Origin of the sequence: Rhodococcus sp. WS1 (assembly GCF_003797745.1) — a bacterium.
GTDB lineage: Bacteria > Actinomycetota > Actinomycetes > Mycobacteriales > Mycobacteriaceae > Rhodococcus_F > Rhodococcus_F erythropolis.
This window is the reverse complement of record NZ_RKLZ01000002.1, coordinates 1,054,489-1,169,831: the sequence shown is the minus strand read 5'-3', so window position 1 is coordinate 1,169,831 and position 115,343 is coordinate 1,054,489. Positions and strand designations below refer to the sequence as shown.

At 61.7% G+C, this 115,343-nt stretch carries 106 protein-coding genes (1 of these 106 running past the window's edge); 55 read left to right on the top strand and 51 right to left on the bottom strand.

Translation table 11 applies throughout. The features are described from left to right. Window positions 1-587: the 3' end of an SfnB family sulfur acquisition oxidoreductase gene (locus tag EEB12_RS17945; RefSeq protein ID WP_141488250.1), read on the top strand. The gene continues 634 nt to the left of window position 1, outside the view; the window shows 587 of its 1,221 coding nt (coding positions 635-1,221); its start codon lies beyond the left edge, outside the window; its stop codon occupies window positions 585-587. A gap of 6 nt (window positions 588-593) precedes the next feature. On the opposite strand, the gene EEB12_RS17940 is transcribed toward EEB12_RS17945, so the two are convergent. Continuing rightward, the gene (locus EEB12_RS17940) at window positions 594-1,256 is read right to left on the bottom strand and encodes a TetR/AcrR family transcriptional regulator (RefSeq protein WP_019745726.1); all 663 of its coding nucleotides are present in this window, start codon (window positions 1,254-1,256) and stop codon (window positions 594-596) included. Between the two features lie 119 nt (window positions 1,257-1,375). Between EEB12_RS17940 and EEB12_RS17935 the strand changes: the two genes are divergently transcribed. Beyond that, the gene (locus tag EEB12_RS17935; RefSeq protein WP_141488249.1) at window positions 1,376-2,770 is read left to right on the top strand and encodes an MFS transporter; all 1,395 of its coding nucleotides are present in this window, start codon (window positions 1,376-1,378) and stop codon (window positions 2,768-2,770) included. 6 nt (window positions 2,771-2,776) lie between these two features. Then, window positions 2,777-3,772 carry an ABC transporter substrate-binding protein gene (locus tag EEB12_RS17930; protein ID WP_141488248.1) on the top strand — a complete coding sequence of 332 codons (996 nt, stop codon included), beginning with the start codon at window positions 2,777-2,779 and terminating at the stop codon, window positions 3,770-3,772. Here the strand turns inward: EEB12_RS17930 and EEB12_RS17925 are convergent. Next, on the bottom strand, window positions 3,759-4,586 hold the full coding sequence (locus tag EEB12_RS17925) for a helix-turn-helix domain-containing protein (RefSeq protein ID WP_019745729.1): 828 nt from the start codon (window positions 4,584-4,586) through the stop codon (window positions 3,759-3,761). The genes EEB12_RS17930 and EEB12_RS17925 overlap by 14 nt on opposite strands. A gap of 139 nt (window positions 4,587-4,725) precedes the next feature. Between EEB12_RS17925 and EEB12_RS17920 the strand changes: the two genes are divergently transcribed. From EEB12_RS17920 to EEB12_RS17905, 4 genes are all read left to right on the top strand, one after another. Beyond that, a complete protein-coding gene (locus EEB12_RS17920; protein WP_046379461.1) occupies window positions 4,726-5,394 on the top strand; it encodes a DsbA family protein in 669 nt (222 codons plus the stop codon). 145 nt (window positions 5,395-5,539) lie between these two features. Further along, complete coding sequence (locus EEB12_RS17915) at window positions 5,540-5,971, top strand: MarR family winged helix-turn-helix transcriptional regulator (RefSeq protein WP_019745731.1); 432 nt, start codon at window positions 5,540-5,542, stop codon at window positions 5,969-5,971. A gap of 71 nt (window positions 5,972-6,042) precedes the next feature. Then, window positions 6,043-6,501, top strand: a complete 459-nt coding sequence (locus EEB12_RS17910; RefSeq protein ID WP_141488247.1) for a MarR family winged helix-turn-helix transcriptional regulator — start codon at window positions 6,043-6,045, stop codon at window positions 6,499-6,501. Between the two features lie 48 nt (window positions 6,502-6,549). Continuing rightward, window positions 6,550-8,214 (top strand): DHA2 family efflux MFS transporter permease subunit, encoded by a 1,665-nt coding sequence (locus tag EEB12_RS17905; RefSeq protein WP_080909803.1) that lies wholly within the window; start codon window positions 6,550-6,552, stop codon window positions 8,212-8,214. 73 nt (window positions 8,215-8,287) lie between these two features. Here EEB12_RS17905 and EEB12_RS17900 read toward each other — a convergent pair whose 3' ends face one another. Both EEB12_RS17900 and EEB12_RS17895 read right to left on the bottom strand, forming a co-directional pair. Further along, complete coding sequence (locus EEB12_RS17900) at window positions 8,288-9,016, bottom strand: YdcF family protein (protein ID WP_141488246.1); 729 nt, start codon at window positions 9,014-9,016, stop codon at window positions 8,288-8,290. A 374-nt stretch (window positions 9,017-9,390) separates the two neighbouring features. Then, on the bottom strand, window positions 9,391-10,674 hold the full coding sequence (locus EEB12_RS17895) for a PucR family transcriptional regulator (protein ID WP_029256487.1): 1,284 nt from the start codon (window positions 10,672-10,674) through the stop codon (window positions 9,391-9,393). Between the two features lie 137 nt (window positions 10,675-10,811). Here EEB12_RS17895 and EEB12_RS17890 point away from each other — a divergent pair, with 137 nt between their 5' ends. Both EEB12_RS17890 and EEB12_RS17885 read left to right on the top strand, forming a co-directional pair. Then, the gene (locus tag EEB12_RS17890) at window positions 10,812-11,687 is read left to right on the top strand and encodes an SGNH/GDSL hydrolase family protein (RefSeq protein ID WP_141488245.1); all 876 of its coding nucleotides are present in this window, start codon (window positions 10,812-10,814) and stop codon (window positions 11,685-11,687) included. A gap of 52 nt (window positions 11,688-11,739) precedes the next feature. Beyond that, window positions 11,740-13,116, top strand: coding sequence for a spinster family MFS transporter (locus tag EEB12_RS17885; RefSeq protein ID WP_020971108.1), 1,377 nt, complete (start codon window positions 11,740-11,742; stop codon window positions 13,114-13,116). Window positions 13,117-13,167: 51 nt separating this feature from the next. Here the strand turns inward: EEB12_RS17885 and EEB12_RS17880 are convergent, their stop codons facing one another. Continuing rightward, complete coding sequence (locus tag EEB12_RS17880; RefSeq protein WP_244891445.1) at window positions 13,168-14,418, bottom strand: Tat pathway signal protein; 1,251 nt, start codon at window positions 14,416-14,418, stop codon at window positions 13,168-13,170. 2 nt (window positions 14,419-14,420) lie between these two features. Further along, complete coding sequence (locus EEB12_RS17875; RefSeq protein ID WP_020971110.1) at window positions 14,421-15,749, bottom strand: lipase family protein; 1,329 nt, start codon at window positions 15,747-15,749, stop codon at window positions 14,421-14,423. A gap of 156 nt (window positions 15,750-15,905) precedes the next feature. Between EEB12_RS17875 and EEB12_RS17870 the strand changes: the two genes are divergently transcribed. Genes EEB12_RS17870 through EEB12_RS17860 form a run of 3 tightly spaced genes read left to right on the top strand, consistent with a single transcriptional unit; the run spans window position 15,906 to window position 19,354 of the window. Beyond that, a complete protein-coding gene (locus EEB12_RS17870) occupies window positions 15,906-16,655 on the top strand; it encodes a succinate dehydrogenase cytochrome b subunit (protein ID WP_141488244.1) in 750 nt (249 codons plus the stop codon). Next, the gene (locus EEB12_RS17865; RefSeq protein ID WP_141488243.1) at window positions 16,656-18,608 is read left to right on the top strand and encodes a fumarate reductase/succinate dehydrogenase flavoprotein subunit; all 1,953 of its coding nucleotides are present in this window, start codon (window positions 16,656-16,658) and stop codon (window positions 18,606-18,608) included. It abuts the gene before it with no gap. After that, the gene (locus EEB12_RS17860; RefSeq protein ID WP_020909463.1) at window positions 18,605-19,354 is read left to right on the top strand and encodes a succinate dehydrogenase/fumarate reductase iron-sulfur subunit; all 750 of its coding nucleotides are present in this window, start codon (window positions 18,605-18,607) and stop codon (window positions 19,352-19,354) included. Before EEB12_RS17865 ends, EEB12_RS17860 begins: the two co-directional genes overlap by 4 nt. Window positions 19,355-19,357: 3 nt before the next feature. Here the strand turns inward: EEB12_RS17860 and EEB12_RS17855 are convergent, their stop codons facing one another. Then, window positions 19,358-20,869: an anion permease gene (locus EEB12_RS17855; protein WP_141488242.1), complete on the bottom strand. Its 1,512-nt coding sequence runs from the start codon at window positions 20,867-20,869 to the stop codon at window positions 19,358-19,360. 593 nt (window positions 20,870-21,462) lie between these two features. Here EEB12_RS17855 and EEB12_RS17850 point away from each other — a divergent pair. The 11 genes from EEB12_RS17850 (at window position 21,463) to EEB12_RS17800 (ending at window position 30,384) form a co-directional block, all read left to right on the top strand. Next, a complete protein-coding gene (locus tag EEB12_RS17850; protein WP_141488241.1) occupies window positions 21,463-21,987 on the top strand; it encodes a transglycosylase family protein in 525 nt (174 codons plus the stop codon). 133 nt (window positions 21,988-22,120) lie between these two features. Next, on the top strand, window positions 22,121-22,855 hold the full coding sequence (gene lepB, locus EEB12_RS17845) for a signal peptidase I (protein WP_020909466.1): 735 nt from the start codon (window positions 22,121-22,123) through the stop codon (window positions 22,853-22,855). Window positions 22,856-22,961: 106 nt separating this feature from the next. Then, the gene (locus EEB12_RS17840; protein ID WP_020971115.1) at window positions 22,962-23,315 is read left to right on the top strand and encodes a VOC family protein; all 354 of its coding nucleotides are present in this window, start codon (window positions 22,962-22,964) and stop codon (window positions 23,313-23,315) included. A 54-nt stretch (window positions 23,316-23,369) separates the two neighbouring features. Then, a complete protein-coding gene (locus EEB12_RS17835; protein WP_141488240.1) occupies window positions 23,370-24,419 on the top strand; it encodes a saccharopine dehydrogenase family protein in 1,050 nt (349 codons plus the stop codon). Then, window positions 24,416-25,000, top strand: a complete 585-nt coding sequence (locus EEB12_RS17830) for a TetR/AcrR family transcriptional regulator (RefSeq protein WP_019745748.1) — start codon at window positions 24,416-24,418, stop codon at window positions 24,998-25,000. The genes EEB12_RS17835 and EEB12_RS17830 overlap by 4 nt, the downstream gene beginning before the upstream one ends. A gap of 21 nt (window positions 25,001-25,021) precedes the next feature. Next, entirely contained in the window at window positions 25,022-25,648 is a 627-nt protein-coding gene (locus EEB12_RS17825) for an SMI1/KNR4 family protein (RefSeq protein WP_020909470.1), read from the top strand. After that, window positions 25,645-26,745 (top strand): galactose-1-phosphate uridylyltransferase, encoded by a 1,101-nt coding sequence (gene galT / locus EEB12_RS17820; RefSeq protein WP_046379468.1) that lies wholly within the window; start codon window positions 25,645-25,647, stop codon window positions 26,743-26,745. Before EEB12_RS17825 ends, galT begins: the two co-directional genes overlap by 4 nt. Beyond that, complete coding sequence (galK, locus tag EEB12_RS17815) at window positions 26,745-27,875, top strand: galactokinase (protein WP_141488239.1); 1,131 nt, start codon at window positions 26,745-26,747, stop codon at window positions 27,873-27,875. The genes galT and galK overlap by 1 nt, the downstream gene beginning before the upstream one ends. A 118-nt stretch (window positions 27,876-27,993) precedes the next feature. Then, a complete protein-coding gene (locus tag EEB12_RS17810; RefSeq protein ID WP_003943059.1) occupies window positions 27,994-28,443 on the top strand; it encodes an RrF2 family transcriptional regulator in 450 nt (149 codons plus the stop codon). 31 nt (window positions 28,444-28,474) lie between these two features. Further along, complete coding sequence (locus tag EEB12_RS17805; protein ID WP_020971120.1) at window positions 28,475-29,668, top strand: globin domain-containing protein; 1,194 nt, start codon at window positions 28,475-28,477, stop codon at window positions 29,666-29,668. A gap of 92 nt (window positions 29,669-29,760) precedes the next feature. Further along, window positions 29,761-30,384, top strand: coding sequence for a LysE family translocator (locus tag EEB12_RS17800; protein WP_019745753.1), 624 nt, complete (start codon window positions 29,761-29,763; stop codon window positions 30,382-30,384). 2 nt (window positions 30,385-30,386) lie between these two features. On the opposite strand, the gene paaK is transcribed toward EEB12_RS17800, so the two are convergent. The 9 genes from paaK to EEB12_RS17755 all read right to left on the bottom strand — a co-directional run bounded on the left by paaK (window position 30,387) and on the right by EEB12_RS17755 (window position 38,039). Then, a complete protein-coding gene (paaK, locus tag EEB12_RS17795; protein WP_019745754.1) occupies window positions 30,387-31,688 on the bottom strand; it encodes a phenylacetate--CoA ligase PaaK in 1,302 nt (433 codons plus the stop codon). Window positions 31,689-31,729: 41 nt separating this feature from the next. Then, window positions 31,730-32,809, bottom strand: a complete 1,080-nt coding sequence (gene paaE / locus EEB12_RS17790; protein WP_070795522.1) for a 1,2-phenylacetyl-CoA epoxidase subunit PaaE — start codon at window positions 32,807-32,809, stop codon at window positions 31,730-31,732. Window positions 32,810-32,813: 4 nt separating this feature from the next. Continuing rightward, window positions 32,814-33,272, bottom strand: coding sequence for a 1,2-phenylacetyl-CoA epoxidase subunit PaaD (gene paaD / locus EEB12_RS17785; protein WP_046380078.1), 459 nt, complete (start codon window positions 33,270-33,272; stop codon window positions 32,814-32,816). Between the two features lie 50 nt (window positions 33,273-33,322). Continuing rightward, window positions 33,323-34,240 carry a 1,2-phenylacetyl-CoA epoxidase subunit PaaC gene (paaC, locus tag EEB12_RS17780; protein WP_007730623.1) on the bottom strand — a complete coding sequence of 306 codons (918 nt, stop codon included), beginning with the start codon at window positions 34,238-34,240 and terminating at the stop codon, window positions 33,323-33,325. Window positions 34,241-34,268: 28 nt separating this feature from the next. Continuing rightward, on the bottom strand, window positions 34,269-34,586 hold the full coding sequence (paaB, locus tag EEB12_RS17775; RefSeq protein ID WP_020909477.1) for a 1,2-phenylacetyl-CoA epoxidase subunit PaaB: 318 nt from the start codon (window positions 34,584-34,586) through the stop codon (window positions 34,269-34,271). Then, entirely contained in the window at window positions 34,583-35,551 is a 969-nt protein-coding gene (gene paaA, locus EEB12_RS17770; protein WP_007730621.1) for a 1,2-phenylacetyl-CoA epoxidase subunit PaaA, read from the bottom strand. Before paaA ends, paaB begins: the two co-directional genes overlap by 4 nt. 92 nt (window positions 35,552-35,643) lie before the next feature. Next, on the bottom strand, window positions 35,644-36,429 hold the full coding sequence (locus tag EEB12_RS17765) for an enoyl-CoA hydratase/isomerase family protein (RefSeq protein WP_141488238.1): 786 nt from the start codon (window positions 36,427-36,429) through the stop codon (window positions 35,644-35,646). 27 nt (window positions 36,430-36,456) lie between these two features. Next, window positions 36,457-37,314, bottom strand: coding sequence for a 3-hydroxyacyl-CoA dehydrogenase family protein (locus tag EEB12_RS17760; RefSeq protein ID WP_141488237.1), 858 nt, complete (start codon window positions 37,312-37,314; stop codon window positions 36,457-36,459). Next, a complete protein-coding gene (locus EEB12_RS17755) occupies window positions 37,311-38,039 on the bottom strand; it encodes an enoyl-CoA hydratase/isomerase family protein (protein ID WP_029537162.1) in 729 nt (242 codons plus the stop codon). The genes EEB12_RS17760 and EEB12_RS17755 overlap by 4 nt, the downstream gene beginning before the upstream one ends. A 107-nt stretch (window positions 38,040-38,146) precedes the next feature. Between EEB12_RS17755 and EEB12_RS17750 the strand changes: the two genes are divergently transcribed. The 4 genes from EEB12_RS17750 (at window position 38,147) to paaI (ending at window position 41,642) form a co-directional block, all read left to right on the top strand. After that, a complete protein-coding gene (locus EEB12_RS17750) occupies window positions 38,147-38,758 on the top strand; it encodes a TetR/AcrR family transcriptional regulator (RefSeq protein WP_019745762.1) in 612 nt (203 codons plus the stop codon). An 88-nt stretch (window positions 38,759-38,846) separates the two neighbouring features. Next, the gene (gene paaZ / locus EEB12_RS17745; protein ID WP_141488236.1) at window positions 38,847-40,889 is read left to right on the top strand and encodes a phenylacetic acid degradation bifunctional protein PaaZ; all 2,043 of its coding nucleotides are present in this window, start codon (window positions 38,847-38,849) and stop codon (window positions 40,887-40,889) included. A gap of 6 nt (window positions 40,890-40,895) precedes the next feature. Continuing rightward, entirely contained in the window at window positions 40,896-41,207 is a 312-nt protein-coding gene (locus EEB12_RS17740) for an EthD family reductase (protein ID WP_141488235.1), read from the top strand. Window positions 41,208-41,273: 66 nt separating this feature from the next. After that, the gene (gene paaI, locus EEB12_RS17735) at window positions 41,274-41,642 is read left to right on the top strand and encodes a hydroxyphenylacetyl-CoA thioesterase PaaI (protein ID WP_046380079.1); all 369 of its coding nucleotides are present in this window, start codon (window positions 41,274-41,276) and stop codon (window positions 41,640-41,642) included. An 18-nt stretch (window positions 41,643-41,660) separates the two neighbouring features. Here paaI and EEB12_RS17730 read toward each other — a convergent pair whose 3' ends face one another. Next, the gene (locus tag EEB12_RS17730; protein ID WP_046379476.1) at window positions 41,661-43,451 is read right to left on the bottom strand and encodes a CocE/NonD family hydrolase; all 1,791 of its coding nucleotides are present in this window, start codon (window positions 43,449-43,451) and stop codon (window positions 41,661-41,663) included. An 82-nt stretch (window positions 43,452-43,533) separates the two neighbouring features. Next, on the bottom strand, window positions 43,534-43,980 hold the full coding sequence (locus tag EEB12_RS17725) for a cupredoxin domain-containing protein (RefSeq protein WP_029256507.1): 447 nt from the start codon (window positions 43,978-43,980) through the stop codon (window positions 43,534-43,536). A gap of 320 nt (window positions 43,981-44,300) precedes the next feature. On the opposite strand from EEB12_RS17725, the gene EEB12_RS30875 reads away from it, so the two are divergent. Both EEB12_RS30875 and EEB12_RS17715 read left to right on the top strand, forming a co-directional pair. Next, complete coding sequence (locus EEB12_RS30875) at window positions 44,301-44,663, top strand: hypothetical protein (RefSeq protein WP_029256508.1); 363 nt, start codon at window positions 44,301-44,303, stop codon at window positions 44,661-44,663. Between the two features lie 7 nt (window positions 44,664-44,670). Further along, window positions 44,671-45,810, top strand: coding sequence for a cation:proton antiporter (locus tag EEB12_RS17715; protein ID WP_029256509.1), 1,140 nt, complete (start codon window positions 44,671-44,673; stop codon window positions 45,808-45,810). On the opposite strand, the gene EEB12_RS17710 is transcribed toward EEB12_RS17715, so the two are convergent. Further along, window positions 45,794-46,555, bottom strand: a complete 762-nt coding sequence (locus tag EEB12_RS17710) for a DUF2127 domain-containing protein (RefSeq protein ID WP_021331716.1) — start codon at window positions 46,553-46,555, stop codon at window positions 45,794-45,796. The two genes, EEB12_RS17715 and EEB12_RS17710, sit on opposite strands and share 17 nt — an antisense overlap. Window positions 46,556-46,630: 75 nt before the next feature. Between EEB12_RS17710 and EEB12_RS17705 the strand changes: the two genes are divergently transcribed. The 3 genes from EEB12_RS17705 to EEB12_RS17695 all read left to right on the top strand — a co-directional run bounded on the left by EEB12_RS17705 (window position 46,631) and on the right by EEB12_RS17695 (window position 51,220). Beyond that, the gene (locus EEB12_RS17705; RefSeq protein ID WP_141488233.1) at window positions 46,631-47,437 is read left to right on the top strand and encodes an alpha/beta fold hydrolase; all 807 of its coding nucleotides are present in this window, start codon (window positions 46,631-46,633) and stop codon (window positions 47,435-47,437) included. A 312-nt stretch (window positions 47,438-47,749) separates the two neighbouring features. Next, complete coding sequence (locus tag EEB12_RS17700; RefSeq protein ID WP_181447545.1) at window positions 47,750-49,834, top strand: acyltransferase family protein; 2,085 nt, start codon at window positions 47,750-47,752, stop codon at window positions 49,832-49,834. Window positions 49,835-50,095: 261 nt separating this feature from the next. Then, window positions 50,096-51,220, top strand: a complete 1,125-nt coding sequence (locus EEB12_RS17695) for a GGDEF domain-containing protein (protein ID WP_019745775.1) — start codon at window positions 50,096-50,098, stop codon at window positions 51,218-51,220. 1 nt (window position 51,221) lies between these two features. Here the strand turns inward: EEB12_RS17695 and EEB12_RS17690 are convergent, their stop codons facing one another. From EEB12_RS17690 to EEB12_RS17655, 7 genes are all read right to left on the bottom strand, one after another. After that, on the bottom strand, window positions 51,222-53,558 hold the full coding sequence (locus EEB12_RS17690) for a putative bifunctional diguanylate cyclase/phosphodiesterase (protein WP_258537273.1): 2,337 nt from the start codon (window positions 53,556-53,558) through the stop codon (window positions 51,222-51,224). Window positions 53,559-53,795: 237 nt separating this feature from the next. Continuing rightward, window positions 53,796-55,418: an MFS transporter gene (locus EEB12_RS17685; RefSeq protein ID WP_141488231.1), complete on the bottom strand. Its 1,623-nt coding sequence runs from the start codon at window positions 55,416-55,418 to the stop codon at window positions 53,796-53,798. A gap of 92 nt (window positions 55,419-55,510) precedes the next feature. Then, window positions 55,511-56,674 (bottom strand): VWA domain-containing protein, encoded by a 1,164-nt coding sequence (locus EEB12_RS17680; protein ID WP_046379481.1) that lies wholly within the window; start codon window positions 56,672-56,674, stop codon window positions 55,511-55,513. Then, window positions 56,671-58,857: a DUF5682 family protein gene (locus tag EEB12_RS17675; protein ID WP_220095783.1), complete on the bottom strand. Its 2,187-nt coding sequence runs from the start codon at window positions 58,855-58,857 to the stop codon at window positions 56,671-56,673. The genes EEB12_RS17680 and EEB12_RS17675 overlap by 4 nt, the downstream gene beginning before the upstream one ends. Beyond that, on the bottom strand, window positions 58,854-59,969 hold the full coding sequence (locus tag EEB12_RS17665) for an ATP-binding protein (protein WP_020971138.1): 1,116 nt from the start codon (window positions 59,967-59,969) through the stop codon (window positions 58,854-58,856). The genes EEB12_RS17675 and EEB12_RS17665 overlap by 4 nt, the downstream gene beginning before the upstream one ends. After that, window positions 59,966-61,450 (bottom strand): DUF5691 domain-containing protein, encoded by a 1,485-nt coding sequence (locus EEB12_RS17660; RefSeq protein WP_141488229.1) that lies wholly within the window; start codon window positions 61,448-61,450, stop codon window positions 59,966-59,968. The genes EEB12_RS17665 and EEB12_RS17660 overlap by 4 nt, the downstream gene beginning before the upstream one ends. Beyond that, window positions 61,447-62,745, bottom strand: coding sequence for an SWIM zinc finger domain-containing protein (locus tag EEB12_RS17655; protein ID WP_060937816.1), 1,299 nt, complete (start codon window positions 62,743-62,745; stop codon window positions 61,447-61,449). Before EEB12_RS17655 ends, EEB12_RS17660 begins: the two co-directional genes overlap by 4 nt. A gap of 116 nt (window positions 62,746-62,861) precedes the next feature. Between EEB12_RS17655 and EEB12_RS17650 the strand changes: the two genes are divergently transcribed. After that, the gene (locus EEB12_RS17650; protein WP_141488228.1) at window positions 62,862-64,166 is read left to right on the top strand and encodes an HNH endonuclease signature motif containing protein; all 1,305 of its coding nucleotides are present in this window, start codon (window positions 62,862-62,864) and stop codon (window positions 64,164-64,166) included. A 91-nt stretch (window positions 64,167-64,257) separates the two neighbouring features. Here EEB12_RS17650 and EEB12_RS17645 read toward each other — a convergent pair whose 3' ends face one another. The 5 genes from EEB12_RS17645 to EEB12_RS17625 form a co-directional block, all read right to left on the bottom strand. Then, window positions 64,258-65,547, bottom strand: a complete 1,290-nt coding sequence (locus EEB12_RS17645; protein ID WP_141488695.1) for a PucR family transcriptional regulator — start codon at window positions 65,545-65,547, stop codon at window positions 64,258-64,260. Between the two features lie 35 nt (window positions 65,548-65,582). Next, window positions 65,583-67,016, bottom strand: coding sequence for a phytoene desaturase family protein (locus EEB12_RS17640; protein WP_080910332.1), 1,434 nt, complete (start codon window positions 67,014-67,016; stop codon window positions 65,583-65,585). Then, window positions 67,013-68,860 carry a DUF3556 domain-containing protein gene (locus tag EEB12_RS17635; RefSeq protein WP_141488227.1) on the bottom strand — a complete coding sequence of 616 codons (1,848 nt, stop codon included), beginning with the start codon at window positions 68,858-68,860 and terminating at the stop codon, window positions 67,013-67,015. Before EEB12_RS17635 ends, EEB12_RS17640 begins: the two co-directional genes overlap by 4 nt. Before the next feature lie 85 nt (window positions 68,861-68,945). Beyond that, on the bottom strand, window positions 68,946-70,418 hold the full coding sequence (locus EEB12_RS17630) for a class I adenylate-forming enzyme family protein (protein ID WP_141488226.1): 1,473 nt from the start codon (window positions 70,416-70,418) through the stop codon (window positions 68,946-68,948). Between the two features lie 132 nt (window positions 70,419-70,550). Beyond that, window positions 70,551-71,444, bottom strand: a complete 894-nt coding sequence (locus tag EEB12_RS17625; protein WP_020909504.1) for a LysR family transcriptional regulator ArgP — start codon at window positions 71,442-71,444, stop codon at window positions 70,551-70,553. 75 nt (window positions 71,445-71,519) lie between these two features. Between EEB12_RS17625 and EEB12_RS17620 the strand changes: the two genes are divergently transcribed. The 3 genes from EEB12_RS17620 (at window position 71,520) to EEB12_RS17610 (ending at window position 73,889) form a co-directional block, all read left to right on the top strand. Next, window positions 71,520-72,140 (top strand): LysE/ArgO family amino acid transporter, encoded by a 621-nt coding sequence (locus EEB12_RS17620; protein WP_020971145.1) that lies wholly within the window; start codon window positions 71,520-71,522, stop codon window positions 72,138-72,140. 114 nt (window positions 72,141-72,254) lie between these two features. Beyond that, entirely contained in the window at window positions 72,255-73,577 is a 1,323-nt protein-coding gene (locus EEB12_RS17615; protein ID WP_141488694.1) for a ClC family H(+)/Cl(-) exchange transporter, read from the top strand. A 72-nt stretch (window positions 73,578-73,649) separates the two neighbouring features. Continuing rightward, window positions 73,650-73,889, top strand: a complete 240-nt coding sequence (locus EEB12_RS17610) for a nuclear transport factor 2 family protein (protein WP_135000518.1) — start codon at window positions 73,650-73,652, stop codon at window positions 73,887-73,889. A 29-nt stretch (window positions 73,890-73,918) separates the two neighbouring features. Here the strand turns inward: EEB12_RS17610 and EEB12_RS17605 are convergent, their stop codons facing one another. The 3 genes from EEB12_RS17605 to EEB12_RS17595 all read right to left on the bottom strand — a co-directional run bounded on the left by EEB12_RS17605 (window position 73,919) and on the right by EEB12_RS17595 (window position 77,405). Next, window positions 73,919-75,106 (bottom strand): 4-hydroxybenzoate 3-monooxygenase, encoded by a 1,188-nt coding sequence (locus tag EEB12_RS17605; RefSeq protein WP_141488225.1) that lies wholly within the window; start codon window positions 75,104-75,106, stop codon window positions 73,919-73,921. A 99-nt stretch (window positions 75,107-75,205) separates the two neighbouring features. Then, window positions 75,206-75,958, bottom strand: a complete 753-nt coding sequence (locus tag EEB12_RS17600) for an IclR family transcriptional regulator (RefSeq protein WP_141488224.1) — start codon at window positions 75,956-75,958, stop codon at window positions 75,206-75,208. 79 nt (window positions 75,959-76,037) lie between these two features. After that, complete coding sequence (locus EEB12_RS17595) at window positions 76,038-77,405, bottom strand: NAD(P)/FAD-dependent oxidoreductase (protein ID WP_019745793.1); 1,368 nt, start codon at window positions 77,403-77,405, stop codon at window positions 76,038-76,040. A 123-nt stretch (window positions 77,406-77,528) separates the two neighbouring features. Between EEB12_RS17595 and EEB12_RS17590 the strand changes: the two genes are divergently transcribed. The 5 genes from EEB12_RS17590 (at window position 77,529) to EEB12_RS17570 (ending at window position 82,683) form a co-directional block, all read left to right on the top strand. Then, window positions 77,529-78,419: a LysR family transcriptional regulator gene (locus EEB12_RS17590; protein WP_019745794.1), complete on the top strand. Its 891-nt coding sequence runs from the start codon at window positions 77,529-77,531 to the stop codon at window positions 78,417-78,419. A 93-nt stretch (window positions 78,420-78,512) separates the two neighbouring features. Next, window positions 78,513-79,976 carry a benzaldehyde dehydrogenase gene (locus tag EEB12_RS17585; RefSeq protein WP_141488223.1) on the top strand — a complete coding sequence of 488 codons (1,464 nt, stop codon included), beginning with the start codon at window positions 78,513-78,515 and terminating at the stop codon, window positions 79,974-79,976. Window positions 79,977-80,108: 132 nt separating this feature from the next. Continuing rightward, window positions 80,109-81,626, top strand: a complete 1,518-nt coding sequence (locus EEB12_RS17580) for an MFS transporter (RefSeq protein ID WP_030243841.1) — start codon at window positions 80,109-80,111, stop codon at window positions 81,624-81,626. A 45-nt stretch (window positions 81,627-81,671) separates the two neighbouring features. Next, on the top strand, window positions 81,672-82,019 hold the full coding sequence (locus EEB12_RS17575; protein ID WP_019745797.1) for a hypothetical protein: 348 nt from the start codon (window positions 81,672-81,674) through the stop codon (window positions 82,017-82,019). Continuing rightward, window positions 82,012-82,683, top strand: coding sequence for a Dabb family protein (locus EEB12_RS17570; protein ID WP_042953197.1), 672 nt, complete (start codon window positions 82,012-82,014; stop codon window positions 82,681-82,683). The genes EEB12_RS17575 and EEB12_RS17570 overlap by 8 nt, the downstream gene beginning before the upstream one ends. On the opposite strand, the gene EEB12_RS17565 is transcribed toward EEB12_RS17570, so the two are convergent. Together EEB12_RS17565 and EEB12_RS17560 are read right to left on the bottom strand one after the other, a co-directional pair. Then, the gene (locus EEB12_RS17565) at window positions 82,666-83,595 is read right to left on the bottom strand and encodes an alpha/beta hydrolase (protein WP_031330713.1); all 930 of its coding nucleotides are present in this window, start codon (window positions 83,593-83,595) and stop codon (window positions 82,666-82,668) included. The two genes, EEB12_RS17570 and EEB12_RS17565, sit on opposite strands and share 18 nt — an antisense overlap. 175 nt (window positions 83,596-83,770) lie before the next feature. Next, window positions 83,771-84,856 (bottom strand): TerC family protein, encoded by a 1,086-nt coding sequence (locus tag EEB12_RS17560; RefSeq protein WP_141488222.1) that lies wholly within the window; start codon window positions 84,854-84,856, stop codon window positions 83,771-83,773. Between the two features lie 225 nt (window positions 84,857-85,081). On the opposite strand from EEB12_RS17560, the gene EEB12_RS17555 reads away from it, so the two are divergent. Further along, entirely contained in the window at window positions 85,082-85,429 is a 348-nt protein-coding gene (locus EEB12_RS17555; protein ID WP_020909514.1) for a hypothetical protein, read from the top strand. A 4-nt stretch (window positions 85,430-85,433) separates the two neighbouring features. Here EEB12_RS17555 and EEB12_RS17550 read toward each other — a convergent pair whose 3' ends face one another. Continuing rightward, on the bottom strand, window positions 85,434-86,666 hold the full coding sequence (locus tag EEB12_RS17550) for a PucR family transcriptional regulator (protein ID WP_141488221.1): 1,233 nt from the start codon (window positions 86,664-86,666) through the stop codon (window positions 85,434-85,436). Window positions 86,667-86,837: 171 nt separating this feature from the next. On the opposite strand from EEB12_RS17550, the gene EEB12_RS17545 reads away from it, so the two are divergent. Then, window positions 86,838-87,665 carry an SDR family oxidoreductase gene (locus tag EEB12_RS17545; RefSeq protein ID WP_141488220.1) on the top strand — a complete coding sequence of 276 codons (828 nt, stop codon included), beginning with the start codon at window positions 86,838-86,840 and terminating at the stop codon, window positions 87,663-87,665. Here the strand turns inward: EEB12_RS17545 and EEB12_RS17540 are convergent, their stop codons facing one another. Genes EEB12_RS17540 through EEB12_RS17525 form a run of 4 tightly spaced genes read right to left on the bottom strand, consistent with a single transcriptional unit; the run spans window position 87,666 to window position 92,036 of the window. Continuing rightward, entirely contained in the window at window positions 87,666-88,877 is a 1,212-nt protein-coding gene (locus tag EEB12_RS17540; RefSeq protein ID WP_021345888.1) for a PucR family transcriptional regulator, read from the bottom strand. Between the two features lie 55 nt (window positions 88,878-88,932). Continuing rightward, window positions 88,933-90,063 carry a thiolase family protein gene (locus EEB12_RS17535; protein WP_003942932.1) on the bottom strand — a complete coding sequence of 377 codons (1,131 nt, stop codon included), beginning with the start codon at window positions 90,061-90,063 and terminating at the stop codon, window positions 88,933-88,935. Beyond that, the gene (locus EEB12_RS17530) at window positions 90,056-90,439 is read right to left on the bottom strand and encodes a Zn-ribbon domain-containing OB-fold protein (RefSeq protein WP_042953202.1); all 384 of its coding nucleotides are present in this window, start codon (window positions 90,437-90,439) and stop codon (window positions 90,056-90,058) included. The genes EEB12_RS17535 and EEB12_RS17530 overlap by 8 nt, the downstream gene beginning before the upstream one ends. 19 nt (window positions 90,440-90,458) lie before the next feature. After that, entirely contained in the window at window positions 90,459-92,036 is a 1,578-nt protein-coding gene (locus EEB12_RS17525; protein WP_141488218.1) for an AMP-binding protein, read from the bottom strand. 375 nt (window positions 92,037-92,411) lie between these two features. On the opposite strand from EEB12_RS17525, the gene EEB12_RS17520 reads away from it, so the two are divergent. Next, complete coding sequence (locus tag EEB12_RS17520) at window positions 92,412-93,761, top strand: MFS transporter (RefSeq protein ID WP_020971159.1); 1,350 nt, start codon at window positions 92,412-92,414, stop codon at window positions 93,759-93,761. Here EEB12_RS17520 and EEB12_RS17515 read toward each other — a convergent pair whose 3' ends face one another. The 5 genes from EEB12_RS17515 to EEB12_RS17495 are packed head-to-tail and all read right to left on the bottom strand — an operon-like array spanning window position 93,762 to window position 99,275. Continuing rightward, window positions 93,762-94,397, bottom strand: a complete 636-nt coding sequence (locus EEB12_RS17515; protein WP_031333860.1) for a TetR/AcrR family transcriptional regulator — start codon at window positions 94,395-94,397, stop codon at window positions 93,762-93,764. A 60-nt stretch (window positions 94,398-94,457) separates the two neighbouring features. Then, window positions 94,458-96,035 carry an acetyl-CoA hydrolase/transferase family protein gene (locus EEB12_RS17510; RefSeq protein WP_410055710.1) on the bottom strand — a complete coding sequence of 526 codons (1,578 nt, stop codon included), beginning with the start codon at window positions 96,033-96,035 and terminating at the stop codon, window positions 94,458-94,460. A 58-nt stretch (window positions 96,036-96,093) separates the two neighbouring features. Next, window positions 96,094-97,737 carry an AMP-binding protein gene (locus tag EEB12_RS17505; RefSeq protein WP_141488217.1) on the bottom strand — a complete coding sequence of 548 codons (1,644 nt, stop codon included), beginning with the start codon at window positions 97,735-97,737 and terminating at the stop codon, window positions 96,094-96,096. Continuing rightward, entirely contained in the window at window positions 97,734-98,630 is an 897-nt protein-coding gene (locus EEB12_RS17500) for a crotonase/enoyl-CoA hydratase family protein (protein ID WP_241840798.1), read from the bottom strand. Before EEB12_RS17500 ends, EEB12_RS17505 begins: the two co-directional genes overlap by 4 nt. Window positions 98,631-98,675: 45 nt before the next feature. Beyond that, window positions 98,676-99,275: a TetR/AcrR family transcriptional regulator gene (locus EEB12_RS17495; RefSeq protein ID WP_021331692.1), complete on the bottom strand. Its 600-nt coding sequence runs from the start codon at window positions 99,273-99,275 to the stop codon at window positions 98,676-98,678. A gap of 117 nt (window positions 99,276-99,392) precedes the next feature. On the opposite strand from EEB12_RS17495, the gene EEB12_RS17490 reads away from it, so the two are divergent. Then, window positions 99,393-100,034 (top strand): nucleoside/nucleotide kinase family protein, encoded by a 642-nt coding sequence (locus EEB12_RS17490; RefSeq protein ID WP_020971164.1) that lies wholly within the window; start codon window positions 99,393-99,395, stop codon window positions 100,032-100,034. Window positions 100,035-100,211: 177 nt separating this feature from the next. Here EEB12_RS17490 and EEB12_RS17485 read toward each other — a convergent pair whose 3' ends face one another. Next, complete coding sequence (locus tag EEB12_RS17485; RefSeq protein WP_141488216.1) at window positions 100,212-101,846, bottom strand: N,N-dimethylformamidase beta subunit family domain-containing protein; 1,635 nt, start codon at window positions 101,844-101,846, stop codon at window positions 100,212-100,214. A gap of 255 nt (window positions 101,847-102,101) precedes the next feature. On the opposite strand from EEB12_RS17485, the gene EEB12_RS17480 reads away from it, so the two are divergent. The 3 genes from EEB12_RS17480 (at window position 102,102) to EEB12_RS17470 (ending at window position 104,807) form a co-directional block, all read left to right on the top strand. Then, window positions 102,102-103,148 (top strand): LacI family DNA-binding transcriptional regulator, encoded by a 1,047-nt coding sequence (locus EEB12_RS17480; protein ID WP_070385036.1) that lies wholly within the window; start codon window positions 102,102-102,104, stop codon window positions 103,146-103,148. Window positions 103,149-103,238: 90 nt separating this feature from the next. Then, complete coding sequence (locus EEB12_RS17475; protein ID WP_080910325.1) at window positions 103,239-104,105, top strand: alpha/beta hydrolase family protein; 867 nt, start codon at window positions 103,239-103,241, stop codon at window positions 104,103-104,105. A gap of 336 nt (window positions 104,106-104,441) precedes the next feature. Then, window positions 104,442-104,807, top strand: coding sequence for an ANTAR domain-containing protein (locus EEB12_RS17470; RefSeq protein WP_029537179.1), 366 nt, complete (start codon window positions 104,442-104,444; stop codon window positions 104,805-104,807). Window positions 104,808-104,943: 136 nt separating this feature from the next. Here the strand turns inward: EEB12_RS17470 and EEB12_RS17465 are convergent, their stop codons facing one another. Both EEB12_RS17465 and EEB12_RS17460 read right to left on the bottom strand, forming a co-directional pair. After that, complete coding sequence (locus tag EEB12_RS17465) at window positions 104,944-106,278, bottom strand: MFS transporter (protein WP_020909524.1); 1,335 nt, start codon at window positions 106,276-106,278, stop codon at window positions 104,944-104,946. Next, window positions 106,278-107,993, bottom strand: coding sequence for an amidohydrolase (locus EEB12_RS17460; RefSeq protein WP_020909525.1), 1,716 nt, complete (start codon window positions 107,991-107,993; stop codon window positions 106,278-106,280). The genes EEB12_RS17465 and EEB12_RS17460 overlap by 1 nt, the downstream gene beginning before the upstream one ends. Window positions 107,994-108,217: 224 nt before the next feature. Here EEB12_RS17460 and EEB12_RS17455 point away from each other — a divergent pair, with 224 nt between their 5' ends. From EEB12_RS17455 to EEB12_RS17425, 7 genes are all read left to right on the top strand, one after another. After that, a complete protein-coding gene (locus EEB12_RS17455; RefSeq protein WP_019745816.1) occupies window positions 108,218-109,120 on the top strand; it encodes an Lrp/AsnC family transcriptional regulator in 903 nt (300 codons plus the stop codon). A gap of 79 nt (window positions 109,121-109,199) precedes the next feature. After that, window positions 109,200-109,856, top strand: coding sequence for a FadR/GntR family transcriptional regulator (locus EEB12_RS17450; RefSeq protein ID WP_021345902.1), 657 nt, complete (start codon window positions 109,200-109,202; stop codon window positions 109,854-109,856). Then, window positions 109,853-110,656, top strand: a complete 804-nt coding sequence (locus EEB12_RS17445) for a class I SAM-dependent methyltransferase (RefSeq protein WP_020909528.1) — start codon at window positions 109,853-109,855, stop codon at window positions 110,654-110,656. Before EEB12_RS17450 ends, EEB12_RS17445 begins: the two co-directional genes overlap by 4 nt. Window positions 110,657-110,781: 125 nt before the next feature. Further along, the gene (locus tag EEB12_RS17440; RefSeq protein WP_029256546.1) at window positions 110,782-111,264 is read left to right on the top strand and encodes an acyl-CoA thioesterase; all 483 of its coding nucleotides are present in this window, start codon (window positions 110,782-110,784) and stop codon (window positions 111,262-111,264) included. Window positions 111,265-111,309: 45 nt separating this feature from the next. Continuing rightward, window positions 111,310-112,590, top strand: coding sequence for an NAD(P)/FAD-dependent oxidoreductase (locus EEB12_RS17435; protein WP_020971174.1), 1,281 nt, complete (start codon window positions 111,310-111,312; stop codon window positions 112,588-112,590). A gap of 69 nt (window positions 112,591-112,659) precedes the next feature. Then, complete coding sequence (locus EEB12_RS17430; protein ID WP_019745820.1) at window positions 112,660-112,983, top strand: DUF6292 family protein; 324 nt, start codon at window positions 112,660-112,662, stop codon at window positions 112,981-112,983. A gap of 80 nt (window positions 112,984-113,063) precedes the next feature. After that, window positions 113,064-114,485, top strand: coding sequence for a DUF2252 domain-containing protein (locus EEB12_RS17425; RefSeq protein WP_021345906.1), 1,422 nt, complete (start codon window positions 113,064-113,066; stop codon window positions 114,483-114,485). 4 nt (window positions 114,486-114,489) lie between these two features. On the opposite strand, the gene EEB12_RS17420 is transcribed toward EEB12_RS17425, so the two are convergent. Both EEB12_RS17420 and EEB12_RS17415 read right to left on the bottom strand, forming a co-directional pair. Next, on the bottom strand, window positions 114,490-114,747 hold the full coding sequence (locus EEB12_RS17420) for a WhiB family transcriptional regulator (protein ID WP_003943196.1): 258 nt from the start codon (window positions 114,745-114,747) through the stop codon (window positions 114,490-114,492). A gap of 19 nt (window positions 114,748-114,766) precedes the next feature. Further along, window positions 114,767-115,306 carry an HNH endonuclease gene (locus tag EEB12_RS17415; RefSeq protein WP_031333862.1) on the bottom strand — a complete coding sequence of 180 codons (540 nt, stop codon included), beginning with the start codon at window positions 115,304-115,306 and terminating at the stop codon, window positions 114,767-114,769. Window positions 115,307-115,343 lie beyond the last annotated feature (37 nt).

Here is a 115,343-nt window from a genome sequence, read left to right as displayed (position 1 = left end):
CAACTGCGAGCGGAACCGTGACACTCGAATCCGTGTCGGTGCCGCGGTTCAACGTCGTACCCTTCACATCGTTGTTCACTCACCCGACCACCTACGGGGCACAGGCCCAGATTCTGCACGCCGCGATCGACACGGGCATAGCGTCGGCCGCATTGCGTGAATCCGTGAAACTCGCAGCAAAGGCGCGGCCCTTCTTCGAGGCGAAAGTCGATACAGCGGTGGAGGATCCACTGCTCGTTCAACTCGCCGGCGAAGCGACAATCGAGGTTCGCGCTGCCAGATCCCTCTTGGCGGAAGCGGCGCGATCGATCGACGTGGCGCGTCGTAATCCCACCGAGGACTCCACGGCCCGAGCATCCATCGACGCTGCAACTGCCAAAGTGGTCGGTGCCAGAGCGTCATTGGCGGCCACGAGCACGCTGTTCGAGATCGGTGGCACCAGAAGCGCGGGCGAATCAGCGAACCTCTCGCGATTCTGGCGTGACGCACGCACACACACCCTGCACGATCCGACGAGGTGGAAGGTCCAACACATCGGCCGCTGGACGCTGTCGGGGACAATCCCACCGAGGCACGGGCTGCTGTAAACACTCTCAGTCGGAATTTGTGTATCCGCTGATCAAGACCTCGAGACCTTCCAGGTAACTCTCAGTCGTCGTCCCTCCCGGCCAGTCCTCGAGCACCTCACTGAGTACCGGCAGTTTCTCGGGACCGATTTCTCGGATCTTGACCGCGAGAGGTGACACACTGCCTTCCGGTCGTGTGGTGGTGTCGTAGATGTTGAGCAGTGCACCGAGCGTGTAGTTCCACAGCGCGCGATAGACCAACAGTGCTCGGCGCGGGGACATGCCGAGTTCGACACACGCGGCCATGGCCCGATCGACCAAGACCACAGCGCCGCCCCCGCCGCGCCCACCTCGCTGAAGCAACTCGATGATCCAGCGCTCCGATGCCAGCGTTTCGAAGATCGCGGTGAAGATCGTGCGAAGCCGTTCGACCTGATCCTGCGGCAGGACCAGCGCGCCGAGATCTTGTGAGTACACATCGAGAACCGCGCTGATCAGCTCTTCCTTGTCGCCCACGTGCCGGTACAGCGCCATCGGCGTGGTGCCGAGCGACTTCGCCAACGCTCGCATGCTCAACGCGTCGGCGCCGCCGGACTGGAGTTGCCGTTTCGCCTCGTCGACTATCTGCTCCGACGTGATCGTCGGGGGACGTCCGAGCCGCGGTGATCTCGGTTCCATCTTTTCGGCCATCCGTCGATTGTGCGCGCCCCTGCTACGACGCTCTCGCCCGGGGAACCCCTTGCATCTCAGTCGTCAGCAAGGTAAACCTAACTACTTATGAGAACGCGTATACAAATTAGGTACCTGCAATGACAACAACAACTCGAGCGGTAGCCGCACCGGCTTTGGTCCTCACAGCCGCCGCGGCAGCGCAGTTCCTGGTGGCCTTCGACATGTCGGTTATCAACGTCGCGCTGCCAGACATCCAGGAATCGCTGAACTTTTCCGACGCCGGGTTGTCCTGGGTCGTCAACGCGTACGCCCTCGCCTTCGGCGGGCTGCTGCTTCTCGGCGGTCGTCTGTGCGACGTGATGGGTACTCGTCGAGTTCTGGTTTCCGGGCTCCTGCTGTTCGCCCTCGTCAGCATCGTCGGCACCTCCTCCGTGTCCGCCGAGATGCTTGTCGGAGCTCGGGCACTTCAAGGCGTCGGCGCTGCACTGATCGCTCCGGCCGGGCTCGCTGCCCTCAGTCAGGCCTTTCCCACCGGACGCGCCAGGGCCAAGGCATTCGGCATCGGCGCAATGTCGTCAGCACTGGGCGGCGCACTCGGTGTCGTCCTGAGCGGCATTTTGACCGAAGGGCTCAGTTGGCGATGGGTGATGTTCGCCGGCGCACCGGTGGCCCTGATCGCCGCGGTCGCCGGTGCCCGTGGCCTGCCGGCCGGCCAAGCCGCCAGAGGTGGCTCCCTCGATCTCCCCGGAGCCATCTTGGCGACGGCCGGAATCACCGCCCTTGTCGGCACAGTGATCGCCACGGAATCACATTCCTGGACTTCGGGTTACGTGCTGGGTGGATTCGCACTCACGGTCGCCCTGCTGACTGCCTTTGTCGTAGTCGAAAGCCGCTGCGCCACACCACTGGTACGACTGTCCACCCTGCTTCGACCCCGAATCGGACTGGCCAACGCCATCATGTGCCTGGTGTGTGCGGCCCAGTTCAGCGCGTTCTTCTTCGTCTCACTCTTCCTGCAACGTGGACTGGGCTATTCACCGACCACCACCGGTCTGGCTTTCCTGCCTTTCTGCTTCGGTCTGGTGATCGGCATCCTCGTGTCCACCAAACTCCTTCCGCGCTACGGAGTTCGACCGCTGCTCGTAGTCGGAACAGCAGTCGCCACAATCGGGACTTTCATGTTTTCGACCATGAACCTCGACAGTCCCTTCTGGGCCGTCATCCTGGTGCCTTCGCTTCTGGCAAGCATCGGCATCGGTCTGTCGTTCATGCCGCTCAGTAACGTCGCCACCGCCGACGCTCCCCCCGAAGAAGTCGGCATGGCATCAGGGCTACTGAGCACATCGCGTCAGATCGGCGGTTCACTCGGACTAGCCGTTCTCGTGAGCGTCGCCGCTTCCTCGACGGCGCATTCGGACAGCGCACCGACCGAAGCACTGGTTTCCGGATACTCCCAAGCCCTCTTCGTCTGCTCCGGCCTACTGCTGGCCGGCACCCTCCTGTCCTTCTTCTTCCCACGAATGGATCGTTGACCTCAGATGTTCACCACCCGAACCGCATTCGGCATCGTCTCGGCGCTTCTCCTCACCGTTGCCGGCGCAAGCGCGTGCAGCAGCTCCGCCGAGTCCGAAACCGCTTCTGCAACTCGCTCCGTCACACACGAACTCGGCACCGTCGAAGTTCCGGCCTCACCGCAGCGCATTCTCGCGCTCGACGAGTACGCGGGGCTGAGTGCACTCGCACTCGGCGTGAAGCCCACCGTCGTCTACAGCACCCTGCGATCGGACGTCGCCAAGTCGATTCTGCGGGAGCAGGGCGTCGAAGTTCTCGACAAGCCGACTTTCTTCGCCAACCCCGCAGTCGAAGAGATCGCGTCCGTCGAACCCGATGAGATCCTGATGAGCAATGCCGGTCCGCTACCGAGCCTGTTCGCGCAGATCAATTCCGTGGCGCCAACCTTGGTCCTCCCGTACTCGGCGCCGTGGCGTGACGTGCTCGAACAAGCTGGGGCACAGCTCGATCGAGGCAGCGAAGCAACCGCCATGATCGGAAAGCTGGAATCCGGCCTCGAAGACGTCAAGTCCGCGGCTGCCGGCCAGAGCCTTGCGATCCTTCTCGGCTACAGCGGAAACCTGTTCACCGTGCCACCGACCACTCCCATCTCCACACTGGTCACCGAGGCCGGATTCACCAGGCCTGCATCGGAAGTCAACGCGACCAACAATCAAGACACCGGCACGATTTCGCCCGTCTCACCTGAACTTCTACCCGAGCATGCGGCGCAGACCGTCGCCGTACTTTCCGGGCAGCAGTACGACGCATCCATCGTGCGAAACACTCCACTGTTCGACAACCTGACACCCGATCCGGCGCACGCATTGAACGTCAGCGGCGATCTCTGGTTCGGCAGCCATCCTTTTGCCATCTACTGGATCATCCAGGATCTGGACGGCATCGCACATGGCAAGGGGCAGAACAGCATCGGAACCCTCGACAGCGCTGACACACGATGGGCGGCGTTCAGCGCGCTCTGACGTCCTGACGGAAGGTCAGCGGAGAAACACCCACCCGGGTGGCGAAGAATTTTGTGAAGTTCGCAGAATCGTCGAACCCCAGCTTCGACGCCACCTGGGTGACCGTGTCCGTGCCGAAAGACAGCAGACGTTTCGCTTCGAGCACCACACGCTGATCTATGTACTGCTTTGCCGTCATTCCGGCAGCAGCTCGGGTAGCTCGCAATACAGTCTTCTCGGAATACCCGATCTTGTTGGCGTACTCCGAAACCGAACGGACCGTGGCGAAGTCACGTTCGACAACGGCATGAAACCTTTCGAACACGTCATTGTGTGCCAGCACGGAACTCTGTTCCTGTCCACCGAGGTGGGTCAGTTTCAACAGAATTGCTGTCAACGTGTGCCGCAGAATGGCCGCGCGAACGACCGGCGCAGAAGTATCCGGACAACCGTAGTTCAAGTTCAGGTGTTTCATACCCGTGCTGATGGTCTCGAGGTTCTCGCCGGACAACTGCCACGCTGCCTGCCGACTGTGAGCGTTCCCGTCCAACAACTGCTGGCTGACGGCATCGAGCGACGAGGGTGTGAACAGAACGACCATCGCCTCGAAATCCTGGATTCGCCCCCACTGTTGCACCTGCCCCGGTCTGACCCAGAACACGGTCCCCGGACTCACCGCGTAGTTGACGAAGTCGATGGTGTGTAGCGCCGAACCCTCGGTCACCAGCGCGAGTAAGTGAAACTGCGGGCGTTGGGGGCCGACGAACTCTGCACTACCCCCGTTGATGCGAATGGTGTCCAGGCTGAGTACTTCGATCTCGGTCGCGTCAGCCACCGAAGACGCGTACCCGACGTCCCGGACGGGTACTTGTCTGTTTTTCACTAGTTCGGGACTCATCTTCACCGTGACCGAATACCCGAATGCGACATACCGTCAGAGTATCAATCAGTTCGCGCTCGGATAGGAATCAACAGTGCAATCGACAGGCTCGAAAACAGCAGGCACGACGCAACTCACCTACGTCTTCGACGCCTATTGCGGGTGGTGTTTCGGCTTCGGCCCTGCTTTGACGGAGTTCGTCCGTCAAAATGCCGATTCCATCAACTTGTCCGTGGTCAGCGGCGGGCTGTTCACCGGTGAACGCGTCGCACCCATGTCTTCGGCTCCGTACCTGAAATCGGCCAACGCCACCATCGCAGCCCAGACCGGCGCCGTTTTCGGTGACGGATATTCACAACTGGTGTCTGACGGGCGGTTCGTCATGAATTCGACGGATGCTGCGATCGGACTCGCCGCGCTTCGCACACAGGATCCGACACGCGCACTCGACATCGCGGAGGCCATGCAGACCGCGTTCTACCGAGACGGTCGCAGCCTCTCCGATCCCGAGACCTACCGCGCCATAGCGAAATCGCTCGGGCTCGACCCATCTGCCGCAGTGTCTTCCCTGTTCACCGCAGATTCGAAGGACGCCGCCCGCGCCGATTTCGTCCGGGCACGCAGGCTCGGCGCCACTTCGTTTCCGACGCTGTTGTTCCACGGGAGCGACGGGTCCGTCGTGAAATTCGGTTCTCCGACCAGTACAGCAGCCGATCTCACCCGCGACCTGAAGACGTGCGTGCGGGCGTATGCGGTGGCTTGACCCACCCGCTTTCCGAGCGAAAGGTACGTTCAGCGCCTTCAGTACGCCGAACGTACCTTTCGCTCAGCGTGACTTCACCCAAATCACTCCGGCCCCCCTTCTGGTTTGATGAACACCGAACGAATCGCACCAAAGGGGAACGACAGTGGTTTCAGATCCGATCACGGGCCTGGAGATGGAACTTGCCGACATGTGGCAACGAGGACGCGCCCAGGCGCGCACCTATGCGCGTGCAATTCATCCCAAACTCGATCCGGCGCTCTACCCGGTTCTTGTCATCCTGAACCGTTCCGATGCCGTGCGAATGTCCGACTTGATCTCCACGCTCGATATCGAGAAGTCCACCCTGACCAGGCAAATTGATGCCGCAGCTCGGCTCGGCCTGGTGGAACGGATCCCCGACCCCGACGACGCTCGCGCGAAGCTGGTGACCCTGACCCCTGAGGCTCGGACGAAGCTCACGACGATCCGTAATCATCAGATCGATCGTTGGCGCGCCCGACTCGCAAAATGGGAAACTGACGACATCACCACGCTGACGGCCTTGCTGCACCGACTGGGCAGTTCCGAGGACTGACAACAAAGTAGTTGTGCAGTGCAACCAACTTGATCTATAGTTGCAAATATCAACTATTCGAGGGGGTGGCCGTGATCACTCACGACAGTGCCGAGGCAATCCTCGACAACCTTCGCGCCCTAGTCCGGCGCCACCGCGAGGTTTCGTCGACCGGCTCACGCCAACTGTCCCCCGGCATGTTGCCGGACCCACTGGGCGCCCTCCTCTCGCAGTTGTCGGCCGCAGATTCCACGAGCTCGACGGATCTGGCGGAAAAGTTGAGAGTGACAGTCTCGACGCTGAGCAGACAGATCACACATGCCGAATCTTGTGGATACATTCAGCGGCGACCGGACCCGGACGACGGACGGGCATCGCTCCTGTCCTTGACTCCACTCGGCGTCCAGACCCTGGTCTTCCATCGCCGCGCCCAGGCGCAGCGACTCATCGACCATCTCGACGGATGGACCGAAGAGGATGCCGTCGACGTCGCATGTGCACTCGATCGACTACGACGCTCGACCTGCCCAGAGTCCCACGCGGCGCACTGACCGACGCTGCACGATCAGATCGAATCATTCCCCGATGCAAGGACATTCATGAGTTCTTTCACGTCTACCGACGTTCCACCATCTCAGTCATCGACCGATGCGCCGATGACCCACAAGCAGAAGATCGAGGCACTTGTCGGGCTCCTACTCGGCATGTTCGTCGCATTCCTGTCATCGACGATCGTCTCGAATGCACTCCCCACCATCATCACCGAACTACACGGCACCCAGGATCAGTACACCTGGGTCGTGACGGCAACGCTGTTGGCTTCCACCGCAACAACTCCCATTTGGGGCAAGTTCTCGGATCTGGTGAGTAAGAAGCTGTTGGTCCAGCTGTCCATCACGCTGTTCACGATCGGCTCGATCCTTGCGGGCATGTCGCAATCGGTCGGCATGCTGATCGGTTTCCGCGCTGTTCAGGGACTGGGCCTCGGCGGCTTGCAAGCCCTCGTGATCATCGTGATCGCGGCGATGTTCAGCCCGCGTGAGCGTGGCCGATACCAGGGACCGATCGCAGCCGTCATGTCCGTCGCGACAGTCGCCGGCCCACTGATCGGCGGCCTGATCGTGGACACTAGTTGGCTCGGCTGGCGCTGGACGTTCTTCGTCGGCGTGCCGCTGGCAGTCATCGCATTGATCGTCGTGCAGCGTACGTTGAACCTCCCGATCGTCAAGAAGGACGTCAGCATCGACTACGTCGGTGCAACCCTCATTGCCGCCGGTGTCAGCACTCTTTTGATCTGGGTCACTTTGGCAGGTAAGAACTTCGAGTGGGCTTCTGCGATGTCGTTCTTCCTCGTCGGACTCGGCGTCGTGCTGCTCGCCGCAGCGCTGTGGGTGGAAAGCAAGGTCAAGGAACCCATCATTCCGCTCCGCCTCTTCCGAGATCGGACTACCACGCTGGCAACACTGGCAAGCATTGCCGTCGGCGTCGCAATGTTCGGCGGAGCAGTGTTCTTGGGTCAGTACTTCCAGATTGCCCGCGGCTACTCTCCTACTGCCGCAGGTCTTCTGACACTGCCCATGGTGATCGGTTCCATGCTCTCCGCCGGCCTGTCCGGGGCAATGATCACGAAGTTCGGGCGCTGGAAGGGCTTCCTGATCGCCGGTGCCGTCGCAATGTCGGCAGGCTTCTTCCTCCTCTCGACCATCGATCACGCGACGCCGATGTTCTGGGTCGGACTGTTCCTCTTCGTGCTCGGCGCCGGGATGGGCATGGTGATGCAGAATCTTGTTCTCGCAGTTCAGAACACCGTCGCGCCTAGCGATCTCGGCACCGCAAGTTCGACGGTCTCGTTCTTTCGCTCACTCGGCGGCGCGGCAGGCGTGTCCGTCCTCGGCGCAGTGCTCTCCACTCACGTTGCAGATCTTACGACCAAGGGACTCAGCGCAATCGGGGTCGATCTGAGTGCGTCCGGAGGATCCGGCGCAGGGCTGTCGAACCTCAACGAACTACCCGAAGCGATCCAGGATGTGGTCCGCGCTGCGTACGGCGATGCCACCGCACGGGTCTTCCTCATCGCCGGAATCCTGGCTCTGTTGAGTCTGATCGCGATCGCCTTCATCAGGGAGAAGGCGCTTCGGACGGAAAGTGGTGACGAGCAACTCCTGGCGAAGATCGCCGTTCCCGGTGAGATCGATTCCGACGCCGTCGATGCCGAACTTGCGCTTCTGACCGAAGGTGACGACGAGTTTCAACGACGCAAGTAGCACCCACAAACAGTTCCGCGTACCGTCCGGGTGATTCCGGCGGTACGCGGAACTGTATGGGCAGCTGGGTGCGTCAGGTCGCAGCGATCACGCCTGCGACCGGGATCCGGCCGAGAACTGCAACCCGGAAGTCCACCATCGCGCGTTCCACGTGATTGGCGCTCGAAACCACAACCACGCCCGTTGCTCCTCGATCGGCGAGAATCCGCGCAGAGTTGAGCGCGTTCTCCACCGTGGACCACGACGTTCCTTCTTCGATGATCCGGCCCGGGTCGACGCCGTTGGCGACGAGCCACTCGCGCATCGCCCTGGCTTCCGTCACTCCGGCCTTCGGGGCCCCACCGCTCGTGATGATCGGAGACTGCGGGTACTGACGAGCCAGCTGCAGCGCCGCCTGAAGTCGGTCGACCAGCATCGGACGCATCGTGCCGTCGTCGAAGAGGCCGGCGCCCAAGACGACGATGTTGGTACCCACCGGGTTGAGGTCGAGCAGCACGGGCGACTGGCGCGTCAGCGTCTCAGCACTCGTGCACGCAAGGATGAGAGACCGCACCGGCGTCTGGCAGCCGCCGACAGTCGACAAGATACCGTTGACGACCGTGGTCGGTGTGATGTCGGCGCTCGCTGTCGCCGGCGAAAGGCCCACGCCAGCTGCGGCGATCACCGAAGCAGCGATCAATCCCTTCGTCACAGACCTGCGAACATTTGCCATGTAGCCGAACCCCCAGATTGTCGGTTGTCCAGCACACGGTAGCGAACATTTCGCCACGGTTGCATCATTTGACTCAAATTTACTGTTCACTGACCGTCACACAGACTAAACATAAATATTGGGCAACAATTCGGGTTCGAAACCGTCATCTACCAGCATCTCGTATCGACGCGCCCGCCGCATTACCTATCTGAGCAGCAGAGTCACCGAGAAGGTTGACAACGCGGAACGGCAACAATTCGTTGTCACAGATCACGATGTTGCATCCAGGTGTTCCTGCCCCGTCCCGTCCCGGCCGAGGTGTCGAAGATCAATTCAGGGTTCGCGAAACCGACAAGCTCTGCCGGGTCGTCGACGAGCGGACCACCCGAACCGTGTGTGGGTGGCCCGACACGCAGCGCCTGGCCATGTCTCCCCACCCGATCGCCAGCCCTCCGGCTCGTTCACCGAGAACCACAGACGCATCACGTTTGGGAAGAGTCCGCCTCCATACCGATTGCGCGACGCGCTCCCAGCGCCATGGTGACTTGCACAAGATCCTTCGGAGACGACAGGTCAAGACCCGTCAGGGAACTCGCCTTTCGCAGGCGGTACACCACTGTGTTCGGATGTACGTGTAGCTGCCGGGCGGTGGCGGCTCGATCGAATCCGGAGTCGATGAAAGATTCGAGAGTCTCGAGTACCGCGCTATCGGACTCCAACGGCAACAACACATCTGCGAGTATCGGCAGCGCAGCGCTGAAGCGGGTCAGTTGATACTCCACTGCAAGATCCTCGAGACGGACGACCCCACTGGTGCGTCCGTACTTTCGGGCAACGTTCAGCACCTCGCGCGCCTGCGTGACGGCCGCTGGAATTGCCGTGGGCGCCGCGACGTGTACAGCGGCAACCGTCGATGCACCGATGACCTTCTCGAGATCACCCAAACGTCGACACAATGACAAATACTGCGGACTCGACGCCCAGTTTCCCTCTGCGGGTTCCGATTCCACAATGGGAATCAGTACGGCTCCGCCGCTGCTCCCGAGCACCCCGAGGGCTTTGTCACGTCCCACCTGATCGAGCTCTCGTTGCAGGTGGCGCACCTTCCTCCGCTCGGCGACGGCAGTGTCCACCTCGGTCGAGGACTCGTCGTCATTCCGCTCGACGTGCAGAGCCACCACCCAGTACAGGCGCGCCAACCTGATTCCCACCTCGTCGGAGACGCGATCCACGTCGACACCCGTCGAAAGTGCTACGAACAGGGACCTTCGCGCCGAATCCTCGTCCGTCTGGGTGGCGTGGTCGGAACCGTAGCCGGCAAGAACCGCGGACGTGGAGGCCGCGGTGTATGCATTCAGGAGTCGTCCGGTGCGGGCAAGTGCAACACCGTCTTCCGGGACCGCCCATTCGCTGATCGTCTCCCACCACAACCCTGCTGCCAGGTGATATGCGCGCAGTACCTCACTGAGCGGAACCAATTCCTGCGCCCGTTGACGAGCCGATTCGCTGATGTCGGCGAGCAACTCGGGCGCCAGATCTGCGCCCGTCCGGAGCATCGAAATGAACAGTTCCAAATTTCGCCTCACGATGGTCGTCACGTCGTTACGCAACGCCTCGTCCGGAAGCAACCGGTAGAAGGTGACGTCGCGGTGGACCAGATCGACCGTCGCATTGACCAGCGGATGGGTGCGTTGCGCCAATCGGTCGGCTAGAGATCTGCCGCCAACCACTATCGGTTCGAACGGCAGATCTTTGTTTCCTGACACAAAACCCTCCACAGAATTGAATTGCCACCACAAGGCCGACCTGCCTTTTTCCTATCACTATGTAACCCACGCCACTCTCGAATTCACAATCAGCGGCGTACCTGGAAGTCCCACCTTCGACCAAATAGGAGCCTCGAGTGACGTGGAAAACGCACAGCGCAGCCATTCTGGCAGGCGTCGTGGCTGCCGGTTCGATCGCGGCACTCGGGGCCGGTGTGTCACATGCCGAAACGCATGCCAGCCCCATCCAATACGTCGCTCTCGGCGATTCCGCGGCGGCCGGCCCGCTGGTCACCGAACAGGATTCATCGGCGCCGGGCTGCCTACGATCACTCGACAACTACCCTTCCGTGGTGGCGCAAAGACTCGACGCTCACCTCACGGATGTGACCTGCTCGTCGGCGCGATCCGCCAACGTCACGGACACCGCACAATCGACGTTCTCCGGTCAAGTACCGCCGCAGGAAACAGCATTGGGGCCCGATACCGACCTCGTCACCATCACAATCGGCGCCAACGACATCTCGTTGTTCCCGACAGTTCTGAGCTGCGTAAATCCTCTCCCCGAACCCACCGGAACGTCCTGCCGTGACAAGTTCACCGCAGGCGGCGTCGACCAACAGCGACAGTTGGTCGAAAATGCCTCCGCAGGTTGGAGTTCCATGCTCGAATCGGTTCGCGACCGGGCGCCCTCGGCGCGCATCGTCGTGATCGGATACGGAACATACATCGCCGCCGACGGTTGCCCCGGCACCCAGCCGTTCTGGCCGCGCGACGCCGACTATCTCCAGAGTGTGATCGACTACGGCAACACGGTCATGGCAGCAACGGCGGCCCGTCACGGCGTCGAGTACATCGACATCACCGAAGCCACTGCCGGGCATGACATCTGCACTGACCCTGCCACTGCTTACTACACCGGAATCGTCCCTACCCAGCCGGCGGTTCCACTGCATCCCACTGCGGCAGGGATGCAGGCGATCGGCAAAACCGTCGCCGACGCTCTGTCCTGAGCCTCTCCCCCAACACAATTCATTCAGCACTCGCGAAAAGGGTGGAACAATCATGTCAATTCAACGAGACGCTCCGCCGCTGCCGTCCATCGACGGCGCCCCTGTCGGAACACGCGACAAACTTCTCGGCGGCACACTCGTCGCTCTGTTTCTCGCAAACATGCTCAACTTCTTCGACCGGGCGATCCCCTCGGTCGTTGCCGAGCCGATCAAGAACGAGTTTTCGCTCAGCGACTTGCAATTGGGATTGATCACCTCTGCATTCACCCTCGTCTACGCAGTCGCAGGGCTGCCTCTGGGCCGGTTGGCCGACACGAAGAACCGTCCCAAGATCATCGGGATCGGACTCCTGGTGTGGAGCGGACTGACGGCAGCAACCGGTGCCGCCGGCAGCTATGTGCTGTTCATCCTCGCGCGTCTAGGCGTCGGTGTGGGCGAAGCGACCTTCACACCTGCAGCCAACTCGATGATCGGTGATATCTACCCGGCAGAACGACGCTCACGCGCACTTGGTGTCTTCATGCTCGGTTTGCCGATTGGCCTCATGCTCGCCTACTTCACCGTCGGCAAGATCGCCGAGGCATTCGACAGCTGGCGTGCACCGTTCTTCCTCGCGGCGATTCCCGGTGTCCTGCTGGCAGTCGTGCTCTACCGCATGGCAGATCCGGTTCGTGGTGGTTCCGAAAGTCCGGAGGCCCGCGCAGCCGCTGTTTCACAGGCACCGATCACCCGTCCGATCCGTCGTCTGCTCGCAATTCCCACGCTTCGTTGGCTCATCCTTGCCGGACTGACGTTCAACTTCGCCGCCTACGCAGTGAATTCGTTTGTCGTCCCGCTTCTGATGCGCCAGTACCACCTGAAACTGACTGCTGCGGCATCGGTCACCGGCATCATCGTCGGAATCACGGGCCTCATCGGATTGCTTCTCGGCGCTCGCTACGCTGACAAGGCCAGCGCACGCTCACCGCGCGCACGGTTGATGATCGGTGTCGGAACCTCGGCATTGGCAGCACCTTTGACGGCACTGGCACTGTTGCAGCACGGCGGGAACGTCGTGATGTTCACGCTCTTGTTCTCGGCCGGGTGGTTGTTGGCCTACGGCTTCTACATCAGCGTCTACCCTGCCATTCACGACGTCGTGGTTCCCAGGCTCCGAGGCACTGCGACGGCGTTGTTCTTCGCTGCCATGTATCTTCTCGGCGGATTCTCAGGACCAGTTGCCGTGGGCGCGATTTCGGACTGGTTCGCCAAGCGTGCGCTTGCCGATGCCGGTACCGGGAAGTTGGCTCAGTACGCCGGCGACGGGTTGAACTCGGCCATGTATCTCGTGCCGATCATGTTGGCGCTCACTGCGGTATTCATCTATCTGGCCACTCGCACTGTCGGCAAGGACGCCGCGCGTATGCAAGCGGAGCTGAGCCAGGCCTGACCCAGGAGTTCACGGCGGTGGCGGGGCCCCGAGGCCCCGCCACCGCCGAGTTCAGTTGACCGTGATCGCCAGAGTTGCCAGCATGGACCGCAACATGTCCGGCAAGCGAGCGATCATTCTCTGCTCGGTTATCCGAACGGAGACGGGCGCTGCCAGCGTCGCTCGCCACAGTTCCGGTTGATTGTTCATCAGGTTGTTGTAGACCGGGAGCAGCTGACCGTTGATGTAGGTCCAACGACCGTCCCGGTCCGCCCAGTTGAAGTCCGGAAGCGGTGTTTGCACAACGGCATTGCCCACCGCGAACGAGAGCGGGTTCGACTCACGCGGCGGTACGACGCCAGGCATGGACGGTGATGCGGCGAAGGTGGTCAGGTAGGTCAACGAGCGACCGACGCTGCCGCGGTAGGCCTTCGCCTCGTCCCACTGATCACCCACCGACTGGTACTGCTCACGGCGCAGCAGACGCACATTGCCGTCGAAGACCGACTCCGGTGTCCCCGAAGCAATGTTGTCCCACGCGATACGGGCGTTCTCGTCGAGCAGCCCTGCCCGATCGAGCTCGGCGATGCCGTCGACACCGTCGTGAACCCACGCCATGTGCATGGGAATCAGATCCGAGAAGATGTGTTTGCTCATCGCAATCACTTTCCCCTGGAACCACATCACGTCCTCGGGGCGGATGTCGTGGCCGACCTGGAGCAGCGCCGCAACGTCCTCGGGTGCTCCCATCGACGTTGCGACCGGCGACCCGATGCGGTCGATCTCTCGCCACACCAGTGCCATCGCTTCGCTGATCGCTTGGACTTCCAGCACAACCCGCCCGTAGTCCAAGTCGAGGAGTCCACCGGCAAAAGCGGGCCCGACCATTCCGCCCATGCCTGCCCACTGCAGTTCTTGATGCTCGAGCTGCAGTCGCTCGTAGAACTGGAAAGTGTTGGTGAGGTTTCCGAGATTCGCGTGCACACCGTCGAACGGAGTCCACGAAGCGAGATCGATACCTGCCGACTCCGTCCCGACTGCGAGCCAGTACTGCTTGAGCAGTGTCTGATAGCGGTGCGGAGCCACTCCCGATGCTCGGGCGGTATCGACCAAACTCCGCAGCGTCGCGGAATCCGACGGCAGTGAAGGATGCAGACCCCCCGCGGCTTCGGCGTTTGCGTTCACCGCTTCCAGGTCGAGGTACCTGTCGAGTTCACCTGTACCCGCAGACGCCCGGCCACCCAGTACGACCACACCGCCGATGCCTGCCGAAGCGACGAGAACTGTGCGCGCGAAATCCCTGCGTGTCAAAGACTTCCGCATACTCATTTCCCTTCGGCTTCGTCGAACGTCTTCGCCAGCCAGGCGATGTCCTGCATACCCAGCTGATCGGTCACCGTCTTGTACAGGTTGGTCACGTAATCGAGCGGCCCGCACTGCGACGGGAGCAGGTCCACGTCGCCGCCGTCTGCTCGATATGTCTGCGCCAATTGCTCTGCCTCACTGAAGGGAACGAGGAAGTCGTCCTCACAGGAAGAAATCAGAAGCTTCGAAGCCGGTGCCTGCTTTCCCAATGTGTTGTCCGCGTACGCCGCGGCCAGTGCCGGGATCGTTCGGGGCGCCGGGTTGGTGAGCAGGACGTCGAAGGGAACGAACGGGAGTCCGAGGTAGAGCGCCTGGCAGGACGCGCGGAATGCTGCGGCGACGTTGTGACCGATCGGAGTGAGATGATCGTCGAGCCGAACGTCGGGGTAGCCCGCGTCGAATCCGAGAATGCTCGAGAAGACGAAGCCGGAACCGATCCCACCGGCCGCCGTCTCCTCGAATGTTGCCGGGTCGATCATCATCGCCTGGATGGCGCTGGCCTGTACGTTCAGTTCCGGCGCGTAGTCATGCGCCTGTTCTGCGGCAAAGCCCGCTGCAACACCGCCGCCGGCGACACCGTAGATGCCGACAGGGGTGTCTGATTCGAGACCGGCCTCCGGAAGCGCGAGTGCTGCCCGAACGCCGTCGAGCGTTGCCTTGCCCGAGAACTGTCCGATCGAGAACGGATGGGGAGCAGTGTCGCCGTCGTTGCCGACGTCGCTCATCATCACTGCCCAGCCGTGACCGAACATCTGGGCCACCGGGCCGAGCGCCGAGAACATCGCCGGGTCGCTCTGATTGCCGCCGGTCCACTGGTGACTTGGTGCGCAGTTCGCACCCAGGCTGTCGTTCGCTTCGGCGTATCCGATGATCTTGCGATCGCCTGGCGCAGTTCCGTCCTCGGGAATCATCAGAATTCCGGTACTGATCACCTGGCGACCGAAGTGATCAGTGGTTGTGTACATGAGTTGGTGAGCCGAGACCACGTCAGGGCGGACCTGGTAGACCTGAACACTGACCGGACGCGCTTTGAGAAGGGTTCCGGGGGCGGTGCCGGGCTCGATTTCGGGCTCGTCGAACCACGGATCGTCGGACGAGAGCCCGAGTGGCGTCAATTCGGTGGAGATATCAGCGCCTTGAAGTGCCTTCACGACCAACGGGTTGAACACGTCGGCCAGGTCGACGGTCTCCTGCGCACCAGCCGGCGACCCCACCGCAAACAAGGCCACTGCCAGGGCCGATGCCGTTCCGGCGCGCCATGACCACCGTCGCCACGTCGAGTCAAACATCGTTCACAGGTTCCTTACTTTCGGGTAATGAGCACCCCTACACTCCCATTCACCTGCATTAACAGACAAGTCGGGCACCGATCCGTTGGCCGAAAACCTCGATCGGGCTTAGGCTGACGGCACCTGTCCGGCAAGTCTGGCGTGGGAGGTTTGTCTGTGAGTGCTCCGACCCGTGTATCGCGAGCTACCGGCGATTCACCTCGCGCTCGACCGCGGCCGTCCAATATCACGTGCAAAATTCTGATGGCAGTGACGGGATTGATCTTCGCCGCTTTCGTGCTCGTCCACATGATCGGAAACCTGAAGGTCTACACCGGGGCCGATCACTTCGACGACTACGCACACTGGCTACGCACAGTGTTCGAACCCTTCCTGCCATACGAGGGACTTCTGTGGATTCTTCGCATCGTCCTGCTCGCGTCATTGGTCGCACACGTCGGGTGCGCCTGGTTGCTCACCGTCCGTGGCCGCCGAGCTCGAGGGAAGTTTCGACGTAAAAGCTTGGGAATCAAGTCCTTTACCGCGCGCACAATGCCCGTCACCGGAGCAGTGCTGCTGCTGTTCGTCATCTTCCACATACTCGACCTCACGACCGGAACCCGACCCATCGGCAGCGCCGAGTACGAAGCAGCCACGCGCACGCAGAGTTACGCATACGACAACCTGATCGCCAGCTTCGAGCGTCCACTGGTGGCGTCGTTCTACATCGTCGCGATGGCTCTGCTGGCAATGCATCTCGCGCACGGACTCTGGAGTGCGGTCAACGATCTCGGCGTGACCGGCCAACGGCTGCGCCAGATTGCCGTTGCACTCTCCGGAATCTTTGCGCTCGTCGTGATGGTCGGAAACATGTCGATCCCCATCGCGGTGATGACCGGCGTCATCTCGAAGACAGGAGCGTCATAAGTGAACAGCTTCGAACTCGACAATCTGCGCAGCATCGGGACGCCGGTGGACGGTAAGGTCCCAGCCGGCGATCCGGAGACAGCCTGGCCCACTCGCAAACTCGACTACAAGCTCGTCAGCCCGCTCAACCGGCGCAAGTTCACGGTCATCGTCGTCGGTACCGGACTCGCCGGCGCGGCCTGCGCCGCCTCACTTGGTGAACTGGGCTACCACGTCGAATCCTTCACCTTCCACGATGCACCGCGCCGTGCACACAGCGTCGCCGCGCAGGGCGGCATCAACGCCGCTCGTGCCCGAAAGGTGGACAACGACAGTCTCGCCCGCTTCGTGAAGGACACCGTCAAGGGCGGCGATTTCCGCGGCCGCGAGGCCGACTGCTTCCGACTCGCAGAGGAATCCGTACGCGTCATCGATCACATGAATGCCATCGGAGCACCGTTCGCCCGTGAGTACGGCGGCACTCTCGCCACCCGATCCTTCGGCGGCGTACAGGTGTCGCGCACGTACTACACGCGCGGGCAGACAGGCCAGCAGCTGCAGATAGCGTCGTCGCAGGCACTGCAACGTCAGATCGCAGCCGGAACGGTCAACCTCCACACCCGAACCGAGATGCTCGATCTCATCGTTTCGGACGGCCGAGCACAAGGGATCGTCACACGCGATCTCGTGACCGGTGAGATCGGCGCCACCACAGGCCATGCCGTCGTGCTGGCCTCCGGTGGGTACGGCACCGTGTTCCACAAGTCCACACTTGCGAAGAACTCCAACGCCACCGCCGCATGGCGAGCGCACCGACGCGGCGCGCTGATTGCCTCACCCTCGTTCATCCAATTCCATCCGACGGCACTTCCCGTCAACTCCGAGTGGCAGTCGAAAACCATTCTGATGAGCGAATCACTACGCAACGACGGCCGGATCTGGGTACCGGCCAAGCCCGGAGACGATCGCGAACCAGGCGACATTCCCGAAAATGAGCGCGACTACTACCTCGAGCGCAAATATCCGGCGTTCGGGAACCTCTCTCCCCGCGACGTCTCTTCACGGGCCGCCCGCGAGCAAATCGACTCCGGTCACGGCGTCGGCCCTCTGAAAAACAGTGTGTACCTTGATTTCCGCGACGCATTGGCACGGCTCGGCCGCAAGACCATCGAGGAGAGATACGGAAATCTGTTCTCGATGTATCGCGACGCCACCAGCGAAGACCCCTATACGGTGCCGATGCGCATCGCCCCCGGAGCCCACTTCACCATGGGAGGACTGTGGAACGACTACGACCAGATGACTTCCATCCCCGGCTTGTTCGTCGGTGGTGAGGCAGGGTGGGGATACCACGGGGCCAACCGCCTCGGCGCCAATTCGTTGCTCTCGGCATGCGTCGACGGCTGGTTCACCCTCCCGTACGCGATTCCGAATTATCTTGCGCCGCTACTCGGATCCGCACCTCTCGAGCTTTCCGATCCCGCAGTGACGTCGACGCTCAATGACGTGAGTGGTCGGGTGGACCTGCTGCTCTCGGTCGGCGGAACACATGGCCCCGACAGGTTTCATCGACAACTGGGCGAGATCCTCTATGCGGGTTGCGGTGTCACCCGAACGGCCGAAGGCTTGACCAAGGCCATCTCCGAAATCCGAGCATTACGAGGCGATTTCTGGTCGAACCTACGAGTCGCCGGCAGCGGAAACCAGTTCAACCAGGAGCTGGAAAGGGCCGGCAGGGTAGCCGATTTCCTCGAACTCGCCGAACTGATGTGCGTCGATGCTCTCGATCGTGACGAGTCCTGTGGAGCCCACTTTCGTGCCGAACATCAGACTCCCGACGGCGAAGCGCAGCGAAACGATCAAGACTGGTGCTTCGTCTCCGCGTGGGAAACCGCCAAGGACGGCAGACACATTCGACACGACGAGCCGTTGTCCTTCACCGCTGTTCCACTGCAGACGAGGAACTACGTATGAAAATCACCGTGGACGTGTGGCGCCAATCCGGACCGGACTCGTCCGGTGCATTCGACACCTACCAAGTAAACGACGCGACAGTGGAGATGTCACTGCTGGAACTTCTCGACCGACTCAACGACCAACTCGTGGAGAGCGGCAACGAACCCATCGCCTTCGATTCCGACTGCCGAGAAGGGATCTGTGGGTCTTGCGGCATCACGGTCGACGACGTTCCCCATGGGCCTGTCGCGAACACTCCCACGTGCCGTCAGCACCTGCGCAGCTTCTCCGACGGCGACCGAATCAAACTGGAACCGTTCCGCTCCGCCGCTTTTCCGGTGGTCCGCGACCTCGTGGTCGATCGTTCGGCTCTCGACCGGGTCCTCGAAGCCGGTGGCTATGTGTCGGTCAATGCGGGAACTGCACCGGACGCAGACAGTCAGCCGCTCTCGCATCAAAGTGCCGAAGCTGCACTGGACTTCGCCGCGTGCATCGGCTGCGGCGCTTGCGTGGCAGCCTGCCCCAACGGTGCCGCGCACCTCTTCACCGGGTCCAAACTGACCCACCTGTCCCTCGTCACGCAGGGCCGCAACGAACGTGGCAAGCGGGCCCGAGCGATGTCGCACCAGATGGAGGCCGATTTCGGGCCGTGCTCGACCTACGGTGAATGTGCAGAGGTGTGTCCCGCGGAGATACCGCTGACCGCGATTGCCGCTGTCAACAAGGAATCGATGCGATTCGGATTGCGGCGCAAGGACAACTGATCGTCACCAGGCGCCGATCAGCTTCATCCACGCGCCGCCGATGATCGTCCAGATCAGGATGATCACGACGCTCATCACGAAACCGATTCGGAACCATTCCGAGGTCTTGATGTATCCGGAACCGTAAATCACTCCGGCCGGACCGGACGCGTAGTGCGAGATACCGCCGAACAGGCTGCCGATGAAGCCGAATACCAGGGCTGAGAACAGCGGCGGTGCACCGGTTGCCACCGCCGCGCCGAGAAACACCGCGTACATCGCGACGATCTGCGCGGTGTTCGACGCAAACAGATAGTGCGCGTAGAAGTACACCAAGGTCAGGATCGCAAAAGCCCAGATCCACGGCAAACCGTCGACACTCGAGGAGACCTGGGTTCCGATCCACGAGATCACGCCGAGTTCTTCGAGATGGCTTGCCATACCGACCAGAACGGCAAAGAACACGAGCGTCTGCCACGCCCCGGTGTCGTGGACCAGGTTGTTCCACGTCAGCACCTTGGTCACCAACAGGATGCCGATTCCGACAAATGCTGTTGTAGTGGCATTGACGTTGAGCTGCGAGCCCAGGCACCAGAGCACCAGCAGCAGAACAAAGGTGGCGGCCATGATCTTCTCGTTGCGGCTGATCGGACCTGCCTTGCGCAGTTCCTCCCTGGCTTGCTCGGGCGCTTTCGGAGTCTTCAACATCGTGGGCGGGAAGATCTTCGACATCACCCACGGGATCGCGATGAGACTTGCAATTCCCGGAACCGATGCTGCCAGCGCCCATTTGCCCCAAGAGATGTCGATGCCGATCTTGGCAGCCGCATCGACGGCGACGGGGTTACCCGCCATGGCGGTGATGAACATCGCGGAGGTCACGACGTTGACTTGCAGCGACGTGAGCAGCAGATATGCTCCGAGCTTCTTGCGAGAGTCCTCGGGCTCGGGATTGGAGTCCTCCAACTTGCTCAGTGAGACGATGATCGGATAGACGACGCCACCGGCGCGGGCGGTGTTCGACGGTGTCGCCGGAGCAAGTATCAAGTCCGTCAACGCCATTCCGTACGACAATCCGAGGCTCGACTTGCCGAGTTTGGTCACGAACATGAGTGCAACCCGTTTGCCGAGCCCAGTGACCAGAAAGCCCTCGGCGATGAAGAACGACGCGACGATCAGCCAGATCGTGGTGTTACTGAAGCCGGACAACGCTTCTGTCGGCGTCTCGGTCTGGGTGATCATGGCGATCGACAGGCCCACCAGCGCCACCGAACCCGTCGGCAGGGGTTGCAAAATCAACGCCACGATGGTGCCGACGAAGATTCCGAGCATGTGCATGCCCTTGGGGTCCACACCGTCCGGAACCGGCATGAAAAAGATGATCAAGCCGAGGATGACGGGCACCGCAGCCGGGTAGTACCGCCTGAGCACCGATTGTTTCGACGGCTCCGTCGGCGGTGTGTTGGCCGGCGGTGTCTTTGCCGGCGGTGTCGTTCCAGCGAGAGACTCGGTGCTTTCGGATTTGGCCTCGGACATGTACATCTCCTCGACTTCTCGCCCCAGGTGATCGCCCCAGATCATTGTCCCCCAAACGTCCGGTTTTCGTGCGGTCAATCGAAGGTCGAGAGAATGCCCTCCTGCGGTATCCGATTCTCTGGATTCCGCAGGAGGGCTCATCCCGGGGCGCAGACAGCGGCCCGGGGCGCGACACATCTCCCTCATAAGGGTGCGCCAATCGATCAACAGGAGGCGCCGGCGTGCCGCAAGCTTGAATCTCGGAGAGACCCTGTTTCGGTGTTGTTTCAGCATGCCAATCGGTGCTCGTCTGCACATGGGTCGAATGGCCTGTTCAACTACCTGTTTCCGCTCAGCACCGAGTACACCGACGTTTTGTGTCGGTCCACAAAACAGGTATGTAACCGGGTAATTGAGCCGTTGTCGGCAAGCGTGTGAGACCGCGAATCTAGTCACGCCTCCGAACTGCAATCTGGAGACGAGACCTTCACAGTCTGTCCACCTCAATCACATTTCAGCACTGACGATTTCGTCTACCGCGATATGCAGCAGAACACTCGAGCCGCACGCCGAGCCGAGATCGCTGTCCCGTCAGACCGATCAAGGAAAATATCATGGGAAACCACCGGAAAAACAAACGTCCCCACACCAAACGATTCGTCACGATAGCCGCAGGAGCAGGCGTTCTGACAATTGGCGGCGCAATCGTCAACACCGGCGTAGCCAGTGCGCACGACTGGTCGCAGGTGGCCATGTGCGAGAGTTCCGGCGACTGGAACATCAACACCGGCAACGGCTTCTACGGCGGACTTCAATTCACGCAGTCGACGTGGGATGCATACAAACCGGCAGGTGCACCGACTCGCGCCGACTTGGCGTCGACAGCCGATCAGGTCGCGGCCGCGGAAGCAACCCTCTCAGCTCAAGGCATCGGCGCGTGGCCGGTATGCGGCGCTTACCTAGGTTGGGGCGGCACCACCCCTGATTCGACCTCCCCGACTCCCTCGACGGTAGCGTCGGCCGCGGCCGAGCCTGGCACAGCGGGAAACACGGTGACAGTCTCCGAGGGCGATACGTTGTTCAACCTTGCCGCTGCGAAAGGTATTCGTTGGCAGGATGTTTGGGTCATGAATGCGTAGATTGCCGATCCCGACCAGATCCGTGTGGGTGATGTGATCCGATTCTGAAGCAAATCGGCCGACAAAGTAGACCCTCGAATCGAGAACGTCGGTATCGGGCCGCCGACTGGTTGCGCCATCTATTGTCGGGAATGTGACGGAATCCGACGCCCACGAGGACTCGACTGAATCGACGACGGCTGATCACCCGAGAAAACGTCCACTGTGGCGTGAGATTCTCATCCTCGTTGTCGTCGCACTTGTCCTGAGTGTTGTCATTCAGAACTTCGTCGGACGCATATTTCTGATCCCGTCGGAGTCCATGGAACCGACGCTTCACGGATGCACCGGCTGCACGGGAGACAAGATTTTCGTCGACAGAATCAGCTATAGATTCGGGGATCCACAGCCTGGGGATGTGGTCGTGTTCAAGGGGCCCGAATCCTGGAACGACGAGTATCAATCCATTCGATCGGACAACTCGGTGGTCCGGGCACTTCAAGGACTCGGATCCATCGTCGGTTTGGTCCCGCCGGACGAGAACGATCTCGTGAAGCGGGTGATCGCGGTCGGTGGGCAAACCGTGCAGTGTCTGTCCGAGGAAGAGGGGCTTCGAGTGAATGACAAGCCACTGACCGAGCCGTACATCGACAATCGCATTCCGGGCAACGGTACCTCTTGTCAAGGAAGGTATTTCGGGCCTGTCACGGTTCCCGACGGGAACCTGTGGGTGATGGGCGACAACCGCGCCCATTCGAAGGATTCACGTTTCCATCTCGATGACGAACGCAGCGGAACGGTTCCGATCGACAACGTCATCGGCAAGGTTCAATTGATCGTCCTTCCCTTCTCGCGGTGGGGCACCGTGGGCTCGTTCGATCCGCAGTGACAGATCGAATCAGCCAGTTAGCCCGCATCTTCGGACGGCACAGTCGACATGACTCCGCTTTCGGACGATCATCGAGCACATCTGTTGCCGAGGGTAGGAGAACCACATGCGTGCACGACGCATCACCGCCAATCTCAAAGTCGCCGATGTCGGAGCCGCCAAGAGTTTCTACTCCGACTATCTCGGCCTGAGCACCGAAGAGTTCAACATGGGGTGGGTCGCTCGCTACACCTCTCCCGACACCGGCGCGAACGTACAACTCGTCACGCACGACGCCACTGCAGCCGAGGACTCGGTCATCTCCGTCCACACGGACGACGTCGACGGCGCCTACGAAGAGGCCCGAAGGCTCGGCTACGAAATCGTGCACCCCATTACGACCGAAGAGTGGGGTGTTCGCCGATTCCTCGTCCGGGCACCCGACGGCAACGTCGTCAACATCGTGCGACACCGGGACTGAGCACTGGAAAGACTCCATTCGACGTTTTAGGTCATTTGACCTAGAGTTGAGCGCATGACCGACTCATTGCAGTATTCAGCCGACGGCCCGATCCTCGTGGCAGGCGGATACGGAACCGTAGGCAGCGCCCTGACCGCCTTGCTCGCCCCCGACTTCCCACTACTCCTCACCGGACGCACCCCCGAGCGCGGCAACGAACTGGCCAGCCGTCACGGCGCTTCCGTCCGCCGCTGGGACCTCCTCGACCCGACGCCCTTCGACGCGTCCGTACGCGCGGTCGTGTCGACGGTCAACGATCCCCACGATCGTGTTCTGTCCGCCGCCGTCGAGGCCGGAGTTCCCTACGTGGACATCACCCGCTGGACAACCCGCGTCGCTCGCGCCGCCACTCTGGCGGGTCAGAAGTCGCCGAGCGCACCGGTGTACCTGTCGTCTGGATGGATGGGCGGAGTCACCAATATCGTCGCCGCAGCGCTGGCCGAGGAACTAGGTGGCGCGAGCACGATCGACGTCTCGATTCGCTACGACGTCAACGACATTGCCGGACTCGACTCCGTCGACTTCATTGATCGTCTCGGCCAGGATTTCGAGGTGATGCAGCAAGGAAACCCGATCACCGTCAGCCCGTTGACGGATACACGCTGGGTCGACTTCCCCGGATCGCGCACCAAGGTCGGAAGAATCGACACTCCGGAACAATTCACGTTCCCCATGACCCTGGGCGCCGAAACTGCCAGCACTCGAATAGGTTTCAGTTCGCACGCATCCACAACTGCGCTGCTCGCCGCCAAGAAGGTGGGTCTGTTCCGTTGGGGTCGCGGCGACCGCTTCACACCGCTACGACGCGGACTCCTGTACTCGCCTGGCAAGGGCGGGAGCGCGCAAGTACGCATCGACGTCACCGGCCCGAGCGGCACGACAAGCGCAACAATCGTCGACCCGCAGGGCCAAGCTCACCTCACCGCGGTGGGCGGCGCACTTGCCGTCAGACAAGCCTTGGCCGACGATGCCCAGCCTGGAGTCGCTTTCCCCGAGTCGCTTCCGAACCCGCGCCGCACCGTCTCCGAGTTGGAGAGCTTCGGGGTGGCAGTATTGCGGGCATGACCCCCTCCAAGGGCGCCGCCCGCGCGGAAGCACTTCTCGACGCAGCAGAACAGGTCCTCGCCACGCAGGGCAATGCCAACTCGGCGATGCGCGATTTCGCAGCCGCAGCCGGAGTGCGGGTGGGGCACCTGCAGCACTACTACCCCACCCGTGCAGATCTCATCCGCGCAGTCATGTCACGGGCATTGACCCGCTCACTGGATCGCCTTGCCGTCGTCACGGATACGGATCAGAGTCTTTCCCGTGAGGAATCCGAACACTTCATCGGAGTCCTGCTCGGAGAACAGGACGACCAGGCCACGGTGCGTCTGTACGTCGAAGTATGGGCGATTGCCGCAGCGGACCAAGAAGTGGCGGTCGTGGTTCGAGACTTCTACGCGCAGTACATCGCACACGTAGAGCGCGCTGTTGCGTGTGCACAACCGGATCTGGATGCGGCGGACCTGGGCGCGGCAGCGCAGACCATCGTGAGCCTGCTCGAGGGTTCCGCAATTCTCCGATCGGGAATCACCGGCCGAAAGTCCGAGGCTTCGGACCGAAAGCTCGTGGACACACTGCAGTACCTGATTCACGGGTCCTGACTCGGACGTATCGTAAAGCCCATGAGCGTTGCAAACGAATGGAGCCGAATCGAAGCGTGGTGCCGTACACACGCACCGGTGACGGCTGCAGCGTTTCAGCCAGGGCTCGGTGACGCCGTTATCGAGGAATTCGAAGCGTCGACCGGCGTCACGTGGCCCCAGGAACTTCGCGAGCTGTATCGGGTGCACAACGGCAGCCTGACCCACGACGACCGGACCGGGCTCTTTCTCGGCAGCGTGCTTCCCGACAAGTTCTTCTACCCCATCGACGTCGCAACCGAAGTTCGACTCACTCTGCTCGAAACGTGGGACGAGACGATCTACGAGAATCCGGACCTCTACGCCGAGGACGAGATGGATCGACACGATCAACGCGACGCAGGCACTGCCGCAACCATGTTCATCCCCTCGTTCGTTCCCTTTGCCGGACTGGACGAGTACCACTACTTCGTGGACACACGAAACGGCGCACTCCATCATTGTGTGACCGAGTATGCGTCGGACGCCACTGACAACGGCGGTCCGATCTGGGCGTCCATCTCGGTCATGTTGGGCGCCCATGCCGCAGCGTTGGAAACAGGATCCACGATCGGAGTTTGGAAACCCGTTGTCAGCAAGGGTGTTCTGGAATGGGAAGTCGACGCATGACACCCAAGCAGGATCCGACCCGTCGTACCCTCGCCGACGGGCGTCAGATCTTCTACTTCGACGATGCCGGCCGTACCCGCGCCCACTCTGCGCGAGATTCCCGCGAATTGCCGGCTCTCGACCACTCGTCTCGGATGAGGTTCGACGTTCTCACCGGGGAGTGGATCACCATGGCTTCGCATCGCATGACACGGACACATCTCCCCTCCGCCGCCGAATGTCCATTGTGCCCGACAAACGAAACACGCACGCCCACAGAGATACCCGACGGAGACTACGACGTCGCGGTGTTCGAGAATCGGTTTCCGAGTTTTGCAGCGGCACCCGAGGAAGCCATTGACGGTCCAGGAGACGGTGTGGGCGATCGCCCAGCTGTCGGCCACTGCGAAGTGATGTGTTTCTCGAGCGATCACACGGCGTCCGTCGGCGAGCTTCCACTCGAACGCATGCGTACGATTGTGGGTGCATGGATCTCTCGGACCGAGGAGTTGTCGGCGGATCCGGTTGTGGAACAGGTGTTCTGCTTCGAGAACCGCGGCGAAGAAATCGGGGTGACACTCACCCATCCGCACGGACAGATCTACGCATACCCGTATGTCACGTCACGCACCCGATCGATGTTGACGCAGGCGGACAAACACTTCGAGCGCACCGGTCGCTCACTGCTCGCCGATGTTCTGGCGTTCGAGCGCGAGGACGGGACCCGGTTGATCTACGACGGCGACCACTGGAGCGCCTACGTCCCGACCGCCGCACGATGGCCCATCGAAATTCACCTGGCACCGCACCGAGACGTCCCGGACCTTCCCTCATTGAACGATCAAGAGCGCGAAGAGCTTGCGGTCGTTTACCAAGATCTCCTGCGCCGTATCGATCGCTTCTATCCGGGCGTCGATCGGGTACCGTACATCGCGGCCTGGCACCAAGCTCCCGTCCGCATCGACCGACCTCTGGGTCGACTGCATCTTCAGCTGTTCTCGATCTTGCGCGCACCAGGCAAGCTCAAATACCTCGCCGGGTCCGAGTCCGCCATGGGCGCCTGGGTGAACGACACCATTCCTGAGGCAGTCGCGGCCCGCCTACGGGAGTTGAAATAGTGGATACCGTCTCGAAACCATTTGTGCTCCAACAGTTTCACGACGCCTATGACTATCCGGCAACCGGAGCCTGGGCGGCACCCGGTCGAGTCAACCTGATCGGTGAACACACGGACTACAACGGTGGATTGTGCCTACCGGTCGCTCTCGAGCAGCGAACGCTGGTTGCCGTCGCACTGCGCACCGACGGGGTCGTCCGCGTGCACAGTCGGCAATCCGACGAGACATACACCGGGCCCCTCGGCGACATCGCAGCAGGATGGGCCGCCTACCCCACAGCCGTTCTGTGGTCTCTTGCGCGCCGAGGCCTCCCGCTCGGAGGAATCGATCTGGCAGTCGACTCGTCGGTACCGGTCGGGGCCGGGCTGTCGAGTTCCGCTGCCCTCACCTGTTCGGTTGCGTTGGCCGTCAATGAACTTCACGATTCACCATTCACCCGCGATGAGCTGGTACAGATATGCATCCGGGCGGAGAACGACGGCGTCGGCGCACCGACCGGTGGGATGGATCAAACCATTGCCCTCTTTGCCCGACCCTCGACTGCGCTCCTGTTGGACTGCCTGGACGGATCCACCGAACCCATCCCTTTCGAACTCCACGGTGCGGGGTACGAACTGATCGTCATCGACACTCGGGTCAAACACTCGCTCGCAGACGGACAGTACGGGTTGCGACGCTCTCAATGCGTCGATGCAGCAGCAGCTATCGGCGTCGGCAGCTTGCGAGAGGCTACTGCAGACCAAGCCGAGACAGTGCGAGACCCGATCCTCCGGGCGCGGGCACGGCACGTCGTGACCGAGATCGAACGGACACGGAAGACTGCAGAGCTTCTGCGCAGCAACAGATTCAGCGACGTCGGCGAGCTGTTCGACAACTCCCACGCGTCGTTGCGCGACGACTTCGAGGTCTCGTGTGAAGAACTCGACGTCGCCGTTGCCGCAGCACGACGCGGCGGCGCGATCGGTGCGCGGATGACCGGCGGCGGATTCGGAGGTTCGGCCATCGCATTGGTTCCGGAAGGAAGTCATGCGGAGGTCATCGCGTCGGTGAGCCGCGACTTTGCGGCGCGAGGTTGGCGAGCACCCCACTTTCTCGGCGTCGTTGCCGGGGGTTCGGCCGCCCGACTCTGAGCGAACGGCACGTTCAGCGCACTGGAGGCGCCGAACGTACCGTTCGCCCTGGTTGGGACCCTCGAGATCCCCCTCACATAAATAGTCATCTCAGATGCGAATTATGTAGGTTCAGATCATGCAACTGACGCAGTTCACCGATCTGGGATTGCGCGTCGTCATGCGGTTGGCCGTACTCGACGCGGATGCCTCCCCCAGTACCCGGGATGTTGCGCAGCAGCTCAACGTGTCGTACTCCCATGCCACCAAGGTGGTTACACGGCTCGGTGAGCTTGGCATCGTCACAACCAGGCGTGGTCGCGGCGGTGGGCTTTCCATCACCGAACTCGGCCGCACCGCCACCATCGGCTGGCTGGCCAGACGCCTCGAAGGCCCGGGTGAAGTCGTCGACTGCGAAGGCGACAAACCGTGCCCACTGCGCGGCGGCTGCCTCCTTCGGAGCGCTTTGCGAGAAGCGCAGGAAGCGTTTTTCGTTTCACTCGACGCGGTCACGATCGAAGACGTCATCCGGCAGCCGTCCAAAACTGTCCTGCTACGCCTCACCACCCGGAGCGACGAAGCAGGCTGATCAATCGAATTTCGACCGAACGGAGCAGCTCATGCTTTCCCCACAGTCAACCGAGGTCATTCGCGCCACCCTTCCCGTGGTCGGCGCCGCCATCGGCGATATCACAACCCTGTTCTACCGCAAGATGTTCGACGCACATCCTGAACTCGAACGTGATTTGTTCAATCGCGGCAATCAGAAACAGGGCGAACAGCAGAAGGCTCTCGCCGGCGCCATCGCGGCATTCGCGACGCTTCAGCTCGAGCCGGACAGCGCCAAGGTCGATCTCATACTCTCACGTATCGCCCACAAGCATGCGTCGCTGGGAATCACGCCCGACCAGTACGCAATCGTGCACGAACACCTCTTTGCCGCGATCGTCGAAATACTAGGCGATGCAGTCACTCCCGACGTCGCAGCAGCCTGGGACGAGGTCTACTGGCTGATGGCGGAAACCCTCATCACGATGGAGCGTGGCCTCTACCAACTCGCCGGCGTCGACGCCGGTGACGTCTGGCGCACGGTCAGGATCAGCGAACGAGTTCTTCAGTCCGCCGATACCGTCTCCCTGACGCTCACTTCGCTCGACGGCAGTGCACTCCCCACCTTCGCACCCGGACAGTATCTTTCGGTCGGGGTTACGCTGCCCGACGGCGCTCGCCAGATCCGCCAATACAGCCTGTGTTCGATACCGAGCAGCGCAGACTGGCGGATCAGCGTCAAGCGAATCTCCGGTACTCCTGATGGCGAAGTGTCGAACTTCCTCTACAACAACGTATTCGAAGGTCAGGAACTCTCCGTCACCACGCCTTTCGGTGATCTCACCATGCCGGATGACAACTCACCTCTCCTACTCGCGTCGGCCGGAATCGGTTGCACACCGATGATCGGGATGCTCAATCATCTCGTGGACACCGGCGCCGAGCGTTCGGTCTCTGTCATTCATGCTGATCGATCCATCGCGGACCATGCTCACCGCGCGGAACTCAGCACACTCGTCGACAAGATTCCCGCCGCAACTTTGCATCGTTGGTACGAGGATCTCGGCACGCACGTGGCGTTCGGATCTGTTCACGAAGGACGGGCGGATTTGCAAGACATTGCAGTGGAGCCCGATACCCAAGCCTTCCTCTGCGGGCCGATGCCGTTCATGTTGGCGATGCGCGCATCGTTGCTCGAAAGGGACGTCCCGGCGCAGAATATCCACTACGAGGTATTCGGGCCCGACAGCTGGGCCAACACCTGAGCGGACCACTGCCTGCGAACTGGACCTTGGCGCGCCACGGTAATCCCTTGTGTACTCGACGGAACATACGTACCGAGTAGTGGGAGACCGACATGATCACGTCAGCGTCGATGACGGGAGTCGCGCTGATAGCCCTGGCGATGGTTCTGACACCGGGCCCCAACATGATCTACCTGGTGTCACGCAGCATCAGCCAGGGCCGCCGGGCAGGCTTGATCTCGCTCGGCGGAGTCGCAACCGGTTTCCTGGTCTACCTCGCCGCCACGTGCGCTGGACTGACAGCGGTTCTCTTCGCCGTACCCACGGTGTTCACCGCGGTGAAAATCGGCGGCGCCCTGTATCTGGCCTATCTCGCCTGGTCGACGCTCCGACCAGGTGGAAAGTCCGCCTTCGAGGTGGGCGAAGTCGACCGCCACGGTAGCGGCCGTCTGTTCGGGATGGGGTTGACCACCAATCTGCTCAATCCCAAGATTGCGCTGATGTACGCGGCCCTGATCCCCCAGTTCGTCGATCCCACTGCGGGCCCGGTCTGGCAACAGGCACTCGTACTCGGCGGCGTGCAGATCCTGGTCGCAGTCACCGTCAACGCGTTGATCGTGTGCTGTGCGGCGGCCGTGTCGACCTTCCTCGTGGCACGTCCGGTGTGGATGCGGGCTCAGAAGTGGCTAGCTGGTGGCATTCTCGGAATCTTCGCCACCCGCATGGCCCTGGAGTAATTTCAGTCCTTCGGGCGTTGGTCGATCAGCCGACGCGCTTTACCGATCGAGCGTTCGAGTCCGCCGGGTTCGAGAACGTTTACCTCGACCGTGACACCGATCTTGTTCTTCACCAGCTTCTGCAATGCAGACGACGCTGCCGCATGGTCCGAAATTGCCGCGTCTGGGCGAGCCTCGACGCGAACTGTCAGGGTGTCCATACGACCCGGACGCTCCAGCACACACTGGAATTGAGGCGCGAGGGCGGGGACCGTCAGGATCAGTTCTTCGATCTGTGTGGGGAACAGATTGACCCCACGCAGGATGATCATGTCGTCGGTCCGGCCGGTGACCTTCTGCATCCGTCGCATCGAGCGCGCCGTCCCGGGCAACAGACGGGTCAGGTCCCTGGTTCGGTAGCGAATGATAGGCAGCGCTTCCTTGGTGAGCGAGGTGAAAACGAGCTCACCTTCCTCTCCGTCCGGCAGCACCTCACCCGTGACCGGGTCGATGATCTCCGGGTAGAAGTGGTCTTCCCAGATATGGAGCCCGTCTTTGGTTTCCACACATTCCATTGCCACGCCCGGGCCCATGATCTCGGAGAGTCCGTAGATGTCGACGGCGTGCATGTCGAGTTGTTGTTCGAGCTCGGTACGCATCTGTTCGGTCCACGGCTCCGCTCCGAAAACTCCAACCCGCAGCGAGGTTTTCGAAGGATCAATACCCTTCTTGATCATCGCATCCACGATGGTCAACATGTACGACGGCGTCACCATGATCGCGTCGGGTTCGAAGTCCTCGATCAGTTGGATCTGCCGCTCGGTCATGCCACCGGACATGGGAATGACCGTGCAGCCCAAACGCTCCGCACCGTAGTGTGCTCCCAACCCGCCGGTGAACAGACCGTACCCGTAAGCCACGTGCACCTTGTCCGAAGACCGCACGCCGCCGGCCGAGAGACTACGCGCGATGAGATCGGCCCAGTTGTTCAGGTCGTTGCTCGTGTACCCCACCACCGTCGGGCGACCGGTGGTCCCCGAAGACGCGTGAATTCGCGAGACCTTGTCCTGGGGCACCGCAAACATCTTGAACGGATAGTTCTCACGCAGATCCGCTTTGGTGGTGAAGGGGAACTTCGCGAGATCGCTCAGATCCTTCAAGTCGCTCGGGTGGACGCCGGCGTCGTCGAAAGCTTTGCGGTAGTGCGGAACATTGGTGTACGCGTGCATCAGTGACCATTGCATCCGCTCGAGTTGGAGCGTCGAAATGCGGTCCCGGCTGGCAAATTCGATTTCTTGCGAAGTAGCAGTGGCGAGTTCGGTCATGATTGTCTCCGGTGGGCTCAGTGAGGGCGCTGTGCGGGCGGTCAGGCGTCGAAATCGACTGTTATCTGTTCACCGACAGGAAAGGTCTGGCAGGTCAGCACGAAACCCGCGTCGACTTCGTAGTCTTCGAGTGCGTAGTTCCTGCGCATCTCGATATCACCGCAGGTGACCTTGGCGCGGCAGGTTCCGCACACTCCGCCCTTGCAGGCAAAGGGCAGATCCGAGCGGTACTGTTCAGCCGCATCGAGAATCGACTGGTCGCGTGGCAACGTCGCGGTGGTCGATCGACCGTCGAGAGTAATAGTCACCTCGCTGCTCGGTCCGACAATTCCGCGCTCACGATGCACTGCGACCGGCGGAGCGACGTCGTCGACGTAGAACAGCTCGTGATGGATGCGATCCTTGGCAATTCCCAAGCCGGCCAGCACTTCCTGGGCGTCGTTGACCATCCCGAAGGGGCCACACAACCAGAAGCCGTCGACTTGGTCGCACGGCACGAGAGAGGTGAAGATCTCACGCAAACGGTCGGCGTCGAGACGGCCCGAGAACAACTCGACCTCCCGCGGCTCGCGAGAGAGAACGTGAATGACGTCCAGGCGTGCACCGTACCGGTCCTTCAGGTCGGCGATTTCTTCGGCGAACATCACCGAACGAGTACGCCTGTTCCCGTACAGCAGGGTGACATCGGCCTCGGGGTTCGCCAAAAGTGTTGCAGCGATGGAGAGCATGGGCGTGATGCCGGAGCCCGCCGCGATCAGAACGTGCCGTCCACCCAATGCCGGATCGGCGACAAAATTGCCCGAGGGGCCCTGGACGTCGATTTGATCCCCGGCCTTGACGTCGCGCACCAACCAGGTGGAGAAGAGTCCGTCTGCTACTTCGCGGACCCCCACACGTGGAGACGCCCCTACCGGTGCACAGATCGAGTAGGAACGACGGTGTTCGACGCCGTCGATCATCCGCCGCAGTGTCAGTGACTGCCCGGCGCCGAAATCGAATTGATCGGCGATATCGGCAGGCACGTCGAAGGTGACGGCAACTGCGTCGTCGCACAGTGATTCGACACCGGCGACCGTCAACGGGTGAAATGGTTTGTTCCGGTTCGTCGTTGCGGTACTCATCTGTTCAGATCTCCTTCACGTGATCGAACGGCTCGAGGCAGTCGAGGCAGCGATACAGCGCTTTGCACAGGGTCGCACCGAATTCCGAACTCAGTCTGGTGTTTGCCGAACCGCACTGGGGGCAGAGGATGTCGCGGGGCTTGGCCGTCAACGTCAATGCGATCGGCCCCGAGGTGCGGCGCGGCGCTGCCCCCGGCACCGAGTACCCAGCCGTCCGAAGTTTCGCGAGCCCCTCTTCGCTGATCCAATCCGAACTCCAAGGCGGCGACAGTTGAGTCTTGATCCGGACGCTGCCGTAGCCCGCATCGTTCAGCTTGTGCTCGATGTCGTCTCGCATCGTCGCCATCGCGGGACACCCAGAATAGGTGGGAGTGATTGTCACACAGACGAAGTTCGCTTCGACGTCGACCGATCGGATGACGCCGAGGTCGGCCAGAGTAAGCAATGGCATCTCCGGATCCATCACCGAGGCGACGATCTCCTGCGCGGAAGAGACGGTGGTGGCAGCCACGGTCACCACACCCCTTCCGGGTGCTCCCGAGCGACGCTCTGCATTTCGGCAAGAAGTAGTCCCAGCGCCCCGGTGTGCAGTCCGGCACGTCCACCGCGGCCGCCGACGAAACCGGAGAAACGTGAAGGGGGCTCTTCCATTTCGGCCGCATGGAGGACCTGGGCAAGAACAGCGTCGAACTCCGGCCGAACAGTACGCGGATCCACTCCGACGCCAACTTCTGCCAAAACGAGTTCGTCCTGGGTGGGAACAAAGAGTTCGTCCACGAACGGGAAGATCTCGAGCAGGGCGTCGGCCGTCCGACGCTTGGATTCTGCCGTGCCGGCGCCCAAGGTGACGACCCATCTTGCCGCGTAGTCGCGGTGATAGGTCAGTTCCTTGACACCTTTGTTCGCCACAGCTGCGAGAACCGGATCGCGCGACATGCGCAGCCGATCGAACAGCGCCAGCCGCCAGGTCGAGAACACGAGTAGCCGAACGACCGTGTGCGCGAAGTCGCCGTTGGCGAGTTCCACCAGTCTCACGTTGCGGAACCCGAACTGATCACGAAAGAAGGCGAGCGCATCTTCGGCCGGCACCGGCGACGTATCCGAGATGAACGGAACCACAGTGGAATCGGCTGCTGCCGCGCGAGCCAGCAGCAGCCTGGCCTGCCCGATCAAGTCCAGGCCGACGTTGGCGAGAGCTACCTCTTCTTCGAGTTCCGGTGCTCGCGTGGACCATTCGGCGAGTCGTTGCGAACTGACGAGCGCGTCGTCACCGAGCATGAGGCAGTAGCGCGCCAGCGCACCGAGATCGACGTCGCCGGGCACCGTGGTGTCGACTCCGGCGAGGGGGTCGTCGAAGCTGGTTCCGAACGCCCACTGACCGTGGCCGTCACCGTCGACCAGGCCGTCGTAGGCACTGTCGTGATCGTTCATCTGTTGGTCCTCGAAGTCGAAGTGATTCTCACATGTGGGGAACGGAGTCCGGGATGTCGTAGAAGGTCGGGTGCCGGTAGACCTTGTCGCCGCTCGGCGCGAAGAACGGATCCTTTTCTGCCGGACTCGAAGCCACGATTTTCGCGGATGGCACGACCCAGATACTCACGCCTTCGTTACGTCTGGTGTAGACGTCGCGCGCGTGGCGTAGCGCCATCTGGTCGTCTGCCGCGCGCAGGGATCCGACATGCACGTGGTTCAGTCCGCGCTTTCCCCTCAGAAATACCTCGTACAAAGGCCATTCGCCCCGCACCTGATCGCCCTGTACCTGATCGTTCTCGCTCATGATGTTTCCCCAGTCGTGCGATCGTGCGCGAGTCTCTCGCGCTGTGCAAAGGCGTAGGCGGCGTCGCGAACCCAGGCCCCGTTATCGTGTGCGGCTTTCCGATTGGTGATCCGCTCGACGCTCGCCGCTCCGTTGCCGCGGACCACATCCATGAATTCGCTCCAGTCCGGCTCGCCGAAATCGTGTGCGCCACGCTCGGGGTTCCAGCGCAGGTCGGGATCAGGGAAGGTCACACCGAGTATCTCGGCCTGCGGTATCGACATGTCCACGAATCGCTGCCGCAGTTCGTCGTTCGTGTGCCGCTTGATGCGCCACTTCATCGACTGCTCGGTGTTCGGCGATTCGTCGTCCGGCGGTCCGAACATCATCAGAGCGGGCCACCACCATCGGTCGACGGCTTCCTGCACCATCGCACGTTGAGCTTCCGTGCCGCGCATCATTGTCGCCAACAACTCGAAGCCTTGCCGCTGATGGAACGATTCCTCCTTGCACACACGGATCATCGCGCGCGCATACGGCCCGAAGGAGCTGCGGCACAGCGGAACCTGATTGCAGATAGCGGCTCCGTCGACAAGCCAGCCGATCACACCCACGTCGGCGTAGGTCAGCGTCGGATAGTTGAAGATCGAGGAGTACTTCTGCTTTCCCTCGATCAGTTTGGTGGTCAGATCGCCACGATCGGCACCGAGCGTCTCGGCCGCGGAGTAGAGATACAGACCGTGCCCGGCCTCGTCCTGGACCTTCGCCATCAAGATCGCCTTGCGTCGCAACGAAGGCGCACGGGTGAGCCAGTTTCCCTCGGGCTGCATTCCGATGATCTCGGAGTGCGCATGCTGGGCAACCTGACGAATCAGAGTCTTGCGGTAGCCGTCCGGCATCCAGTCGCGAGGCTCGATGCGCTGGTCTGCCGCGATCGTCTCGTCGAACAGGTTCTGCAGGTCTTGTGGAGCTTCCACGTTGGTCATCGTACCTACCTTTTATTACCGAATGATCGGTTGGTAACTAGTATGCACCGAGGTGTCCCAGCGCACAAGAGAATCTTTCGACGCACCAGAAATCAGCGGCCCTCGAAAACCGGCTTCTGCTTCGACAGGAAAGCCGTGACCGCGCCTTGATGATCTGCCGTGGAACCCAGCTCCACCTGCGCGTTCGCCTCCGCCTCCAGCGCCTGGGAAAGCCCAGGAGCAACGGCACGGATCAGCGATTTCACGTGAGCGAAGGCCGCGGTGGGTCCGTCGGCAAGTCGACGGGCAAGTACCCGAGCCTCAGCTGCGACGTCCTCGTCGGCCACCACGCGATGAACCAAGCCCCACTCCAGTGCGCTCTGCGCGTCGAACTTGTCGCCGAGCAACATCAGGCCACTGGCACGGCTAGGTCCGAGCGCGTGCACGAGCGCATGACTGAGCCCGGAGTCACTGGCCAGACCGATGCCGGTGAATGCCGTCGCAAAGCTCGCGCGAGCCCCCACGACCCGGATGTCTCCGGCCAACGCGATCCCCAACCCGGCCCCGACGCAGGCCCCACCGATACCCACCACTACCGGGACAGAGAGCGTCGACAGCGCCGTGACGATGGGGTTGTAGTGCGCGGCGACGGTATCCATCGCGTGCGCCGGATCAGCATCCAACGCTGTCGCGTGCTCGCCCAGATCCTGACCGACGCAGAAGTTCTTGCCTTCGGCGAGAATCAACACCGCTCGAACGCCTGCGTCCGCGCGGACCTGCAGCAACGCTTCGAGCAGCTGAGACTTCATTTCGCCGTTGACGGCATTGGCTGCCTCAGGCCGGTCGAGAGTGATTGTCGCCAAACCTCGCTCGATCTCCAAGCGGATCACGTCAGTCATCGATGTTCCTTTCGCAGGCAGTTCGGTTCAGCTCCATGTGTGAAAACCCTGTCCCGTCTTGCGCCCCAACTCGCCGCGAGCCACCTTCTCTCGCAGCAATGCTGGAGGAGTAAATCGATCACCGAGAGTGCTCGCGAGGTGTTCGGCGATCGCCAGGCGCACATCCAACCCGACCAGGTCTGTCGAACGAAGCGGCCCCATCGGATGCCGGTACCCCAATTCCATGGCCCGGTCGATCGATTCCGCGTCCGCCACACCTTCTTCGAGCATGCGGATGGCTTCGAGCCCGAGACCGACGCCAAGCCGGCTGGTTGCAAAACCAGGTGAGTCGTTGACGAGCACCTCGGCCTTGCCGAGCATCGACACCCATGCCCGTACCGAGTCGACAACCTCGGGGCGGGTCTGAGGCGCCCGGACGATCTCGACCAACAGCGACGCCGGGACTGGATTGAAGAAGTGCATACCGATGAACCGGCTCGGATCCGTCAGCGCTGCGCCGAGTTCGGCGATCGACATGGAACTGGTGTTGCTGGCGATCACGGTGCGTTCTCCGGCAACGGTTTCCGCAGCGGCGAGCACCTCGACCTTGAGGGCCGCAATTTCCGGGACCGCCTCGACGATCAGGTCGAGCGACGGGGGTAAGGAGCTCACTGCGCCTACGACGCTCACGCGCGCGAGGACCGTCGCGGGATCCTGGTCGCCGAGTTTCCCTCGCTCGTGGGCGCGGTCGAGGCCGGTGGAAACACGCTGTAACGCTGCCTCGGAGTCGCCGCTCTCCGCGATGGTGACCGCCCCGCCGAGACCGGCGAACACCTGGGCGATACCTGCACCCATACGTCCACCGCCGATGACTCCGACGGTCTTCGGTGCAACTGCTTCAGTCATGATTTCTTCTCCAGGAAGGCCGTCATGCGATCGTGCTTGTCCGAACTCTCGAACAGGACAGCTTGGGCGATGTCGTCGGCAAACGGATGCGATCCCGGCGCGTCGACGATGATCTTCGTCAATCGCAGTGCCAGCGGGGACAGTCGGGAAATACGGTCGAGCAGCCGATGCGCTGCATCGACATGGCAGTTCGGTTCGGTCACCTCGACAACCAGGCCCGCTCGTAGCGCCTGCTCGGCGTCGAGGTTCCTGGCACCGAGGAGCACTTGCTTCGCGATCGAGACTCCGACGAGCTTCGGCAGCCGATAGCTGGCGCCGGCGGCTGCCATTATGCCGAGATTGGGCTCGGGATTACCGAAGACCGCCGTCGTTGTCGCGACGCGAATGTCACAGGCGTAGGTCAACTCTGCCCCGCCGCCGAGCGCATAGCCGCTCACGGCGGCCACGGTGGGCAGCGGGAGCTTTCCGATACGGTCGAACAGGGTCCGGTTGATACCCGCAAACGCTTCCTCTCGTCCGCGCGCTCGGAGCTCCGCGATGTCAGCGCCGCCCGCGAAGTGGTCTCCGCGCCCGGCAAGCAGGAGCAGCTTCGGATCCCGTTCGAGGCGTCCACAAACCTGATGCAGTTCGTCGATCATTTCCGCGTTGATCGCGTTGCGTTGCGCGGGCCTGTCGAGGGTGACCACGACGCGATCCTCGCGCTCGTCCACGTGCAGGGTGTTCACATTCGCTCCTTCTCGCTCTCTTACATTAATAACCGAACATTCGGTCGTTTGGCAAGGGTGAAAACGAGGTTGGTGCACAGCTTTGCCCGAACTGAGAAGATGGGGGCATGACTACGGCACGCCCCACTCGACGCACCGGCCTCCCCGGACGTCCCGGCTACGACCTCGATTCGCTCTTAGCCGTGGCTGTAAAGGTGTTCAACGACAAGGGCTACGACGGCGCCAGCATGGAGGTGCTCGCCAAGAAGCTCGGCATCACGAAGTCCTCGATCTACCACCACGTGTCCGGCAAGTCGGAACTTCTCGAACTCGCACTTTCGCGTGCACTCAACGCCCTGTTTGCGGTCACGACCGAAGAAGGCGCCACCACCGGTCCGTACATCGACCGGCTCGAATACCTGGTCCGGCGCAGCGTAGAGGTGCTGGTCGCAGAGCTTCCGTACGTCACCCTGCTCCTGCGCGTCCGCGGCAACACGACGGTCGAGCGGGCCGCACTCGCCCGTCGACGCGAATTCGACAACTTTGTCGGAGGCCTCGTCTCGTCCGCCGCAGCGGAGGGAGACCTGCGCCCGGACATCGAACCGGCCCTCGCCAGCAAGCTGATGTTCGGCACCGTCAACTCACTGATCGAGTGGTACAAACCCCGAGCGGGCGAGTCCGTCTCCGACATTGCCGACGCGGTCGTCGCCGTCACTTTCGACGGACTTCGCAAGGCCTGATTCCAGGCAGTTCTGCCGAATCCTTGACAACGCGGCGTTACCGGGCGATCGTAATTACCGACCGAACGTACGGTGAGATGGAGTTATCGTGAGCAGACTGTTGGAAAGCTATGTAGCCGGTCGCTGGTACGCCGCACCGGACGCAGGTACCCCGTTGCCGAGCGCAGTGGACGGATCAGAGGTGGCCCGGATCTCCGCAACCGGCGTCGACCTCGCCGAGATGGTTACGTACGCACGCGAGGTCGGCGGGCCTGCACTGTCTGCGATGACCTTCCATGAACGTGCCGGCGCGCTCAAGGCTCTCGCCCTCACGTTGATGGCAGGAAAAGCCGAGTTCTACGCACTCTCCACTGCCACCGGCGCGACGACGCGAGATTCCGGCGTGGACATCGACGGTGGATTCGGAACCCTGCTGAGCTACGCGAGCAAGGCTCGGCGCGAATTGCCCGACAGCACAGTCTTTCTGGATGGAAACGTCGAAGCTCTGGGCAAGGGCGGAACTTTCCTCGGGCAACACATCTATACGTCACGCCGCGGCGTCGCCGTACAGATCAACGCCTTCAATTTCCCGGTGTGGGGTTTCCTGGAGAAGCTGGCACCGGCATTCATCGCGGGTGTGCCGTCCATCGTCAAACCTGCCAGTTCCACGGCATATCTCACCGAACTCGTCTTCCGGCGCATCATCGAATCAGGCTTGCTCCCGGAGGGTTCCGTCCAACTGCTCTCCGGTAGTGCACGGGGCCTCCTCGATCACCTCGGCGGGCAGGACTCAGTGGCATTCACCGGATCCGCCGACACCGCCGCAACGCTGCGTGCTCACCCGAACGTCGTCGGCAAGGGCGTCCATTTCAATGCCGAGGCCGATTCACTCAACGCGTCGATCCTTGGCGAGGACGCCGTACCAGGAACGCCCGAATTCGATTTGTACGTCAAACAACTCGCCACCGAAATGACAGTCAAGGCGGGTCAGAAGTGCACGGCGATCCGGCGCGCCCTGGTGCCGGTCTCGCTGGTCGACGCCGTTGTCGATGCCGCATCCGAGCGACTGAACAAAGTGGTCGTGGGACACCCCGATGCCGACGGCGTCACGATGGGTGCGCTCGCCAGCATCGAGCAGCGCGATGAAGTCTTGAAATCCATTCGCGGTCTGACGAAGTCGGCAACTATCGTATTCGGAGACCCGGACAACGTCGACGTGGTCGGTGCCGACGGCCAGTCAGGGGCCTTCCTTTCCCCTGTCCTTCTCCGGGCGGAAGAGAATGCGCACGAGGTACACGAGCTGGAGGCCTTCGGACCCGTCAGCACCGTCATCGGATACGACGGCATCGATCATGCGATCGAACTCGCGGCCCGTGGCGAGGGAAGCCTCGTCGCCTCGGTGGTCACTGCCGACACCGACATCGCACGTCGACTGGTGCTGGGCCTCGCAGCTTTTCACGGCAGAGTGCTCGTCCTGAACCGCGACGATGCCAAGGAATCCACCGGCCACGGCTCTCCCCTTCCAGTCCTCGTACACGGCGGTCCGGGCCGTGCCGGCGGCGGTGAGGAGCTGGGTGGCATCCGCGGAGTTCTACACCACATGCAGCGGACGGCCGTGCAGGGCACACCCGACGTGCTCACCGCGGTCGGCGAGCGCTGGTTCACCGGGTCAGCGCGCACGACCGGATCCGAACATCCATTCCGAAAGAGTCTCGCCGAGTTGAAGATCGGCGACACCGTTGTCGGCGGTCCGCGCCAGGTCACACTCGCAGACATCGATCATTTTGCAGAGTTCACCGGTGACACCTTCTACGCACACACCGATCCGGTGGCCGCAGCGGCGAACCCGCTGTTCGGCGGCATCGTCGCACACGGCTATCTGGTTGTCTCACTCGCTGCCGGTCTGTTCGTCGACCCGGCTCCCGGCCCGGTTCTCGCGAACTTCGGCGTGGACAGCCTCAGGTTCCTGACCCCGGTGAAAGCCGAAGACAGCCTGACGGTCACCCTCACAGCCAAGACCATCACACCTCGCAGCAGCGCCGACTACGGTGAGGTTCGTTGGGATGCCGTGGTGACGAACCAGGACAACGATCCGGTCGCGACATACGACGTCCTGACTCTGGTAGCCAAGACTCGCCCCGAAGGGAATTGAAAGCACATGACCTATCGAGTAGCAGTATGTTACGGATGCCCCACCGATCCGGAGGCTTTCGACAAGTACTACAACGAGATCCACGTCCCGCTCGCCAGCGCAGTGCCAGGGCTCTCGGACTTCACGTTCAGCAAGTGCTCGACGATTGACGGCTCCGATCCAGTCTTCTACGCCGTCGCCAACCTGGTGTTTCCCGATCTCGAGACGATGCAGAGCGGCCTGAAGTCCCCGGAGATGGGCGCCGCTGGAAAAGATGTCGCAAACTTTGCCACCGGCACAGTCGACATGTACGTCCAGGAAGTTGTCTCGGTCCTCTAGACCCCTGCAATTCTCCGATCCCACAGGAGTTGTCTCGTGAGTACAGGAAGCATCACCGCCAGAGAGATGTTCGACGCGGACCAGGCGTCGCAGGCACTCGGTATCGAGATTTCCGAGCTGGCGCCCGGTAGCGCAACCGTGACCGTCACCGTGGGCGAAACCATGGTGAACGGTCACGGAATCACACACGGTGGTTATGTTTTCCTGCTCGCGGACACCGCGTTTGCGCTCGCCTGCAATGGCTACGAGGATTCAGCCGTTGCAGCGCGCGCGGACATCCGATTTCTACGTCCGACCCGTCTGGGCGACACCTTGACCGCGGTCGCCACCGAGAAGGCACGAGGCGGTCGAAGTGGGATCTACGACGTGACCGTTCGCAACGGCGACACCGTCGTGGCCGAGTTCCGCGGCGACAGTCGAACCATCACCCGCTGAAATTCAGCCCACGGTGTTTCAGCTCACGACGGGAAGTTCGAGGGGGCCGGAACCGTCGGCAAAGATTGTCACCGGCATACCTTGCAGTCCCCCACGGAAACTGATGTCGCCACCGGTGATCGCGAGACGCACGGAATGCCCTGGCTCGAATCGATGCACTATCGCCGGCATCGTCACCGGGACCGGCTGGGACGGATCACTGATGCGTATGGGCGCAATCAGTCCGTTGATCAGCGAGGAAGTTCCGTCCGGGGCCACGTCGTAGAGTTTCGCGAACACCACCGGCTGTCCGGGCGCCGCAACACGCAGCGTCAGAGTGGGAGCTCCCACCACGTCCATCGCCTCGGTCATCGGCGCAGTGGTCCAGAGCGCCTCGGTTCCCGGAATCTGTGCATTCGGAATGTTTCCGGCCGGATTGATATTGAGCGGCTCGACGCCTGTCGGCAGCCCACCCGGTGCCGTGACGATCGTCTTCGGACCAGGTACCACCGGCGTGCCGTCCGGCAGCAGTCCCCCGTCAGCGGACAGATGGAAGGCGCGGGCGGTCCCGACATCGACGGTGTCGGACGTCGCGTATGCCGGCGCCGCGTTTCCCTCGTAGTCGATCCAGTTACGGAAATACGCGAATTCCGGTCCCGTCTCCGTGTTCTCGTCCTTGAGGTAGTGATCGAACCAGTCCATGAAGCGACCGGTTTCGTATTGCGCGTCTTCGTCAGGAGCGGAGAAGCTGAATTCGCCGGGCGCAGCGGCCAAGTGGCTGTGCCCCCACGAATGCCAGATCATCTTGGCATCGACGCCACGATCCTTCAGCGCGTCGTAAGTCGCGGTTGCCTCGTTCAGATCGAACAGGGTGTCCTGTTGTCCCTGAGCAAGCAGTACCGGAATGTTGATCCGGTCGACGAACGACGAGACCGACGACGCTCGGAGCTCACTCACTACCTGCGGTCCGATGTCGCCGGTCACGACCGCCTCGGCGATCGCGTTGCACATGTAGGGGACGTAGTTCGGGCAGCCGGGTAGCCGTGCGGGATCCGCGATGTAGCCGTCCACACCGGGATTCGCGATGCCCGCGCCGAAGAGCAGCGATGCAAAGAGCACCTTCGCTGCTCCCGGCTCCGCTGTCGACACACCGGAGATGATTCCCGTGCTGTTGGGCGCCAGAGAATACGAGAGATCGTTCCAGGTGATCATGGGGATGATCGTGTCGATACGGGGATCGACACTCGCGGCGGCGAATTGAATGCCGCCGCCGTAGGAGCCACCCGTCATTCCGACCCGCGGGTCGTTCGTCGACGGTGCACCGGTGTGATCGACGGAGTCCTGTACCACCGCGGTGAGCGCCGGATAGGGCTGCGTCAGAGCCTGATCCGTGAAGGCAATCCCTTCTTGGCCGCCGAGGAAGCTGACCAACTGGGAGGCGGCGACGCCGTCGTACGCGGGAGAATCGAGTGTGATCTTGCAACTCGAGCCGCCGAAACCCAATCCCGAATACGTCAGTCCGACATACCCGTTCTCGGCGAAGTTCTGCAGCGCGGGAATCTGGTCCTTGTACGAACCACCGAACCCGTTGGTGGTCAGGATCGCGGGCGCTGGGTTGTCCGCATCGACGCCGTCTGGAACAAAAAGTTCACCGACGACGGTGCACGGCGTCGAGAGTTCAGGCCCGACATCGACCGAGAAGTACAGCAGCTGTGACGAATACGAGCCGTTCGGTGAATCCGCGAGCGCCGGCGGCGAAAAGCCGAGGGCACAAACCACGAGCGTGACGACACTGATCGCTATTCTCCGGCGCACCTGAAAACCGTACACCCGGATCTGTTCTCCACCAGCCTGATCGGGTGCGCGCCGCCGAAGTTTCCGCAGCAAAAGCTACGCCGGACGGGGACGACCTCTACTTGACCGTCAAGGTGCCGCGCATACTCGGGTGGTAGGTGCAGTGGAACGTGTACGTTCCAGGCTCGTTCGGCACCGTGATGGTTTCCGTCTCACCCGCTTCGATGTCCTCGTTGAACAACCCTGCGGTATCGGACGTGACCGAGTGCTCGACGGTGTCGTTGTTCTGAATGGTCAGTACCTGTCCGGGCATCACCGACTCCGGCGTCGAATATTCGAAACCGCTGATCACGATTCCCATCGACGACGCTCCCGGCGTCGACATACCCAGAGGCATGCTCGGCATCGACATACTGGTCGGCATGCTGGTCATCGGCATACTGGTCATCGCCATGCCGTCGTGATCGGCCGAATCGTTGTCCGACGAATCGTTGTTGTCACTGCACGCGGTCAGTGCGAACACCGCCAGGATCAGCGCTGCGAGCACTGCGAGAATCCGCTTCATTGCTTCGCCTCCTGCTCGTTCCCCCGCAGTCTGCTGATTACCCGCCGCCTAGGGGGCCAAACAGCTCCGATGTGGTGCCTGCGGCGCTGATAGTGCACGATTTCTGCACCAGCTCCACTCGCGGACCGACACTGAAGGAAACAGCACAGATGGCCAAGAGCAAAACGTCGAAGGCAGCCCAGCCGAAGGCGCCGAAGCCAGCCCAGCCGAAGGCTCCCAAGACAGCCCAGCCGAAGGCTCCCAAGACAGCCCAGCCGAAGGCTCCCAAGACAGCAGAGCCGAAGGTAGCCGAGAAGGCTCCTGCCGTTCTCTGGAAGGACCTGCCGGACGAGCACGACTACCCGGCGGCCCGCGATTACCTCCAGTTGGGCGCGACACCGGTTCAGGTCCAAGCTCTCGTGTACGCCCTCAAGACGGCGACGCTGGTCTCGAAGAAGGCCAAGGACATCCTGCGGGCCGCCGGGCTACCCCTGCTTCCGGTCGACAACCCGCACGTTGCTGCCGACCTTAAGAAGATCCGCAAGGGGATCGCGCTGTCTCCGATCCTGCTGGTGCAGGGAGACTTCCGCGCCGGAGTGCCGGCGCAGATCGCCGACGGCTACCACCGTGTCTGTGCGAGCTACCACGTGGACGAGAACACCGGCATCCCTGCAAAGATCGCTCCCTCGACAGTGACGTCGTAGGTCGTCGATGACCTTCGGCATCCTTGCCCTCGTCGCGCTGGCCGGCATCCTCGGTCCGCTGCTCGGCGCTCGCGTCAGTTGGCATGTCCCCGTGGTGGTCGGCGAACTTGCCGCGGGCGTCGTCTTCGGTGTCACCGGTTTCGGGCTGCTCGACTCTTCGGACCAGACTTTCACGTTCCTGGCCGATATCGGGTTCGCGCTCACGATGATGGTGGCCGGCTCACACGTCCCGGTCCGCGATCCGGCAGTTCGTGCGGCAATCGGCAAGGGTGCCGTTCGCTCGGTTGTCGTCGGACTCCTGTCGGTGGTTGCCGGCTACGGTGCGGCGACGGCATTCGGCACCGGTCACGCCGCGCTGTACGCGGTCCTGATCGCGTCGTCGTCCGCGGCGTTGATTCTCCCCATCGTCGATTCGCTGGGGCTCGGTGGAACCTCGGTTCTGCAGATGACTGCCCAGGTCGCGATCGCGGACACCGTCTGCATTGTCGCGCTGCCTCTGGTGATCGATCCGGACAATGCCCCTCGTGCCGGTGTCGGCGCATTGGCGGTGGCGGCGTGTGCGGTTGCCTTGTTCTTCGTACTGCGAGCCTTCCACCGGTCCGGCCATTGGCGAAAGCTCCACAAATTCTCGGAGAAACGAAAGTTTGCACTCGAACTCCGGATCAATCTGGTGATCCTCTTTTCTCTGGCAGCGCTGGCCTCCAGCACTCACGTGTCGATCATGCTCGCGGGCTTCGCCTTCGGACTGGTCCTGGCCGCAATCGGTGAACCCCGCCGCCTCGCCAAACAACTCTTCGCGATCACCGACGGCTTCTTCGCGCCCCTCTTCTTCGTCTGGTTGGGAGCGGCGATCAATCTGCGCGACCTCGTCACTCATCCGTCCGCCATCTGGCTCGGATTGGTCTTGGGCGGAGCAACTCTCGTGGTTCACGCCGCGATACGCGTCCTCGGTCTTCCGCTCCCGCTCAGCGTGCTGTCCGCCGCACAACTGGGAGTACCGGTTGCCGCAGTGACGGTGGGCACTCAATTGGGGGTGATGGGCGACGGTGAACCCGCAGCCATCCTCCTCGCCGCCATGATCACGATCGGGGCAGCAACACTGGCTGGTGCTGCCGCGTCGAAAGCCGGTCTCACGAAGCCTGTTTGACCGCGGCCCGCTCCACCGTCATCAGGCTCTCCTCCGAATGTTCGGCGTGATACGCCGCGCCACCGCCGCGGACACCGAATAGCCGCTTGCTCCAGATCAGCCACACGACGGCGGCGACGTTCACCAGCAGCAGCCCGGCCCTCAACCACGTGATCTTCTCGGTCAATTCGTAGATTTCGAGGGGCAAGAACAAGCTGGTCGCCACCACTGCGAAGTACTCGCCCCAGCGTTTGACCATCCACAGCCCGACGGCCTCGATCACTTGCAGGCCGGCGTAGACCAACAGACCGACCGCGATCCAGGTGAGCGTCGTCGCCGACAACGAAAACGCCTGCTCGATGTGATGGACCAGTTTGGAATCGTCGATGTTCCAACCCAGCTGGCGGGCCAATGGTCTGATCAACGGCAATTCGTTCTCGAAGGCGTCCTCGACGCGCCCCTTCGACGATCTGAGTTTGAACACCCCGATCGCCAGAAGAACCAACCCCAGAGCGCGGAACATTCTCTCGGTGGCAAGAAGTCGCATGATCAACCGGTCGCGAAGCAGCCGTCCCCGCGGAACCTCGGGAGCGGCGTCCGCCGGCCCGGACGCTCGCGGCGCTCCCGGGACGAAGTTGCCGCAACGTAGGCACCGCCATGCCTGGCCCACCGCAGTGTCCACATGAAGTCGATCCCGCAGCTCAGGTTCGTCCGGAGCGTAGGTCTCGTGACCGTGCCAACTGCACGAGCGCAATGCGAAGTCCACGGGTGAACTCTATGCCGCATATGCCCGGTAGCGTGGATACCCGCTGACCGTGCACTTCGAACGATGAGGATTCCGATGACAACCACCAAGATCGAAACCCGGCATGGCGTCATGGCAGTCGACGACAGTGCCACCGATGGTTTCCCGGTTGTCTTCATCCACGGAAACTCGGCCAGCCGCTCCATCTTCCGTCATCAGGTCGACGCCGGCTGGGCGGGCGACTACCGCATGATCACTCTGGACCTGCTCGGCCACGGCGACTCCGAGGACGCGAGCGAACCCGAAGCCGCGTACACGCAGAACGGTTACGCCGACGCCATCGTCGATGTTCTAGCCGAACTCGGCGTCGAACGAGCGGTTGTCGTCGGGTGGTCGCTCGGCGGACACATCGCCCTCGAGTTGATCGCGAAATTCCCCGCGCTCACCGGAATCGTCATCACCGGCACGCCACCGGCAAATCCCGAGACGCTCGGCGACGCATTCAATGCCGGCGACGGATTGTCCATCGGCGGCACCGAGGTCATCACCGCGCAGGAAGCCGAACTCTACGCACGGATGACCGCCGTTCCCTTCGAGCAGTCAGCCCTCGACGCCGCGATACGCACGGACGGGCGCGCTCGCAAGATCATGTTCGACGCATTCGGCGCCGGCCGCGAATCGGATCAGAAGGCTCTGGTTGCAACGGCGTCTGTGCCACTCGCGGTGATCGACGGCGCCGAGGACCCGTTCGTGAACACTTCGTATGTCGCGTCGTTGACCTTCGCGAATCTCTGGGAGGGCACCTACCACGTGATTCCCGGTGTCGGGCACGCAGCGTTCTGGGAAGCACCCGAGATCTACAACCCACTGTTGCAGCGGTTCCTCGCCAGTTTCGCGAAGTAACCAGCTGGGCGCCATCGGTGTTCGGATCGTCGACTGTCAGCTCGACAAACGCCTGGAGACGTGTGATGAGCGCCGAGCCCTCGGGACACCTCGTTAGAAAGATAGAGGAACCCCTTTAAAGAGAATCGCGATCCCCCCGATGGAACACATTTTGGTTGCCTTCCAAATATTAGTCACCTAATTCAAGGACCTTCGTCCCATTTATTCTTGACTGCACCCAATGAGTTATGCATCCACGAATCGCGACGGATACCATTCGAACGATTTGTGACAGGCGACTTAATTCGCCGATGACTTCAGAGGGGCCTGTCCGTGACGACGACTGTAACGCGCACCAGACGTAGCAACAAAGCAGACAGCAGGACACGTGCGTCGCAATTTCGTCCAGATATCGAGGGCCTACGGGCAATCGCGGTCCTCTTCGTACTCGTCTGGCACGCCGGAATAAGTTGGCTACCAGGAGGTTTCGTTGGCGTCGACGTATTCTTCGTCGTCTCAGGTTTCTTGATGACCTCTATTCTGCACCGCGAAATGGTCAATAAAAGCACTGTCTCGGTAAAGAACTTCTACGCTCGACGCGCTAGGCGGCTAATTCCGGCCAGTTTGGCAACGCTTGTATTCACAGGAATCGCTACTTATCTGATACTTCCACAGACGCGGTGGTGGGATATTGGACTTGATATCGCGTCCGCCGGAAGTTACATCGTTAACTGGCGACTTGCGGAACGGTCTGTCGACTACCTCTCCGAAAACTCCGCACCTAGCCCTGTCCAACATTTTTGGTCATTGTCCGTGGAAGAGCAGTTCTACATCTTTTGGCCGATCCTGATAATAGCGATCGCTTGGATGGTGAAGAAGATTCATGGCAACGCAACCCGATGGGTTTTCGGCGCTCTCTCGATCATCGCCATTGGATCGCTTGCGTGGTCCGTCTACCTCACCAACTCCGATCCTGGTCGCGCGTACTTTGTCAGCACTACCCGACTCTGGGAATTGGCGCTCGGCGGTCTCGTCGCACTCTCGATCCCACTCGCTGCCAAACTGCCTACCGCCGCTGCCGCTGCCATGTCCTGGTTGGGCGTTGTGGGCATTCTCGGAACAGGACTCCTTCTGACGACGGCCGTACCCTTCCCGGGATTCATCGCACTGATCCCTACGGTGTCGACCGCTCTGGTTCTCGCTTCCGGCCCCGCTGCCGGGACTGCGGGTCCAGTTCGAATTTTCAGTAACAGGACGATCCAGTGGATCGGTGGATGTTCGTACTCGATGTACCTCTGGCACTGGCCCGTGCTGGTCATCGGTGGATACTTCATCACCGACGGACTACGCGAAACGACGGTGACAGAGGGAATCACTCTGGTCGCTCTGTCAATACTTCCAGCGTGGCTGTCGCTGAAAATGATCGAAAACCCGGTCCGCGATGCCGCAAGAATCAAGGATTCAGTAAAGAACTCGCTCTATCTTGCATTCTTCGGGATCGCGGCTTGCCTGATCGTCGGCATGATTCTCTCACTCGCCGGTCCACGTCCAGCCACCGGAACCTACGTGTCGCAGTACGCCCCGGCCGGTAACAGCATGACCGATGCGAAACTCATGGGCGCGGAAGTGCTCGCACCATTACCTCGCGACGATGCAAACGGAGCACCTGTCGAATCTGTCGCCGAGATGGTGCCCAGCCCGGCCCAGATCAGAACCGACTATGACCGGTGTCCTGTCTCGCGGATCGACAGCGCCGAAGTCGTGGCCTGCGAACTCGGAAATCGCACGTCCCCAAAGCGAATCGTTCTGGTCGGCGATTCACATGCCCAGCAATGGATCCCCTCCCTCACGCTGCTTGCAGATCGGGAGAATTGGTCATTGACTGCCTACATTCACGACGCGTGTCCCTTCAAATCGGGCACTGTATTGCGGGACGGAAAGCCGTACGTCGACTGCATGACATGGAACCGTGAAATCAGCGACCGCCTACTCGCCGGGCCAATGCCGACCATGCTTCTCACGAGCAGCATGGGGACCGGCACGGACGGCAGTGGTTCGAACGCAATAGCGGCTGCATTGCAACCATTCGCAGACAAAGGCGCAAAAGTCGTTTTGATTCGAGACACGCCGAAGCCTGGAATCGATCAAGGCGAGTGCATTTCAGCGAATTTGAAACAACTGACGAAATGCGCCCGCCCCCGCTCGGAAACTTCCGACGCGCTGGGAAGAGAACAGATCGCCGCGTCGCCAGCCGTTGGTGGATCGGTGCTGGTTGATCTCAACGACGCAATCTGTCCGACCGATCAATGCGCGGCCGTGATCGGTGGCGTCGCAGTCTATCGCGACAGTAACCACATCACGTCCACCTACGCTCGAACCCTTTCGTCCAGGTTGTTAGAGCAGCTCCCTCAGATCTGAACCGAACGGAATTTGTCCAATGCTTCGTCGCGCTGGGCGCGGTGCTCGGTGCGCACGGCGTGAGAAGGTCTCGTACGCGAAAAGTCGTATCGTTCGCGACCGCCTCGAACAACGCACACAGCAGTTCGAAGAAGGCTTGAAACAAGCATCGAGTAAGCGCTCGACTCGATAAGAGAACCTCTTCCCCGAAAAAAATCGAACCGGTGGAACCGGTCGAACACAGATTTTCTCTTTACCTAAATTCAAGGCAAAATAGACAGCATGCCGAGCCCTGTCATCGCCTCCGAAGGGCACAGTTCTTGGCAAACACTTCACGAATGGTTCAACGAACCACACGACTACGAGTGGATAAAGCACCAGAGATCCGGCCGAGCAATCATTCCGATCTTCCGAACCTTGCTCGGAATGATGACGATCATCTTCGGACTCTCCGCGTTCTACAAATTGATCGGCCCGGATACGCCGCCGACCACTCCCGGCAAAGCACTTTCGATTTTCATGATCTGCACGTGTGTGGGAATCGCCGCATGCTGGTTCACACAACCATTTCCCGGACGCCGGGGGTTGCTTGCATTCGGGATATTCGCAGATCTCGGGATCGCGGCCGCAGTCCTTCTGGTGCCGGATCGCTCGTCCGCGACGTTCGGTTGCACCGTCTTCGCGGTCACCGGAACCTTTGCGACTCTTTTTGTCAGCGCAAGGTGGCTTGTCGCTCATGTCGTTTGGTCGACGACCATCACGACTACCGTTTTTGTTCTTGCCTATCTAGAAGGCGACGTCGATATCACGACGCTTCTGGCCCGTGGCACCGTTCTTTTCGGAGCTGTCACACTCGTTCCCATTTTTGCGCACCTGACCTGGCGCACTCTCTACCGCGATGCCCAGTATTCGGACCGGGATCCCCTCACTGGCCTGTTCAACCGTCGGGGACTGGAGGGGGCAGTCGGCGATCTCTTCGAGAGCACCCGAGACGATTCTTCGTCTCTCGCTTTCGTCGTCGTCGATATCGACAAATTCAAGACGGTGAATGATCTTCACGGTCATGCCGAGGGCGATCATGTCATCAGAAGAACCGCGAACCGATTGAGCACACATCTCGGCGAACACGGAATCATCGCTCGTACGGGCGGAGAAGAATATCTGGCTGTCATTGCCGGTGATCCCGAATCGACAACCCTGTTGATCGAAGGGATAAACGCGGCGCTGTCGGATTGTTCCGACGCGATCCCCACAACGGTGAGCGTCGGAGCTGTGATGATGACCGCCGAATCGAAGGCGTGGAGCGGCGGTGCTTCCGCAATCCTGGCGGCGACAAACGTCGCGGATTCGATGATGTATCAAGCGAAAGCGGCAGGCGGTAATACGATCCGCTCGGCTCAGATCTGATTCACAGCCACGTAAGTGGGTGGACGCTGCGCCCGGTTTCCGTGTCCGTGGCGGCAAGATACACATCGACGCGCTCAGCGGTCAGAGCCTTGCTGATGTGATAGCCCTGGACCAGGTCACACCCGACCCACTGAACGCGGCGGAACTGCTCGATGGACTCGACGCCCTCGGCCAACGATTTCATACCAAGGGCCGCGGCCAATTCGACAATGGACTTCACCACGGACATCTTCGGATCGTCCGAGTCGGTGACCAGCATGCGATCGATCTTGAGAACGTCGATTGGAAGTCTCTGGAGCGTGGCGAAGGAAGAATAGCCGGTGCCGAAATCGTCGAGCGCGACGGTAACCCCGAGCTCACGCAGCTTGTAGAGATCCCGGATCGCGCGATCGTCCACAACACCTGTCTCGGTGATTTCGAGCTGCAGCAGATGCGGAGGCAAGCCCGAATCCGTCAGAGCTTTCTTCACCATCGCGCCGAACTCTCGCGACACCAACTGCACTGGCGAAACGTTGACCGAGACACCGATTCCGGTCGGCCACCCCGCAGCAGCCGCGGTCGCCATCGCCATCGCCTGCGCGCCGAGGGGAATGATCATTCCGGTTTCCTCCGCCACCGAGATGAACTGGCTGGGCCCGATGAGGCCGCGACTGGGATGGTTCCACCGTAGAAGAGCCTCGAAGGCCACCACTTCACCGGTCTGAGTGTCGACCTGAGGCTGATAGTGGAGATCGAACTGCCCTTCCTCGATCCCTCTGTCCAGCTCGTGGAGCGCAGTCGCCCGCGCCGATGCCCTCGCCCGCAGCAGCGGTGAGAACTTGCCTACTCGATTGCGCCCCGTCGACTTCGCTTCGTACAGAGCCAGATCCGCCAGCATCACCAATCCGTCTGCGTCTGTTGAATCCTCGGGCGCGCTGGAGTAACCGATCGTGGCCCGCACTTCTATTCGATTGCCTTCGACGAAGAATGGTTCGTGCAGCACTTCCAGGTACCGATCGAAGATCACTCCGGGATCGTCGCGCGACGACGTGCAGACGATCAGCCCGAATTCGTCGCCGCCCATCCGCGAGCACATGTCCGAACCTACGACCTTGCGCAGGCGTTTCGTGACTTCGAGAAGTAATTGGTCCCCGATCGGATGTCCAAGGGTGTCGTTGACCGATTTGAAATTGTCGAGGTCGAGAATCCCGACGAGAACCTGCTTGTCCGGCGCCCGAGAATTGATCGCTTCCTCGAGCGCCACACCGAACGCACGACGGTTCGGCAACCCGGTCAACGAGTCGGTGGCCGCAAGCCGAAGGATCTCCTGCTCGTGGACATACCTCTCCGTGATGTCGGAACCGACACCGCGCCAACCCAGAATCACGCCGGATTCAAGGACCCGTGGATTACCGGAAAGAGACCACCAGCGTCGCCTACCGTCGACATGCACCGGCACGACGGTGTCCCGGAAGGGGGCACTCGATTCGAGTTTGTCGATCATCTGGGCCGCGGCCGCACGCCCCTCCGGACTCGACGCGATCTGGAGTCTGGTGAGGAGTTGCCCGAAGGTGAGTTGCTGCAACTCGTCCACCGTCATACCTGCGACCTCGGCGAGACGTGCCGAGGTGTGGGAGAACCGGCCGTTGGTGTCGCACTCCCACAGCCAGTCGCGGGAACCGCCTTCGAAACCGTCGAGCAACAACGCCACCGTCTGACGCTCGGATTCCGCCTGAAACTCTGCGAGACAACGTCTCTGGAACGAGGCTGACAGATAGACCGCCCCTACGGTGAGCGCAAACATGTAGATGCACAACTGAATCGCAAGTACGCGAAAGTGGGGTTCGGCGTGGACGATGAGAACAGTGAAGACGCCGAGGCCGTGAATGTAGATCCAGGTCAGGCTCACCGATCTCAGACTGGAGAACGTCACGGTCCCGGCGCCCATGATTCCTGCCATCGTCGCGATCAGAACCAAGTCGCGGAAGACGTCCATGTCGTGAAAGAGCAGGGCAAAAAGTGCGACGTCTAGGGTCGCGACAACGATCACTTCGACGAGCAGACCCACGTAGTCGTAGCGCGGTGTGTGCTTCGACGGTCGCCAGCGAAGCGGTATCCATACTCGAATCGAATTCGCGAGGACAAGAAAGATGAGGGCGCCGCCCAACCACCTGAGCGTCTGACGTCCAGGCGGGACGGTGTAGGTCAGAATCACGACCAAACTCGCCATGTACGCAAGATTGGCGAACGGCGCGACGGCCGCAGCCTCGTCGATCTGACGGCGAAACAGGCTGTTGCAGTCGGTCTCCGAAGCAGGATCTTGCCGACTCAATCGACTCAATCGACTCAGACGGTTCATCAGTGAGGCATCCCGACACCAGCGCAGGCGCCATCAGCGGGCGTCGAATCCGCTCGCCTGGCCATCCGAACCTCCCCTGGCTCCCCACCGAACCCTTATCCGGTGAAACGTCAGTGTTTCAGACTCGCTGCTTGTTTCCTTCACAACGGTAGCCATCTGACGAATCGATTGTGCGCAGATCACTATATCCAGAGGTCGTTCCGTCGATCGTCCAGGTCGATCCGCGATTGCTGATTCTTAGCTCGAACCACGTTTGTCGCCGACCGCGACGCGGGGGATTCGAGCGGTCGGGAACAACGCGGCGATTGCGAGCAGCGCTGCCACGGCAAAGGCGACACGCAACGCGTCCAGCCTGGCTTCTTCGTTCACGTCCACGATCGCATCCGCCGTGGACTCGGCGACGCCGGCGTCACTGAGAGCGGATCGGAGTTGCGTCGTCGACAGGAACGGCACCCCCGAGGCCATGTCGGTGCTCGCTTGCTGCTGCACCGATGTCGGAACCGCCGGATTGTCTTCGATTCCGGCGATCGCCGACGTCGTGAGAGTGGCAATGAGAACCGATCCGATCAGGGCAGTTCCCAAGGAAGCGCCGAGGTTGGTGGCGGTGTTCTGCAACCCGCCGACCTCGGTACTGCGCTCGTCCGGGACCGAGGACACCGTGACGGCTCCGAGCTGCGAAGACAGGCACCCCAAGCCGAAACCCATGAACAGCATGGGAATCATCACGATCGCCGCATTGGCGCCCGGGTCCATGCCTGCCACGAGCATCAGAATGCCGACGACCATGACCAACAATCCGACTCGGACCACGCGCCGCGGGTTCGCGGTAGGACGTAGCTTCGGAATACCGATCGCCGCCACGACGAGCGCCGCCGACAACGGCAGGATGCGAATTCCGGTCTCGAGAGCGCTGAGCTCCAGAACTACGGACAAGAACAAAGGAACCGCGAAGAACACGCCCGCCTGCACCAGAAACTGCGCGAAGAACATCGACAGCCCGCCACTGAGTTCGCGGTTTCGCAGCATCGCCGGATCGAGCAGAGGCTCCTTCCCCGCAGCGGCCAGGCGACCCTCCCATCGCAGGAATCCGTAAACGACAAGGAGCCCGACGATCAGCAGCCACACCACCGGAGACAACCCCACCAGTTGCGGCCCGCCAGGTTTGGCCTGTACCCAACCCCACTCGCTCGAACGCAGAACACCGAAGACGATCATGCCCAGTCCCACCACGGACAGGATCGAACCGAAGTAGTCGAGGCGCGACTTCGACGGTGGGACGTCGACCACCTTGCTGAGCACCAGCAAGATCAGGACAACGATCACGACTTCGCCGACGAACACGTAACGCCACGACGCAAATGTCGTCGCCGCGCCGCCGATCAGCGGCCCCACTGCCACGGCTATCGCGCCTGCTGCAGCGACGAGGCCGTAGGCCCCCGGACGCTTCTCCGCCGGGAAGTTGGTGGCGACGAGCGCAACGATCGCGGGCATGATGAGCGCCGCGCCGACGCCTTCGAGGAACGACCACCCGATCAGCAGGACCACGAGATTCGGAGCGAGCGCAGTCGTCAGAGACCCAGCGCCGTAGATGACCAAGCCGAGTGCGAAGGCTCGGCGACGGCCCATCATCGAACCGACTTTGCTACCCGTGATCATCAGAGTCGCCATGACCAGGGTGTACAGCGTGATCGCGGTTTGAATGCCGGTGATACTCGTGCCGACGTCCTCGGCGACGGTCGCCATCGAAACATTCATGACCGAGCTGTCCAGGGTCATCAGGAACTGGCTGCTCGCCAACACCGTGAGAACCAGCCCCGAACCCGCCTGCGTAGTCGAACCAGCAACCTGTCCGTCACCCATCGTGCGGGTGTACCCGGTGCTCAGGTCTTCGAAGCAGACCGGTCAGTGCTGTTTGAGGCTGTTCGAGGCTGTTTGAGTCAGTGCCGTTCGAGTCAGCGCTGTTCGAGTGCAAGTTGATCGGCCCAGGCCGACACGTCGCCGCGTTCCAGAGCGACCGCGAGCAGTTCCGGAAACTTGTCCGGCGTGCACGCAAACGCGGGAATCCCGAGGGCACTCAGCGCCGCTGCATTGTCGTGATCGAACGATGGAGCGCCGTCGTCCGAGAGCGCCAGCAGAACCACAACCTGAACGCCGGCATTCTTCATGGCCGCCATGCGCCGCAGCATCTCGTTCCGAATACCGCCCTCGTAGAGGTCCGAGATCAGAACAAACATCGACTCGGCAGGACGCGAGATCAGCGACTGGCTGTACGCGATTGCGCGGTTGATGTCCGTGCCCCCACCAAGTTGGGTCCCGAACAGGACGTCGACGGGGTCGGACAGTTTGTCCGTCAGATCGACGACGGCGGTGTCGAAAACCACGAGCGAAGTCTTCAGCGCTTGCATCGACGCCAACACCGCGCCGAACACGGACGCGTAGACGACGCTGGACGCCATCGAACCCGATTGGTCGATCGCCAGGACCACGTCGCGCTGCACAGATTTCGACTTGCGGCCGTATCCGACTAGCCGCTCGGGGACGACGGTTCGATACTCCGGCAGGTAGTGCGACAGATTTGCTCGGATGGTTCTGTCCCAGTCGATGTCACGCAACTTCGGATTCGACGTTCTGGCCGAACGATTGAGTGCCCCGGTCACCGCGGCCTTCGTTTTCTGCGCGATTCGCTCTTCGACTTCCCGAACCACCTTGCCGACGACCATTCGAGCAGTGGCCTTGCTGGCCTCCGGCATGACCTGGTTGAGGCTCAGCAGCGTCCCGACCAGATGTACATCGGGCTCGACGGCATCGAGCAGTTCCGGTTCGAGCAGCAACTGCGCCAAACCCAGTCGGTCGATTGCGTCCTTCTGCATCACCTGCACCACCGTGCTGGGAAAGTACGTCCGGATATCGCCGAGCCATCTGGCGACGGACGGCGCCGACGCCCCCAATCCGGCTGAGCGGCGGCGCCCCTTGGTCGGGCCGGACGAGTCGTAGAGCGCTGCGAGAGCTGCATCCATTCGACTGTCGCCCGGTTGGCCCAGCCCTCCCGTCGATTCTTCGGCGGATTCCCCGAGCATCAATCTCCAGCGCCGAAGGCGCTGATCGTCGTCGCTCATACGCGCGCTCCCAGTATCTCGGCAACGACCGCCATTGCCGCTCGGCCGCGTCGAGTATCGGTCTCCACTGTCGTCTCGACGCGTCGTCCACCTCTGACCGCCTGACCGATCGCTCGACGCTCCCCTGCCTCGAAGGCTCCGAACGTGCGTCGAAGCAACGGAAGCGTGTCGATGAAGTCCTGCTCACGAAGTTGGCGGACCCACGTGTCGATCAGCGTGAGCAACGCTCGATCGTGAACGAGCACAAGCCCTCCCCCACCGAGAAACCCGTCGACCCACCCGGCTTTGGCGGTCGGCGCGCTTCCCACGGACAGGGCCCGAGACAAGCGCTGGGCTGCAGCGGTTTCCGTGATCGAACCGCTGTCGCGCAGTAGCCGCACCATCCGTCCGACGAGTAAACCGTTGACGTCGTCACGGTCGATCACGCCGGCCATCGCCTGCAGCCACCGTGCGCTCGCATCGCGATCGTCACGAACCATGACTGCCGAGTGAACCTTGTCGAGGTGATCGCGAAACTCCTCGGCGCTGGGATCGTCCAGTCCAGTGACGGCGACTGCGAGGCCGGTGCAGATCCGGATCAACAAGCTGTCGGCGACGTCGATCAACGCCGTCACATCGGTTCCGCGCACATCGCCGTATCGCAGCGTTCGGGTCAGCGTCGGTAGCGCCGCCATCAGATGTGACACGTCATGGTCTAGTGCCGCAACTGTTTTCACACTCTCCAAAACCGCAGACAAAGCTGCCGGGAGGTTTGCGAGCAGTGAGTTCTCCAGTAGTCCGATCAGTGACGCGAGAGTGATGTCCGGCTCGTTGATCTTCGAGACGACACGTGATGCCGCCGCTGCGGCCACCGTCGTACCCCACAGCGACGCCTCGATCACCGAGACCGAGAATTCGGGCTTCCATTGCAGCGCCCAAGTCTCTCGGAAAGTTCCGGTGGAACGGACCTCACTGTCGGCCGGGGTTCCCCAATCGATCTCGAGGATCCCCAGTCGGTGCAGGAACTGGGAACGCTCGACGTCGATATCGCGTCGCAGGTCCAGATCGAGATTCTTGACTCCCGCTTGTTGTTTGAGCCGCAAAGTCTTCGAACGTGCTCGCAGGTCTGCTTCGAGCGGAACCGTCGGAGTTTCTTCGGGCACCGTGCCCAGGGCTTCGCCCACAACGAGTCTTCGTGTGATCAGATCCAGAAGAACGTCGTTTCCGTCGCACATCACCGACTTCGTAGCCTCGGTAACTTCCGACAATCCGGCCAGCGGGCGAGAACGCAGTGCAGCCAACGTATCTGCCAATCGGACAGCTTCGATGACGTGAGCACTCGAGATGGGAAGGTCCTCGTCCCTGAGCACCCTCGCAACTTTGGTGAGCCACCGCGTGATCGTCTTGTCGTTCGCGGTGAACAGATGGTGATACCAGCCCGGCGAGGTGATTCCGGCTCCGTAACCCGATGCCGACGCCAGGCGTGAATGTGTCCAGGGAACCCAGGTCAGCGAGGTCTTGACCTTGGACATCCCCTTGAGAATGCGGGCGTCGGGAGCCGCAGGCCCCAGGGCTCCGACCAACGCCGGCGCGTGCCAAGCTCCGCAGACGACCGCTACCCGCTCGGCGCCATCCTTCAACGTCTTTCGCAGCACCTGCCGCATATACGCTTCGCGATGCGCTGTCTCCTCGTCGATCGGCACTGTCTCACGCAGCGCCTCCATCGCCTCGGTGATCGCATCGAAAGAATCTGCGCCCGAGCTTGATTCGATCACCGAATCCCACCAGCGTTCGGTGTCGTCGAAACCCGCGGCCGCGGCCAGTTCAGACAGAGGATCGCCCTCGCGGACAGTACGAATCCCCTGATCCGCCAACACGTTGAACGCGGGCAGATCGCAGAACCTTGCCTGCACACCGTTCTTCGCAGCCCACTGCAGCGCTTGCCATTCGGGTGAGAACACCGCAAACGGCCAGAATGCCGCCTTCGACGGTTCGCCAGTGGCGTACGCGAGCAACGCAATCGGCGGTTCCATCGACTCCGATGCCGCCAGCATCACCAACGGGTCTGCATCCGAAGGACCTTCGATCAGGACCACATCGGGGGAAAACTCTTCCAGGCCCTGCCGAACCGAACGAGCAGATCCCGGGCCGTGGTGACGGATACCGAAGACCCGGACACGCAGGTCCGGAATCACGATGGTCACCCGGTGACCTCGCGGCACGCCCGGTAGAAGTCGGACCACTCGCCGCGTTCACGCACTACTGCCTCGAGGTACTCGTTCCACACAACCTTGTCTGCGACCGGATCCTTGATCACCGAACCCAGGATTCCGGCAGCGACGTCGGATGCCCGCAGTACGCCGTCCCCGAAATGCGCAGACAACGCCAAACCGTTGGTGACCACCGAGATCGCCTCCGCCGTCGACAGAGTTCCGGACGGGGACTTCAACTTGGTGCGGCCGTCGGTGGTCGTGCCTGATCGCAGTTCCCGGAACACGGTGACGACCCGGCGAATTTCCTCGGCTGCTGCGGGGGTTGTCGGCAATTCCAGTGCTGCGCCCAACTGTTCGACTCGGCGTGCCACGATAGCCACCTCGTCCTCCTCGCTGGCCGGCAACGGGAGAACAACTGTGTTGAACCGTCGACGTAGTGCGGACGACAGATCGTTGACACCGCGATCGCGATCGTTGGCGGTAGCGATCAGATTGAAGCCCTTGGCTGCCTGCACCTCGATGCCCAGTTCCGGCACCGGCAACGTCTTCTCGGAGAGAATGGTGATGAGGGCGTCCTGCACGTCGGCCGGAATACGCGTCAACTCTTCGACGCGGGCGATCTTCCCGGTTTCCATCGCGGTCATCACAGGTGACGGCACCAGCGCACCGGCGGTCGGCCCCTCCGAGAGAAGGCGTGCGTAGTTCCAGCCGTAGCGGATAGCTTCCTCGGGCGTACCCGACGTGCCTTGAACCAGGAGCGTCGACGCACCCGAGATTGCAGCCGAAAGGTGTTCGGAGACCCAGGTCTTGGCTGTACCCGGCACGCCCAACAGCAGTAGCGCCCGGTCGGTGGCAAGAGTTGCGACGGCCACTTCCATCAACCGCCGTGGACCGACGTACTTCGGTGAAATGACCGTTCCGTCGTCGAGAGTGCCACCCAACAGATACGTCACCACGGCCCAGGGCGACAAGTTCCACGACGGTGGACGCGGGCGGGTGTCCTGCGCGGCCAGTGCTTCGAGTTCGAGTGCGTACTCCTGCTCTGCGTGGGGCCGCATCAGCTTTGCCGGTTCTGTGGTGGGCACGGTTGCGCTGTCAGTCATGTGAGCTCCTCGAGCAGGGTCTTGCGGTGGGTGATGGCGCTGGCAGTTCTGGCGAAGGTCTGCCGCCAGTCCGGGTCACGTGCACGTTCCGCAGCCCGATCGAGCAAAGTTACTGCGCTGTAGGGAAATCGACTCTCGGCTAGGCGTAGCGATGCGCTGTATTTGTAGCGCGAGAATTCGCCGGCCTTGGCGCCCCCATCGGCACGTCTGGCCGCAACTCGTTCCCACTGGGCCACGACTGCCCGGGTGATGTCGTCTGGCCATGGACCTCGCAGAGCGTCGTAGATCGCTGCCCTGCCCGGGTGCAGAACATTGGCGTCGCCGTTTCCAGACCTCAGCAGGTCAGCCAGCGCCTTGGCCGGCACCAACGGGAGTAGGCGTCGATCGGTTGCCGTGCCGCGTATGCGAAAGAGTTCCAGCGCCCATTCCGCATTGTTCTGCGCGACTGCAGCGGTGGACCAAGCGTCGTGAAGGATCGGCTCCCAGCCTTCGTCAACGCTCATCCCCATGACCTTGCCGGGTTCACCGATCATGTTGTTCCACAAAGACAACGGTGCAGAACTGATCGCCTGACGCACGTACTCGGCACGATAGTCGGTGTGTGGATTCGGCCGATCTTCGATGCCGTCTCGCCTCGACGCCGCATCGACTTCCTCAGGCGGCAGGATGACCAACGTGGATCGAAGCAGTTTCCGCTCCACCCGCGCCCATTTCTGAACCCGCGCAGCCATTCGCTCCCCGAACTCCGATTCGGGAATACGTCCGAGCACCTCCGCTGCTGCGCGTCGCACGTCCTTGCGACGGTCGTCGAGGGCTTCCTCCAACAATGGTTGATCGTCGGCGCTCGATCCGATTGCCAGAGTCGAGACAAATGCAGCCTTCTGTTCGCCCCGCTCGGTGCCCCACGATTTTCTGAGTTCGGCCAGTGCCAGCGCGGGATCTGTTCGGCGAGTGTCTATCAGCCACTGCGTGCGCTGGGACGAACTTCCGTGACGCCAGACATCCGGATTTGCATCCCTGGTTCGGACGAGCTTGCTCCACTCGGGGTTTTGCGCGGCTAGCCATCGGCCACGCTCGCCGACGATCTGCAGGATGCTCTCCCGGTGAGCTTCGCTCGCACGTGCAAAGGAAAGCAACTCGGCGACCAGATGATCAGGCGCACGGTAGTTGCGCTCCAACGCGACTGCGAACCACTCGTCGAGCAAGGTCGCCTTGGCCGCGAGCATCGACAGCAGGTGCGCCGATGAGGATTCCGGCAGCGTGAATCGCACATCGTCTGGAGCAGGTGTCGGCACGGCCGCCGTGTTGGAGCCCGCACCGCCACGGCGGTACGCCCTCTCCAACGCTGCTGCTGCCAGAAGCATCTCGGCAGGATCGCCGTCGAGTTCGCTGGCATGGCCTCGCACTTCGGCCGGCAGCTCCTCGAATGTTGTTAAGGTTCTGGCAGTCCCGAGAAGAGCAGCCGAGATCAAAGTGCTCACAGCACGATCACCTGCCCTCCCGTGAAAACCGAGATCGGAGTAAGAGCCAGCGCATTCCACGTTCCGCAGACCGTGACCGGGTAACCGCCGGAAATACCGAGCAACTTCCACAGAAGATCCGAATCACCTTCTGCCCGAAGCGCTGTGCCCGATTCGTCGACGAGAAACCAGGAACCGTCGACGAACGACGGGACCACCGAACTGATCACTGCCGGCCACGAGCGCAACCAGGGATCTGCGGCGAGGGCATCGGTAAACTGCTGCAACGCAGCGTCGATGCTTCCGAACGGCATGGTTGTGAAGGGCTCCGGTTCACCGTGCGTTGCCCCCATCCGCGCCCGCAATGCCGCGGCACCGGGATAGAAATGAACATCGGCATTGAGCAGAAACCCGACTGGCGGCGTTTCGGTGGCAAAATTGGGTGACCCGTGGGAGAAGTCGAGCAGCATGGCCCACCGTTTCGAATTCCTGCCGAGCATCCACACGGTTCGGGTGAACAGTCGCTTCTCCTCGGTGATCCCGGAACCGAGAATCATCCAGTTCTCTTTCACCGGAATCGATTCCATCACACTCTCGGTTGAGACGGGATAGCCGACGTGCGCTTTCACCGAATAGGCAAGATCTTCCGGCAACTCGGACAGCTTCTGATGCGCAGCGACCAGCAGGTGCAACCGAGCCAACTCGTCGAGGACCTTCTCGGGCCAGTTCTCCGTAGACGCAACGATTCCCGCCAATGCTCGAAGCGTGCCTGCAATACCGGGCGCCTGAGCATCCACCATTCGAGCGGCTACCGCGTCGAAGCCCGCCCAGGACGTGTCCATCGCCGCCAGACCGCCCCGGATCTGATCGGTGATCCACAGGTCCAATTCGACGAGCCCGCTCGCAACGCGGTCGGCGCGCTTCTGCGCTGTCGCCGGGTCGGGAGACTTCTTGGGCGCCTCGTCGCCGCTTTCGCCGGTGTTCTCGGTCTTCTCCTCGCGGCGCGACAACCACTCTGCCGCGAAGTCGGCCGGCTCGTCCGCCGTCGGCACACGCCCTTCCGACCATTCCACCAGCAGCCCCAGAGCATGTTTGCACGGAAACTTTCGACTGGGGCACGAGCACTTGTATGCAGGACCCCGCAGGTCAACCACTGCTTGATACGGCTTCGAGCCGCTGCCCTGACACAGCCCCCAGAGCGCGAGACCGCTACTGCCGGCATGGCTCCACGAACCAGCCAACTTACGCGCAGCGGCCAGCGATGCGGCGTCGGGAGCTACCGACGCCACCTGCCCAGCTGTCCACGGCGAAGTCACTCGACCACAGTATGACAACCCGCTGACATCGCAGAGTCAGGCCGATTCTTTAGTGAATCAGCTCTTGACTCGAACGCATGTTCGAGTATTGTCTGGGGTGGGGATCGGGGGATTCAATGAGTGTTCTGTTGTCGGATGTGGTCTCGGGTTCTGCGGTGGGGTTGCGCGGACGCATGTGGCGGTTGACGGCTTCTGAGTTGCGTGCTGCTGCTATCGAGGCGAGTGCGGAGATTCTTCGTCTCGAGGCTGTTCGGGTGGCGGTGGTGGACGAGTTGTCGATGCGGCCGGATGATCAGGTGATTGCCAGCCGCGGGGTGGGTTGCTGGTTGGCGGCGAACACGATGCTGCAAATCCGGGACGGGAAGAAGATCGCCGCCCTGGGTGCGGCGCTGCGGCCGTTTCCGGCGGTGGCTGCCCGGTTCAATGTCGGGGACTGCTCCTTCGATCATGCCGTGTTGATCGTGGCGTTCTGCGAGTCACCTCCGAAGGGGATGCCGGAGGAGGCGTTGCCTCGCTGTGTCGATTTGTTGTTGGCTGCTGCTTCGGGCGTGGAGGCGACGACGACGAAGGTGCGGAGTGTTATCGCGACCTTGGAGCGAGTGTTCGAGTCCGATGAGATTCCGCCCGCCGAGGATGTGGATCGGAATGAGTTGCGGATCGCGTCGACGTTGAATGGTCGGGTGGTGGTGCGCGGTGATTTCGATGCTCTCACCGGGGAAATGTTGTTGTCGGCGTTGTCGAATCTGACGATGCCGACCCCGGCACCGGATGGAACTCCGGATTCTCGGTCGGCGGCGAAGCGGACGGCGGATGGGTTCACCGAACTGATTCGCCGCTACCTCGACTGCGCGAAGACCGGTACGGATGGTGGTCAGCGGCCGCATGTGAATGTTCACATCAACGCCCGTGATCTGGCGGAGCATCGGGACTGCGCAGCCGCACCCTCGCCCGATGGTGGTGGAGTGGCTGTGTCGGATCTTGATGTCGGGCACATGCCGTGGCTCGGACCACTGTCCGTCTCGCAGACCATACTCCTCGGCTGCGATTGTTTCCTCTCCACTGTTCTGCTCGACGGTCACGGGGCTCCGTTGGATGCGAGACCCGGGAAACGGTTGGTCTCTGCGGAGCAGCGAGTGGCGTTGATCGCCCGGGACAAAGGCTGCGCGTTCCCCGGCTGCACATGTGTGCCCGCGTGGACGGATGCACACCACATCCGGCACTGGGCCAACGGCGGCCCGACCGTGATGAACAACCTTGTCCTGCTGTGCCGTTCACATCACCGATTGATGCACCGAAAAACCGGATTCGTCGGGAAATGGGAAATCCGAATAGGCACCGACAACAAACCGTGGTTCATCCCACCACCCTCGATCGACCCCGGCCAGCACCCACGGCCCGCGAACACCACCTTCAAAACCTGAGAAGAACCTCAGGCACAACAGAACACGGCCAGGCTCCGCATCGGTCATCAAACCCCGATACGGAGCCCACAGGCCGTGTCGCGTCCACAACTCACGACGTTTTGGCGGGGCGCAAGACCGATCTACCCAACAACTCACAAACCTGCAGGGCCAGAGCGAGATCCAACTTGTCTCGGCCGGCAGCGACTGGATCTCCGAGCGCCTTGTTGATGCGATACTTCACCGTATTCCGGTGCAGATTCATGTGATTGGCAGTGTGCAGATGGCTTTCTCCGTGGGCGAAGTACACACTCAACGTCGTCCGCAAGGATGCAGCAGAAGGCGTATCGTCCGCCAACGGGCCTAGCACCTCCCAGACCCATGACTTCGTAGAATCGATGTTCTCGGACAGAAGTGAAACCACAGCGACGCCGCGGTCCCCGAAGCTCACCACCGGCCGTTGCGGCGTATCCGGCACGGCAGCAACCGAATAGGCGGCGGTTGCCTGTTCGTGAGATCGCTTGAAACCTTCGACCCCTGACCCTGGCAGTCCGATTGCCACCCGCGCTCCGCCGTCCAACGGCACTGCCGCAGCGAGAACCTCCGGATCCGGCGCAGGCACCCGGCGACCGAACGGCAGCCACGCCCACACCGTGCGTCGATCGATGGCGGTGATGATCGGCGGCTTGTCCGCTCCCGCCGCTGCGCCGAGATCACGTACGAGTCGATCGAGCGTGTTGATACCCATGACGTCCGCATCCCATGTCGACCAAACCACCAGGGCGACGTGGTTCTGACCAAGTCGGTATCCGGTCTCAGCTTCGAAAGCAGCGGTATCTGCGTTGGTGCCGGACAGGAGGGCGTGGATCGCGGCCGAATGGAGGTTTCCCTGCGCTGCCATCCATCGACTGCGTTCCCTCTCGTACGCGTCGAAGACGTAGAGCGTGATCCAGTCGATGTAGCTGTAGACCACATCCGAAGTGTGTTTCAGGACAGCCAAAGTGAGTCGCGCCGGAATATCCAGTGTGCTGATTTCGTCGTGACAGATTCGCATCAGATCGCCTTGGCCCATGTGGTAGGCCCGAACGAGAGAGTTGGACGGAACGTCCCGCTGCGCCAGACGCAGAGCGTATTCCACTGCGGCAGTGGTCGGTTGGAGATGATCGATCGGAATGTCGTTGGCCAATACGTGGATGATCGTCGTGATGTTTCCCTGCACGCTGGCCTCGAGCATTTCGAGCAATTTGGCGTCTGCATCCAATTGGTCGATTTCGTGAGCCATCATGAAGGCCATCTCACGCGCAATGTCGGCACTGCGCTCGTCGAGTCGTCGGGCCAACTCGGCAACCACCACAAGCACTTCCGGCTCCGCGGCTGCAGGCACTCGGGCGAGGCGCCGCATCGCTCCAGCGCCTCGCTCCTTGTGCGACGGACTACTCACAGAACTTCCGCACCCTTTCGTCGCAGGTACTTCAGAGCCGATTCGGCCGCGTTGTACCCGCACATTCCATGTGCTCCGGCACCCGGCGGGGTCGAGGCCGAGCACAGGTAAGTGCCCGCGATCCCCGTGCTGTACGGATCGACTGCGACGCGCGGACGCAAGACAACCTGCAGTTCGGTGTTGGCACCTCCGATGATGTCGCCGCCTACCTGATTCGGATTGTCTTGTGCCAGGTCAGCTGTACCACTGCTCGATGTCGCGACGATCTGATCCCGGAATCCTGGCGCAAACCTCTCGATCTGACGAATGATCGCCTCCGTAGCGTCGCCGGCATATCCGTGTGGCACGTGCGCATAGGCGTACAGCGGATGAACGTTCCCGGCGGATCGGGTGGGATCAGCCAGGTATTGCTGACCGAGGAGCACGAACGGCCGGTCCGGCATGCGGCCTGAATTCGTCTCACGCTCAGCGGCCACGATTTCGTCGAAACCACCTGCCAGATGGACAGTTCCGGCCCGAGCGCAATCCGGATTGGTCCACGGCACATGACCTTCGATCGCAAAATCGACCTTGAACGCTCCGGGAGCCTGCTTGAACTTTCGATAGGCTCTCGCCACTCGGCCAGGGAGTCGATCGCCCAGTATTTCGAGCGCACCCCCCGGATTGACATCCAGCAGAACAACATCGGCGTCCGGAATCTCGGAGGCCGTGCGAACCCGAATGCCGGTGTCGATCTTGCCGCCGTGATCGAGGAGCATCGCGGCCATGGCGTCGGTGATCGAACGCGAACCTCCCTCGGCAACCGGCCAACCGTAGCGGTGACCAGCAGCAGTGATCATCAATCCCACCGCCGAGGTGGCCGGACGGTTGAGTGGATAGAAGGCGTGCGCGGCAACCCCGCCGAACAGCGCCTTCCCTTTGTCGGTCTTCCACAACTTCGCGGTCACGGTTGCCGGAAGCAGCGCTCGCGGACCGAAAGCTGCGAGCCGCAGCGGATGCCGCGGGACATTGACGATCGGGCGCATCAGGTCGGACGCCAATGCATCGAATCCCGTCGACAAGTCACCGAACATGCGTTGCCATCGAGATCCGTCCGCGCCGAGTCCCGCCGCCGTCTGCTCCAGCGAGCGGTACAGAACACCGGCGTCCCCGTTGTCGAGCGGATGCGCGCAGTCCACCTCTGCCCATCTCCAGATCAGCCCGTATCGCTCGAGGTCCAGCTTGGACAGGTACGGCGAGCCGATACCCATCGGGTGAAACGCCGAGCAGTGATCGTGAATCAACCCCGGCACGTCGATCGGACCGGAGCGGGTGCCTCCGCCGATCTGGTCGGCAGCCTCGAGCACCTGCACGTCCACACCGCTACGTGCGAGGTGTACCGCGGCAGCGAGCCCATTGGGCCCGCTGCCGACGACTACGGCCTTTGTCACTTACTCACCTCTTGCTCGCTACCGCTGGCCCTCGTACGCATCTTCGGCTCGGAGACAACCTGCGGATCTGTTGCCGCGCGGTCGGCCCGCACGTCCAGTGTCCACTGAACGTCGAACGGAATGGGCCCGTTCGGCAACCACGGTTGTTCGGCAACTGCGTCGGCGACCTTGAAAGTACCCCGTTCGATGACGCCGAGAGCGGCGTCGATCACCTGGTACTCCTGCGTTCCCTTGTGGATGGGCTGCGATTCGATCCAGGTCACCAGGAACTCGCCGGGCGCGAAATTGCAGCGACGCTGAATGGCGGCAATCAACTTCGCGTCGTGCAGGTGCCCGTCACCGAAGTTGAAGGCGACGATGGAGTTGCACATGAACTCGGCTTCCCGCAGCGAGTACGTGTTGATGTCGTCGCCGAGGTGCCTGATCATCAGTGAGAACAGTGCACGCCCCTGGCTGTGCATGGAACGCCAACCCAACAGCTGATGCAGAACGACATCGGACACATCTTCGGGGTACATCGTCATCAACTGATTACGCGTATCCGGCGACGGACGCTTGATGTACTGATCGATCTTTGCTTCGGCGCCCGGCGCGAATGCCCACGTCGCAGATGCCCAGTTGCCGGCGTACTGACGCATCGACGGCAGGAACGACACCAGATCGGGTCGAAGGTTTCCGAGAATGGGGAAGAAAGCAAGGGCTGCAATAATTCCCGCTGTGATCCAGGGTGAAGACATGGCGCCGAGGCCGTAGCCGTCCCACGCCGGGAAGCCCAGGAACAGGAAGACCGAGGCGTAAGCGAACAGAAGATTCCATTCCAGCGGAACGGCCAGCGGGAAGGTCGACGCGATGAAGAGATGGAATCCGACCATGAGGATCACGGCGAGGATGGTGAGTGTCTTGTTCGTCGAGAACAGCAGTATCAACGGGGTGACGATTTCGACCATCGTTCCGGCCACGTGTGCGACCCCGCCGCCGAGGTGCGAGGGCCGCAGATCCTCCGGGAAATTCCGGTAGTGCGCACGCTTGATCTTCTTCGACGGGATCCACGGCGTATTGCTGAGCATCGGGGGGACCACCAGCGAGAAGTGACGGCCGAACTTCGAGACACCGGCACCGATCCACACCATGACGATCAGCAGTTTGAGCGCCAGAATCATGTCGACGAAGGGCAGGAACGTGAAGAAGAAGATCGCTGGCAGGTACTGCTCACTACGGGCAGCGATGAAGGGCACCTTGTCCCGCAACCCGAGAATCACCATGAGCACGAGGAAGGAATACAAGACCGTCGGGCGTACCAGTCCGGCACTGTCGGCAATTGCCGAATCGATTCCTGCGGTGTGAACGCCGGGAAGAACCGCGGCAACAAGAAGATTGGCGACTACGGCGACGTAGATGAAGACGTCGAACACCGTGCGGGTGTCACCCGAGGTGAGCGGCACCTTGCCCGGCCACGGTGGAAGGCGAATCGTGCCGGGGCGGATCCAGTAGAGAACTCCACCGGTCATCGGTTTGAAATGGCCGGCCAATGGACCCCAAGACCCTGCCAGGCCCAGGATTTCGAGCATCATCGTCCAGATGATGAGTTTCTGGTAGACGATCGGCTGGTTCCACCATGATCCGATGTCGAACCACGAGAGGCCGGAAGTCAAAGTGGCAACGGCTGTTCCAGCTGCCAGGTAGAGGAACAACAGTTTCATGATGTAGACGGTGTGGACCATCTTCGGTGTACCGAAGCCGTAATCCACCCAGTGCGTGGACATGTCACGCAGACGCTCGAGAAACGGCTTGTCCATGAAGGTTGCCGGATCGACGGGAGGGAAGTTTCCTTCTTTGAATCCCATGATGTGCTCCTGAAATACGGAATGTGGGCATGACGGATCGACTCGACGCACGTCGTCGAGTTGTGCTGGTATTACGGGGAAGGGACTAGTGAGCGGGAGTTGCGCTCAGAGCTCGTCTCATTCCGGGTTTGTCGATCTTGCCCACCGGGTTTCGGGGAAGCGTATCGACGACGTAGATCGCCACTGGCACCTTTACTCGGGTGAGCAAGGCCGTGACATATTCGAGCAGTTCGCCTTCGGTGACGGGCGCGTCGGGGTAGGCAACGACATAGGCAACTGGCACCTCTCCGTAGACCTGGTGCGGAGCACCGATGACGGCGGCCTCGAGCACGGAAGGATGTGTGGCGAGCGAATTTTCGATCTCTTTGGGGTAGATGTTCTCGCCCCCACGGATGATCATGTCCTTGATGCGATCGACCAGGGTCAGGTAGCCGTCTTCGTCGAGGACCCCGACGTCGCCGGTATGCAACCAACCATCCTTGACGGTCTTCGCGGTCTCCTCCGGCTTGCCCAGATAGCCACGCATCACGTTGCCGCCCTTGATGACCACCTCTCCGGCAGTTCCGACGGGAGCAAAGGTTCCGTCCTCGGCAAGAATGGCAATCTGCTGGCCGGGCAACGCCGGGCCGACCGTACCCAGTTTGCGCAGGCCCTCCACAGGATTACAGGCCGACGCACAGGTCCCCTCGGTGAGTCCGTAACCCTCCACGATCACGAAACCGAAACGCTGCTCCGCGCGTTCGAGGAGTTCCTTGCTGATCGGCGCCGCACCGCACACGGCAAATCTCAAGGATGACGTGTTGATCGAGGCGTCTTCCGGCTGCGAGGTCAGCATCGCGTAGATTGCCGGCACCGCCGAGAAATACGTGGGGCGAAGCCGCGCAACGTCGTCGAAGAATCTCGAAACCGAGAACTTCCCGGTGACACTCACCTGTCCGCCGACAAGCAAGGGCGTCAGGACGCTGACGCAGATCGCGTTGACATGGAACAACGGCAGAATCAGCAGGCAGTGATCCGCGCCGGTAACACCGATGTTCTTGCCCATCGACGAAGCCATGAACTGCAGGTTGGAATGCGTGAGCATCACTCCCTTGGGCCGTCCGGTGGAGCCGCTGGTGTAGATGAGCAACGCCAGATCGTCTGCTGCAACATCGATTCCGGGTCGGGGATCGGTCGGCGGCACTGTCGCCAGATCGTCGACGACCAACACCGCACGGCCACCCGAGGGCGCATCGGCAGTAGCGGTGATGACCAACTCGGCCCCGGAGTCCGCGATCTGGTAATCCGCTTCGTTCGCGGTGAACATCGGATTGATGGGCGTAGCTGCAGCACCGATGCGCCAGGCAGCCATGATCGCGATCAGCAACTCGGCGCGATTGGGCAGCATGATCGCCACCACGTCACCGAGTCCGATTCCGAGTCCGGCCAATTGCGCGGCAACAGCTTCCGTACGCTCTGCGAACTCTTCATACGTGAGTTCGACGTGGTCGTCCCGCAGGCACGGCTTCTTCCCGTACTTCTCCGCAAGATCCCAAGCCAGATATCCGATGTCCGCCACGAGAGTCAGCACCTTTCATTCGTGTGTGACTCAAAACACTATCGGCGTCCTGCGGCCGAAGAAACGGTCTCAGGGGATCAACTTATCCAGGTTCTTTGTTCCCTGAGCACAACGCCGCAAGGGCGGCGAACATCAGATCGAGGGCTGATGCAACACCTCGTGAGCGCGTCGGGTCACCACTTCGGAGATCCGGCGCAAGACGGGTGACGACAGTTTCCACTGCTGCCAGTACAGCGGAACGTCGTCCACGAAGTCCGGATCGAATCCGATCAGCACTCCGCCGCGATCGTCTTCGCCGCACTGCAGGTCCGGTATCAACCCCCACCCGTATCCCCGTCTGACGGCGTCCGCGAAGTCTGCCGATGACGGAACAAGATGGCGAGGCGGATCTGCCGGGTGGCCGACCTTTTGATCGAGGTACCGATCCTGCAGCAGATCCTTGCGATTGAACACCACCAGCGGCGCCTCCGAAAGAGATTCGGCCGTGACACCATCTGCGAACCAGCGACGGCAGAACTCTGCGCTCGCCATCGGCCGATACCGCATGATGCCCAACCGACTGGAGGTACACCCTTGAATCGGTGACGCAACCGACGTGACGGCAGCCATGACCGAACCGTCGCGCAGCAGTTCGGTGGTGTGGTCTTGATCGTCGAGATGAAAATCGAAACTGACTTCTTGCGTGAACTCCGCGAGGGCCCCGAGAACCCAAGTGGACAGCGAATCGGCATTGACCGCGATCGAGACGCGGGCGAAGGTGTTCGAACCGTTTTCCAAACCGAGTTCTCGCACGGTGTCACGCGACAGTGCGTCTATCTGACGGGCAAGACGCAGGACTTCTCTCCCGGAATCGGTGACCTGGATGGGTTTGGTGCGCTGCACCAGGATCCGGCCAACCGAGGTCTCGAGAGCTTTGATTCGCTGGCTGACCGCCGAAGGCGTGATGTGTAACTTCCGCGCCGCCGCCTCGAAGGTTCCCTCGTCGACCGCAGCGTGCAATGCCCTCAGTTGCTCGAAATCCAACATAATCTGAAGCTACTCTGATGCGTCCTAAGAATCATTAGCTGGACTGAATGATATCTGCGCGGCAGGCTCGACAACATGCTCAGCACCAACGACCCTGCGTCGGCCCTCGTCGGTTTCGGAGTCGGACTGTCATTGATCGTCGCAATCGGCGCCCAGAATGCGTTTGTTCTTCGCCAAGGTCTGACGCGATCGCACGTACTCCCGATCGTCGCAGTGTGCGCGTTGTCAGACGCAATTCTGATCCTTGCAGGCATCAGCGGAATCGGGACCCTCCTCGAACACGCACCGTCGCTGATCACGTTCGTTCGTATCGCCGGTGCGGTCTTCCTCCTCAGCTATGCAATCTTCGCCGCCAAGCGGGCGCTTCGACCCCAGACGCTGGCGCCGGATCAGCACGGCAACGGTTCGAGGCTGGCCGCCGTCACGATGGCATTGGCTCTCACCTGGCTCAATCCACATGTTTACCTCGACACCGTGGTGCTCATGGGTTCAATTGCCAACGGTCGCGGCGAAATCGGACGTTGGTGGTTTGCGGCCGGTGCCATCACCGCGAGTGTGGTGTGGTTCAGCGCCCTCGGTTACGGCGCACGTCTGCTGACGCCGCTTTTTGCGAAACCCAACGCCTGGCGGATTCTCGACGCTCTGATCGCCGTGATGATGGCGGTTCTCGGAATCAGCCTGCTTGTCGAATTGTGACTCGGCTGCACAACCTCGATCCGACACTGCGGGTATCGGGATGGGTTACCGTCCAAGGTGAGCAAGCTCAATTCACCTGTCGCGAGTTGTGACCATCAGGTAGGGCTGATCACGATGACCGAGGACGACGGCGGCACCGAACCGCGTGACTCCAACCGCGGACTGAGTTTGCTGTGCCTTCTCGCTGCGGTCGCCGGCGTCGGGGTCGGATTTGTCGGCGGCGCATTCCGTTGGTGTCTGATCAGGGCCGACGAACTCCGTCGGACGATCGTGAACTGGGCGCATCACGTTCCGTACGTCGGGTGGCTCGTACCGGTCGTCCTGGTGGCCTTGTGCACCGTGCTGGCCGTACTGATCGTCAGACGAGTACCCCTCGCAAAGGGAAGCGGCATCCAGCACGTCGAGGCGGTGTCCCGCGGCGAAGCGAAACCGCCGGGAATCAATCTCGTGCCTGCCAGATTCATCGGCGGCCTCTTGGCGATCGGCTCCGGTCTGGTTCTCGGCCGCGAGGGCCCCACCGTACACATGGGTGCGGCGATCGGGGCAGAAGCGGGACGGCGGGCCCGCCTTGCCGAACCGGACGTCGCCATGCTGCAAACATCCACGGCCGGAGCAGGACTCGCCGTCGCGTTCAACGCGCCGATCGCCGGGGCACTGTTCGTCTGCGAGGAGGTGACGCACTCATTTCGGCTGCGCACCGTGCTGCCAACACTTTTCGGTGTTTCGGTCGCGGTGGGCTGTGCACGACTTGTCATCGGTGACCAACCCGATTTCGAGGTCGGCACCGTCCCGACGCCTCAACTCGCACTCTTGCCGCTGTTTGTCGTCTTCGGAATCCTCACGGGGTTACTCGGTATCGCCTACAACCGCTTGATTCTGGGTCTACTCGACGCCGTTGCACGACTCGACAGGATCCCGCCGACTGTCATCGGCGCAACGATCGGCGCCACCATCGGCCTGACGCTGTTCCTCGACCCGCTGGCCAGTGGGGGCGGCGACGTTCTTGCACAGATGATCGTCAGCGGAAGGACCTTCGTACTGCCGATCCTGCTGCTGTACTTGGCGGTTCGGTTCTTCACTGGCCCGCTCTCGTATGCCGCTGGAACCCCCGGCGGACTGTTCGCTCCCTTACTCGCACTCGGTGCACTCTGGGGGTCGATCTTCACCGGACTGTCGAGCTTCGTGCCCGGAGTGGACGCCGGGCTCACGGTCACCATGGCCACCATCGGCATGGCTGCCTTCTTCGGCGCTGTAGTGCGCGCACCGTTCACCGGCATCGTGATCGTGGTCGAGATGACAGCGGTGACGTCGACGCTAATTCCGATGCTCGCTGCCACTGCGGCAGCGGTATTCGTCGCCACCGCGGCAGGGTCGGCACCTATCTACGACAGTCTCCGAGAACGGATGTTGGAAACTCGACACCCACCTCTGCGATGATCACGATCGACATCGTGCCCGACCAATGCGTAGGCAGAGGAGCATTCATGACCCCACAAAGTCTTCACCGAGATAGGCGCGTCGGGTAGCGTCTGGGACCTACCGTCGACCGTTGAATCACTGCGAAACGAACCCATCGACAGCGACGGCATCGAAGTTCACAACTTGACCGGTCGCATCATCGACGACGGATACGTCCTGACACAGTGGGATTCACTCCGTGGCGTGCGTCGAGCGCGGCGCACATCCCTGTGGCGCCGCGCCCCGGCCGGATGGCAACTGGTACACCATCAAGGCACCCCGCTCCACTGATTACGCACCGCAAAATCTGCGACAACTCTCTAGATCAAGGGTGTTCCGACGTAGTTCTCGGCGATCAGCGTTCGTCCGGCGACCGAACGCGTGACCATGTCCAACTCGGCCAGTTGACGGCGATGCCCGAAACCGCTGTCGCCTGGCAAGCGATGGAGCATCGACGACATCCACCACGAGAAGTGCTGCGTCCGCCACACACGCGGCAGCACCGTTTCGGTGTACCCGTCCAACATCTTTCGGTCGGACGAGGTGAAGAAACTGTCCATTGCCTTCGCCAGAGCGTAAACGTCGGCGATCGCGAGATTCATTCCCTTCGCACCGGTCGGCGGCACGGTGTGCGCCGCATCGCCGGCAAGAAACAGGTTGCCGTGCTGCATCGGTTCGCATACGAAGCTTCGGAACTGAAGGATCGACTTCTGAAAGATCCTGCCGTCCTTGATCTCTGCGCCCTCGCCGTCGACGCGCATGTGCAGCTCGTCCCAGATTCTATCGTCGGACCAGTTGTCCACGGAGTCGTCCGGATCGACCTGAAGATAATGACGCTGCACCTCGGGAGTCCGCGTGCTGATCAGTGCAAACCCACGCTCATGGTTGGCGTAGATCAATTCTTCCGATGACGGCGGAGCCTCGGCCAGGATGCCGAACCACGCGAAGGGATACTGGCGGAAATGATCCGTTCGGATCGACGGTTCGGGAATCAGCTTTCGCGTTTGCGTACGTGATCCGTCGCAACCGGCCACCAGGGCGCACTCGAGCTTCTGGTCGTTTCCGTCCGAATCGACAAAAGTGATACTCGGGCGATCCGATTCGTGATCGTGCACTTTCGCGTCGGACACTCCGAATCGAATGTCCCCGCCGTCAGCGAGACGTCGCGCGATCAGATCCTTGAGCACCTCGTGTTGCGGATACACCGTGACTGCGCGCCCGTCGGTCAGTTCGTCGAACGCGATTCGGTGCCCTCGCCCGCCGAATCGCAGCTCGATTCCGTGATGTTCGAGGCCCTCCCGCTTCAGTCGATCACCGAGTCCGGTCTCGACCATGAGATCAACCGTGTTCTGTTCGAGCACGCCGGCACGAATGGTGCCTTCTACCTCTTCACGGGTGCGACATTCCAGGACTACCGAATCGATTCCCTTCAGATGCAACAGATGCGAGAGCATCAACCCGGCGGGACCACCACCGACGATTCCGACCTGGGTGCGCGAAGAAGACATACAGAGAACTCCTGAGGTGAGTGACGATTGAGACCACCATCGACCACGACCACTCCCCTGCACAGCTGCAATTTCACTCAGTGAAAGACTGAAATAGAGCTACTCGAGCCCGCCGCCACCGAGCCCGCGTGATATTCCACGGGCGGCCGCGACCAAGGCCGGCAGTAACGGAGCTGGATCCTGCTCCACCGGAACAACTGTCGAGACCGCTGCGACGACATTGCCGCCGGCATCGCGTACCGGAGCGGCGACGGCAAGGGTTCCGACGTTCAGATACTCACGGCAGACGACAAATCCGGTGCGTCTGATCTCGTCGAGAGTTGCTCGCAAAATCCGCTCGGACGTAATGGTTTTGGGAGTGAACGACTCGAGACCGGCCTGGAGGACGTCGTCGAGAAGCTCGGTTCCGCCGTGCGCGAGGAGAATCAATCCACCGCTGGACGCGTGCAACGGCAATCTTCCCCCGGCCCGACCGACAACGGTGACGGCACTACGCGAGGACAAGCGCTCGAGGTACAGCGCCTCGGTACCCTCACGAACGACCAACTGCACATTCTCCCGGGTGACCTCGTACAGGTCCTCGAGAAACGGCAACGCCACCTGTCTGAGCCCGTGCGCCCCGGGAGCAAGAGCGCCGATCTCCCACAACCGCACTCCGACCTGGTACTTGCCGTCACTCCGACGCTCGAGTGCGCCCTCAGCCACCAACTGCCCACACAGCCGATGAACGGTGGGCAGAGGTAAACCGCTGCGACGACTGATCTCCGACTGCGTCAACCGCGGCGATTTCGCGTCGAAGGCACCGAGCACGATAAATGCCCGGCCGATCAACGAACGGTCGCCTGATGCCATTCACACAGTGTGACAGGGCAGTGCCACTAAGAATCCACTGTGACTGGCATCAGGCGAAACGTGTTCAGGCGGTGCGGAGCTACGCGGAGTGCGCCAATTCCGGTTCGCGTTCGGTCACCGGCGGCGCGGCCTCGATCTTCATCGGTTCTTGCGCGTAGTGGAAGTGCGGACGACGGTGACCGATGAACGAACCGAACCACGACATCACAGCGACGTACCGGTTGCGGAAGCCCACCAGATACATCACGTGCACGGCCAGCCACATGAACCAGGCGATCGTGCCCTTGAACTCGACCTTGCGGACGCGACATACAGCGCTGAATCTGCTGATGATCGACATGCTGCCCTTGTCGAAGTACTTGAAAGGCGTTCCGGCCTTGACCTTTCCGTTCACAGTCTTCGCGGCGTGACGGCCACCCTGCATCGCAACGGGCGACTGACCGGGCAGACCGTTGAGCGAAGTCATGTCGCCGATGGCAAAGACGTTGGCGAACCCGCCGACGGTCAAGTCCGGATTGATGAGCAGACGACCTGCGCGGTCACTCTCACAACCGGTTGCCTCTCCGAGCACTGCGGCGAAGTCGTTGGCGCGTACACCGGCCGACCAGATGACGGTCTCGGCGTCGATGCGCTTCTCTTCCTTGGTCTTTGCCGAAGAGACGGTGACACCATGCTCGTCGATGGCGGTGACCATGGTGTTGAGGACTACCTCGACACCCGACTTCTCGAGCGAGGCCTGCGTGTACTCACTGAGCTTGCCGCCGAAGGCCGGAAGCGCAACGCCGGCGCCTTCGACCATGGTGACCGTGACCTCGTCGGCACTGATGTTGTTGATGGCCTTCGCAAAGTAGCGACGCGCCAGTTCCTTGATCTGTCCGGCGAGCTCGACGCCGGTCGCGCCGGCACCCACGACAACGAAGCTCAGCAGGTTACGGCGAACCAGCGCGTCGTTGGTGGTGTGCGCTTCCTCGAAGCAACGCAGGATCTGCTTACGCAGTACCTCGGCGTCCTCGACGGTCTTGAGCTTGTAGGTGACCTTTTCGAACTCGTCATGCCCGAAGTACGCCTGCGTGGCACCGGTGGCTGCAATGAGCGAGCGGTACCCGAGCGTGTGGCGGGTGCCCGAGGCTTCGTAGACGACGGTGTTCTCTTCGGCGTTGACCTCGACGACGCGGCCGAGGCGGACGTCGGCGTTGGGGTACTTCTGCAGGATAGTGCGGATGGGCGGAGCAACTTCGCCGGCCGACAGGACACCCGTCGCCACCTGGTAGAGCAACGGCTGGAAGAGGTGCTCGGTGGTGGCGGAGATGAGAACGAACGGCGTCTTGGACTTCGCGAGGGTCTTGGCCGCGGCGAGGGCTCCGAATCCCGAACCGACGATCACAACCTGAGTCTTCTCGTGTCCAGTCGCGTCGATGTCGGCGCGACCCGCAGCTGTTCTATCCACAACGAACTCCTCAACCAAATTGAAAGTATGACTATTACGGTATGGACTGATCATGGGTCGGGTCCAGCTAGCTGGAGTATTCGCAAGACTGTTATCTCGATTGCTCATAAGTAAGCTGTCCTCATGGACTTCCGCCAACTCAAGTACTTTCTCGTCGTGAGCGAGGAACTGAGCTTCAGTCGCGCCGCCGAACGCTGCTTCATCTCGCAGTCGGCGATCAGCCATCAGGTCGCACGACTGGAGAAGGAGCTCGGGGCGACACTCTTCGAGCGCTCGACCCGGGCGGTTCGCCTGGCCCCGGCAGGATCGCGACTGGTGCCCATCGCGCAGCAAGTCCTCAGTCTCGAAACGATGGCGTACTCCGTCGCACGAGACCCGAGAGCCCGGATCCGAATCACGGGAAACATGAGCTTTGCCGCTCAGACGCTGGACGCCATCGCACACGTGCGCGAACTTCATCCGGACCTGGACGTCGAGTTCGTCATCAAGAGCTTTGCCCACCGCATGGATGCTGTGGCCTCCGGTGACGCGGACATCGCCCTGATTCGCGGCGGCGTCGACCGCCCCGGACTCGAACCCTTGGACCTCGGCGTCGAAGATCTTCTCGTCGTCATGTCGAGCCGACACCCCCTAGCCGGCCAGCAAAGCGTCGACCTCAATGATCTGGCCGCATATCCCCTGCTCCTGCCGCCGCGCCAAAGTCAGGTGCTCATTCACAAGGTGGTCGAGGACGCATTCCGCGAGATCGATCGACGCGTCCAACTGGGCCCCGCAATTCCGAGCGATCACACAGCCACGCTGGACGTGATCACCAACCCGCGCGCCTGGACCCTGCTCTATTCGATCACCGCAGGCGAATCTCCGCGCGCTGGAATCAGCTTCATGCGAGAATCGCACGGCCGCTTGCGAATTCCCGTCTCGGGAGTGACCCGCAGCGGCGCTACCCACTCCGCCGAGTTCGCCGATCTGATCCAAGCACTCAAGGACGCCATGAATCCGTCTTTCACTGAGTGAAAGTGCGATGGCGATCGACCCCCCTCACAGAGCAACGTGATGAACAACCATGTGATGCGGCGCGCGGTTGCATCCCTTTACCGAGGAGCGGCCATGACGCGTTTGCTGAGCGAATCTGTGTGGGAATCGAAGATCTTCGACGGCGAATGGGTTCGCGGTAGCGCCGACGATCGTATTGTCGTCGAGCCGGCCACCGGCAAGCAGTTGACGACGGTCGGCATGGCAACACCCGACGACGTGGCAGCCGCTGCAACAAAAGCTACTGCAGCTCAGAAGGATTGGGCGGCAAGACCATACACTGAACGAGCCGCCGTTCTACGCCGCGCCGGTCAACTGTTCGAGCAGTACGCCGACGAAATTGGCGAATGGGTAATCCGCGAGGCCGGCAGCATCCCGGCCAAGGCCGGGCTGGAAACCCATACCGCTGCCGAAGAGTGCTACAACGCAGCAGCTTTGGCCGCACACCCTGTCGGCGAGGTTCTGCGCTCGGAGCAACCTCGGCTGAGCTTCTCTCGTCGCGTACCCGTCGGAACCGTCGGCGTCATCGCGCCGTTCAACTTCCCCATCATTTTGTCGATCCGTGCAGTCGCTCCCGCACTGGCGCTGGGCAATTCGGTGATTCTCAAGCCTGACCCGCGCACGGCGATCTGCGGCGGTGTGGTTCTCGCTCGCATCTTCGAAGAAGCAGGCTTGCCCGCCGGAGTGTTCAGCATGCTGCCGGGCGGCGCTGACGCCGGTGAGGCAATCGTGGTTCATCCGAGCGTTCGCGTCATCGCATTCACCGGGTCGACCCGAGCTGGACGCGCGGTCGGCGAACTGGCGGGCCGCCATCTCAAGCGCGCTCATCTTGAACTCGGCGGCAACAATGCGCTGATCGTCATGGATGACGTCGACCTCGAAAAGGCCGCATCTGTCGGCGCTTTCGGATCGTTCATGCACCAGGGACAGATCTGCATGACCACCGGCCGCCAACTGGTCCACGAAAGTATCGCCGCCGACTACACCGCACTCCTTGCCGAACACGCCGACAAGCTTCCGGTAGGCGACCCGTTCACCGGTCAGGTCGCACTCGGACCCATCATCGACGCCAAACAACGCGACCACATCCACTCTCTGGTCAACGGAAGCATCGCGGCCGGAGCAAAACTGGCTGCCGGCGGCACCTACGAGGATCTCTTCTACCGGCCCACCGTGCTAGCCGACACCCCACTCACCGCGCCTGCCTTCGCCGACGAGGTCTTCGGGCCGGTCGCACCGGTGACCCCCTTCGCCACCGTCGAACAAGCCGTCGCCATAGCCAACGATTCCGAGTACGGGTTGTCGCTGGGCATTCTGACCTCCGACGCGATGCGCGGACTCGAACTCGCCCAACAGATTCCCACCGGCCTGGTCCACATCAACGATCAGACGGTCGGCGACGAAGCCGTCATCCCGTTCGGCGGCATGGCGTCTTCGGGTAACGGCGGCCGTGTCGGCGGTATCGGTGCAAACCTCGATGCCTTCACGGAAACACAATGGGTGACGGCGCAAAGCGCACTCCCGGTATACCCCTTCTAGAACGAATTCACAGGGCATGTCCCACTCGGTCGCTGACCAGCATTGACGGGATCGATCTCGCGGACTTACCATCCAGAGAAAATTACTTCGCCACATTAAGCATTTTCTCTTGTTGTTCCCGAGAAGGACCCGTTGACGAACACAGTTACGACGAGCAGTGCCGCGAGCCCCAGCGCCACGCCAACTGCCACCGATTCCCCGGACCAGTCCGTAGCAAGATCGCCGCGCCGGGAGGCCGTGATCATCGGCGCTTTGAGCCTGGCAGCGATGATCGTCTCGATGATGCAGACGCTGCCGGTTCCGATCCTGGGACGGATTCAGTCCGACCTCGGAGCCTCGTCCGCCGGCGTCAGTTGGGTGACGACGGCGACCCTGCTTTCCGCTGCCGTCTTCACTCCCCTGCTGGGACGCTACGGCGATCAGCACGGCAAGAAGCGCACCTTGGTCGGCGTCCTCGTCGTCATGGTGATCGGTTCGATTGTCGCGGCATTGGCGCACAATCTGCCACTGCTGATCCTCGGCCGTGTACTCCAGGGAACAGCCACCGCGATCTTCCCTCTCGCACTCTCGGTCTTGCGCGAAGAGATACGACCACAGAAGCTTCCCGGCGCCATGGCCCTGGTCAGCGGAACTCTCGCGTTCGGCAGCGGTCTCGCCCTCGTGGCCACCGGTCTGCTCACATCGGCTCCGGATGCCGACTACCGCAACGCCTTCTGGATGGCCACCGGATTCGCAGTGCTGGCCTTGATTGCCGTCGCCACGCTGGTCCCGCCCACCACGCACAAAAGCGGTGGGCGCGTGGACCTCATCGGTGCGCTGAGTCTGGGCGCGGCACTACTTCTGCTTCTTCTGGCGATTTCTCAAGGCCACCAATGGGGGTGGTTGTCACCCTTGACCGTCGGTGTTTTTGTGGCCTCGATCGTGATGTTCGCAGTCTGGGTATGGATCGAGAAGATCGTCGACGAACCGCTTGTCGACATGCGGATGTTCGTCCACCGCCCGGTGATGATGGCAAATCTTGCCGGCGTCGTGGTGGGCTTCGGCATGTTCGCGAACTTCCTCGGGATCTCGTATCTCGCACAACTTCCCCGCGATCTCACCGGATACGGCTTCGACGCGAGCATTCTGCGTGCGTCGGTCGAATTCCTGCTGCCTGGCGCGATAGTTTCGCTGATCGCCGCCCCGATCGGCGGTCGTCTCATCAGGCTGCGTGGGCCGCGATTCGTTCTGGGACTCACTGCGATCCTGGGCGCGGTGCCGTTTGCGTGGCTCGCGTTCGACCACACCCACACCGCGTCGGTCATCGGTGCGGGCATGGTGATCGGCGCCGCCCTGAGCCTCGGCTATGCAGCCATGCCCGCCATCATCATGTCCAATGTGCCGCATCATCAGAGCGGCATCGCCAACGGCATCAACTCGATCTCACGTTCCACCGGCAGCGCCATCGGCAGCGCAGTAGTGACAACGATTCTGGCGTCGATGACAATCGCGAACCTCCCCGAAGGGGTTCCGGCGATGCCAAGCGAATCTGCCTTCACCGTCACGTTCGCGACCGCGGGCGTTGCCTTCGTTCTGGTGGGACTGGTGGGGTGGCTGGGGCTGCGACCGGCACGCTCCCCGTCCGCTTCCGAACAACCTCCCGCTGCGTGAGATCGGTAGTACCGCAGAGACTTAGACGGAACGTAGCCTGCGCACATGGCAGGTGAGACTCTCTACGTGATCGACCGGATCGTCACGAATCCCGGATGCGGGCAGAAGTTCGTCGACGAATGGCGTGCCGGCTACCTGCCGAACGCCCGGCGACGCAGCCTGACCCTCGACAACATACTTGTCAGTCCGCCGTTGTGGTCCGAGTACGAACCGAACGTCGTCACTATCACGTGGACCGTCGACGGAGCCTCCGGTTGGTGGGCAATGACTCGTCTGAGTCGCGGCGACACCACGCTTCGGCAGTGGTGGGATGCCATGGAACCACTCATCTGCGAACGTAGCCGCACCATGGCTGCTGCTGCCGACGACGTCGAGGCACTGGCCGATGTATAACGTCACGAGGGTTGTTTTTGCTGCCGACAGCACGGACTCGGACGGCTGGGCGAATGCGGTGAACACCATTGCGGCAGTGGCAGAATCGTCGGGCGCAGTTCGCCATCTCGTCACCGCTACTCTGCCCGGCGCCATCAACGGCGGAGATCTGATCGTTTATCTTCAGTTCGCGAATGAAGCCGCGTGGCGAGCCGTTAGCGATTCCGTCGACGCAGAACTTCACCACGATGCCATCGAACGCTTTCACGGCGCCGAGTACGTTTCCGGAACCGAGGGTCGCTCGCGCGCCACGGGCCCGAACGGGGTGTACCGAGCGCTGCTGATTCGCGTTGAACCCACTACCTCCGAGGACGAAATCGAACAGTTCGAAAGTGACCTGCTGAAGATGCCCGGGCATATCTCCTCTATCGCTGCCTGGCGACTCAGTCGGGTGAGTGCGGCGACCGGCGCAACACCTGCATGTGACGAAGCACCGTGGACCCATGTGTGGGAGCAGGAGTTCACCGACCTCGAATCACTGCAGACCCAATACCTCGATCATCCGATCCACTGGGGCGTCGTTGATCGATGGTTCGATCCCGAATGCACCGAAGTCATTGTGCGGGAAAGAATCTGCCATACCTTCGGTGAACTGGGCGACGAGATCCTATCGAGCGGCGGCTGATACCTCGCGGATCATCGCCCAAACTTTCTGGCGTGCCGGCTCTGTGAGCGACAATGACGGAATAGTGAGGAACCCGTGAAACAACCCGTCGAAGCGATGATGCTGCACGGGGACGCCGGCCGAGGCAAGCAGTTTCGCGTACTCGTCACCGGACGAGCACGGCGGATCCAGCTCGGCTGTCACGACAACAGCCGCGGGAAGATCGGCGAACGACTCTGTCCGAGTGGGTATCACCCGCACGTCATCTCGGCGTTCGGGAGCATATTGGTCCCAGTACCACTTCATGGCCGTGGTCGTGTTGTAGTGGTCGGTACCGTAGAGACGGTAGGACTCGGTGTCGAAATCGTCGTCGATCACCGGATAGATGAGAACCTGCGCCGCAACCGCCGGCCCCCCACGATCGCGGGCGGCGATGGCAACTGTCGCAGCAAGATTGCCGCCCGCGCTGTCGCCGGCAAGGACTATCTTGCTCGGGTCTGCGCCGTACTGTGCCGCGTGTTTCGCCGCCCACTCCAATGCGGCGTAGACGTCGTCGTGTGCTGCCGGCGCGGGGTGCTCAGGGGCCAGACGATAATCGACGGAGACGACGACGGCGCCAACCCCTTCTGCCATGGACCGGCAGAATTCGTCATGGCTGTCCAGGTCACAGAACACGAAGCCTCCGCCATGAGCGAAGACGACCAGCGGTATGGCGTCGGAGGAAGTGTGCGGGCGGTAGACACGGATCGCCAGATCTCCACCGGGGCCCTCGATTGCGAGATCTTCGACCGTACGCAAATCGGGAAGCCGCTCCAACGGGGCGCGTCGATTCCGAAGCAGAGCACGTAACTCCGACGGCTCGAAGCTGGTGACATCCGGAAATGCGGCGTTGAGCGTGGCCAGCATGGTGATGACTTCCGCGTGAATTGTCATGTGCACTCCTGATCTCGGACGTCGGCATCCGCCAAGGTAGATCGCGCGCGGCCGAGTGAGAACACACCTTCCCGATCAGTGGTCTGTTTGGTCGCGAGAAGCGGTGAGAAACAGAAAGGGAGACCACACCTCGTTGTGTGGTCTCCCTTTTCGATTCGGTTCAGCCGATCAGGCGTCAGCTCCTACTGCGAGCATCCACCTTGTCGTCATCGTCGTCGTGCTCGCCGGCAGCAAGTGCGATGTCGGAAGACTCGACGCCCCCATTCGGGCCTGTCTTCTCGAGGTCGACCGGTGCCTCACCGGACGCAACCTCTTCGGCCTCAGGCTCTTGCGGTAGCGGTTTCTTGAGGCTCAGGATGATCGAGCCTGCCAAGACCACGATGATCACCGCGAGGCTGACCAGCGAGGGGATCTCGGGGATCGACGTGCTGATCACCTTGTGGCTGGCCTGCATGATCAGCTTCACGCCGATGAAGGCGAGGATGATCGACAGACCCTTGGAGAGGTAGTGGAACTTCTCGAGCAGACCCGAGAGCAGGAAGTACAGGGCACGCAGACCCAGGATCGCAAACGCGTTACTGGAGTACACGATGAACGGGTCGTCGCTCACTGCCAGGACTGCCGGGACGCTGTCGACTGCGAACACGAGGTCGGCGGCTTCGATGGCGACGACGACGGCGAACAGCGGTGTTGCGACGCGCTTTCCGGCTTCCTTGACGAAGAACTTGGTTCCCGCGTATTCCTCGCGAACCGGCATGATCTTGCGCAGCAGGCGAACTGCCAGCGACGTACCCGGATCGAAGCTCTCGTCGTCGTCCTTGAGCAGCTTGTAAGCGCTGTAGAGCAGGATGGCGGCGAAGACGAACAGGACGGCCGTGAACTTGCTGACCACGGCAACGCCGGCAGCGAGGAAGATTCCGCGGAAGATCAGGGCGCCGATGACACCGAAGAACAGCACACGGTGCTGGTACTCACGGGGCACCTTGAAGTAACCGAAGATCAGGGCGAACACGAAGAGGTTGTCGACCGAGAGGCTCTTCTCCAACAGCCAGGCTGTTGTGAATTCGACGCCCGAGTTCACCCCCAAGGTCAGGGTGACAACCACCGCGAACACGAGAGACAAACCGACCCAGAGTGCACTCCACCAGGCCGCTTCCTTGAAGCCGATGACATGCGCGCCGCGGTGGGCGAGCAAGTCGATGAGCAACATGACGACGATGACTGCGGCGAACGCGGCCCACGCCCACATGGGAACGTTCATCGCTGACCACCTACCCGAATGGCACTGATGACTGCGGTCACGGGGAGCTCCTTCACTGGGTTCGGACGGCCGTCTCGCCGTCTTCTCCAGTGTTCCTTGCCGACTTCTATCCATCCCTGTCGAAATATCGACGACTTTTGTATCTAAAGTTGCCGAGATCATGCAATCTAAAGGTGTTGCATCCGAAACCGCCGTTGGAAGGCAACTTGTTCTAGCCTGGCAAACATGAGCACCTCGTTGTACTACTCCGCCGTCCGCTCCACACCGCTGACCGACGACGAGAAGGCCGAAGTCGACCGACTCATCGCCGTCCACAACGACGAATTTCCGTTCGACTACGAGGTCCTGGACCTCTACCCGTCGGATATCCCCAACACTCTGCTCAACGGCTCGACCAAGATCTCGAGCGATCCGACCGAGGTGATTCCGTCACTCGTCTACTGGTTCAACGCACTGACCGAACTCCGGCGAGCGGTGCCCGACGCCGACTGGGACGTTTCACTCGACGACACCCCCGCAGATTGGGATGACAACTCCGGCTACTCGCTCCCCGGACTCGATGACATGCAGTAGCGAATCACGGCGCCGGCGCGATGGTGGCTCCGTAGCTCTCCAGTGCGATGAGGGCCAACTCCGTCGGCAGCCGACGCTGGTCGACGCTGCGACCCAGTAGCTTTTCGGCCTGATCGAGTCGATACCGCACGGTGTTCTTGTGCAGGCCGAGGGCTGCGGCAGTAGCGGCCGCGGTGCAGTTGTTCTCGTAGTAGACCCGGACGGTGTCACGGATGCGCGTCGTGACGCCGTCCGCGCCGGCCAGGCCTTTCAGTTCCCGAGCCACCAACCCACGCAGTTCGCCCAGATCTTCGGTGAGCAGACAGGGAACCTGAACATCCTCGTAGACGGTGATACCCGGCGAGCCCCCGGAACGGACCGCCACGCGCTGCGCGGCGAGCGCCTCGCGATGACTGCGAGCGAATCCTTCCATTCCGTAACCGCTCGCTCCCACTGCAACGCGAAGATCCGAATGCCGGGCATCAACATGTGACGCCCACTCCTGGCCGTCGAAATGCGCGACCCACGACCACAGCTCACGCGCGCCCGAAGGCAAAGTCAGAACACGCTCGCCATTGGACTCGTCCACAAAGGTACGGGCGTACGAGTCCAACCGCGCCAATACGTCTGCAGCCGGGTCGGTGTCGTCCGTCCAGAGAACAAACGCCGTGTGGTGGCGCCGCATCGGATAGTCCAGGATCCGGGACGCTTCGTCGGAGTGAAGGGCTTCGCCCGCGACAATCGCGTGCACCGTCTCGGACCGACGCGCAAAAGCGCCGCGCGCCAAGCTCTCCCGCTCCTTCGCGTACGTCGCGACCAACAATTCGGTGGTCACTTCCAGCCATCTCATCGCCGAACCCCACACTCGAACCAGAAGTGCGCGTTTGAGTTCCGGACCTATCGGGAGTGCTTCTATCGACTCGTCGACGAAGCCCAGCATCGCGAGGCGTCCGGCGCCGTAGATCTTGAGCAGGACCCGAAGATCCATACCGCGCCGAGCGACGGTGAGTGCAAGCGCAACCGACTCCGCCGGCGGCGTGACCTCCTGGGAACCGCCCGCGATCGCCGCCACGATGACGCGGAGCTGCGCCGCGGTGCTCGCATCCACATCGCGTCGTAGCTCCCGATCAGCCGCCACCTCGGGATTGGCCTCGGCAATGGCGTCGTCGATGCGTTGGACGAAACCGTCGATCACCTCCGGCTGGAGATAGATGGGTGCGAGATTCGCAATCCAGCCGTCCAACTCCGATGTGTCCATGGCGCCTCCCCGAATTGTGACTTAGTCATAAATCTATCGCCTTGGTTGGGCCAACAAGCCCTATCTAACCAACTTCAACTGGTCCACAATCACATCTCACTGCAGTTTCACGTCGCTGCAGATTTACGTCACTGCAATCCCATCCCTCTAGTTTTTGGAGACGCTCGCGATATGAACAAGCCTTTCGACGGTCAGGTAGTGGTCATCACCGGTGGCGCCAGGGGCATCGGATACGCCACCGCGAAACGGCTCATCAGCCTGGGCGCGAGGGTCGCGATCGGCGACATCGACGAAGCCACTCTCGCGCAGGCTGCAAAAGATTTGGGCATCCGTACGTTCGGGCGTCTCGACGTCACCGACCCCGCGTCGTTCTTCGACTTCCTCGACACCGTCGAAGGTGAACTCGGCCCGATCGACGTACTGGTCAACAATGCGGGCATCATGCCGGTCGGACGGATCGTCGACGAGGACGACACCGTGACCAGACGCATCATCGAGATCGACGTCCTCGGCGTGATCACGGGAACCAAACTCGCACTGCGACGGATGCTTCCACGTGGACGTGGACACGTCATCAACATCGCTTCGCTTGCCGGCGAACTCCCGTGCCCCGGTCTGTCGACGTACTGCGGCGCCAAGCATGCGGTGTTGGGCTTCACCGATTCTGTCCGCAAGGAAGTTCGTGGCACCGGAGTGAACGTCTCGTCCGTACTGCCGACGCTCACCAACACCCAACTCACTTCCAGGACTTCGGGAATGAAGGGTTTCCGTGAGGTTCAGCCGGAGGAAATCGCCGAAGCAATCGTCGGCTTGATCACCAAACCTCGACCACGCGTGCGCATTACGCGAGTGTCCGGACTGCTTGTCCAGGCACAGGGTTTCGTACCCCGACGGCCTTACGAGGCATTGAGCCGACTGTTCGGCGTCGAGACGCAGTTTCTCGGCGACGTCGACACCGCGGCCCGTGCTGCCTACGAGGAACGGGCGCGCACCAGCTGATCAGGCCAGCTCCGTGGCCGGCCAGTCGAGCAACTTCGCGCCCAACACGGCAGCGTGGAGCGCGAAGCTGTCGTTGGGGTCGTTGACGTTCTGGCCGGTGAGTTCACGGATACGGTCCAAGCGGTACGTGACCGCCCGGACCGACAAGTGCAGGTCTCGGGCGGTCTTTGCCGTATTGCCGCCGGCGGAGAAGTACGCGAGCAGGGTGTCGATCATCGGCCCAGCGCCGCCGCGCGCCTCGAGCAGCGGCGTGAGCAGGGTGTGGATCAGGTCGGTGACCGCCGGCCTGTCGTTGACCAGAACGCGGTAGACCAGCAGGTCACGAGCATCGATGATCGGTGCGGTCAACGACAGGCGCTGCGCCAGGTCCAGTGCGTCGAGCGCCTCCCGGTACGACGCCACGACGCCCGAAGCGGTGGTGCGAGGGCGCCCGACAGCGATCTGCCAGGTGCCGTCCAAAGCACGCCGCTGCAACTGAACTCGCCCGTCGTCATCGGTTCCCGGTCCGAGAGCCGACCGAATACCCGCCAGCACGTGGTCGACGGCATCACGGTCCGGCGCCGCGAAAACGACGACCAGTTTGCCGCTCTTGCTGGCAACCAGCGCGTCGGCGTCACCCTTGCTGCCGAGCACGGCACGTTCGACGGCCCGCACCAAGGGATTGTCGTCGGTGAACTCGCGCGTCGCGGTCACCACCGCGACGGCATGCGGACCGCTGAGGTGGAGACCGAATCCCGAAGCACGACCCAACAATCCGACGACATCGGCTCCACCGGTCAACAGGTCGTCGACGAACTCACGGCGTGCCGATACCTGCGAGCGGACCAGAGAACGCCTGGCCAACTGGAATCCTTCGGCCAGTTCGGCGACGGCATCGTCGACGGCGCGGAGCATGACTTCGCCGGCCGAGACCACGGCAGTCGGATCCGATTGTGCCGCAATAACAGCGGGGAGCTCACGCCACAGGCGCCAGGCCGAGGAGAGATACAGATCGAGCAGGGCTCGCAGGGCAACACCCTGCTGCGCCGCTTCTTCACCACGGGCGCGGAAACGATGCAGCTGACGACGCTGCAGCGGCTTCCCCTCGCATACGGCGACACTGAGCACGTCCAGGAAATCACCCAGCAGTTCGACGGGTAGGCCACCGGCGTCGTCCGCCCCTGCCGCGGCTACCCGGGAAAGCACTTCTGTGGGTACTCCGGTTGCGTTCACCCCCCGCATTCTTCCACCACGTTCCGAAGGCGGGGGGACTGTCGTACCGGAACCGCTAGTCTTCGCCGACCAGGATGTGCGCGTAACTCACTCCGCCGGCTCCGATCATCTGCGCGAATCCGATCCGCGCACCGTCGTGCTGACGGACCCCGGACTGCCCACGAATCTGCTGAGTGATCTCGACGAACTGGGACAGGCCGGTCGCTCCACCGGGATGCCCACGGCCGATCAGTCCACCGCTGGGGCTGACCGCGACACGGCCTCCGATGTGGAAATCGCCGTCTGCCATCGCGAACGACGCCTTCCCTTCCGCCGCCAACCCGAGATCCTCGATGTACTGCAGTTCTTCGACGCTGAAAGCCTCGTGAACCTCTACGACGTCGACGTTGTCGGGGCGAATGTCGGCTTGCTCGTAGGCACGGGCGGAGACCCGCTTGGTCACACCGAGATCAGGCATGAACGCGGCAGCCCCGTGCCACTTGTCTGTCTCCGCTACGGCGGCAGCCACTCGGACTGCCCGACTGGCGTTCGCGAGTTTTCTGCTGGTGATGACGACTGCCGCTGCGCCGTCACCGATCGGGCAGGATTCGACGCGCCGGAGCGGATCCACCAGCATCGGTGCAGCTTTCAACTCGTCCATCGTCAATGCTTTGTTACGCTGCGCCATGGGGTTTCGGCTTGCATTGAAGAGGTTCTTCTCCACCACCAGGAGGCTGGCGTCGGCCGATTCGCCGTGTCGATGCATGCGGGCCTGCTTCATCAACGCAAACGGAACAGCAGGAACTGCCATGCCGGATACAGAAATCAAGTCCGGTTCACGTTCCCCTTCGGCAGCGCGGCTCATCAAGAGAGCACCTAGGCTTCCGACTCCGACCACCGCGGCAGTTTCCACCTGCCCCGATGCCACAGCAGCGCGGGCCTGCTCGAAAGCCGCTGTGCCGGTAGCTGATGCGTTCTCTACCGCAACAGCAGGAATCCCGGTCCACGCCATTTCGTGCAGAACCAGCGGAGCGGTCGACATTCCGGTACCGACGGCACCGACCACGAGCAGGCCGACTTCAGCCCAGTCCAGTCCGGAATCCCCGAGGGCCGCGTTCAACGCCTGTCCACCCTGAACATGTGGCGGTGTCGTCGTTTTGGAAACGAACGGCGTCATTCCGACGCCCGAGATGTATACCTCACGCATCGCGCGACTCCTTTTCGAAACCGTATGTCGTGAACAGTGAGTCTTCCGTGCCCGCACTCCGGGGAACAACGGAAACCACATCGCCGATTCGAACGGGATCGGCACTGACTCCCAGAATTTCGATGTCGGCGTCACCGATACGCACCTGCGCGATGGTCACGGGAGGTTGCGCTCCGGCAATCGGAAATGCTGCAGTGCAATGCGATAAGACGGTACCGGACTCGGCCAGTTCGATCTGGGTCGCCGGGGCGTAGCACTTGGCGCAACGCTCACGGCTAGGGAAGCTGATGTTCTCGCACCGACTGCACTGCGAAGCCAGCAGTCTGATGCTCGTGCCTTCACATCGCAGGGCGGCATCGTCGAATGAAGGGTGCATTATTCGTCAGTCCTGTTCTTCAGACTCGTCGAGCCTGATCAGCCCAGTAGAGTTCTCGGAGATCCTTCTTGAGGACCTTCCCGTTGACGCTGCGCGGGAGTCGTTCGACGAAGTCGATTCGCTTGGGACTACGAATACCTCCGAGCTTGTTGCGGCACAGAGCAATCAGCTCGTCGGCACCTACTTCTGCGCCCTCGTTGAGCTCGACGACAGCGGTGACCGCCTCGCCCCATTCCGGGTCCGGAATGCCGATGACGGCACAGTCCTGCACAGCGGGGTGCGACCAGATCACCTGCTCGACCTCAGCTGGGAAGACGTTGAATCCGCCCGAGATGATCATGTCTTTCTTGCGGTCGGTGAGCGTCAGAAACCCTTCGTTGTCGAGGTATCCGATGTCGCCGGTGTGAAGCCAACCGTCACGTATGGTGTCGGCGGTCGCCTCGGGGTTGTTGTAGTACCCCTTCATGACCAGGTCTCCGCGTACGCAGATTTCGCCACGCTCACCGCTCGGAAGCGCGTTGTCTTCGTCGTCGCGGATTTCGACTCTGATCAATGGCGACGGCCGACCACAAGACAGCAATCGGGCGTCGTCGGCGATCTCGCCGTCGACAAAGTGCTGCTCGGGGCGCAGGAAACTGATGGAGCCGGGAGCTTCTGTCTGGCCGAAGCATTCGATCATCACCGGACCCAGAACCTTCAAGCACTTGCGCAGCTTCTCGGCCGACATCGGGGCAGAACCATAGAGGAAGTACCGCAGCGACGTGAGATCGTAGTTCGCCAGATCCGGATGTTCGATCAACCGGTAGATCACGGTGGGCGGCAGGAACAGGTCGGTGACGTTGTATCGGTCGATCGACTCGAGCAGGGTCTCCGGATCCGGCCGCTTCAACACGACGACGGCGCCGCCGCGGGCAGTTGCCGGCAGGGTCAGCATTCCGGCGGAGTGCGTCATGGGGGCAGCCGCGAGGTTGACCACCTTCTCGTCGGCGCGATAGTGCATGGCAAGCATCAGCTGCGCAACACACATCGAGAAGCTGCGGTGGGTGTTCATCACGCCCTTGGGAGCGCCTGTCGTACCGCCGGTCGGCGAAATCATCGCCACGGAATCCTGCGGAACGTCGACCCTCGGATGCGTCGACGGAGAATCGCCGAGCCAGTCCGTCAAAGCGCGGGCGTAGTCACGAACACACTCGGCGGAGTCCACTGCTCCTTCGAGGCGGATGTACTGGATGCGGTCGCCGACTGCAGCGTGAATCTCGTCTACAGCTGCTGCAAGCGCAGGGTGATAGAAGAGAATCTCGCAATCGAACTGGTTGACGAATCCAATGCTGTCCGTGATCGGACTGTTCGGGTTGAGAGGCACCCAGGTTCCACCGGCACGCCAGGCAGCGATGACGCATAACCACGCCGCTGGATCATTGGGAGAGAGAACGCCGATCTTCGTTTCCGGCTTCATTCCGTCTCGCAGCAACGCGTTCGCGACACGACAGGACAGCGAACCCGCTTCTTCGAACGTCCAGTCGACGTCGCCGTGACGATATGCGATGGCAGCGGGATCGACGCTCCACCCTTGGTCGAAGAAATCGGAGAGGGCCATGGGAAACCATTCCTTCCTTCCTGCGGGCCGCAGCGTCCCAGGAAGTTGTCAGTAACTGTTTACATCTCGGCGAAACGTAAGCTCCCCCGGCCGACCTGTCAACCACCGAAAACCGCAAAACTGTTGCACAACAACAGAATAGAGCTAACAGTCGAACAGACTCAGCAGAATCATCCCGTCTCGTACACTAAACCATACGCCATTAGGTTTACCGAAGGCGCATGCATTGACCATTTAACCGAACTGCGTTAGATTAACCGATGTGACTTGAGGCACATCGATTCAGTGTCCACTCGAAAACTGCTGCTGGTGAACATCACCCGAGCGCACAAGCCAAGTCACACCCGCAACCACCCCTTCCGCCTAAGGAACACGATGGCTTCAGCACGCGAACTGATCGATGCGTCTCCACTCAGCAGACTCCAAATACGGGTAATCCTTCTGTGCACGCTGGTCAACATGGCCGAGGGATACGACATCCTTTCGATGTCACTCGCCATACTGCCGATCACGGACGACTGGGGAATATCCGGCACCCAGTCCGGCATGCTTTTCAGCGCCGGCCTCATCGGCATGGCGGTCGGCTCGATCGCCTTGGGACCGGTCGGCGACCGATACGGGCGCCGCCCCCTGCTGATCGGTTCGCTGGTCGTCATCACAGTCGGTCTTCTACTGTCCGCAGCGAGCGGCGACGTCACACAACTTGCGCTTGCGCGTCTGCTGGCCGGCGTCGGTATGGGCGGCATCATCCCGAGTTCGCCGATCATCGTCGGCGAGTACGCACCTGCACGCAAGCGCTCGACGCTCATCGCGCTGTTCGCAATCGGCATTCCACTCGGGGGTGTACTCGGCGGCGCCGGAGCAGCGGTGCTGATGTCGACGTACGGCTGGCACTCCGCATTCCTGCTCGGCGCGGTCGTCACGGCGATAATGGCGGGCGTGGCCTATTTCGGAATCCCTGAATCGCCGGACTTCCTCGCCGCCAAGGGAACCGAGTCGTCGCGAAAGAAGCTGGACGAACTGATTTCCAAGATGAAACTGACCGGAGTCCCGGCCACGGGCAATCACACGACACCCGTGCGCCGGTCACCGAACGTCTCCGGATCTGCTCACCTGAAGTCCTGGGCCCTGGCGACGACATGCATCGTCTTCGGCCTGGTCAACATCGCATACTTCTTCGGCAATACCTGGACACCGAAACTTCTCAAGCTTGCCGGCATGTCCAACAACGCCGGAATCAGTGGTGGACTGATGTTCTCGCTCGGCGGCGCGCTCGGAACGCTGGTCTTCGCCGGCCTTGCCCTTCGATTCGCCTCGATGTGGATCACGATGGGCTTCATCCTCGCCGGCTCGCTACTGTTCGGCGTCCTCGCTCTGGTCTCGACTCAACTCAGCCCCGCGCTGGTGGCGTCAGCTCTGCTCGGGCTGTGTATGACCGCGGCCTACACCGGCCTGTATGTCATGGTGCCGATCCTCTTCCGCCCCGAAGCACGTGTCTCCGCTCTCGGAATCGCAGCGGGACTCGGCCGCATCGGAAGTATCGTGACGCCGTTGGGGATCGGTCTACTCGTCGACCGATCCTGGACGACGGAATCCATCTTCTTCCTCTTCGTCGTACCGACCCTGCTCGCCGCCGCAACGATCGCATACGCGCAGGTTCGCAATACCAAGGAATCAGTCGCCCTTGCCGTCGACGGCGAAAAGGCATCTGTACCTGCCGCTTGATCAGATCGAGTTATCCACCTGGTCGGCGTGAAGAACCCCGTAGAGGAAACTTCGCATCATCTGTTCGTACAACTGCCTGGGCGTACGTTGATTCGACTTCAGCGCGGCGTCGAGAACCGGGTGGGCAATTCGATCTACGTTGGCAAAAACGGCGGAACGCTTGGCCTCGGGCCTCATCGCCTCAGTGAGGGTGACACCCAAGGTCAGCTTCTCGAGGCCGTCGAGGATCTGAACATGCAGCCGCACAGGAACTCCCGAACCCTCGAGGTAATCTGCTGCAGCCTCGAACATGTCAGTCACGAGGTCTCGCGGAAGAAACTGCAACATCACCGGCGCGGCATTGCGGTGACGCAGAATCACATCCCGAAAGTTCAAGCCGTACGCGACAACCCAGTCCTGCCAATCACCTGACGCGGGCTGACGCGGAATCCTGGTCTCGAACACGATTGCTCGCGCAACCTCCGTCAAAATCTCGTTCTTGTCGGAGAAATGGTGATACAACGACGGAGCTTTGACGTCGAGGTACTTAGCCAGACGCGGAAGGCTGAAAGCGTCCAAGCCCTCGGCATCGATAATCGAGATTGCTGCGGCAACTGCGGTGGTTCGGCTGATCAACGGTTTCGACGGTCGAGCCATGTCGCTCTTCACTCCTGATTTGCTCGGCGTCCGAAGATCGTACAAGCACCGATCGGAAGGTCAGGACAAGCGCATCGAACCCGTGTCGATGTACCGCTGATGGAACGAGAATGCCTCGCCCAGGATGTGCGGCGTCTGCCCCGCGCCCGGCTGAGCGTCGGCGCGAGCGATGTAATCGCGGAGCAGTGGCCGGAACTCCGGGTGAGCACAGTTGTCGACGATCAGGCGCGCGCGTCGCCGCGGAGACAGACCGCGCAGATCGGCCAACCCCTGCTCGGTGACCAACACCTGCGTGTCGTGCTCGGTGTGGTCGACGTGCGGAACCATCGGAACGATCGCCGAGATCTCACCGCCGCGGGCCGTCGACGGGCTCAGGAACATGGACACGTAGCCGTTGCGGGCGAAGTCCCCCGAGCCGCCGATTCCGTTCATGATCTTCGTCCCCATGACGTGCGTCGAGTTCACGTTGCCGTAGATGTCGGCCTCCAGCATGCCGTTCATGGCGATGATTCCGAGTCTGCGCACCACCTCTGGGTGGTTGCTGATTTCCTGCGGACGGAGCGTGATGTGGTTGCGGTAGAAGTCGATGTTCGCGGTCAGTTCTTCGATGCCCTCGTCGGTGAGCGCCAAAGCCGTCGACGACGCATGCGCGACGGTTCCGTCCTTGATCAGCTTGAGCATCCCGTCCTGGATGACCTCGGAGTAGCAGGTCAGGCCGCGGTACGGCCCCCGATCGAGACCGCCGAGCACCGCGTTTGCGACATTGCCGATGCCTGCCTGCAGCGGAAGCAAGGTATCCGCCGGCATCCGTCCGGCGCGCACCTCGAAGTCGAAGAATTCCAGGACGTGGCCGGCGATCGCCTCACTGACGGCGTCGGGTGCAGTGAGAGGGCTCGCGCTGTCTCGGCAGTCGGTCTCGACAACGGCCACAACCTTCGCGGGATCCACTCGGAATGTCGTCTGGCCGATCCGGTCTTCGACGCGGGTGATCTCGAGAGGCTTGCGATGCGGCGGCAACGCGGTGCCGTAGTAGACGTCGTGGATGCCTTCCATCGCCTCGGGCACCCAGGAGTTGACTTCGAGAATGACCTTGTCTGCGACGTCGAGCCACGTCTTGTTGTTGCCGATCGACGCGGAGGGAATCAGTTCACCTGATTCGGTGATACCGGCGACTTCGACGACCGCGACGTCGACGTTGCCGTAGTAGCCCTCCCACACCTGCTGAGCAACGTGGGAGAGATGGATGTCGACGTAGTCCATGCGACCGTCGTTGATGCGGCGACGCGCGGTGGCCTCGGACTGATACGGCATACGCAGCGCGATTCCGTCGACCTCGGCGAGCAGCCTTTCGGTCTCGGTGGACACCGAAGCACCGGTCAGGAGATTGATCGTGAAGTTCGATCCGTTGCCGCGGGTGTGGTGAATGCGCTCGGCCAGTGCCGGAATGATCACCTTGGGAGTACCGGCGCTTGCGAAACCGCTGATCGCGACCGTGTCGCCGGGGTGAATGAACTTCACAGCGTCGGACGCGGCCATCACCTTCGACGCAAAGGCTGTGGCGCGGATGCGGCTGGAGGTGGCTTTGTGTCCGGTCTCACCGAAAGATGAACTCACGCCACCAGGATAAACAGGGCACATCGGAGCGATTTACGGGGATAACCCAGACAGAATCGCTCCGACGTGCTATGCGCTCGGGTCAGCTGACGACGCCGTAGGCGCCCTCGCCGACCAGGCTTGCAATTCGATATTTCTGAATCTTGCCCGAGCCGGTCAGAGGAAATGCTTCTGCACTGAACCACTCCTTGGGTGCTTTGTGGCGTGCCAGTCGCTCGGTGCAGAACTCGACCAGTTCGGCTGCGGTCGGCTGGTCGGACTCGTCTTTCCACCTGATGACGGCAACCACCCGCTCGCCCCACACCTCGTCGGGCACACCCACGACCGCCACATCGAGGATCTTCGGATGCGTGAAGATCACGGACTCGACCTCTCGCGGATAGATGTTCTCCCCGCCGCGGATGATCATGTCCTTGAGCCGGCCAGTCACCCGGACGTATCCACGGTGATCCATCGTCCCCAAGTCGCCGGTATGCAACCAACCGTCCTTGTCCACGGTGGCGGCCGAAGCCTCCGGGTTGCGGAAGTATTCGGTCATGACGAGGTACCCGCGCGCGCAGATCTCACCTTGTTCGCCGAGTGGCACGCTGTCCCCGGTCACCACGTCGGAAATCTTCACCTCGACCTGCGGCAACGCGAGACCGACCGTCTCCGATTTGTCTTCGGGGGTGTCGGCGGGGCTGGTCTGCGTGATCACGGGGCTCGCCTCGGTTTGTCCGTAGACGATGCTGAACCCCGCACCGAAGGCCGATTCCACCGTGCTCACGAGTTCGGGCGGGACCGACGACCCACCCGACACGACCACCGAACAGGCCGAGAAATCGCGGCTCGCGAAGCTGGCGTCGTTGATCATCGCGATCAGCATCGTCGGGACTCCACTGACCACGTCGGCCCGAAAGCGTTCCGCCGCATCGAGAACCGCAGTCGGATCGAAATACTGGATCAGACCGATGGACATTCTTCGCTGCGCGGCACCGAGAACCAGGATGCCGCACCCGGCAGTGTGAAACAGCGGCATCGCCGACACCACCGACCCCCGTTCGGGGAATTGACCTCTCCAACTGACGAAATCGGCATTGTTGACCAGTCCTCGGTGATGCAGCAGCGCACCTTTGGGAACTCCGGTGGTTCCCGACGTGTACTGGATCTGCGCATTGTCGTCAGGAGAGACTTCCGGCAGTGCGCCCCGTTCGCCCGCCCAACCTCGAACCTGACGATCCCAATCCTCGAAGTTCACTGCCAGAACTTCTGCTCCCGCAATCGAAATCGCCTCGGATGCCACCGCCGCCATGTCACCGCCGCGAAACTTTCCGGTGTGGAACAACCCGCGGGACTGGGACTGCGACAAGACGTACGCCAATTCCTCCGCACCCAATGCCGGATTGGCAGTCACCAGAACCATTCCGGCAAGCGCGGCGCCGTACTGCAGAATCATCCACTCCGGAATGTTCGGAGCCCAGACCGTTATCCGGTCGCCGCGGTCGAACTGCGACAAGAGGTAATGCGCGCACCCCTCCGCTTCACCCAGGAGTTCCGCAAAGGTCCAGGTGCGATCCGTCTCGGAGGCACCGGACAACGAATGCGATTGCGCCGGAACTACTTCTCGGATAGCAACCAGGTTCGGCGAGTCCGCGGCGCACTCTCGGAGCAGCCCGCCGACCGTTTGTTCCACTATCGGGTCCGACACGTCCGCGGGGAAGTACGACGTTTCGAGAACACTGCTCATCTCACATCCACTTTCTTTTCGGAAGGGGTGTCGGATTCGGGGAGCGGCCCGCCTCCGTCTGGAATCTTGCGGCCGGAATCGCGGTACTGCACCGCGGCGTGAAATCCGTCGCGTTCGGCAAAATCCTTGAACCAGCGCCCTTCCGGAGAGTGACGCGTAATTCCGTCGAACAGGGTTGCCAGTACCTGGGTGCCCTGCAACCCCATGTTGTCGTACGCCTGATTGATCATCATCTTCTGCATTGCCAATTGATTGAGCGGGACACCGGCGATGCGATCCGCCAACGCCTCCACCGCAGCGTCCAGTTCGTCGGCCGGCACCGATTCGAGCGCCAATCCCCAATCGGCGGCGGTGACACCGTCAATGGTGTCTCCCGTCAACAACATTCGCTTGGCGCGTTGCGCCCCGAGGCGGTACACCCACATAGCTGTGGTCGGGCAACCCCAGACGCGAGCAGGCGGGTATCCGATGCGGGCGTCGTCAGCCATGATCAGCATGTCGCAGGACAGCGCAATATCGCTTCCGCCTGCGACTGCATGACCCTGAACTTTGCAGATGGTCGGCTTGAGCGATCGCCAGAGGGTGAAGAAGTCGTCGGTGTTCTGCTTCATGCCCCGAAAGTCCTTGATGGGGTCCCACACCGGGCCTTGATTCCACTTTCCGTCGAGATCTCCTTCGGCGAACTTCTTGAGGTCGTACCCGGCGCAAAACGCCTTGCCTGCGCCTTGCAAGATGATCACGCGAACGTCGTCGTCGTCATTGGCCGCCGCAACTGCATTTCGGATGTCCGACGGCATCCGATCGTCGATTGCGTTGAGCCGATCGGGGCGGTTCAGGGTGATGTACGCCTTACCACCAGAGGTCTCGTATTTCAGGGTCGCAAAATCTGTCATCATCGGTCCTGTCGATCGAGCGCATTTCGAACGAAACGAGTTGCGCTAGTTCTGGGTGAGCAGCAGGCGAACGACGCCCGCCCATTGACTGATCGAACGACGCGCAGAGGCATCGCTCTTGTGTACCGCCCGGGACAACGCCAAACCACGGAGCATCAGCACGGTTAGATCTGCAATTTGCGAATAGTTCTCGGAAGCAACAATTTCAGGCCCGAACGCGTCATGGACAACTCGCTGCAAATCCCGCCCGGCGACGCGCTCCGATTCGCGGAGAACCTCCGCCAACACCGGATCCGTCCGAGCCGCCGACCACAGTTCGAGTTCCGCTTGGAACGGCGGCTGAGTCAACGCCGAATACAGAGCGGAGATCGAGTTCTCGATCGTATCCACCGACGGGTCTTGTCGAGACATCGCCGACCTCACCGCCGCCTCGTTCCGCACGACGATGTTCGACACCAACGCCGCAGTGAGCTCCTGCATATTCGGAAAGTGGTGCAGGAGAGCGCCCCGACTGACTCCGGCAGCCGTTTGAACCGACTGCGTCGTCAACGACGAATACCCGTCCGCTATCAGTAAATCCGTTGCCGCATCGAGAATCCGGTGGCGCGTGGCTTCGCGCTGCGCGTCACGCAGGGTCACGGTCACACCTCCAGTCTCTCGAGTGGCATGGCTCACAGTTTTACAGTCCATTCAGACTGTCAACGGTCGAAGACCTCCGGCGTACCCTCGATCCACCGGACCTCGGACTGATCGGAGCAACAAGTGAGGACCTCACCGCCGACCGTCTCGCTGACGCTCGATCAACTTGCCTCACGCGCCGCTTCACTGATCACCGACAACGGCCGATACATTCTCGGCATCACGGGAGCCCCTGGAGCCGGGAAATCGACGGCTTCACAGGCAATTGCGCAGAAACTGGACTCACTGTGCACCGTCGTCGAGATGGACGGCTTTCACCTTGCCAATCGGGAACTCGACCGACTCGGCAGGCGTGGACAAAAAGGCGCTCCGGAAACTTTCGACGCCGACGGATACGCGGCGCTTCTACACCGCCTCCGATCGGCAGACTCCATTGTGTACGCGCCCGTCTTCGATCGCGAGATCGACGAATCAATCGGCAGCGCAACCGCTGTCGAGCCTCGAACACCGTTGATCGTCACCGAGGGAAACTACCTCCTCCTACCAAACGGCAGCTGGCCACAAGTACGAGCGGCGATCGACACCGTCTGGTACCTCGAGGTTCCGGAGGCGACACGCACGCAGCGGTTGGTGAAACGCCACAGCCGCTTCGGGAGGAGTTCCGAAGCGGCCGCGGACTGGGTGAGGCGGGTGGATCAACCGAACGCCGACGTAATCGCAGCGGCCAGGTCACGTGCGGATCTGATCGTGGAGATCCGCACGTGACTGCCAAAGTTCGGCAGCTCCCCACACTCACCCGTCATCCAACTGAACGGCGAAGACTACGGTAGTTTGGATTAAAAACCCTGGTCAAGTCGATTTCAGATCTCCATACATACGTACGTATGGATCCTCTTTCGCCATCATCCTCGGGGCAACAAACTCTACCGCTGGTCGTCGCCGTCAGTTTGTCTCCTCAGTGAAACTCGACAGTTGCGCAGCAAACAGATTCAGTACGTTTGCGGTTATTCGTTCGGTGAAAGGATCCCGGTGAATCAGTCCACTGACCCACTCGGTCGTCCCGGCATTGAAAACGGTTCCGAGACCGCGCTGATGTGTCGCCACCATTCCCGAACCGTATTCGAACTCGCGCAGATGCTCGGGGAGTTCTCTCCCATAGGCACTTTCGAAGATTCCCGACAACTCGGCGAAGGGCACACCAATCGGAGCGGTGCCGTTCCAGTTGTCCCGTGACCCCGATACTGCCGGCGCCATTGCGATGATTTCCAGATCCTCTGGTGCACCGTCGACACCGGTGGCGTACGGCAGACCCTTCCTGAACGTGTAGTCCGCACCGTCCATTGCGAAGGCGGCAATACAGACCGGCGCGATTCCGAAGTTGTCACCGTAATACAGGTCGGTTCCGTTCAATGCCCAATGATCGGGCCGGTATACGGTAAAGCCGCCGGATGACCTCGGAGTTGTTGCACCGTAACGGTTGTACACCCCCGCCATCGCGGTCAAACCCATCGTCCACGCGCCCGGCCGAGCAATCTCGGGGGAATCCCATGCCGTGGTGACGCGGGTGGGGTCTACTTCTCGTATGGGATCGTCGAAGGGGTTCTTGTAACAAATCTGCGCGTCACCTTCGATGCGTACCTGCCACAGGAAGTTCCCGCCGAATCGCGCCAGGCCGCCTCCTCCTTCGACAAATGCGTCGAGACGATCACGCATTTCCCACGACCAGTACTCGTCGTGACCGACGACGACTGCACACGAATATCCGTGCAGCGCTGAAGGATCCTCATGTAGGTCGTGCTGGGTGATGTGGTGTACGAGAAACGCTTGCTCCTCCGCCCACACCGTGAACGGGCGTTCGTACGTCGCCCAGAATGCGTCGGCGTGATGGCGCGAGTATCCGTTCACCCAAGCCCATTCGTACGGCGGGTGCCGCGGAACCCATCCGATTCCCGGCATATCGGTGTGAATGTTTCGCGCTGCACCTTCGGGTTTGCGCAACATCCCGCGCGCGATGGGACGCTGCGTCGACGAAATCGGTGTCGCCACGTCGCCGAAACCGTCCGGGGCACCACGGAAATTGTTGGCTCCGCCCCAGTCGTTGTAGGCCAACATCGTGCTCGTGGTGTGGATGAGGACCATGTCAGCGTGCTCGGGTTCACGTGCCTTGACAATGAAGAAGCCCTCACGTTCGACGACCACACCTTCGTGGCGCATTCGAACCAGGATCAGGTACATCCCCGAAGCCCAATTCGGTGCAACGGTGAAGGCAACGGATTCCGACCAATCACACCCGGTCGCATAGGCGTCGTCGGGCGTCGACTGTTGTTTTCCTGGTAGCCCGATGTACTTGACGATGCTCTGTGGGCGCGCGCCGTCACGGACCACCTCGATGTCGTATTCGTCAGCGGTGGTGTGGACCCGCACCGAGACGGTGTCGCCGGCGAAGTAGGAGAACTTGTCTGCGTAGACCCAGATCTCAGGTGCACCCGGAATCAATCCCGGCCGTTCGACCAAACCACCAGTGGCCGACCACGCGGCAGCAGCACCCGCGCGACGTGGACGGGTTTTCTCTCTCATGGGGTAACTCCGTGGATCGTCGTATTTAGGCGCATGGACTGGGAATGAGGGTGCCCGAGGTCGACCGAATTTCACTCGAAGTTGTCCCGGTGTTCTACGAGAGTGCCGAAACGTTTCGGCATAGTCAATAGCTCTGATGAAACGATTCGGCGAAATTTCTCCGACTGAACAATCGTCCGCCAGGTTCCCCCTGCCGAAACGATTGGGCGTTACTCTTGAGTAGAAACCGCCCAGCAACTAGAGGACGCGACCCCGATGATCACGCCGAACGTCCCGACGCTTCGCGATGTCGCGACAGCCGCCGGCGTCGCCGTGTCCACAGTTTCCTACGCACTCAACGGCAAGGGCAGAGTCGACTCTGCCACCCGGGCGCGTGTTCAAGAGGTTGCGGATCGCTTGGGTTACCGAGCCAATCGGTCGGCACAAAACCTTCGCTCGGGTCGAACCGCCACCCTCGGGTTGATGCTCCCGGCTCCGGACGAGCCTTCCTCGGCCGAGTACCTCAACTTCGACTGGTACGGCCGTGTGGCGACCGCCGCCACACAGGCAGCGTTCCACGCCGATCACTCACTCCTGCTGTTGCCGTCGATGAAGGACCCGAACGGACTGCGTCGCATCGAGATGGACGGTGTGATCGTCGTCGACCCGATGATGCACGACCCTCGCGTCGACATCTTGAAGAAACTCGGAATACCTTCTGTCGTAGTGGGTCCCGGCAACCCTGAGCAATTCGGATGGAGTATTTCGCCGGATCTCTTCGCCACGACCGAAACGCTCTTGAACCACCTCACCGAACAGGGCGCAACGGATATCCTTGTCCTCAATCCCGGAATGGATTCGGCATGGACTCGCGCAACGACCATCGCTTACCTCGAATGGTGCCGCATCCACGGCGTGTCGCCCCGAGCCACGGACGACCTGGCGTCGTTCGAGGGCGTCAATTCCGTCGAACAACTCGTCTCCGCGGCATACGGGGCGACTCACAAAGCACTGACATCCGAGAATCCCCCTGACGCGATCCTCTCGGTCATCCTCGGTTGCGCCCCCGCCGCTGCACGAGCGGCGCTCGATCTCGGCCTGTCAATTCCCGGAAGTATCTTGATCGCCCAGGACAGTGACGAGCCCGCTCTACTGATCTCCGATCCCCCGATCACCGCCGTCGACTTCTTCCCCGAAGAACAAGCAGCTTTGGCGGTGGATGCACTGCTCGCCCTGATCGACGGTGACGAACCCTCTGCGCCGACCCACACCCGTAGCGAACTACGAATACGAGCAAGCACCGCAAATTCGCTCACCCCATGAATTCACTCGGCACCGATAGACTGATTTCCTGACAATCGTCCGTCGCAGACCGAGAGGAATCAAGCCATCGCGCACCGCTCCCGCGACCGCTTGGCCAGGTACCTCGCCGTAGCGCTCGTCTGCATCTTCACGCTCGTGATCTCGGTCGCCAGCGCCACCGGTCTCGACCGCGATGTCCCTGCGGTACGCATCGCTTACGCCGCTGCCGCAGATACTTTCGGCGATCTGTATCTTCCACCCGGATCGGACGGCGACCTGCCAGTCGTCGTATTGATCCACGGCGGCGGCTGGGCGCAGAAGAGCAATCTGGAGTACGCGGGTGCGTGGGCAAAAACGCTGACCCCCTACGGAATTGCGGTCTGGAACATCGAATACAGACGTATAGGTGGGCAGGGCGGTTGGCCGACTACTCTCTCCGATACCGTTGCGGCGACCAACGCGCTTGCCGGCATCGTTCAGGAAAAGGCCTCCGGGCGACTGGATTTGGGTCGCGTGCACATCGCCGGATACTCCGCGGGCGGACAACTGGCCGCGTGGGTCGCGTCGCGACCACAACAGGACACGGATGCTCCCGCGCCTGACCTCACCGTGCCGATTCGTTCGGCGACGATCATGGCCGGCGTCTTCGACATGACACTCGCCGCAACCGCGGGCAAAGATCGATTTGTTCGAAATCTTCTGGGCGGCATGCCGGTCGATCACCCTGACCGTTACCGCATCGCGTCACCGATCGAACATCTCCCCACCGGGCTCCCCGTCACGGCGATCCACGGACTCGGCGACAAGGTCGTGTCGGTCGAACAGAGCCGGCGCTATGCCCGTGCCGCACGAGCAGCAGGCGACGTGGTCGATCTGATCGAACTACCCGGCGTCGGCCACGGCGACTTCGGAAACCCGACAACCAACGCCTGGGCTATCACCAAGCAAGCAATAATCGATCACGTAAACACTCCTTGAGCAGGTGAAACCGCCTACTGTGAGCATGATCGCCCGCAAAAGGATTAGCTGAAACCAACTCCATGACGTACGGTGGGGTTATCAGAGGGCAGCCGTCAGTCAGGCAGCCGGTCGCTTCGCCCGGAACGACAGTTCCAATATTCGTTCCAGGGGCAGACTTCCAGTTCGGTGCAAATCCGCGCCTTTGATCACTACGCACTTTCATCAGTCCCGCAGATTGTTGACCAGGCCGAAGGCTCCGACAGAGTCCGCCGCCAATCGCGTACCGACTGCACCAGTATCAACATGCGCTACACACCGCACGGGTCCAAAACCCTTGCGGTTCAAAGGAATACCTTGTACAACACCATGATTCACCCCGACGACACGAACAACCAGACGAACAGTGTCCCGACAAACGGACTACGGATCCCGACCAATTCGGGCCGTCTCCGCGAACGGGCTCTCGAAATTGTCTGCACGCTCTACCGCTGCAGCACCGACGAAGCCGCCGACCTGCTGGTACGACATTCTCAGACGAACAACCTCAAGGTCACCAGCCTGATCAAGGCGCTTGTCGCCTTGATCGACGAGGACACCTCCGGCACCGGCTACGGAAGCAACAACGCGCTGGCGTCTCACTTCTGGCTTCGCGAGATCAGGAATCTCAGCCAGGCCCACCGACGCAGCGATCACTTTCACCGCCATCTCGTCGGCGCGTAACAGTCGCTGAACGACAACTGACCTGAAACGACAGCTGGGGCAGTACACGGAAATCGTGTACTGCCCCAGCTTCGTGTTTTCAGTTGTCAGGCGGAAGCCGATTCTCGGCAGTCAGGCGGAAGCCGATTCTCGGCAGTCAGGCCGAGGCCGATTCCTTGTTCAGGTCCTGCCGCACACCGTCGGTGTCGGTCGCCTCGTCCACATGCTGCGGAGCGAAGAGCAGGCAGACGATGCTCAGGATGCACATGCCGATCAGCAGTGCGATGACCGGCCAGATGCTGCCGGTTGCCTTGTACATGAGCGTCGAGACCAGCGGAGACAATCCGCCGAAGATCGCGCCGGCACCCTGGTACGCCAACGAGATACTTGTGTAACGAGCCTGCGGCTTGAACATCTGTGAGAGAACGGCGGCGATCGGACCATACGTGGCAGCAAGCACCAGTCGCATGACCGCAAACGTCAGGAAGATCAGGAACACGGATCCGGACTTCAGCACCAGGAACTGCGGCGCTGCGAGTATTGCGACCGCAGCAAGACCCCAGATGACCACGCGGACGCGCCCCACCTTGTCGCCGAGCCACGCAACTCCCAGGGTCGCGATCAACTCGACCACTGCAGCGACACTGAGCGCGTTGAGAATCAGCGTCTCCGACAAGCCGACGTCGGGGTCGGTTGCGTATGCCGTGATGAAGGTCGTCACGAGGTAGTAGCCGCCGACTGCGACCGGCAGAATGCCGATACCGAGGATGATCGGACGCCAGTTGGTCACCAGCGCGTACTTGAGCGGCAGCATCTCCGGAACGTCCGCGGACTTCACCTCGGACTCGAAGACCGGGGACTCCTCGACCTTCAGGCGAACGACCAAGCCGACCAGAATCAGCAGTGCCGAGCAGAGGAACGGCAGACGCCAAGCCCACTCGCGCAGAGCGTCGTCGCCGAAGGTGGAGAGAATGCTGAAGAAACCGGTGGCAAGAAGGGCGCCGGCCGGGTTGCCCAGCTGAGCGAATCCGCCGTAGAAGGTCTTCTTGTCCTCGGGAGCATGCTCGACGGCCATCAGGACTGCGCCACCCCATTCGCCGCCAACGGCGAAGCCCTGGACGAAGCGGAGCACGACCAGCAGTAGCGGCGCCCAGAACCCGATCGACGCGTACGTGGGCAACATGCCGATGAGGAATGTTCCTGCACCCATCAGCGTCAGGGTGACAACAAGAGCGGTGCGTCGGCCCATCTTGTCACCGACATGGCCGAACACGATTCCACCAAGGGGGCGGGCGAAAAACCCGACGGCGTACGTCGCGAACGCCGCCGCAACGCCGGTCAGGCGATCGGTTCCGGGCGGGAAGAAGATGTCACCGAACACCAGGGCGGCTGCCGTGGCATAGACGTAGAAGTCGTACCACTCGATGGTTGTACCGACGAAGGCTGCAAATCCCGCCTTGCGGGCCTTCACGATCTGTTGCTCTCGGTTCATTACTTTTCCTCGGTGGTCGAAGTGCTCGACAATAGGTGGTTATAACCTGAATGTGCGAGTTCGCCGTCGATCCAGGTCTCCCGGACCTCGATCTGCGCAATCGCGTCGGCCGGAACCTCGAGGAGATCCGCGCCCAGAATCACGAAGTCGGCCCGCTTGCCGACCGAGATGCTGCCAAGTTCCGCTTCACGACCCAGCGCACGCGCGCCGTTGAGCGTGTGAGCCTGCAGTGCCTGGTCGGCGGAGATGCGGAGTGCATCGGAGCCGAGCTGATGGCCCTGACGTGTCACACGAGTGACGGCTGCCTGAATTGCCTCGAGCGGCTTGGGCTCTGCGACCGGGGCGTCGGAGCTGATGGTCACGGGAACCTCGGCAGCGATGAACTCCCCGAGCGGGTTGAACCGCTCACCCGGAGTGCCGATCGCCGCGGTGACGCCCTCGCCCCAGTTGTAGTAGTGCTGCGGCTGGTTCACCGGGTAGACACCGGCCAGGTTCATCCGGGCGATCTGCTCGGCCGTCGGGAGTCCGCAGTGCTCGATGCGGTGACGCGCGTCGGCGTCGGGGTGAGCCTTCTGCGCTGCTTCGATGGCGTCGAGCACCATGTCGATGGCGGTCGGCGACTGTGCGTGCGTGGCGGTCTGCAGACCCACGGAGTGTGCCTTGGCAATGAGCTCCGAGTAGTCCGCCGGCTCATGGTAGAGCTGCCCGGTGCGGCACGGGTCGCCCACGTAGCCGTCGGGGAAGTATGCGGTCCAGCCGCCGAGAGTGCCGTCGGCGTAGAACTTGATGCCGCCGAACGCGAGCCGCGAATTGCCGAAGGCGCCATGCATTCCCGTGTCGATGACGTGATCAAGGAGATGGCTGAGCATGTACATGCTGACACGCGTCTTGAGCTGATCCTGCTCGGCCAGACGCAGGTACATGTCGAATTCACGACGCGTCACCTGGCAGTCGCCGATGGTGGTGACGCCGCCGGCCAGGAACTTGTCCTGAGCGACCGACAGCTGGCGAAGGTGCTCTTCCGGCTCGTCCTCGAGATGGAAGTTGGGTCCGTGATGGCCGACCTTCACACCGTTGACACCGGTGAGGATGTTGCACGCGGCGTCGGACAGCTCGCCCGTCAACTCGCCGTCTGCGTCTCGGAAGAACTCGCCACCGGCCGGGTTCTCAGTGCTCGCATCGATGCCGTGCTTGTCGAAAGTGAAGGAGTTGACGACGCCGCCGTGACCGCTCGCGTTCATGAGGTAGACCTCGCGATCGGTGGCCACCTGATCGAGCTCTTCCTTGAGCGGATGACGCCCTTCGATCAGGTTGCGGTGCTCATAGCCGTATCCGCGAATCGGGACACCTGCAGGAGCTGTGAGTGCCGCTTCCTGAAGCAGAGCAATGATTCCGGGAATCGAGTGCGCCTTCTCCGGCCCGCAGTCCACCCAGCTGAGCATCTGTCCGTACATCAACGGGTGTGCGTGCGGATCGACGAATCCGGGGACGACGGTGGCGCCGTCGAGTTCGACCACCGCGGTCGTGCGAGTGCTCAGGCGTCGCGCCTCCGTGCGGCATTCCTCGAGTGTCCCCACCGCGGCAAAGCGGTTCCCGAACACCAGGAACGCTTCGGCTCCCGCCGTGCTGTCGTCAACGGTGTGGATCTTGGCGCCGGTGAAGATCGTGGCGGTGGCGTCGAGCGGCGAGGCTTCGTGCGTGTGCAACTTGCGCATGGCGGTCCTTCGTCGAGATGGTGGTGCAGGTCACTGCGTGTTGAGCGAAAACTACGCCCTGACCTGGAGCTATGCAATGCATCAAAGTTTCAGACCAGGTGGTACACAACTTTTTTGTACAAGTATTCGAGCATTTCTGCACTTATCCACATAATCTATGCCCACATGCGACTGTTCTAATAGGAAGCTCATACAGAAAAATCTCTGGAAAAGTTGGGGCATCCATGACGGTCGATCTCGATTCCAAGCTCATCGCTGCTCTTCAACGCAATGGGCGAGCGACGTACCGCGAACTGTCCGTGGCCGTCGATGCCCCACGCGCGGCAGTGTCCACCAGGGTGCAGGCACTACTCGACTCGGGAACGGTGTCCGTGGTTGCCGTCGCACACCCCGAACTTCTCGGCCTGAAGGCACTCGCACACGTGTCGATCGCCGTGTCCGGACCGATGACCCCGGTACTGGACGCGTTGATCGAATCCGAGGCTGCCGTCTACATCTCGGCAGTCAGCGGGCAGTACAACGTGATCGCGGAACTTCGGGTGTCCAGCCACGACGATCTGTACCGCGCTATCGCCGAACTCCGCTCACAGCGTGGCGTCAGATCCGTGAGCACGCTGGTCTACGTCGACGTCATCAAGGGAATCTTCATGCCCGAGACCGCTTTACAAGCCGACATCCGACTCGATTCGACGGACGTCACCTTGATCGAACTGCTCGAACGCAACGGGCGCATGCCATTTCTCGAGCTGGCCGAACACACCGGCCTGTCGCCGAGCGCTGTGCGCAATCGCGTCAATCACCTGATCGCGAGCACGGCACTGCGCGTCGGCGCTGTCGTCAAGCGGCGAGGTGGTGGCCGGACGCTGGCGATGGGCATCGGCGTCAATCTGGGCTCACGGGACGACAACGCGGTATCGGAGATCGAGTCCCTGCCCGGAATCGAATTCCTCGCGCGGACCCTGGGACGGTACGACGTGATCGCGACGGTCGCCGCCAACTCGTCCAACGACCTCCATGCCCTGTCCGAGCGAATCCGGGGCATCGACGGTGTCAGCGGCTTGGAATCGTGGGCGCATCTCGAGGTTTTCAAGGAGCACTACGCCCGCAGCCTGGACGTACGCGGATAATTCCCAAGTCATTGACCCACTCGTGAGAGCACGCTAACCTCGGACAAAGTCATTGACTCACTTACCCGAGGTGGCACACATGTCCGACTCCGGACGCAAGGTAGACATCGTCGCTGCGGCAATCGAGGACGCGATATCGACCGGCCGATGGCCCGTCGGATCAAAACTCCCGCCGGAGACCGCACTGGTCGAGGAATTGGGAGTCGCCCGAAACACCATGCGCGAAGCGGTACGGGCGCTTGCACACGCCGGAGTTCTGTCCGTTCGTCACGGTGGCGGCGTGTACGTCATGGCGGCGTCGCCGGTCGAAGGACTACTCGGGCGCAGGCTCGCCAGAGGTGACATTCTCGACGTACTGAGCTTGCGACGCGGACTCGAGGTCGAAGCCGCGCGACTTGCAGCGCAGCGCCACACCCCCGAAGATCTCGCGCGGATACATGCAGCCTGGAATGCCCACCCCGGTCACGTCGGCGGCTTCACTGTCGAAGCCGGCATGGCCCTGCACCTTTCGATCGTCGAGGCGTCCCACAATTCCGCACTGATCGACGTCTACCGGGGAGTCCTTGCCGCCGTGACGGATTCACTGTCCGCCGTCAGTGTCGGTCCAGGTTTCCACGTCGACGAGCACCGACCCTTGATCGCTGCCATCGAGGAACGCAACCCCGACGAATCAGCGCGCGCGGCGGGCGCAGCGCTCGATACGGTCATCGACGCAGTCGAAAGGAGCTTGGCGTGAATCAGGGAAACTGGAACGGTACGACGTATTCGCCTCTTGCCGAGCAACTCTCACCGGCATCGACGGAGGCACTGCGCTCGATCGGGCATGTGAGCACGGTGTACGACGTCTGCGCCGGAACCGGGAACTTTGCGCTCCCGGCGGCTCAGTCAGGCATGACGGTCCACGCACTCGACCTCTCCGCCAGCCAGCTCGAGGTCGCACGCAAACGCTGGATTCCCTACCCCGGCACTACCCAACCCACCTTCACGATCGGCGATGCGCAGTCTTTACCCTGGCCGAATTCGAGTGCCGACGCCTGCGTCAGCATCTTCGGGATCATCTTCTGCCCCGACCCCTCGATTGCCCTCGCAGAGATGATGCGGGTGACCCGGCCAGGCGGAAAGATCTGCGTCGCGACGTGGTCGGAGAACGGGTGGGCAGCAGCACTCCGCCGGGAGGCCGCCTCGGCGTGGAATGGCATCACACCACTACCGACGACATGGTCGAGCTCGAGCGAATTCGAGAAGGCAGCAGCCGGATTGGAGTCGGTGAGCTCGGCCTCCCACCTGCTCGAGTGGCAACTACCAGCCGGATCGGATCCCGTCGAGGAACTGTGCGACCAGGCACCGGCGTTGAAGAACTTTCGCGAGGCCGTTCGAAGCACAGGGAATTGGGCTTCGATGTCAGCGCACCTCCGCTCGACGCTCGAGCCCTATCTCAGGTCGAGTGCGCCAGGCCCCGTCGCCACCAGCGAATACATCCTCCACGTTGGCACTGTCCCGAACTCTGACACCGCGTTCTTCCGAACGCGCGGGTAACCCTCTTTGCCGGATACGGTCTCTTCACCGTCCACCGACCCGAAGAGGCCCGCTCGATGTCCGAATCGAACTCCCTGCCCGAATTGAAGCAAGCATCGCAGCAAGCATCGAAACAAACGTTGTCCATGACCGTCCTCATGACGCCGGACATGTCCAATTTTTCGGGCAACGTTCACGGCGGAACGATTCTGAAGTTTCTCGACCAGGTCGCCTATGCGTGCGCGAGTCGATACGCCCAGACGTACGTCGTGACCCTGTCGGTGGATCGTGTGGTGTTCCGCGAACCGGTGCATGTCGGAGAACTCGTCACGTTCAGCGCTTCCGTCAATTACACCGGGCGCACCTCGATGGAAATCGGAATACGCGTCGAAACCGAAGACATTCTTCTCGGAAAATCTCGACACACCAATAGTTGCTACTTCACGATGGTCGCAATGGGCAGCGACGGAAAACCGGCCGAGGTACCCCAACTGCGGCCGACCGGAACAATCGCGAGGCAGCGATTCGAGGCCGGTCGTCGGCGTCGTGAACTGCGCAGAGAGAACGAGCTTCGTGAACAGTCCATCCGGGCTGCAGTTCGGGACTTAACGCCCGAACACGATGACTAAATCCAGTCAAATTTAAGTTATAACCTTATGCATTAAACTTATCGAGTGACTTCGAAGGCACGGGAAAACTATGACGTTGTAATTGTCGGCGCGAGCATCGCAGGATGCGCGGCCGCAATCATGTACGCCCAGCAAGGTCTGCGGATAGCGCTTCTCGACGCTCGCTCCGACATCCGGGCGCACAAAGTCCTGTGCACTCACCACCTACAACCCTGCGGTGCCCCGATCTTGCAACGACTCGGCGCCACGGAAAAACTGCTCGCCCTGGGAATGGTGGAAACCGTTCCGAAATTCTGGACCCCGTGGGGAATGATCACCCCTGATGCTGCAGAGAACTCACCGCCGCCTGGATTCAACGTCCGAAGGGAAACTCTCGACCCCCTCCTGCGCCAACTCGCGAACGACTACCAGAACGTCGACCTTCTTCTCGGACATCGTGTTTCCGGACTACTGACCAAGAACGGCACTACTGCAGGCGTCTACGGCACCGAACAGGGTTCGGCCTTCACTGTCGAAGCACGATTGACCGTCGGAGCGGACGGCAAGGATTCGACCGTCGCACGATCCGCGCGTTGCGACTCGGTGAGTGCGTCCAACGGGCGCTTCAGCTACTTCGCTCAACTCTCCGGACTCGAACGACCCGACGGAGAATCTTCATTGTCGTGGTTCATGGATCCCGACGTCGCCTATCTGCTCCCCAACGACGGCGGAATCAGCGTGCTGGTCGTCTTCCCTGCCCTCGACAAGCTCGGCCCGTTCACTGACGACCTGTCTACTGCTTTCCTCGCGTACGCCAACGCATTACCCGGCGCTCCGCCAGTTCGCCGAGAGCACATCGTCGGGAAGATCGTTGGTACCAAACACTTCTCCACAATCCTCACCGACCCGGTAGGTAACGGGTTCGCACTCATCGGCGATGCCGCGGCAACCAACGACCCGTTATGGGGCATCGGATGCTCGTGGGCACTGGAGACCGCTCAGATGCTGGTCGACGCGACCGCCCAAATGCTGACGGAGACGACGTCACACACACTCGACTCGCATCGGAACGTGAACGCTGCCTTGGCCGAATACCGCAGTGCCAGAGCGAGTATGACGAAACACATCGATTACATGAGCGGTTACGCCGGTGGGCGAAAATTCACCGCGATCGAACGTCTGCTCATCTCCGCGGCCACACATGACCACGACGAAGCCCAAAGGTTCTACTTGTTCGGTTCCCGGTTGATACCCGCCGAGCAGTATCTCTCGACTCGCTCGGTCGCGCGGGCAGCACAAAAACATCTCAGACACCGTCTGCGTCGTAGATCTGTGGCCGGGACGTAATCTGCCAAGCGTTTTTTCGGCGCCGGCAACGGGGAACCCTCCGATCGCAACCGAGCCGGAGGAGCGACCATGCGTGCACACATCGCCATTCCGAGTGAATCGACTTGTCACAGGTACGTAGTCGCCGTCGCCAGCTCCACCTTCGCCGAATCGGTCATCTGGTGCGACGGCCCCGCGTTCGACGCAGTACTCGTTCTGGGCAGCGAGATTCCGCAGCACAGTGGCCACCGAGCCGTACTCGCCTGGAATCACTACTTCGGGTGGGCGCTCGGCGTGGAAACGACACCGGATACGTCGTTCGCCGTTGTCGAATGCCTCGGTATCGGGAGAATGCCGGACCCGGAACTGTGCGCCGACCGCGCTGTCGAGTTGATTGCCCAGGCGGGTAGTTAAGGAACTCGTCGCGCGGCGCGCAATCCAGCGGGCATAGGATCGAGCGCGAGTTTCGCACGCCCGACGAAAGAGAGCCCGACATGGACCCGGTGAACAGGCCTGCCGGTCAGCTGGCTCTCGAGAACGAACCGGACGGCAGGGCGACTTTGCGGGCGCGTCAGACGCCCCGCAGTGAGCGTCGCAAAATCGGGAAGGGCCTGCGCAAGCGAGTGGCACGATCGTCGCTCGGTGATTGGACGCCCCCGCCCAACCGACGCGATCCGGTCGATCAGGTCAACACGGCACACGAGGGAAGACTCGACTGGTTGGTTCCGATTCGTGTGGGACGCATGGTCGCTTCACCGTACGGTTTCCTGCGCGGTACCGCCGGCTTGATGGCAGAGGACATGGCGCAGCTCCCGTCCACCGGCATCACTCCCGTCATCTGCGGGGATGCGCACGTCGGAAACTTCGGGTTCTACGGGTCCCCGGAACGCGAACTTGTCATAGACCTCAACGATTTCGACGAAGCACATCCGGGCCCCTGGGAATGGGACCTGAGAAGGTTGGCTGCGAGCATCTGGGTGGCCGGGCGGCAGAACGGTCTCACCGAAGCTCAATGCGAAACAGCGACAACCTCGTGTGTGTCCGCATATCGCCTCCACTTGGCAAAGCTTTCCGAGCGTCCACTGTTCGATCGCTCCTTCGACCGGGTCGATCTCGACGGACTGACCGACCACGTCACTGATCCCGGGTTGCTGGCCGAGATCCGCCGCGCCGCGGAGCGGGCACGACGGCGTACGAGCGATCACGCGGTTCCTCGGTTCACTGTCGAGGATCACGGACGGCGCCAGTTGCTCGAGAACCCGCCGCTCACAACACGACTCACGCCGAAGGACACCGACTTCCTCCTGGAGGGTCTGGACGAGTATCTCGAAACCCTTGCACCACACTGGCGCCGAGTCGTCTCGGGATACAACGTCATCGACGTTGCGCACCGGGTTGTCGGAGTCGGAAGCGTCGCTCTGCGTGCGTATGTCGCCCTGTGCGAAGGGAGCATCCCGGACGACGTCATCTTCTTGCAGCTCAAGCAGGCTCGCCGATCCGTCGTTGCACCCTTCGTGCACGGCGACTCGGCCTGGCACGACCATCAAGGACGACGCGTCGCGGAATACCAGCAGGCTCTCCAGACAGTCAGCGATCCACTGCTCGGGTGGTGCACCGTGGACGACCGCCAGTACTACGTCCGTCAGTTCCGGAACATGAAAGGTTCTGTGGACCTGAACAATATCGATGCAGCAGCCTTGACCGACTATGTCGCGATCTGCGGTCGCCTACTGGCCAAGGGACATGCACGAACCAGTGGCGCGTCACTGATTTCCGGTTACCTGGGAACCTCGGACACGGTCGACACCGCCCTCACCCGGTTTGCTCGGCTCTACGCCGATCAAACCGAACGTGACCACGACGCTCTGTGCCGGGCGGTATCGGCCGGTACGATCGCCGCGGAGCCGGGAATCTGATCCCTCACGCCGCGACGATCCTGCCCTGCTCGAACTTCACTCCTCCCCAGATTCCGGTCTGGCCAGTGGCAGAGGCGAATTCGCGACACGATTCCGCAATCGGGCACCTGTTGCACACGTCGGTCGCGTAGTCGTATCCCTCGGACGGAAAGGGAAACCAGCGGTCCGGCTCGGGGTCTCCTCGACATTCCGCCTGCCACCAGGTTCGGTCGTCCGAGATCGGCAGAAGCTCAGCCAGATTCGAGATTTCGTCAGCGCACATCACTTACTCCTTCCGACCGTCACGTCCGACTCAATTCACGCCAGATCTTCTGCTGCACCTTCTCGATGCGTCGAGGCGCCTTCGGTTCCCACAGCAGCCGCATGCCGGCCTCAGCCGGCGTGCGATCCGCTTTGCGCTGATTGCAGGAACTGCAGCACGCCACCAGATTCCCCCACGTATTGGGCCCGTTGCGGCTTCGCGGCTGGACGTGGTCGATGGTCGTTGCTCTGGCGGCGCAGTACGCACATTGACGACCGTCCCGGTCGAAGATGCCGGCGAAGGTCGCTCGGCTGGAATCGGTGACCGTAACCCGGTGGGCGACATACACGTACTCGGCAAGCAGGATCGTCCGAGGCAGTGGGATCTCGACGTGCTTGGAGCGCACCGGAAATATCGGGATCACGTCTTCGGTGGACTGCGCGGAACCGGTGGCGATCAGGACGACCGCACGATCGGCGCTCACTTCACCGAGGTACTCGTACGTTGCGTTGAGTACCCGGACGGACCGGTTCATCCAACTGTGAGAAGCGGCGGTAGATGCGCGGTTCGGGTTCCGCATGAGACGTCTCAGTTCATGTCGAGGAGTGGAACTCCTG

What these genes read in the sequence shown, in the direction of transcription:
- EEB12_RS17940 (WP_019745726.1), bottom strand. Translation starts at nt 1,256, where the DNA reads ATGGCCGAAAAGATGGAACCGAGATCACCGCGGCTCGGACGTCCCCCG.
- EEB12_RS17935 (WP_141488249.1), top strand. Translation starts at nt 1,376, where the DNA reads ATGACAACAACAACTCGAGCGGTAGCCGCACCGGCTTTGGTCCTCACA.
- EEB12_RS17930 (WP_141488248.1), top strand. Translation starts at nt 2,777, where the DNA reads ATGTTCACCACCCGAACCGCATTCGGCATCGTCTCGGCGCTTCTCCTC.
- EEB12_RS17905 (WP_080909803.1), top strand. Translation starts at nt 6,550, where the DNA reads ATGAGTTCTTTCACGTCTACCGACGTTCCACCATCTCAGTCATCGACC.
- EEB12_RS17885 (WP_020971108.1), top strand. Translation starts at nt 11,740, where the DNA reads ATGTCAATTCAACGAGACGCTCCGCCGCTGCCGTCCATCGACGGCGCC.
- EEB12_RS17880 (WP_244891445.1), bottom strand. Translation starts at nt 14,418, where the DNA reads ATGCGGAAGTCTTTGACACGCAGGGATTTCGCGCGCACAGTTCTCGTC.
- EEB12_RS17875 (WP_020971110.1), bottom strand. Translation starts at nt 15,749, where the DNA reads ATGTTTGACTCGACGTGGCGACGGTGGTCATGGCGCGCCGGAACGGCA.
- EEB12_RS17860 (WP_020909463.1), top strand. Translation starts at nt 18,605, where the DNA reads ATGAAAATCACCGTGGACGTGTGGCGCCAATCCGGACCGGACTCGTCC.
- EEB12_RS17855 (WP_141488242.1), bottom strand. Translation starts at nt 20,869, where the DNA reads ATGTCCGAGGCCAAATCCGAAAGCACCGAGTCTCTCGCTGGAACGACA.
- EEB12_RS17850 (WP_141488241.1), top strand. Translation starts at nt 21,463, where the DNA reads ATGGGAAACCACCGGAAAAACAAACGTCCCCACACCAAACGATTCGTC.
- EEB12_RS17840 (WP_020971115.1), top strand. Translation starts at nt 22,962, where the DNA reads ATGCGTGCACGACGCATCACCGCCAATCTCAAAGTCGCCGATGTCGGA.
- EEB12_RS17835 (WP_141488240.1), top strand. Translation starts at nt 23,370, where the DNA reads ATGACCGACTCATTGCAGTATTCAGCCGACGGCCCGATCCTCGTGGCA.
- EEB12_RS17830 (WP_019745748.1), top strand. Translation starts at nt 24,416, where the DNA reads ATGACCCCCTCCAAGGGCGCCGCCCGCGCGGAAGCACTTCTCGACGCA.
- EEB12_RS17825 (WP_020909470.1), top strand. Translation starts at nt 25,022, where the DNA reads ATGAGCGTTGCAAACGAATGGAGCCGAATCGAAGCGTGGTGCCGTACA.
- galT (WP_046379468.1), top strand. Translation starts at nt 25,645, where the DNA reads ATGACACCCAAGCAGGATCCGACCCGTCGTACCCTCGCCGACGGGCGT.
- EEB12_RS17810 (WP_003943059.1), top strand. Translation starts at nt 27,994, where the DNA reads ATGCAACTGACGCAGTTCACCGATCTGGGATTGCGCGTCGTCATGCGG.
- EEB12_RS17805 (WP_020971120.1), top strand. Translation starts at nt 28,475, where the DNA reads ATGCTTTCCCCACAGTCAACCGAGGTCATTCGCGCCACCCTTCCCGTG.
- EEB12_RS17800 (WP_019745753.1), top strand. Translation starts at nt 29,761, where the DNA reads ATGATCACGTCAGCGTCGATGACGGGAGTCGCGCTGATAGCCCTGGCG.
- paaK (WP_019745754.1), bottom strand. Translation starts at nt 31,688, where the DNA reads ATGACCGAACTCGCCACTGCTACTTCGCAAGAAATCGAATTTGCCAGC.
- paaE (WP_070795522.1), bottom strand. Translation starts at nt 32,809, where the DNA reads ATGAGTACCGCAACGACGAACCGGAACAAACCATTTCACCCGTTGACG.
- paaD (WP_046380078.1), bottom strand. Translation starts at nt 33,272, where the DNA reads ATGGATCCGGAGATGCCATTGCTTACTCTGGCCGACCTCGGCGTCATC.
- paaC (WP_007730623.1), bottom strand. Translation starts at nt 34,240, where the DNA reads ATGAACGATCACGACAGTGCCTACGACGGCCTGGTCGACGGTGACGGC.
- paaB (WP_020909477.1), bottom strand. Translation starts at nt 34,586, where the DNA reads ATGAGCGAGAACGATCAGGTACAGGGCGATCAGGTGCGGGGCGAATGG.
- paaA (WP_007730621.1), bottom strand. Translation starts at nt 35,551, where the DNA reads ATGACCAACGTGGAAGCTCCACAAGACCTGCAGAACCTGTTCGACGAG.
- EEB12_RS17765 (WP_141488238.1), bottom strand. Translation starts at nt 36,429, where the DNA reads ATGACTGACGTGATCCGCTTGGAGATCGAGCGAGGTTTGGCGACAATC.
- EEB12_RS17760 (WP_141488237.1), bottom strand. Translation starts at nt 37,314, where the DNA reads ATGACTGAAGCAGTTGCACCGAAGACCGTCGGAGTCATCGGCGGTGGA.
- EEB12_RS17750 (WP_019745762.1), top strand. Translation starts at nt 38,147, where the DNA reads ATGACTACGGCACGCCCCACTCGACGCACCGGCCTCCCCGGACGTCCC.
- EEB12_RS17740 (WP_141488235.1), top strand. Translation starts at nt 40,896, where the DNA reads ATGACCTATCGAGTAGCAGTATGTTACGGATGCCCCACCGATCCGGAG.
- paaI (WP_046380079.1), top strand. Translation starts at nt 41,274, where the DNA reads ATGTTCGACGCGGACCAGGCGTCGCAGGCACTCGGTATCGAGATTTCC.
- EEB12_RS17725 (WP_029256507.1), bottom strand. Translation starts at nt 43,980, where the DNA reads ATGAAGCGGATTCTCGCAGTGCTCGCAGCGCTGATCCTGGCGGTGTTC.
- EEB12_RS17715 (WP_029256509.1), top strand. Translation starts at nt 44,671, where the DNA reads ATGACCTTCGGCATCCTTGCCCTCGTCGCGCTGGCCGGCATCCTCGGT.
- EEB12_RS17705 (WP_141488233.1), top strand. Translation starts at nt 46,631, where the DNA reads ATGACAACCACCAAGATCGAAACCCGGCATGGCGTCATGGCAGTCGAC.
- EEB12_RS17695 (WP_019745775.1), top strand. Translation starts at nt 50,096, where the DNA reads ATGCCGAGCCCTGTCATCGCCTCCGAAGGGCACAGTTCTTGGCAAACA.
- EEB12_RS17690 (WP_258537273.1), bottom strand. Translation starts at nt 53,558, where the DNA reads ATGAACCGTCTGAGTCGATTGAGTCGATTGAGTCGGCAAGATCCTGCT.
- EEB12_RS17685 (WP_141488231.1), bottom strand. Translation starts at nt 55,418, where the DNA reads ATGGGTGACGGACAGGTTGCTGGTTCGACTACGCAGGCGGGTTCGGGG.
- EEB12_RS17680 (WP_046379481.1), bottom strand. Translation starts at nt 56,674, where the DNA reads ATGAGCGACGACGATCAGCGCCTTCGGCGCTGGAGATTGATGCTCGGG.
- EEB12_RS17665 (WP_020971138.1), bottom strand. Translation starts at nt 59,969, where the DNA reads ATGACTGACAGCGCAACCGTGCCCACCACAGAACCGGCAAAGCTGATG.
- EEB12_RS17650 (WP_141488228.1), top strand. Translation starts at nt 62,862, where the DNA reads ATGAGTGTTCTGTTGTCGGATGTGGTCTCGGGTTCTGCGGTGGGGTTG.
- EEB12_RS17645 (WP_141488695.1), bottom strand. Translation starts at nt 65,547, where the DNA reads ATGCGGCGCCTCGCCCGAGTGCCTGCAGCCGCGGAGCCGGAAGTGCTT.
- EEB12_RS17635 (WP_141488227.1), bottom strand. Translation starts at nt 68,860, where the DNA reads ATGGGATTCAAAGAAGGAAACTTCCCTCCCGTCGATCCGGCAACCTTC.
- EEB12_RS17625 (WP_020909504.1), bottom strand. Translation starts at nt 71,444, where the DNA reads ATGTTGGATTTCGAGCAACTGAGGGCATTGCACGCTGCGGTCGACGAG.
- EEB12_RS17620 (WP_020971145.1), top strand. Translation starts at nt 71,520, where the DNA reads ATGCTCAGCACCAACGACCCTGCGTCGGCCCTCGTCGGTTTCGGAGTC.
- EEB12_RS17615 (WP_141488694.1), top strand. Translation starts at nt 72,255, where the DNA reads ATGACCGAGGACGACGGCGGCACCGAACCGCGTGACTCCAACCGCGGA.
- EEB12_RS17605 (WP_141488225.1), bottom strand. Translation starts at nt 75,106, where the DNA reads ATGTCTTCTTCGCGCACCCAGGTCGGAATCGTCGGTGGTGGTCCCGCC.
- EEB12_RS17600 (WP_141488224.1), bottom strand. Translation starts at nt 75,958, where the DNA reads ATGGCATCAGGCGACCGTTCGTTGATCGGCCGGGCATTTATCGTGCTC.
- EEB12_RS17590 (WP_019745794.1), top strand. Translation starts at nt 77,529, where the DNA reads ATGGACTTCCGCCAACTCAAGTACTTTCTCGTCGTGAGCGAGGAACTG.
- EEB12_RS17585 (WP_141488223.1), top strand. Translation starts at nt 78,513, where the DNA reads ATGACGCGTTTGCTGAGCGAATCTGTGTGGGAATCGAAGATCTTCGAC.
- EEB12_RS17575 (WP_019745797.1), top strand. Translation starts at nt 81,672, where the DNA reads ATGGCAGGTGAGACTCTCTACGTGATCGACCGGATCGTCACGAATCCC.
- EEB12_RS17570 (WP_042953197.1), top strand. Translation starts at nt 82,012, where the DNA reads ATGTATAACGTCACGAGGGTTGTTTTTGCTGCCGACAGCACGGACTCG.
- EEB12_RS17565 (WP_031330713.1), bottom strand. Translation starts at nt 83,595, where the DNA reads ATGACAATTCACGCGGAAGTCATCACCATGCTGGCCACGCTCAACGCC.
- EEB12_RS17560 (WP_141488222.1), bottom strand. Translation starts at nt 84,856, where the DNA reads ATGAACGTTCCCATGTGGGCGTGGGCCGCGTTCGCCGCAGTCATCGTC.
- EEB12_RS17555 (WP_020909514.1), top strand. Translation starts at nt 85,082, where the DNA reads ATGAGCACCTCGTTGTACTACTCCGCCGTCCGCTCCACACCGCTGACC.
- EEB12_RS17550 (WP_141488221.1), bottom strand. Translation starts at nt 86,666, where the DNA reads ATGGACACATCGGAGTTGGACGGCTGGATTGCGAATCTCGCACCCATC.
- EEB12_RS17545 (WP_141488220.1), top strand. Translation starts at nt 86,838, where the DNA reads ATGAACAAGCCTTTCGACGGTCAGGTAGTGGTCATCACCGGTGGCGCC.
- EEB12_RS17535 (WP_003942932.1), bottom strand. Translation starts at nt 90,063, where the DNA reads ATGCGTGAGGTATACATCTCGGGCGTCGGAATGACGCCGTTCGTTTCC.
- EEB12_RS17530 (WP_042953202.1), bottom strand. Translation starts at nt 90,439, where the DNA reads ATGCACCCTTCATTCGACGATGCCGCCCTGCGATGTGAAGGCACGAGC.
- EEB12_RS17525 (WP_141488218.1), bottom strand. Translation starts at nt 92,036, where the DNA reads ATGGCCCTCTCCGATTTCTTCGACCAAGGGTGGAGCGTCGATCCCGCT.
- EEB12_RS17520 (WP_020971159.1), top strand. Translation starts at nt 92,412, where the DNA reads ATGGCTTCAGCACGCGAACTGATCGATGCGTCTCCACTCAGCAGACTC.
- EEB12_RS17515 (WP_031333860.1), bottom strand. Translation starts at nt 94,397, where the DNA reads ATGGCTCGACCGTCGAAACCGTTGATCAGCCGAACCACCGCAGTTGCC.
- EEB12_RS17510 (WP_410055710.1), bottom strand. Translation starts at nt 96,035, where the DNA reads ATGTGCCCTGTTTATCCTGGTGGCGTGAGTTCATCTTTCGGTGAGACC.
- EEB12_RS17505 (WP_141488217.1), bottom strand. Translation starts at nt 97,737, where the DNA reads ATGAGCAGTGTTCTCGAAACGTCGTACTTCCCCGCGGACGTGTCGGAC.
- EEB12_RS17500 (WP_241840798.1), bottom strand. Translation starts at nt 98,630, where the DNA reads ATGACAGATTTTGCGACCCTGAAATACGAGACCTCTGGTGGTAAGGCG.
- EEB12_RS17485 (WP_141488216.1), bottom strand. Translation starts at nt 101,846, where the DNA reads ATGAGAGAGAAAACCCGTCCACGTCGCGCGGGTGCTGCTGCCGCGTGG.
- EEB12_RS17480 (WP_070385036.1), top strand. Translation starts at nt 102,102, where the DNA reads ATGATCACGCCGAACGTCCCGACGCTTCGCGATGTCGCGACAGCCGCC.
- EEB12_RS17465 (WP_020909524.1), bottom strand. Translation starts at nt 106,278, where the DNA reads ATGAACCGAGAGCAACAGATCGTGAAGGCCCGCAAGGCGGGATTTGCA.
- EEB12_RS17460 (WP_020909525.1), bottom strand. Translation starts at nt 107,993, where the DNA reads ATGCGCAAGTTGCACACGCACGAAGCCTCGCCGCTCGACGCCACCGCC.
- EEB12_RS17455 (WP_019745816.1), top strand. Translation starts at nt 108,218, where the DNA reads ATGACGGTCGATCTCGATTCCAAGCTCATCGCTGCTCTTCAACGCAAT.
- EEB12_RS17450 (WP_021345902.1), top strand. Translation starts at nt 109,200, where the DNA reads ATGTCCGACTCCGGACGCAAGGTAGACATCGTCGCTGCGGCAATCGAG.
- EEB12_RS17440 (WP_029256546.1), top strand. Translation starts at nt 110,782, where the DNA reads ATGACCGTCCTCATGACGCCGGACATGTCCAATTTTTCGGGCAACGTT.
- EEB12_RS17430 (WP_019745820.1), top strand. Translation starts at nt 112,660, where the DNA reads ATGCGTGCACACATCGCCATTCCGAGTGAATCGACTTGTCACAGGTAC.
- EEB12_RS17425 (WP_021345906.1), top strand. Translation starts at nt 113,064, where the DNA reads ATGGACCCGGTGAACAGGCCTGCCGGTCAGCTGGCTCTCGAGAACGAA.
- EEB12_RS17420 (WP_003943196.1), bottom strand. Translation starts at nt 114,747, where the DNA reads ATGTGCGCTGACGAAATCTCGAATCTGGCTGAGCTTCTGCCGATCTCG.
- EEB12_RS17415 (WP_031333862.1), bottom strand. Translation starts at nt 115,306, where the DNA reads ATGCGGAACCCGAACCGCGCATCTACCGCCGCTTCTCACAGTTGGATG.